Here is a 112,957-nt window from a genome sequence, read left to right as displayed (position 1 = left end):
CCACCGCGCTGATCTACCACGCGGCGTTCGCACCACGAGTCGCCGATGTGCTGCCCCAGCTTCCACACCTTCGCGTACTCATCCAGATCGCCGATAAGTCCGGCAACGACTTGGTGCACGGCGCCGTCGACTATGAGTCGATCGTGCGCTCGGGTGTGCCGGTTTTGCCGCCGGACGAGCCCTCACCCGACGACTTGTACGTGCTGTACACCGGGGGCACGACAGGCATGCCGAAGGGCGTGTTGTGGCGTCAACACGACATCTTCATGACTTCATTCGGCGGCCGCAGTCTGTACACCGGTGAGCTTGCCAGCTCTTACGAAGACATCGCCAAACGCGTTGCCGAGGCGCCGGAATCGCGCTTGATGATCCTGCCGCCCCTGATGCACGGCGCGGCGCAATGGGCGGTCATGACCGCGATGACGACCGGCCAGTCTGTGGTGTTCTCCACGGTCACCGATCGGTTCGATGCCGATGAGGTGGTGCGCACGATCGAACGCGAGAAGATCCTGGCGGTGACGGTAGTCGGCGACGCCATGGCCCGACCTCTGGCCGCGGCGATCGAACGCGGCGGCGCCGATCTCTCGTCGCTGGCGGTGGTGGCCAACGGCGGCGCACTGCTGACCCCGACGGCCAAACAACGTCTCATCGACGCCAAGCCGGGACTGATAGTCGTCGACGGCGTCGGATCCTCGGAGACCGGTGCACAGATGACCCACATGTCGGCGTCGGGTGCAGTAGGCACCGGAAAGTTCAACGCGGGCCCGGACACTTTTGTGGCGGCCGAGGATCTCAGCGCGCTCCTCGAACCGGGCCACGACGGCATCGGGTGGCTGGCACAGCGCGGCTATGTTCCGTTGGGCTACAAGGGAGATGCGGCCAAGACCGCGGCCACCTTCCCTGTCATCGATGGCGTGCGGTATTCCGTGCCCGGCGATCGGGCCCGTCATCTCGCCGACGGTGGCATCGAACTGCTTGGCCGCGACTCGGTGTGCATCAACTCCGGCGGCGAGAAGATCTTCGTCGAAGAGGTCGAGACGGCGATCGCGTCCCACCCCGCGGTGGCCGATGTGGTGGTGTCGGGCCGGCCAAGCGAGCGGTGGGGCCAGGAGGTCGTCGCGATCGTCGCTTTGGTCGAGGGCGCCAGCGTCGAGGAGCAGGAGCTGATCGATAACGCTGCGGGCTCGATCGCGCGCTACAAGCTGCCGAAGGCGGTCGTGTTCCGGCCGATCATCGAGCGCAGCCCTGCCGGCAAGGCCGACTACCGGTGGGCCCGCGAGCAGGCGATCAGCGGCGGCGCTTGAGCCGACGGCGCGTGCGACTGCGCGCCATCCGCACTGCCATGCTTGCGCCGGCGCGCGTTGAACCGCTGAACGGCGGCGCGGCCGGGCCCGTCATGCTGAACGGCAGATCGGTGCCGACCACGGTCCGGTGGTGGCTGAACGTATCGAATCCGGCCTTGCCGTGGTAGCCGCCCATCCCGCTGCCGCCCACTCCACCGAACGGCGCAGCAGACGGAATCATCTGCGCGCCAAAGTCGTTGCGGGCCACCCCGCCGCTGCGGGTATGCCGGACAAAACGGCGGAAGTCGTCGTTGTCGGGGCTGTACCAGTACGCCACCAGCGGTGAGGGCCGCTGGTTGATGTAGTCGATGACGTCGGTCAGATGCGAATACGGTCGCACGACGAGGATGGGCCCGAACACTTCTTCGTCGGCGATTCTCATGGTCTCGTCGACGTCACGCACGATCGTGGGCGCGATCTTGCGGGTGGCACGGTCGGGCAGCGATTCGCCTGAGGGAGTGACGGTTTCGACGGTCGCACCGTTCGCCTTGGCGTCCTCGATCGACCCGACAACACGGTCGAAGTTGGCCTCGTTCACCGACGAGCAGTAGTCGTCGTTGCGCACGATCGACGGAAACATGCCGCGCAGCGTGTCGCTGGCGATATCGACGAATGCTCCGATGCGATCGGCGGGCACGAACACGTAGTCCGGGCAGATACATACCTGCCCCCCGTTGATCATTCGTGCGGCGGCGATGCGGGTGGCCGATCGCTTGAGGTCGGCGTCGGGCGACAGCACTACCGGATTCTTGCCGCCCAACTCGAGGGTCACCGGGACGAGATTTCGAGCGGCGGCCTGGCCGACCAGTGAGCCGATCGACGGCGAACCCGTGAAGAACAGGTGGTCAAACGGCAGGCCCGCGAACGCCGCCGACACTTCGGGACCGCCCGTAACGATGTTCAGTTCGGTCGAGCCGAAGTACTTCGGGGCCGTCACCTTCGTGAATTCCGCTGTGCGCGGCGTGATCTCCGACATCTTGATCGTCACCCGGTTGCCCGCGGCGAACGCCGCCGATGCGGGCAACACGACCAACTGCAGCGGGTAGTTCCACGGGCCGATGATCCCGACCACGCCCAGCGGTGAGGGATGCACCTCCGCTTTCAGCCCGACCAGCCGCGCGGCACGCATCAACTTGGTCGCGCGCATCCATTGCGCACTTGGGATCTGGTGTGCTCGATGACCGACACCATGCCGAGCACCTCGGTGAACAGCGAACCCGTCTTGGACCTGGTGCCGAAATCGGCCTGCATCGCGTCAACGAAATCGTCGGCGTTGTCGAGGACCAGCGCCATGAGCCGGTCGATGCGGTTGCGTCGCACGGCGACGGTGGGCGGGCCCTCGTCCAGGAACGCGGCGCGCTGACGCTCGAGTCCGGCGCGCAAGAGGTCCGCCCCGACAGCTCCGTCAACCCGGTCCTGCGTTGTGCTCATTCACCCGTTCCATAGTCATTGTCTGGCGGACCAGAATTGTTTACTGTCGACCTTACTGTCGGCCATTCGATGATACGCCGACGACGCGGCGCGGCGGAAAGGGTTGGTCGAATGAAACGCAAGATCGTCGTGGTCGGCGCGGGCTCAGGCATCGGAGCGGCGGTCGCGAAACAGTTCCACGACCGCGGCGACCACGTGCTGGCGGTCGACGTGCGCGAGCACAAGACCCCGGCGACGGAGTATGCGCAGTGCGATCTGCGCGACGCGGGCAGCATCAATGCGCTGCTGGGCCAGATCGGTTCGCGATGGGACATGCTCGCTCACGTCGCAGGCATCCCCGGAACAGCGCAGGCGGCCGATGTGCTCAAGGTCAATTACCTCGGCATGCGGCTGATGACCGAGGGCATGCTGCCGCTGTTGCGTGCGGGTGGCTCGGTTGTCGCGGTGGCGTCGACGGCCGCGCTCGGCTGGGACCAGCGCCTTGACGTACTGTCCGGCCTGCTGGAGCTCACTGACGCCGAGGCCGTCGAGAAGTGGCAGGCCGACCAGGACCCGAACTATCCGGTGTACAGCACGTCCAAGCAGGCGGTGATCCTCTACAGCAAGCGGCTTGCAGGTCCTGCCTGGGCGAAGTACGGCGTACGGATCAACACCGTGAGCCCGGGTCCCGTCGAGACGCCGATCCTCACGGATTTCGAGGCGACCATGGGCAAAGAGGTGCTCGACATGTGTCGGGCCACGGTCGGCAGGCACGCCAACGTCGACCACATCGCCCCGATCATCGCGTTCCTCGGGTCGCCGGAGGCCGGCTGGATCACCGGGCAGGACATCCAGGTCGACGGTGGCTTCATCAACTCGATGCTGGCCGGACCGCCGGTTCAGCTGTAGATCCACTATACTGTAAGCTTTACAGTACCGATAGCAGGATGCCTGTCCGATCGACGATGGTGGAGATCAGCGGTGGAAAGCCCAGTGCGGGACGTCACGGCCGACGACACGTTCGACCTCCTTCGTGACCCGTATCCGCTCTTCGCCCAGAAACGGCGCGAAGCCGGCGTCTTCGAGGGCAGCGTCATGGATTGGTCCAAGACACCTGAATCGATGATGCCCGACCACCTCTACGCGGCGGTGTCGTTCGACGCCGTCAACCGCGTGTTCCGCGACGGCAAGGTGTTCAATTCGCACATCTACGACAGCACCATCGGGTTGTTCATCGGCCCGACCATCCTCGCGATGGAGGGCAAAAAACATTGGGAACACCGCAATCTGGTGTCTGCAGCGTTCAAGTCGCGCTCATTGCTGCGGTGGGAGCCGGAGATCGTTCGGCCCGTCGTCAACATGCTGATCGACGAGTTCATCGAGGCCGGCGAGGCCGATCTGGTCGAAGACTTCACGTTCGAGTTTCCGACGCGCGTCATCTCGAAACTGCTCGGGCTGCCCGAAGATGACCTCGCATGGTTCCGAAAGCGGGCCGTCGAATTGATCAGCTACACCGTCAGGTACAAGCGTGCCTTCGAAGCGTCCGCTGAGCTGAAAGACTACTTCCTGCAACAGATCGAGCAGCGCAGATCCAAGCCGACCGAGGACATCATCGGTGACCTCGTCACTGCGGAGATCGACGGCGAGAAGCTGTCCGACGAGGCGATCTACTCGTTCCTGCGGCTCTTGCTGCCCGCCGGGCTGGAGACCACCTACCGGTCGTCAGGGAACCTTCTCTACCTGTTGCTCAGCCACCCCGATCAGTTCCGTGCGGTGCAGGAGGACCACGAGCTCATCGCGCCCGCGATCGAGGAAGGCCTGCGCGTCGAAACACCGCTGACGACGGTGCAGCGATACGCGTCCGAGGCCACCGAAATCGAAGGCGTCGAGTTGCCCGCGGGCGCGGTCGTCGACGTCTGCATCGGCTCGGCCAATCGAGACGAAAAACGCTGGGAGCGTTCGGAAGAATTCGACATCTTCCGTAAGCGCGTACCGCACCTGTCATTCGCCGCCGGTGAGCACACCTGCATGGGGCTGCACCTGGCAAGAATGGAGACACGGGTCGCGGTCGAAACCCTGCTGACCCGGCTGACCAACATCCAACTGGTCACCGACGACGACCCCCACATCTTCGGCCAACCGTTCCGTTCACCCACCGCGATCCCGGTGACGTTCGACGCCGTGGCCTGACCGATGGCCCAACGGCGCCGGCGAAGGGAACGCGGATCGATCTCCGTCGACGAGATCATCAACGGCGCTTTCGAGGTCGCGGCGGACGTCTCAATCGACAAACTTGAGCATGCCACTTCTTGCACAACACCTTGATGTCGGGGTGACAAGCATCTACTGGTACTTCCGCAAGAAGGACGAGCTCCTCGACGCGATGACGGACCGGGCGCTCGCGCAATACGAGTTTTCGGTGCCCGACATCGATGCCTCGAATTGGCGTGAGTCGCTGCGCAATCACGCGCAGACGATGCGCAGGCAGTTTCTTGGTGACCCGGTTTTGTGCGACCTTGTCCTAATCCGCGGGCATTACGGCGTGCATGCGCTGCACGGTGCCCTGCACGAAATCGAACGACCAATCGCGGCCCTGGTCGAGGCTGGGCTGACGCCCGATCACGCCGTCGAAACCTACGGCGCGATCTCGATGCATTCGCGGGGATCGGTTGTGCTGCAACGCCTGCAGCAGAAGACCGAGGGCTTCCCCGCTCAGCGAAGCGACGGCAGCCGGTACATTGGGTTCGCCGACGACGTTGACTTCGACTACATCCTCGACCACGCGCAGGAGCTGACCGAATCGGCCTAGCTCTCTTTCTGTCGGGGCACTCGGCAGCCGATGGTCTTGGTCTCGAGATACTGCTGGAAGCCTTCGATGCCGCATTGCCTGCCGACACCGCTGTTCTTGTAGCCGCCGAACGGTGCGTCGGCGCCGTAGAACATGCCGCCGTTGACGCCGAACGAGCCGGTGCGGATGCGGCGCGCGATGTTCATGCCGCGCTCAATCGACCGCGACATGACCGCACCCGCAAGGCCGTACGCGCTGCGATTGGCGATGCGCACCGCCTCGTCGTCGTCATCGAACGGCATCACGATGAGCACCGGGCCGAAGACCTCTTCCTGGGCGATCGCGGCGCTGTTGTCGACCCCGACGATCACGGTGGGCGCCACGTAGTGGCCACCACGGAGGTGCTCGGGCAGGTTGGCGACCTCGCCGCCGCCCACGGATATCTCGGCGCCGTCGCGGCACGCCCGGTCTATCGCGGACAGCACGCGGTCCCTCTGGGCGGCGCTGATCACCGGTCCGACAAGGGTTTCCGGCCGCACGGGGTCGCCGGCCGGCACCGCCGCGTAGGCAGTGGTGATGGTGGCGACCGCTTCGTCGTACAGCGACCGGTGGACCAGCATCCTGGTGGTCGCCGCGCATGCCTGCCCCGCATGCACGCACACCCCGATTGCGGCGCCGAGGATCGCAGCGGGGTTCGCATCGTCGAGCACGATCGACACCGACTTCCCGCCGAGTTCCAGGAACATGCGCTTCATGGTGTCGGCGCCCTGGCGCATCAGCAGCTTGCCGACCGACGTGGAACCGGTGAACGAGATCATGTCGACCCGCGGGTCGGTGCCCAGCAAGCCGGCCACGTTGTTGGAGGGGGTGGGCACGACGTTCACCACACCCGCAGGAATGTCCGTGTGCTCGGCGATCAGCCGGCCGAGCCGGGTGGCGTTCCACGGTGTGTTCGGATCCGGTTTGAGCACAACGGTATTGCCGGCGGCCAGCGCCGGACCGAGCTTGTTGAGAATGACCTCGATCGGGAAATTCGACGGCGTGATCGCGGCAACGACGCCGACCGGCTCCTTGACGACGGTGCGCACGTTCCGCTCGCCGAACAGTCCGCCGCCCTTGAGCGTGCGCTCCCATTCGAACTCGTCGATCAGCCGGACGGGATAGCGCAGTGCTTCCGCAACCGGCCAATCCAGTTGAGCGGACTCGGTGATCATGACGGGACAGCCGACCTCGGCGACGAGTTCCTCGCGCAGGTCTTCCTTGTCCGCCTCGATCGCCTCCTGAAGCTGCTGCAGGCAGCGCTTGCGCAGCGCGCGGTTGGTCGACCAGTCGGACTCGTCGAAGGCGCGGCGCGCGGCCGCGATGGCACGGTCCATGTCGTGCGGTTGGGCGGCGGAGGTCTTTCCCAGCACCTGTCCGGTGGCCGGGCTGAGGTTGTCGAATTCTTCGCCGGTGGCGGCGTGCGTGAGCTCGCCGTCGATCAGCATCCGGGCTTCGGCACGGTCGGCCACCCGCCTGCCCAGATCGACGCTGGTCTCGGTCCGTTCTACTCGATTCTCGGTGGAGCTCACCCTGCTACCTCGTACAATCGGACTCTGCGGGACGATCAACTGTAAACATTACAGTAGGATTATTCAACTGCGTAGAGAGGCCTGACTTGATCAAGGTGATGGAGGGCGTCCGGGTCCTCGAAGTCGCACAGTTCACGTTCGTTCCTGCGGCCGGGGCGATCCTCGCCGACTGGGGCGCGGACGTCATCAAGGTGGAGCACCCGGTGCGCGGCGACACCCAGCGCGGCTTCATCAATATGGGCGGCTTCCAACTCGACCCGAACCGGCACCCGCTGATGGAGCATCCGAATCGCGGTAAGCGCAGCGTCGGCATCGACGTGTCGACGCCGGGGGGGCAGGAGGTGCTCTACGAGATCGCAAATACCGCCGACGTGTTCCTGACGAACTACATGCCCGCGCAGCGGCAGAAGAACAAGTTCGACATCGAGCACATTCGCGCAGTGAACCCGAACATCATCTACGCGCGTGGCAGCGCCTACGGCGACAAGGGCCCCGAACGGGACACCGGTGGCTTCGACGGCACCGCCTTCTGGACGCGTAGCGGCGTTGGCCATGCGCTGACGCCGGAGAAGCTGGGCGGTGCGCTGTCGCAAGGCATTCCAGCGTTCGGCGATTCGATCGGCGGGATGAACATCGCGGGCGGCATCTCCGCGGCGCTGTTTCATCGGGAGCGCACCGGGGAGGCGGTCGAGCTCGACGTCTCGCTGCTGAGCACGGCGTGGTGGGCAGGCGGGGCGAGCGTCACCCAGGGCATGGCAACCGGTGAGACGATGCGTTCGGCCATGCCGGATGCCACTGGTCCGTCCGTGAACCCGTTCATGGCCAACTACCTGACGTCGGATGGCGGCACCATCAATCTGTGCATCGTGAGCCCGACTGGCTACATTCGCGACGCGTTCGAACACCTGGGTCTTCCGAAGCTGGCCGATGATCCGCGTTTCTCCGATGTGCTTCCGCTGATCGAAAATGCCGCGGCGGCAGTCGAACTCATCAGAGAGCAGATCCGCAGCCAGCCGTTCGAGTACTGGCGTCAACAACTCAAGACGATGAAGGGTCAGTGGGCGCCGTTCCAGAGCTTCATCGACCTCACGACCGACGAGCAGGCGATCGCCAACGACATGATCGTCGAAGTCGAGGCGAGCGACGGCGGCGAGCCGTTCAAGGTCGTTCGCGGGCCGGTGCAGTTCAACCACGAGCCGCTGGAGACCACGCGCGCGCCGCAGGCGTCGGAGCACACCGAGTTGGTGTTGATGGAACTCGGCATGGACTGGGACCGGATCGAGGAACTCAAGGACTCCGGCGCCATCGCCTAACTACGCCGAGTGTGCGTGTCTGCTCCGCAACACGCCGCAAATTGCGTACATTCCGCGCACCTTCGCGGGCCGGCGAGCGTGCCGCAAAATAGCCCGACAACGCTATAGCGTGGTTGAGTGCGCTGGATCGTCGACGGCATGAACGTGATCGGGTCTCGCCCCGACGGCTGGTGGCGTGACCGCAACCATGCGATGACGGCACTGGTCCACCGACTGGAGCAGTGGGCGACGACCGAGGGCGCCGACGTGACCGTGGTATTCGAGCAGCCGCCATCGCCACCGATCGATTCGTCGGTGATCACCGTGGCGCACGCACCCGAGCCGGCCGCGAACTCGGCCGACGATGAAATCGTGAGGATCCTGCGAGCCGACCACCATCCCGAGCGCATCCGCGTCGCAACGTCGGATCGTGCACTGTCCGAACGTGTTCAGGCGGCAGGCGCATCCGTCTATCCGGCGGAACGCCTGCGAGACCTCATCGACCCGCGTTCCTGAAAGCGATCCAGTAGCTTGGAACAGCCGACGATACTGTAAGCTTTACCGTTACCGCCCCTTGGGCCGCTCACGAGGGAGGATCGTCGCATGCCGAAGGCCCTGGCGCCGGAGATATCGACCTGGCCCGACGACGACCCGCAACTCATCGGAAGCACCTGCGGCAGCTGCGGCGCCACCGCGTTCCCGGTCCAGCAGCGCTGCCCCAAATGCAGCGCCGGCGAGATGTCTCAAGTGCTGCTCCCCCGTCGCGGCACCCTCGTCGCCTGGACGACGCAAGGCTTCCCGCCAGGGCCGCCCTACAAGGGGCCGACGGGCAAGGACTTCACCCCGTTCGGCGTCGGGCTCGTTGAGCTCGGCGACGTCATCCGCGTCGAGGGTCGCCTGACCGAAAACGACCCGGCCAAGCTCGAGTTCGGCATGCCGGTCGAGCTGACCGTGATTCCGTTCACCACCGATGCGACGGGGACGAGCTCGTCACGCTCGCGTTCACGCCCGTCTAGAGAGGATCCGCCCAAATGAACGACGTGGCCATCATCGGCGTGGGCCTGCACCCGTTCGGACGCTTCGAAGGCAAGTCCGCGATGGAGATGGGCGTCGACGCGATCTTTTCCGCCCTGGCGGACGCCGGTGTGCAGTGGAGTGACGTTCAGTTCGCCACCGGCGGCAGCTGGACGGTGGCCAACCCCGACGCGATCGTCGGCATGGTTGGCCTGACCGGCATCCCATTCATCAACGTGTTCAACGCGTGCGCCACCGCGGCCAGCGCAGCCAAGGCATGCGCCGACGGAATCCGGCTGGGCGACTATGACATCGGCATCGCTGTCGGCCTCGACAAGCATCCCCGCGGCGCCTTCACCGAAGACCCCGCGCTGGTCGGCGTGCCCAGCTGGTACGCCGAGAACGGGCAGTACCTCACCACCCAGTTCTTCGGCATGAAGGCCAACCGCTACCTGCACGACCACGGCATCTCGCAGGAGACTCTCGCCAAGGTCGCAGCCAAGAACTTCCGCAACGGGGCACTGAACCCAAATGCGTTCCGGCGCAAACCGATATCCGAGGACGAGATCCTCAACTCGCCGATGCTGAACTACCCGCTCACGCAGTACATGTTCTGCGCACCCGACGAAGGCGCTGCGGCAGTCGTCATGTGCCGCGCCGACATCGCACACCGCTACACCTCCAAACCGGTGTACCTGCGCGCCGTCGAGGTCCGCACCCGACGCTACGGCGCCTACGAGGTGAACACGACGTTCGCACCGGTTACCGAAGACGTGGCGCCGACTGTGCATGCGGCCAAGGCGGCATTCGAAAAGTCCGGTCTCGCACCGGAAGACATCGACGTGATCCAGTTGCAGGACACCGACGCCGGGGCTGAGATCATTCACATGGCTGAGTGCGGCTTCTGCGCCGACGGCGAGCAGGAGAAGCTGCTGGCCGACGGGGCCACCGAAATCCATGGCGCCATGCCGATCAACACCGACGGCGGGCTGATCGCCAACGGCGAGCCGATCGGCGCCTCGGGCCTGCGCCAGATCCACGAGCTGGTGCGCCAGCTGCGCGGCGAAGCAGGCGACCGCCAGGTGCCCGGCGAGCCCAAGGTCGGGTTCGCACAGTTGTACGGCGCACCTGGCACCGCCGCGGCGACGGTCGTGACGCTATGACTCAACACACCGGGGCGCCGATCTTCGACGCCGACCAGCACATGTACGAGACAGCCGACGCGCTGACGAAATACCTGCCCGAGAAATATTCGCGTGCAGTTCAATTCGCCAACCCGGACCCGAACGCCGTCAAGGCGGCGGCTTCGGCCAGCGCGTGGTCAGGACACTGAAACACCCGATCGGTCAGCCGGGGCTGCGCGCAAAGATGACGGCTCCTGGGACGTCTTCGTCTGGCCTCAGAACCAGTTCAGCCTCGATCGTGAAGCCCACGTCACGAAGCCAGCCCGCGACTCTGCTCGGCGGCCGGTGGTAACTGTCGACATTGATCGAGCGTCCCGTGTAGCCGTCTGACGTGTGTTTTGTTTCGTCACCGACATGAAACCCGACCAGTAACGGACACCGAGGACGCAACACTCGGCAGAACTGCTCGAACACACCGGGCACGGCGTCGTCGGGCACGTGGATCACAGACCAGAACGCGACGACGCCGGCAACGGAGTTGTCCGCGAGGGCGAGGTCGGTCATCGTCCCGACCTCGAAGCGTAGGTCGGGGTGATCCTGCCGCGCGATTGTGATCATCTCGGGTGAAAGGTCGATGCCGAATGCGTCCACTCCGGCGTCATGGAGGTAGCGCGTGACGTACCCCGGCCCGCAGCCGACATCGGCGACTGGCCCACCTCCGACGTCGCGCACCAACTCTGCGAACAACGCCAGACTTGCGCGCAGGTAAGGCTTGTCGCCAAGCAGCCCACGTACCTTTTCGGCGTATCCGGAGGCGTCGGTGTCGTACGAGGAGCGGGTTTCGGACAGCCAGGTGTCACGCATGGGCGACATCGTAGCCAACCCGCCCGCATGGCCGCCTTCGAGCGCCGAGCGCTAGGAGGCCTTCTTCTGGTCCGGCGGCGCGTAAGCCGGCTTGCCCAGTCCGAGCACGTACTGGGCGATCATGTTGCGGAACACCTCCAGCGTGCCGCCGTAGATGCCGACCAACGGAGCGAAACGGTAGACGTACTCCGCGGCGCCATCATCGGCCGCGCCGTCCGTGCCGACCGGCAGCGACGCTGCCGTGCCGAGGAGGTCCATCAGATCCGGGGAGATGTCACGCATCGTCTGCGCCAACGCCACTCGCCCGAAGATCGTCGTGGCGCTCAGCGCGGCCTCCATCCGGGCTACACTGCGGCCGAGGCGATACGCCACTGATCCATCGTCAACTAGCCTGCGCCCGTTGGGATCCGCTTGGGCGACCTTTGCCGCAGCCTTGTCGACAGCGTCGGCCATGAAACCGGCCTGATGCATCATGATCGACACATCCTGCAAACCGTCCGCCGCGACCTCCACCGCGCCGTGCTCAACGTTGAGAGGTTCGCGCACGACGGTCCAGCCGCCGTTCACGTCGCCCAGCCGGTATTTGTCGTCGACCCGGACGTCGCTGTAGTAGACGATGTTGGTGCGGTCGCCATCGACAGTGCGGATGCCCTGGATCTCGATGCCTGGCGAATCGAGCGGCACCAGGAACATGGTGAGGCTCTTGTGTTTCGGGGCGTCGGGATCGGTGTTGGTGATCAGGAAGACGTACTGGCAGTTGTGCGCGCCGGTGGTGAACATCTTGGAGCCATTAATCAACCAGCTCGATCCATCCGCCTCCCGCACCGCGCGGGTCTTGCAGGTCGCGACGTCGGAACCACCTTCGGGTTCCGTGTAGCCGAGGCATAACCGGATGTGCCCGCTGAACACGCCCGGCATCACCTCGGCCTTCAGCTCGGGTGAGCCGAACTTCTCCACCGACCGGGCGATCATCGCGGTGGTGCCCGAGGTCACCCACGGCACGTGCGCGCGGCGCTTCTCCAGTTCCCAGATCCGCCGGCGAACACGGTTGAAGCCGCCTTCGGCTTCGGGCTTCCACTCTTTCGCCAGATATCCGGCGGCACCCAGCGCGAGGTGCACGCCTTCATTGAAGTTGTCGCCGGTCTCGCGGTCGCGGCGGATGACGTCCTCAGTTACATGGGTACGCAGGAAGTCCCGCGCTTCTTCGAGGAACGCCTGGTCGTCGTCTGACAGCTCAACCCGTGAGAAATCCACTTATGCGCCCTTTCCTGAACCACTTTCGCGGGCCGCGACGATCTCCGCGATGTATTTGGCACTCACTCCGGGGTCGCCTCCTGCCAGTGCCCAGCCGCGCGCGCGGACCAGATAGGCCGTTGCCGCCGCCTCCGCGGAAACCCCCAAACCGCCCTGCACGTGCACACACATCGTCGCGGCCTTGGATGCCTCCTCGGCCATGAACACGAACGCCGACGGCGCCAGCTCCGGCCGCTCCTCGGGCTCGTTGCCCAGGAACCACGCCGCGCGGCGGGCGAGGTTACGGCCGCCCTGCACGGTGATCGCGATGTCGGCCAGCGGGTGCGAGATGCCCTGCAGCGTCGAAATCGGCACGCCGAGGGTGTACCTGTTCTTCGCGAACTCCGCGGCAATCGTCAGCGTTTCCTCGACCAAACCCACCAGCGCCGCAGCGGTAAGCACCCGCCATTCATCCAGCGCGCGTTGGTATTCCGCTAACGCCTCGGCACCGCTCGCGAGTACTGTCTGGTTGTCGGCGCCCGTCGGATCGACCCACGCCATCGGCAGCCGGCCGATGTTGTCGACCTTCGCAGGCCGACTCCCGAAGGACAGCCGCACGATGTCTTCGCCGTCGCGCACGACGATCTGATCGGCGATCGAGCCGGCCGGGATCAGCCTGACGCCCGAGACGTTGTCGTGTTGCGGGTCGAACGCGGCCAACTGCTTGCCGTTGACGATGTCGGCCTCCAGGGCATCCAGGCGTGCGAGCAGCCGAGCCGCGCAGACATGATCGATCCACGGGACAGGAGCCAGTGACCGCCCGATCTCCTCCGCCACCAGTGTCAGGTCGACGAGCGTCGCGCCGTCTCCGCCAACGGATTCCGGTAGCGCCATCGTCGTCGCCCCCATGGCGCACAGGCGTTCCCACAAGCTCTTGTCAAACCCTGACTCCTCCGCGGCCCGCACTGTTTCGATCGAGCAGTGGGTCTTGAAGAAGTCCTTGTATGCCGCTTGCAGGGCCTGACGGTCCCCGGTGAGGCTGTAGTCGATTCTGCGCAGTTCGTAACGATCCATCAGTTCTCCTGTCTGGCCCCGAAGAAGAATTCGTTCGCATTGTGGTAGAGGTAGTTGTCGAGTACGTCGGCGGGCAGGTCCAGCGCCAGCGCCTCGGGAACGACCCGGCGCATCTTGAGCACCGGCCAGTCCGAGGCATACATCACCTTGCTGGATCCGCGCGTCCGCATGTAGTGCAAGAGGCTGTCGGGCAGCCGCTTTGGCGACCATGCCGACGTCATCAGCCGCAGGTTCTGGTACTTGATCATCAGCCGGATGGCGATGTCCCACCACGGGTCGGCGCCATGGATCATGCACAGCTTGAGCTCAGGGAAGCGCACGCACACCCTGTCGAGATGAATCGGGTTCTGGACTTCCCCCGGTATCGGCGGCCCCGGAATGCCGGTGTTGATGCACAGCGGCAGCTCGAGCTCCGCACACTTGGTGTAGAGCGGGTAGTACACGGCATCACTGGGTGGATATTGGCCGTCGCCCCAGAAACTCGGCCCGACAACGGCGTACGCCACTGGCAGATCCGAGGCGACCGCGGCCAGTTCCCTCAGTGACGGTATCGGCCGCAGCAGATTGATCCCGCCCATCGCCAGCGCGAACCGCTCTGGCTTTGCTTCGACGAACTTGCGCGCGGTCACCGATGGCTTGGTAACGTTGTCCATCAGGATCGCTTTCGCGACACCCTGCTCATCCATCTCGTCGAGCAGCTCGGACATGTCGACGGGCGCGAACATCGACTCGGGCCCCTTGAAGTAGTCGTCACGCACCTTGAGCATCCAGGTGGGCTGCTTCTCGGTTTCCCCGAAGTGCACGTTGACAAGGCCGTCAATCGCTTTGTGGGTCATACTGGAGCCTTCTGTGTCGCAACGCTTTTCGCCCATCGATAGTCGGCTTTGCCATTGCCGAGCCGCCTGACTTGCTCGACGATGATGAACTCCTTGGGCGCCTTGAACCGGGCCAGCTGCGATGCGCAGAGTTCCTGCAACGCTGCGTGATCTACCTCATCACGAAGCGCCACCAGAGCGACGACTTCCTGGCCCCACCGCTCACTCGGTCGGCCGACCACCAATGCGTCGGCGACGCTCGGGTGCGCACGCAGGACCTCTTCGACCTCCTCGACGAACACCTTTTCGCCGCCGGTGTTGATGACCAGCGAGTCGCGGCCGAACAATCGCATGGTGCCGTCGGCGGCGAGCGAGCCCCGGTCCCCTGAGATCACCACACGCTGTCCTTCGACCACGGGGAAAGTCTTCTGAGTGGCAGCAGGGTCGTCGAAGTAGCCCAGCGGGATGCGGCCCGCGCGTGCGACATAACCGATCTCGTCCTCGCCGGGCCCCAGGAACCGGCTGTAGTCCTCGGACACCACCAGCGCACCCTCGCGCAGTTCGAAGGTGTCCTTCTCGTCGCCGCGCTGACTGCGGCCGAAGCCGACGTTCCCCGTCTCCGACGACCCGTATCCGTTGATCAGCGTGATCTGTGGCAGCAATTCCAGCAGCGCGCGTTGGTATTTCGGATTCGTCGCCGCTCCCCCGGTGCCGATCGCGAACATCGACGACAGGTCGTAACCGCCCCGCTGCAGCTCCTCCACTAGCGGCCCGGCGTAGGCGTCGCCGACCATCGTCATCATTCCGACCTTTTCGCGCTCCGCTGTCGCGAGCACAGTAGGCGGGTCGAATTTCGGCCGGTCATACAGGACGACGGGCAACCCGTTGAGCAGGGCCGCGAAGGCGGTCCACATGCCGGCGGCGTGCATCAGCGGTGAGACGGCGAACCACGGCGCCCCGCCGTGGCGCACCTTGTCGTGTATCTCCCCGGCGGCTTCATGGTCGGCGCCGTTCATCGACACGACGTAGCTGTCGCTCTGCCGCCACATCACACCTTTGGGGCGCCCCGTGGTGCCGCCGGTGCAGACCATCAGCAGATCGTCTGGAGACGGCGTGATGACAAGGTCGGTATCACCTTGGGCCAGAGCATCTTCCAGCGTGACTGCGCCGGATAGCTCTGCAGCGTCACTGCCGTCGTCCACCGAAATCAGCAGGTCGGCCGACGCGGGGGGCAGCACGTCGGCGAACCTAGGGCCCAAAGAGCGGTGATAGACCACGGCCCGCGGTCGCAGATAGTCGAGGAGTTCGACGACCTCGCGGGGCGTGTAGTTGTAATTCACGTTGGCGGGCACGGTACGGGCCTTCAGGCAACCGATCACCACGTCGGGGTAGAGATCGTTGTGCATGATCAGCGCGACGCGATCCTGGCCGCATTCCCAGTTCTGGAGGTCTTTGCGCTCACGATGGGCGCCAAACCCGTTGCCGGCCAGGAAGTTCGCCAGCTTGCGGGTTCGATCCGCCGATTCGCCGAACGTGCTGCGACGCGCGCCGCAGACGGTCATCAGCCGGTCGGGAACCGTCTCCGCTATGGCGTCCAGAACCGCGCCGATGGTCCACTCGGTCATAGGAAGGCTATGCCGAGACCTTGACGCCAAGAAGCTCTAATGCGTTGTCCCGCATGACTTTCCGGGTATCCTCGGCGCTGAACTCGGGGAACTGCGGGATGTCGGCGGTAAACGACATTGGATCCGCGAGCCCCTCACCGTGGGGCCAGTCGGAGCCGAACAGGATTTTGTCCACACCGATAGTTTCGGCGAGCAGCTTCACGTCGTCCTCGTAATACGGTGCGATCCAGACGTTGTTGCGTAGCTGCTCGACCGGGTCCTCTTTGAAGTGGTATGGCGCGGTGTTGGCCGCCTTCTTCAGCCGTTTGATCAAGCGGTAGACGAAGTAGGACCCGTTTTCGATGCTGGCCACCTTGAGCTTCGGATGCCGGGTGAAGACCTGATGCACGATCATCGAGGCCATCGTGTCGTGGATGGCGCGGTCGTCGAGCAGGACCTGGTCGAGCGGATCCTTCTTGCCGAAGCCCTCGAACGTCGCCTTGCCGCCCCACAACGCCGCGATCGCCAGATATCCGCTGTCGGACAGGTGGAATCCCACCGGTATCCCCGCTTCCGCCAACCGCGCCCACACGGGATCGTGCAACGGGTCGCCCAACGACCGCGGCTTGACCACGCCCGGCACCGGCGCTGGCCGCACCAGTACCATCCTGGCGCCGCGATCGAGCACGAATTCGACTTCCTCGACGGCCTTGTCCGGGTCAGCCAGCGAGATGATCGGCGCGGCGATGATCCGGTGATCGGGACGGTCGAAACCCCAGTCTTCGTCGAGCCAGAGGTTGAACGCGCGCACCGTGGCCATCGTCGCCTCGACGTCGTGCTTGAGCGCTTCTTCGACGCCGCACGCGAATGTCGGCAGCATGAACACGGTCTCGAGGTTCTGACGGTCGAGGACCTTCACCCTCGCGTCGCGGTTCTGGTACTCGGGATGATCGGCCATTCGGTCGACCTTCATCAGCGACGCGGGGTCGACGCCTTCGGGAATCTCACCGCGGAACAGCAGATCCAGGCAACCGGGTTCGATGATCGGGTCGAACGTCGGGTTGGGAATGAAGTGGTTGACCTTCTCGGCCATCACTGCCAAGGTGCGCTTGCCGTCCTGAACCATCTGGACGCCGCGTCGTTTGAATTCCTTGGGCAGATGCCGGGTGCAGGAGTCGAGCGTCTCGTAGTAGTGGTTGTCGACGTCGATCGCCTTGTAGTCCAGAGTTGGATGCGCGATCCGCTGCGCTACTCGCTCTGCTGTCATCGCGTGTCCTCCTTGAGAGACGGGAAGTTGGGCGGACGCTTCTCGAAGAAGCTCGTGATGCCCTCGATGAAGTCGGGGCGAAGCATCGATTCGTGCATCAGCTTCTCGGCTACCGCACTGGCTTCGAAAACATCGCGCATGGTGTCTGCGTACACCTGTTGCTTGATTACGGCCAGCGAACTGGGTGCACAGTTGTCGGCGATGTCCTCGGCGTAGCCGATGGCTCGTGGCAACAGCTCGTCCGGCGCCACGACCTCGTTGACGAGCCCGAGTTTTGCCGCCTCGTCGGCGAAAAAGACGCGTCCGCTCAGGAGCAGATCCATGGCGGTGCCCCACCCGACGACCCGCGGCAGGATCCAGGAAATGCCGTATTCGGCGATCAGCCCGCGCCGCGCGAACGACGTCGTGAATTTGGCTCCCTCGGCGGCGAACCGGACGTCGCACACCAACGCCATCGTCAGCCCCATGCCGGCGCAGGCCCCGTTGATCGCGGCGATGACGGGCTTGCGCATGGTCATCACGTGGTGAGGATGGTGCGAGCCGACGAGCTTGGTGACGTCGGTATCGCCCACGGCGTCGACGGTGGCATTGCTGATCGAGTTCAGGCTGCCCATATCGGCGCCTGCGCAGAAGGCGCGGCCGCTGCCGGTCACGACGATTGCCCGGACGTCGGGATCGGCGTCCGCATCGTCGAGGTGTTCGTAGAACGTGGAGGCAAGACCGCCGCCCCAGCCGTTCATCCGCTCGGGCCGGTTGAGGGTCACCACCGCGACGCCGGTTGCGCGAACCTCGTACAGGACCGGATCGGTGTCGCTGGTCGCAGTCACCCGGCGAACCTCCTCAGTAGCGGCTTCCAGCTGGATGTAATCCCATACTGTACACCTATCGGTAGTACCTTCCGCAACGGGTCAGGCGATCAATCCGAAGCGTTGATACGCCGTTCGGATCTGCGTCTTTCCGTCCTCGGGCAGCACCGCCTGCGGGGGCCTCGAATGCGGGTAGTCCCCGATCGGCAGGCCAAGTAGAGACGCGGCGTACTTGAAAGCGCCGCCCCAATGCGTGAAGTAGTCGCGCCGCCCGGGGTAGCAGGTGAACCACGAGCGCATGTCGACGCCGAACTGGTCGAGCCCAGACTTCTCGGCGAAGTCCATCGCCTCGATCAGCTTGTCGTTCCACACCAGCTGCCAATACTCGGAAATTATTGGCTGTTGCGGGGTTTCGTACAGATAGCCGGCCGTGCCGAGTTGTGCCGGTCCGACTATGCCTGCGCGCAGCCAGCCGGCGCGGTAGACGGTCAGATCGCACTCCCAGATCACCAGATCGGGCGCGAACTCGTGCAGCATCCGACTGCTGGCAGGCCGGAACGCGCCCTCCTTGGTGGCGCAGACGGCCGGGATCTCGTCGCAAATCCGTGCGCTTTCAGCGGGTGTCAACACATAGCCCGAGGACGGCGAATTGAACATGCCCAGCGCGATGTCGGTGCGGCCAGCGATGTAGCGGAAGAAGTTCAGCACGCCCTCGCCGCCGTGCGCCTCCATCATCGGCGTCTGGATGTAGACGATGTCGGCACCCACCTGCTGGGCGTGTTGCGTCAGCTCCAGGCAATCCTTGGCCGCTGTCGCGGCGGTGCAGGCCTGCACGACGACATTGGGATCGGCAGTGCGCCCTTCCTCAATCGCGACCTCCAGCAAGCGCTTTCGCTCATCGAGAGTGAGTGACCAGAACTCGGCGATGCCGCTGGTGCACCACAACATCGGGTGGCGCAGTTCGCCGACGCAGTAGCGCACCAGTGTCCGGTATGCGTCCCAGTCGATGTCGTCGCCGTCGGTACCACAGAACGGCGTGTAGAGGCTGTTGCCGATTCCGCGCAGCGTGGCGTGGGCCCATTCGCGAGCTTCGTTGGCAGTCGCCATAACTTACTCCCTAGGTGAAATCACTACCGCCGTCGACGTTGATGTTGGCGCCGGTCATGTACGAGTTGCGCTTGGACGCGAGAAATGCGACAACAGGCCCGATCTCCTCGGGCTGTCCGGCGCGCGGCAGATGCGCCGGATGCCCGAAGTGCTTGTCGATGGCGGCCATCAGCGCATAGGGGTCGGTGCCGTCGACGCCGACCGATTCCGCCCAGCCGCGCAAGGCTTCTGAAGCGATGCTGCCCGGCGAGACGACGTTGACCATGATCTCGTCCTTGGCCAGCAGCAGCGACAAGTTCTTCGAGATGCTCGTCAGTGCCGCCTTGGCGGCCGTGTACGCGGGCAGAATGACGGTCTGCCGTTGCGTGGAATGTGCAGAGAAGTTGACGATCCGGGCCCATGGCGCCTTTCGCAGCAGCGGCAGTGCGGAGCGAACGCAGTGCACCATTCCCAGCACGCCGTCGTCGAAGGCCGCGCGCCACTGCTCGTCGGTGAGATCCTCGAACGTGCCTATCGAGCCGGGGCCGACCGCGTTGATGAGCGCGTTGAGTTGGCCGTCCCAGCGCTGGCTCAGCTCGTCGAACACCCGCTGGACGTGTTCTGCGTCAGTGGTGTCGGCGACCAATCCCAACGCGTCAGGGCTTCCGCACTCGGCCAGGTCTTTCGCGGCCCGCTCGAGAATGTCTTTCGTCCGCCCGACGACGGCCACCCTTGCACCGTCATCGGCCAGGCAGCGCGCGGCCGCGTAACCCATTCCGCGACCGCCGCCGACCACGACGGCCGTGGCATCCTTGAGCCCGAGGTCCACGGCGCTACTCCTACGAGCCGGTCCAGTTCGGCGCCCGCTTCTCGGCGAACGCGATAGCGCCCTCCTTGGCGTCGTTGGACGTGAAGATCGGAATGATGTGTTCGAGCTGCTTTTTCCACATCTCCTCCTCGCTCCAGTCCGCGGACTTGGTCATGATCTCCTTGGTGGTGGCGATTGCCAGCGGCCCGTTGGCGGTGATGCGCTCGGCGAGTTCGATCGCCCCGTCCAGCGCCTTGCCCGGTTCCGTGAGGACGTTGACGAAACCCCATGCCTCACCCTGTTCAGCGGTGAAGCTGTCGCCGGTCAGCGCGAGTTCGAGCGCCTTTTGATACGGGATGCGCTTCTGCAGTCGCAGCAGTCCGCCGCCCGCGGCTACCAGGCCGCGCTTGACCTCGGGGATGCCGAACTTCGCTTCCCGCGACGCGACCACCAGGTCCGTGGCGAGGACGACCTCGGTGCCGCCTGCCAGCGCGTAACCCTCGACGGCCGAGATCAGCGGTTTGCGCGGCGGCCGTTCGGTGAAGCCGATGCCGCGGCCGGGGATGGCTACGACCTCGCCGGCGGCGAAGGCCTTCAGGTCCATGCCCGCGCAGAAGTTGCCGCCGGCGCCGGTGATCACCGCGACGGACAGGTCAGTGCTTTCGTCGAGTTCATCGACGGCGTCGGCCAGACCCTGGCTCACCGCGAGGTTCACCGCGTTGCGCGCATCCGGCCGATTGATAGTGATGACAAGCACCCGCCCGCGGCGCTCGGTGAGAATTTCGTCCGACACTCTTGGTCCTTCGCCTTTCGCCCGATTTGCTAGAAACGCTTACTATAGGTCTTACAGTAGAAGAGTGAGAAAGTGAAGGCGCCGTCGACTGGATGGCCGCCGGTAAGGTTGACGGTAACGGCCGAGCGGCGACACGGACGCAAAGACGCAGTTCAGACGGTGGCTGCCGGTAAATTCGAGTCCACCAACACTTGATGGAGGTGCCCTTCGTGGCCAAGCAGGCAACCGCTGAGAAGCGTCAGCGACGCGAGCGCGGGTCCATCAATCCCGACGACATCATCAAGGGCGCGTTCGAGCTCGCGGAAGAGGTCGGGATCGACAACCTCAGCATGCCGCTGCTCGGCAAGCACCTCGGCGTCGGTGTCACGAGCATCTACTGGTACTTCCGCAAGAAGGACGATCTGCTCAACGCGATGACCGATCGCGCGCTGCGCCAGTATGTCTTCGCCACGCCGTACGTCGAGGCCAAGGATTGGCGCGAGACGTTACGCAATCATGCGCGCGTCATGCGAAAAGCGTTCATGGGCAACCCGATTCTGTGCGATCTGATTCTCATCCGGTCGGCTTTGAGTCCGCGGGCGGCCAAGCTGGGCGTGAAAGAGGTAGAGAAGGCGATCGCGAGTCTGGTGGAAGCCGGCCTGTCACCCGAGGATGCGTTCGACACGTACTCCGCGGTGTCGGTGCATGTCCGCGGGTCGGTGGTGCTGCAACGGCTGCGCGACAAGAACCGGGCAGCCGACGAGGGGCCGAGTGACATCGAAGAAACGATGGCGATCGATCCCGAAACCACGCCGCTGCTGGCCCAGGTGACGGCGAAGGGGCATCACATCGGCGCTGCCGACGACAAGAACTTCGAGTTCGGCCTCGAGTGCATCCTCGACCATGCAGGTCGGCTCATCGGTTCGGGCAGCAAGCCTGCGCGCAAGGCGACGAAGGCGTCGGGACCGCGCACGCGAAGCAAGGCCGCCGCCGCGCGCTAGTCCCTCTTCCGAGTGTGGGCTTGTGTCACGCGAAAGCGCGCGAACACGTGCGGGTAACCCACGTTCGGCGGCTCGCGCTAGACCTCGATGACGACGGCGCCGCCCTGGCCGCCACCCGCGCACATCGCTGCCACGCCGATGCCACCGCCGCGCCGCTGTAACTCGTAAACCAACGTCGTGATCATCCGCGCGCCCGACGCGGCGATGGGATGGCCGAGGCTGCAACCACTTCCGGAGAAGTTGACCAGCTCCTCGTCGATGTCGTACTCGCGGCACGCCGCGATCGGCACCGAGGCGAACGCCTCGTTGATCTCCCACAGCGCGACATCGGACGGCTTGAGCCCAGCCCGCTGCAGCACCTTGCCGATCACCTTCACGGCACCCAGCCCGCAATCGCGCGGAGAGACACCTGCTGCGGCCCAAGCCTTCACGGTTGCCAACTTGGTCAGCTTCTCGGCGTCGGCGTAGTCGCCATCGACAAGTGCAACAGCAGCCGCAGCATCGTTGGTGCCGCTGCTGTTGCCCGCGGTGATCGAGAATCCTTCGATCTCCGGATGCAGGACCTTGAGGCCCGCGAGCTTCTCGACGGTGGTGTCGCGGCGCGGGTGCTCGTCCACGCTGAAGTCGATCACCGACCCGTCGAACTGCTGGACCTTCAGCGGAATGATCTCGTCGACGAACTTGCCCGCGTCGATGGCCGCGATCGCACGCTCATGCGACCGCGCAGCCCACGCGTCCATCTCCTCACGCGTGATGCCGACAGCCTGAGCGGTGTTCCACCCGACGGTGATCGACATGTCCTTGCATGGCGCATCAGGCGTCTCGGGGTGCGTCGGCGGCATCCAGCGTTCCTCGAACTTCAGCTCGGGCCCGGGGATGCGTTGGTTCATCAGCGGCGTCATCGACAGCGACTGCACGCCACCGGCGATGAGCGCGCGCTCCATCCCAGAGCCGATCTGCGCGGCCGCGTTGCCGATCGCGGTGAGGCTGCCCGCGCAGTGCCGGTTCACCGACTGGCCAGGAATGTCCTCCATGCCGGTGGCCGCCGCGGCGTAGCGTGCGAGATCGCCGCCGCCGTAATGCGATTCGGCGAAGATGATGTCGTCGAACGCACTGGGGTCGACGCCGGACCGGCGCACGACTTCCGGCAGCACCGTCGTGATAAGCGTCTCCGGGGGCGTGTTGACCAGCGTCCCCTTGAACGAGCGGCCGATGGCCGTCCTGGCGGCACTGACGATCACGGGTGTTGGCATGTTTCGACCTCGGCTTTCGGCGTAACTACTTTACAAAAGTAGCAGATACTGTATCGCTGTCAGTACGTGACCGGCGTCACTCCGGCTCTGGCACGTAGAAATGCTCGTCGCGCAACCGGAACGCTTCCTTGGTTCCGCGTTGCGCCCGCGTCTTCACGAAGTTGAACTCGCCCGGCGCGAACTGCAGGTTCGTCCCGAATGCGTGGAACAGATAGCTGGCGACTTCCTCGCCCTGGTAGGCCTGGCTCTGCTCGACGAGCCGGAAGGCCTCCTTCGCGATCACGACACCGTCGGCGGGCATCCTCGCGGCCTTCTCAGCCCAGTACCGGGCCCTGGCCGGGACCGCGGCGGGTTCGCACGTCTCGGTGAAAACGCCGAGGTGCTCGACGGCGCCCGCCTCGATGATGTCGCCGGTCAGCAGCAGTCGACGCGCCAGCACAGGGCCGAGCCGATGGAAGAACATGTGCAGGCTGCCAAGCGCGGGCCCGAGAAATCGGGTGGCGGGCATGCCGATCTTGGTGTTACGCCCGATCACCGAGATGTCGGTCATCAACGCCATCTCGAAGCCGCCCCCGAGCGCGTACCCACTGATCTCCCCCACTGTGACCTTCGGGAAGCCCATCAGGTTGTGATAGAAGGTGAACGACTTTCGATCCACGGTCAGCCGCCTGCGCTGACTGGGCCGCCGCTTGGCTTCCGGCGCGTCTTTATCGGTGTTTGTCCGCTCGTCGCGCGAGCGCTCATCGCCGTACCAGCCGTATGCGTTGTTCATGTCAGCACCGGTGCTGAAGACGCCCTCCGCGCCGCGCAGCAACACAACCGTGATGTCGTCGTCTTCGGCAACGCGATCCAGATAGCGTGCGACCGTATCGCGCATCGCCGCGTCGTACGAATTGCGTTGGCTGGGGTTGTTGAACGTGATCGTCGCGATCCGCTTGTCGGAGTCCACGTCGAACAAAACGCGGTCGTCTGTGGAGGTTGTCATCTGCCAGGCTCCTGATGTTTGCCATTCGAAATCAATTTGGCCTCAATGGTTTTGTCACTGCCAGCCGTTAGCGTGTTGCGACGAGCGACGGCCAGGTGGTCCTGTGCGAGCCGCACCGCGCGTGCGGAGTCGCCGTCACGAATTGCGTCCAGCAGGCGTTGGTGATCGCGCAGCGCCGCACGCATGGTCTTGCGCGACATCGGATCCCCTTCGTCGCTCCACACCGACGACTCGTGGGCTGACCAGATCAGCTCCATGGAGCCGATCAGCAAGATCATCGGCTCGTTACCGCATCGGGACACGATCGCCTCATGAAACCGTCGCGCGTTGGGCACATAGCGCGATAAGTCGTCGAATTGCTCTGTCTGCATCTCGATTTCGGCCTCGAGGTACGGCACGACCTCGGTCAGCCGATCCTCACGCCCCGCGCACATCCCGGCGCAAATCGGCTCGAGGTGCACCAGCGCGCCGCTGACGTCCGCGGGTGTCGAGGACCGCGACTGCAACACCATGCTGATCATGTGCGCGGTTCGCTCGGCCGACGGCTGATGAACGACTGCCCCGCCGACGTTTCCGCGGCGCACCGAGATCAGCCCATCGGTTTCCAGGATGTGGATCGCTTCGCGCAGTGCCGGCGGGCTCACCCCGAACTCGGAGAACAAGCTCTCCTGCGACGGCAGCACATCGCCTTCCTTGAGCCGGCCGGACAGAATGTCCTCCCGCAGCCGGGAGGCCACGATCTCGGCCACCCGAGGCTGACGAATCCGTTGAACCACCACTAGAACTCGGCCCGCCGCTTACCAAATTGAAAGCCGGTCAGTTTGTCCGGCGAGTTCGCCACCGTTTTCAACTCACCGATGCAGAGCACCTCATCATCAAGCAGCAGTCGCGCCGTCGACGCCACTCTGCCCTCTGCTTCGAGCCGCTCGATGTCGAAGCGCAGCTCGGTGAGAACAGGGGTGGGCCTGCGAAAGGTCACCGTGAGTGAGCGCGTCTTTCCTGTGCGCGCGGCCGCGCAACTCTGGTGCTGGGTGATGCAGTCGAAGAAGACAGCCAGAAATCCTCCGTTCACCAACCCGGGCGGGCCTTCGTATACCAGTGGGAAGGTGACACGGCCAGAAGCGGTTTCGTCGTCGAGATGATCGAAGGTGTATTCGGGAAAACAGGGGTTGTACGCGCCGACATCGAATGCGTGGTCCAGATAGACGCGCTTTTCCTCGTCACCCTCGCCGATCCGGGGCGTGGGATCCGGCGGGACCGCGCCCGCCAACTCTCGTTCCCAATCGGCGACCTGCGCGAGCATGGCGTCCACCGTCGGATGCTCATGCTCCAAGGACAGCAACAGACCCGTCAGACGTCGGAGAGCACCCGCAGCCTCGACCGTCTGCGCCAGCGGTTGCTCGCCGTATCGCGGTGTGTCTTCCGCCATGCGCCCTTTCCTTGCTAACTTGTACAGGATAGCAATACTGTAGGGGTAACCGTATAGCTCTGGATGGGCGGATTCAACAGTGAGCGACATTGGCGCAGTGACGGCCGCGCGGGACGGCGACGTCCTTCGGCTCACGCTCGATCGTCCGTCGAGACGCAACGCGCTAAGCCAGTCGATGATCGACGCCCTTGTCGAACTGCTGACCAAGGCCGCCACCGACGATTCGCTGCGCGCCATTTACCTCCGCGGGGCGGGCGCCGACTTCTGCGCAGGCGTGGACTGGGTGGCCACCAACAGCTCCGGACAGCGGCCGCGCACAGGCGATCTCGTCCGCCGCATTCCGCACACCGCCAACCGCGTGATCGAACTCCTGCACACCATCCACCTGCCCGTGGTCTGCAGTGTGCGGGGATGGGCTGTCGGCCTTGGCTGCAACCTCGCACTGGCCGCCGATTTCACCGTCGCCGCCGACGACGCGGTGTTCTGGGAGCCGTTCGTCGGACGCGGCTTCTCCCCCGACTCCGGCTCCACGTGGCTGTTGCCCCGGCTGGTCGGTGTCGCACGGGCCAAGGAGATGCTGATGCTCGGCGAGAAGGTGGGCGGCAGCGATGCCGCGGACTGGGGGCTGGTGCATCGGTACGTGGGCACAGCCGAGCTCGACGACGTCAGCGAGCAATTGGTGAACCGGCTGGCGTCCGGGCCGACGGTCGCCATCGGGCTGGCCAAGCAAGCAATCAACTACGGGCAGCATGCCACGCTGGATCAGGCGATGACGCAGGAGCTGTTCAACGTTGAGTTATCGTGCAGGACAGCCGATTTCAAAGAGGGCCTGGCGGCGTTCCGCGACAAGCGCACACCGGAGTTCGGCGGAAGGTGACCAGATGAAATTCGTCAAGTACGAAGTCGACGGGCACAAGGTCACGATCACGCTGAACCGGCCCGACGCTCTCAACGCACTCAGTCCGGCGATGATCGCGGAACTGCGCGCCGCATACGACGAAGCCGAGAACGACGACAACATCTGGACCCTCATCGTCACCGGCACCGGCCGCGCCTTCTGCACCGGCGCCGACGTCGGCGAGATTCCCGAAGACGGCCGGGTGATCTACGAGCGCCCTTATCTGTCCACCTACGACCAGTGGGAGGCGCCCCAGGAGGGCACCCCGCCGTTCCGACGCATGGCCAAGCCCGTCCTGACAGCCATCAACGGATTGTGTTGTGGCGCAGGACTGGACTGGATTACCACCGGCGACATTGCGATCGCATCCGACAAGGCGACATTCTTCGATCCGCACGTCAGCATCGGCTTGGTGGCCGGTCGCGAAATGGTGCGGCTTGCCAGAGTGCTACCACGCAATATCGCGCTGCGGATGGCACTGATGGGCAAGCACGAGCGGATGAGCGCACAGCGCGCCTACGAGCTCGGCATGATCAGCGAAGTCGTCGAGCACGACAAGCTTCTCGAACGCGCGCATGAAATCGCCGACATCGTGAACTCGAACGCACCACTGGCCGTGCGTGGAACGCGGTTGGCCATCCACAAGACACTCGACCTGCCCCTGCATGAGGCCGAGATTCTTGCCGAGACGTTCCGCGAGCGTGTGGTGCGCACTGAGGATGCGCTCGAGGGACCAACGGCATTCATGGAGAAGCGCGCGCCGAATTGGCAGTGCCGGTGACGGCGTTCGAAACGATCCTGCTCGACGTGGATGCCGACGTTCACGTCGCTACCATCACGCTGAACCGGCCGGATTGCCTCAACGCTTTCAACCGCACCATGTGCGAGGAGATGGCCCAGGCGTGGCGCATCGTCAAACTCGACGAGGCGGTGCACGCTGTCGTGCTTCGTGCCGCCGGCGACCGGGCGTTCAGCGCCGGTCTGGACATCAAGTCCTCCTACTGCCAGCCGGACAACGTGTGGAATCACGAGGATCCGGGCGAGGCGCTCAGCCCGAAATGGCAGAAGATGTGGAAACCCGTCGTGTGCGCCGTTCACGGCATCTGCACTGCGGGTGCGTTCTACTTCGTCAACGAGTCCGATGTGGTGATCTGCTCCGAGGACGCGACGTTCTTCGACTCCCACGTCAGCGCTGGCTTGGTGTGTGCCTTGGAGCCGATCGGGTTGATGCGCCGCGTCGGTCTCGGCGAGGCTCTGCGAATCGCGTTGATGGGCAACGACGAACGCGTCGGTGCCGACACTGCCCTTCGCATCGGCTTGGTGTCCGAGGTCGTAGTCTCCCGCGACCGGCTCTGGGCGCGCGCCAACGAGATCGCCACAGCGATCGCCGCCAAGCCACCGTCGGCCACCCAGGGCACCGTGAAGGCGATCTGGGAGTCGCTGGACAAACCGTATCGCGCGGCGCTGGAACAGAACCTGATCTATACCCGGCTGGGAAATCCGCTCGGGCAGGCTGAACTTGCGGCCCACGGTGACGAATCGGCGGCGGAACCGAGGGTGCGCTGATGCATCCACTCAGCAGGCGCATCGCCGGCGTGCTGGGGCTGTCGCCGGAGGCCGTGGCCATCGAGTACGACGGCCAGTGGTCGACATGGCGTCAGGTGTCCGGCCTCGCGAAGCGAATCGCCGTCGTCGGCGACTCCGAAGTCGGGATCCTGCTGCGCAACAGCCCCGCCCACGTCGCGGCTCTCCTCGGCGTCCTGCTCGGTGGCGGCACTGTGGTGACAATCAATCCGTCGCGCGGCAAAGACCGCACGCGTGACGATATCGCCGCGCTTGACCTGCCGCTGGTTATGGGGACAGCGGACGATCTTGCTGCGCTGGTTCCCGACGGCCCTGCATGGGTACCGCTGTCGGGTCTAGACGATGCGCCAGAAGTTCCTTCGGTCGTAACCAGCGCGACCCGCCCCGGCGTCGCCGTGCGGATGCTGACCAGCGGAACGACCGGTCCACCCAAGCGAATCGACCTCACTTACGACATGCTGGCGCACAGCGTGGTCTCAGCGGCCGCCGCCCCGACTGAGCTGCGAAAGGGAGTTGCGATCGTCAACGCCCCGCTGGTGCATATCGGCGGCGTCTTCCGAGTGCTGCAGTGTGTCTGTGAGGCAAGGCCATTCGCGTTGCTGGATCGATTTGCGCTCGACCAGTGGGCCGACGCGGTACGTAGGCACCGGCCGCGCGCAGTGTCACTGGTGCCCGCCGCACTGCGGACCGTGTTGCATTCCGATCTGACTCGCGAGGATCTGGCGAGCGTCCGGGCGGTCACGTCGGGCACGGCGCCGCTGTCGGCCGAGGATGCCGACACTTTCACCGCAAAGTTCGGTATTCCCGTCCTGACGTCTTACGCCGCAACGGAATTCGGTGGTGGTGTCGCTGGCTGGACGTTGTCCGATTATCAGGAGTACTGGCAGGACAAGCGCGGCAGCGTTGGCCGGGCAACTCTCGGAGCGCAACTGAGGGTCGTCGACGACACCGGCACCCCGCTCGGCCCCGACCAACCCGGGTTGTTGGAGGTCAAACCCGGTCAGCTGGGTCCGTCTACCGACTGGATGCGCACCACCGACCTGGCGCGCATCGACGCCGACGGGTTCCTCTGGATCCTCGGACGCGCCGATCAGGCCATCATCCGCGGCGGCTTCAAGGTGATGCCCGACGACGTGCGCGGCGCGCTGGAGAGCCATCCTGCGGTGCGGGGCGCGGCCGTCGTGGCCAGGTCCGATGACCGGCTCGGCGAGACACCGGTTGCAATGGTCGAGTTACGTGCACCCGTCGACGCCGCCGCGTTGATCGATTATCTGCGAGCGCGGTTGGCGCGCTATGAGATTCCTGCCGCGGTCGCGATCGTCGACCAGATTCCCCGAACGCCCTCCGGCAAGGCAGACCTCGGTGCGGTCCGTGAATTCTTCAGCCAGCCCGTCGAACATGCCACGTGACGCCCTCACCGTCGGCGGGGTGTTGCGGCGGCAGTCGCGCGCCCGTGGCGAGCATCCGCTGCTGATCTGTGATGCCGAGCGGCTCAGCTACGCAGACGCGGACCGCCGCTCGGCGCGGTTGGCGCGCGGCCTGATTGCGCTCGGCGCCGGCAAGGGCACTCACGTCGGGCTCCTCTACCCGAACGGCGCCCCGTGGATCGTCGCAATGCTGGCCGCAGCACGCATCGGCGCAGTCGTCATACCGTTCTCGACCTTCGCCACCGCACCGGAGATCGAGACGCAGCTCGTCGACAGCGACACTGAAATCCTGCTGGCCACTGCGTCCTTTCGTGCTCATGACTACCGGGAGCGCCTCGCCGGCGTCGAGGTTCCGTTGCTGCGCCACGTCCTCATCGACTCCGAACCCGCCGACTGCGTTGAGGCCTGGCGGCTCGAGGCGTTGGAAGGTGACGTCGACGAGTCGGATCCGCTAGCCATTGTCTACACGTCAGGCTCGACCAGCGCGCCCAAGGGCGTCGTTCACACACACTTCTCCCTGCTTGGCCACCAAGAGGTGCTCAACGAAATTCGCGGGTTGACCGCGAACGACAAGCTGTTCTGCAATTCGCCGTTCTTCTGGATCGGCGGAATCGCATTCGCGGTGCTGGCCACACTGCTCGCTGGCTCGACTTTGGTGTGTTCCAACGCCACCGACGCCGGCGAGACGCTCGATCTGCTCGAAGCCGAAAAGCCCACAATGACCAATGGTTTCGTGACAGGGATTGCCCATCTCGCGAATCACCCCAGCCTGCCTGGGCGCAACTTGTCGTCCATGCGTCGCGGGAACCTGTATCCGATCATGGCGCCCGACGTTCGGCCTGCCGATCCCGAGTTGCGCCACACCATGCTCGGCATGACCGAAGCGGGCAGCGTCATCACGATCAGTGAGGACGAATCCAACCAACCCGAGTACCGACGCGGCTCATTCGGCAGGCCAGCGCCCGGTTTCGACACCAAGATTGTCGACGGCGAACTGTGTATCCGCGGACCGTATGTGATGCAGCGGTACTACAAGCGTAGCCGCGAAGAGTGCTTCGATGACGACGGCTGGTTCCACACCGGCGACCTCGTCCGCATCGACGCCGACGGCTTCGTCTACTTCATCGGCCGGCGTGGGGCGATGATCAAGACTGCAGGCGCCAACGTCGCACCCGCCGAGGTCGAGAAGGCGATCGCCAAGGTGACCGGTGGGACCGTCGCACACGTGCTGGGACTCCCCGATCCCGAGCGCGGACAACTGGTCGCCGCGGTCATCGCGTTGGGGGACGACGCCGGGTTCGACGAGGCCTCGGTGCTCGACCTGCTCAAGGCCGAGTTGTCGTCCTACAAGATCCCGAAAAGGTTTGTGGCCGTGCCGCGTTCCGCGATTCCCGTGCTCTCCAGCGGCAAGGTCGACCTCGCCGCGTTACAGAAGCTGTTCGATGCTTGACACCATCGACGCGGTGATCCGGCGCCGTGCGGCCCAGCATGGCGACAAGCCGATGGTCGTCGACACCGACTCGCGGCTCAGCTACGCCGAGCTTGACCAGACCACCCGCGCGATGGCGGCGGGGTTCATCGAAGCCGGCATCAGCAAGGGCACCCGGGTCGGGCTGATCATGCCGAACCGCGCGCAGTGGGTGCAAATCGCCGCGGCGTTGACGCGTATCGGCGCTGTCCTGGTGCCCTTGAGCACGCTCCTGCAGCCTCCGGAGCTGGTGGCCCAGTTGCGGGTTGCCTCCGTTATGTCGCTGATCGCGGTCGAGGAATTCCGCGGCCACCGTTATCTGGATGACTTGGCGGGGGTCATGAATACGCCTGAACTGCCTGCACTGCAGTCGGCTTGGGCGCCCGCCCAGTTGACGTCCGGCGAGCAGGACATCGATGCCATGACGGCGGCCGTCACCCCCAGCGACACGCTGGTCATCATGTTCACGTCGGGAAGCAGCGGGCCGCCGAAGGGCGTCATCCACTCGCATGGCAACGCGCTGGCCGCGGTGCAGTCCGGTCAGACCGCGCGGTGCATCGACGCGGACACGCGGCTGTATCTGCCGATGCCGTTCTTCTGGGTGGGCGGTTTCGGCAGCGGGATATTGTCGGCGCTGCTAGCCGGCGCCACGCTCGTCACCGAGGAGATCCCACGTCCCGAGACGACATTGCGGCTGTTGGAGCGCGAAAAGGTCACATTGTTTCGCGGCTGGCCCGACCAGGCCGAGGCGCTGGCGCGCCAATCCGCCTCTGTCAGAGCGGATTTGTCTGCGCTGCGGCCCGGCAGCCTGGAGGCGCTGCTGCCACCTGAACAACACGCGGAACCCGGCGCGCGGGCGAAGTTGTTCGGCATGACCGAGTCCTTCGGGCCCTATTGCGGCTACCCCGCCGACACCGACATGCCACGGTCTGCGTGGGGAAGCTGCGGTAAGCCCTTCGACGGAATGCAGGTGCGTATCGTCGACCCTGACACCGGCGAGCCCGTTCCCGCGGGCACGATCGGCATGATCCAGCTCCGGGGACCACACACGTTGCGGGGCATCTGCCGACGCAGCCGCGAAGAAGTCTTCACCCCCGACGGCTACTACCCCACCGGGGACCTCGGACACCTCGACGACGACGGCTTCATGTTCTACCGCGGCCGCTGCGACGACATGTTCAAGGTCAGCGGTGCCACCGTCTACCCGAGCGAAGTCGAGGAGGCGCTGCAGACCATCGACGGCGTAGAGAATGCGTTCGTCACCGAGATCGACGGCGCCGTCGGCGCCGCCGTGATATCCGCGGATGCCATCGATCACCTACGTGCTGAAGCGCGAAAGCGGTTGAGCGCCTTCAAGGTTCCGACGCGGTGGCTGCTGCTGGACTCCGACGACGACGTGCCGCGCGGAACAACCGGCAAGGTTGATGTCCGGAAGCTGCGCGAATTGCTCACAGCCTCCGTAACGTGATCGGCATTCCGTCGGTCGGCATGACAAGCGCCGTGTGGTCCCACTCCACCTCGTAGCCTTCGGGCACCTCGAGCCGGTACTGCAGCAGCATGTGGTGCAGCAGCGACTTCACCTCTGCGGTACCAAAATTCATCCCGATGCACTTGTGCGCGCCGCCGCCGAATGGAACGTCCTGGAAACGATGGCGCTTGTCTTCGCGTCGCGGCTCCGCATACCGTTCGGGGTCGAAGGCGTCGGGGTCGCTCCAGCGGTCAGGAAGGATGTGCACGGCACCGGGAACGACCGCCAAAATGGTGCCAGCCGGAATAAACTTCCCGTCGAGCGCGGTGTCTTCGGTGGCCCGGCGGACCAGCGCCGGCACCGGCGCCACCAACCGCATCGCCTCCCGGAATACCAGCTCCAGCGACTCCAGCTTCTCCAGTGTGGCGAGGTCGATCAGGCCATCGCCCAACGCCTGCGACTCTGCCCGACAGCGTTCTTGCCAGCTGGGATTCCTGGCCAGGTAGTAGGCCATCGAACTCGCCGTGATTGTGGACGTGTCGTGGGCGGCCATCATCAGGAAGATCATGTGGTTGACGATGTCGTCGTCAGCGAAGCGGTGGCCGTCCTCGGTTTCCACGTGGGTGAGAGCAGCGAACAGATCCTCGTCGTCCGACGCCCTCTTCTGCGCAACCAGCGGCCGGAAGTAATCCTCGAGCACCTTGCGACCCGCCAGCCCCTTGCTCCACCGGTTTGGCAGGCCCGGATGGCCGGCGCGAACGAAACCCGTTCCGGCGCGGACGGTATCGATGAATGCGCGGGTGAGCCGGTCCGCTTCGGGGCTGGGCTCGCGACCCATGAACACGCGGGTGGCGATGTCCAGCGACAGCGACTTGACCGCCGGGAACATCAGCATCGGTTGGTCAACAGGCCACGCCGGAACGGCCTGCTCGATGATTCCGTTGATCTGTGTCAGGTAGGCCTCGAGCCGAGATCTGGTGAAGGCCTCCTGCATGATCCGCCGGTGCAGCAGGTGTTCCTGACCGTCGAGCAGCATCAAGCCCCTGGTGAAGAAATTTGCGATGAAATACTCCCAGCCGGATTGGCTGTAAACCTTGTCCTTGTTCGCCAGTACCTGCTGAATCGCATCCGGGCCGATGACCCAGACGACTTTGGTGCCGAACGCGGCGGTCCACATCACCCCGCCGTACTTCGGGTAGTACTCGACGGTGAGCTGTTGTCCCTCACGCAATATCTTCAGCGTCTTCCCGATTACCGGCAGACCGCGCTCGCCCATGACCGGTTCAAGGCCGCTTCCCGGTGGCGGATCCGCGAGCGGCTCGGCTGCGACGCCGATGCGGTTGGTGATGGCATCGACGAGGGTGTCGCCCGGGAAGTGTTTGAGGCTGGGTCGCGCGATCTTTTCGGCCAGAATCGTCGCCATAATTGAAGGATCCTCCCCAGTTCGGTGTTGCGGGTCACTTTTGGCGTCGCAGTCGACGCCAAACGTACGTTTGGGCGCAGTTAGCCGACCACGCCGCGTTGCGTCAGGTGGTCGATCAATGGGTCGGCTCCAGCCGCGAGGTGTTCGGACATCGCTGTGCGCGCAAGCTTTTCATCGTGCTGTTCCAGCGCCGCCAACAGCTTGCGATGGTGCTCGGTCGACTGCTCGGGCCAGCCCGCGATGGTGGGAAACACCGACTCTGGCGCGTAGCGGGTGATCTGGGACATCAGCTGAGCAAGCTTCGGTGAGTCGGCGGCCACGTTGATCGCCTTGTGGAACTCGTGGTTGAGCCGCACCGCACGCTCGTCGTCGTCGCTGGCGTATGCATCTTCCAACTCAGTCTGAATCTTCTCCAGGTCGCGCAGCTGCTCGTCGGTGATGCTGACCGCCGCCCGCGCCGCAAGCTCCCCGCCGATGTGCGCCTGCACATTAGACACATCGGTAAGATCCCGGCGGGTCACCGGCACCACCACAAAGCCACGCCGAGGCTGCTGCACCAGCAGACCCTCTGCGCTCAGCACGAAGAGCGCTTCGCGTACCGGAGTGACGCTGACACCCAACTCCACCGCCAACTGATCCAGCCGGATGTACTGGCCCGCAGCGTAGCTGCCGTCGAAGATGCGCTTGCGCACATACCGCGCCACATCCTCGGCCAGCTGGGGCCGGAACGCGAAATCGGATGCCGTCATGGGTCAGATCCGATAGTCGGCGAGCAGCCGCTTGCTGATGATGTTCTTCTGGATCTCGCTGGTGCCCTCGCCGATCAACAAGAACGGGGCGTCGCGCATCAGCCGCTCGATCTCGTATTCCTTGGAATAGCCGTAGCCGCCGTGGATACGGAAGCTCTGCTGAGTGACTTCCGCACAGAACTCGCTCGCCAAGTATTTGGCCATGCCCGCGGCGACGTCGTTGCGTTCGCCGGAGTCCTTGAGCCGCGCGGCATTCACCATCATCAGGTGCGCAGCCTCGATTTTCGTTGCCATCTCGGCCAATTGGAACGCGATCGCCTGATGATCGGCGATCGGCTTGCCGAACGTCTGGCGCTGCTGTGCGTACCGCACGGCAAGTTCGAACGCGCGGATGCCGACGCCGCATGCCCGTGCCGACACGTTGACCCGCCCGACCTCGATGCCGTCCATCATTTGGAAGAAGCCTTGCCCCGGCGCCTCACCCAGGACGTCATCGGCGCTTGCGACGTAGCCGTCGAAGATCAGCTCGGTGGTGTCAATGCCCTTGTAGCCGAGCTTGTCGATCTTGCCCGGAATGGTCAGCCCCGGCGCGACTTCACCGAAGCCCGTGGGCTTTTCGATCAGGAATGCGGTCAGATTGCGGTGCGGCTTGTCCGCGCCCTCGTCGGTGCGCACCAGCGCTGCAACCAGAGTTGAACTGCCGCCGTTGGTCAGCCACATCTTCTGACCGTCGATGGTGTATGTGTTGTCGGCGTTGCGCTTGGCCCGGGTGCGGATCGCGGCGACGTCGGAGCCGAGTTCGGGTTCGGACATCGAAAATGCGCCGCGTGTTTCACCTGTGGCCATCCGCGGCAGGAAGTGTTGCTTCTGCCGATCGGTGCCGTGTTGCCGGATCATGTACGCGACGATGAAGTGGGTGTTGATCACACCCGAGATGCTCATCCAGCCGCGGGCAAGCTCCTCGACGCAGAGCGCATAAGTGAGCAGCGATTCGCCGAGCCCGCCGTACTCCTCGGGGATCATCAACCCGAACAGGCCCATCTCCTTCATCGCATCGACGATGGCCTGCGGGTAGGTGTCGGAGTGCTCTAGTTCCTGCGCTGTCGGGATGACTTCTTTGTCAACGAATTGCCGGACCGTCGTGATGATTTCGGTCTGGAACTCGGTAAGACCGAGCGTCTGCGCCAGCTTGGTCATGCCCCTACCCTTTCGAACACAGCCGCCAGCCCTTGCCCGCCGCCGATGCACATGGTTTCCAGGCCGTAGCGGGCACCGCGGCGGTTGAGTTCACGCGCCAAAGTCGCAAGCATCCGGCCGCCGGTCGCGCCAACAGGGTGTCCGAGCGAAATGCCCGAGCCGTGCACGTTCGTCCGCTCGAGGTCCGCCGCACCGAACTGCCACTCCCGCATCACCGCAAGGGCCTGCGCGGCGAACGCCTCGTTGAGTTCGATCAGGTCGATGTCCGACAGCGTCAGCCCTGCCTTGCCGAGCGCCGCTTCCGTCGCCGGTACTGGCCCGATGCCCATGATGTTGGGCGCGACGCCGGCCGACCCCCACGAGACCAGCCGAACCAACGGAGTCAGCCCGAGTTCGTCGGCCTTTTGCGGTGTCGTCACAATGCACATGGATGCGGCGTCGTTCTGGCCGCTGGAGTTGCCTGCAGTGACGGTGGCCGCTGGATCCTGCTTCAGCAGAACGGGTTTCAGTTTGGACAACGACTCGACCGAGGTGTCCGCGCGTGGGTGCTCGTCGGCGTCGATCAGCTCCTCACCCTGGCGGGTGCGGACCGCGACCGGAATGATTTCCTCGGCGAGGATGCCGTCCTTCTGCGCGGCGATGGCCCGCTCGTGTGACGTCACCGCTAGCTCGTCCTGCTCCTCGCGCGGGATGCCGTACTGCCGACGCAGATTCTCGGCGGTCTCGAGCATGCCGCCGGGCACCGGATAGTGCTTACCGCCGGCGGTGCTGCGACCGCGCGCGAGACTGTCGTGCACCGTCACCCCGCCGCGGGCGCCACCCCAGCGCATATCCGTCGAGTAGAAGGTGACATTGCTCATGCTCTCGGCGCCGCCCGCGACCACAATGTCGTTGTCGCCGTTGGCAACCTGCAATGCGGCCTGGATGACGGCCTGCAGGCCCGACCCGCAGCGGCGGTCGACCTGCATACCGGGAACAGTCACCGGCAGGCCCGCGTCCAGTGCCACCACGCGACCGATCGCCGGGGCCTCGCTGCTGGGATAGCAGTGGCCGAGGATGACGTCTTCCACGGCAGCCGGTTCGATTCCGGTGCGCTCCAAGAAGCCCTTCAGCGCTGCGACGCCGAGCTCGACGGCCGTCAGCGACTTGAACATCCCGCCGTAGCGGCCGATCGGCGTCCGAACCGGTTCGCAGACAACGGCTTCGCGCATCAGATATGCCTTCCGCCGGTGACTTCGAGGACGGTGCCTGTCATGTACGACGACAGATCGCTGGCGAGGAACAGCGCGACCTTGGCCACCTCGCTGGGCTCCCCCGCCCGACCCATCGGCACCTCGGCCAGCTTCTGGTCCCAAATGTGTTGGGGCATGGCTTCTGTCATCGCAGAGCGGATCAGCCCGGGCTGGATCGCGTTGACCCGCACACCGAGATGGGCGAGCTCCTTGGCAGCGGCCTTGGTCATGCCGACGATGCCGGCCTTGGCCGCGGAGTAGTTGGTCTGGCCTATCAGGCCGACCTTGCCCGAGATCGACGACATGTTCACGATCGCGCCGCGCTTGTTCTCGCGCATGATCCCCGCCGCCGCCTTGGTTCCGTTCCAGGTGCCCTTCAGGTGCACGGCGATGACTTGATCGAATTGGTCCTCGGTCATCTTGCGCAGCGTCGCGTCGCGAGTGATGCCGGCGTTGTTGACCATGATGTCCAGGCCGCCGAAGTGTTCGATGGCGGCGGCGACGAGCGCGTCGACCTCGTCGGTCCGCGTCACATCGCAACGCACGGCCAGCGCAACGTCGTCGCCGCCGAGCTGCTTGGCTGCCGCCTCCGTGGCGCCCAAATCGAGATCGCCGAGCACCACCCGCGCGCCCTCGGCAATGAACTGCTCAGCGATGGCATATCCAAGACCCTGCGCACCGCCCGTGACAACCGCGGTCTGACCGGTCAGCAACGACACCTAATCACTCCCTTTTTGCTGGTCAACGCCCAATGAGGGCCGCGTCAATCGAACATCATATTTCATATATGATTTCTCGGATCGCGAGCGTTCCGTACCGCTCGACTTTTGGGTGGATTTTCGAGCGGTACGGAACGTTCGCGTGAGGACCAGTCGCCGCAGAGGAGCACGATGACGACCGAAGTCAGCGATGACGATTTCCAGGAGATCCTGGCCCAAACCCGGCACTTCGTCCGTACCGCCGTGGTTCCCCGGGAGCAGGAGATTCTCGCCGAGGACCGGGTCCCCGACGACCTCCGCGACCAGGCCAAGAAGATGGGGCTCTTCGGTTATGCGATCCCGCAGGAGTGGGGCGGCCTCGGGCTCACCCTCGCGCAAGATGTCGAACTCGCGATGGAGTTGGGTTACACCTCGCTGGCACTGCGCTCAATGTTCGGCACCAACAACGGCATCGCCGGGCAGGTGCTCGTCGGGTTCGGCACCGACGAGCAGAAGGCGCGGTGGCTCGAACCGATGGCCTCGGGTCTGGTCGCCTCGTTCGCGTTGACCGAGCCGGGCGCGGGGTCGAATCCGTCGGGCTTGCGCACGAAAGCCGTTCGCGACGGGGCAGATTGGATCATCAACGGGCAGAAGCGGTTCATCACGAATGCTCCGATGGCCGACCTGTTCATCGTCTTCGCCCGCACCCGGCCCGCCGACGACGACGGTCCCGGCATCGCCGTGTTTCTGGTGCCCGCCGACGCGGCGGGTGTCGCGGTCGGCGCCAAGGACGCGAAGATGGGCCAGGAAGGCGCGTGGACCGCCGACGTCAGTTTCGACGACGTCCGCGTGCCAGACGAAGCATTAGTCGGCGGAAGCGAAGACATCGGCTATCGGGCCGCGATGACCTCACTGGCGCGCGGTCGTGTGCACATTGCCGCGTTGGCTGTCGGTATCGCGCAGCGTGCCCTCGACGAATCCGTTGCCTACGCCGCGACGGCAACGCAGGGCGGCACGCCGATCGGCAATTTCCAACTCGTACAAGCGATGATCGCCGACATGCAAACCGGAGTACTGGCCGGACGGGCACTCGTCCGCGACACTGCCCGGGCTTGGATAACCGGCGCGGATCGTAGGATCGCACCGTCGGCGGCAAAGTTGTATTGCACCGAAATGGCAGGCAAGGTAGCCGATCTCGCCGTGCAGGTGCACGGCGGCAGCGGATACATGCGCGAGGTCCCCGTCGAGCGGATCTACCGCGACGTACGACTACTGCGGCTGTACGAGGGCACCAGCGAAATCCAGCGGCTGATCATCGGGTCGAACCTCGTCAAGGCGGCCCAGAAGTGACTGGACGGCTCGAGGGCAAGGTCGCGTTCATCACCGGAGCGGCGCGCGGCCAAGGTCGTGCACACGCCGTCCAGATGGCCAGCGAGGGCGCCGACATCATCGCCGTCGACATCGCGGGCAAGCTTCCGCCCTGTGTCCCTTACGATTCGGCGACACCAGACGATCTTGCAGAAACCGTGGCGCTTGTCGAGGCGTCCGGCCGCAAGATCCTCGCCTCCGTCGTCGACGTCCGGGACGCCGGCGGACTTAACAAGGCTGTCGACGACGGCGTCGCTGCCCTGGGCCGACTCGACATCATCGTCGCCAACGCCGGTGTGTCTGCCCCGCAGCCGTGGGATGCCATCACAGTTGAGGACTTCCGCGACGTGATGGACATCAACGTCACCGGCACCTGGAACACCGTCATGGCGGGCGCGCAGAAGATCATCGACGGAGGCCGCGGTGGTTCGATCATCTTGATCAGCTCCGCCGCCGGCATCAAGATGCAGCCATTCATGGTGCACTACACCGCCAGCAAGCACGCGGTCACCGGGATGGCGCGGGCATTCGCCGCCGAACTGGGTAGGCATTCGATCCGCGTCAACAGCGTGCATCCCGGTGCGGTCAACACGCTGATGGGAAGCGGCGACATGATCGGCTCACTTGGCCGTGCGATCGAAACCTATCCGCAGCTGGCGCAGATGATCACGCCGTTTCTGCCGACCTGGGCAGCAGAGCCGGAAGATATCGCCGATGCGGTGTGCTGGCTAGCCAGTGAGGAGTCGAAAAACGTTACCGCGGCGGCTATTTCGATCGATCAGGGCATGACGCAGTACTGACGACCAGAGAATCACCCAGAAGTCTCAGCCGATGAAGCGGACGATGGACTCGGCCACTGCGGCCGGCTTGTCTGATCCTTCGATTTCCACGGTGGTCGTCAGCGTTGCCTGCACCGCGCCGTCCAGTTGGTCGACCTTGGCGATCTCTGCGCGTGCCCGGATCTTCGCCCCGACTTTCACCGGGGTGATGAACCGGACCTTGTTGTAGCCGTAGTTGATGGCCATCGTGATGTTGTCGACGCTGTACATCTGCGACGTGAAATGCGGCAGCAGCGACAGGGTCAGCAGGCCGTGCGCGATCGTCCCGCCGAACGGGCCGCTCGCCGCGCGCTCGGGATCGACGTGGATCCACTGATGGTCGTCGGTCGCGTCGGCGAACAGATTGACGCGATCCTGCGTCACCTCCAGCCAATCGGTCGGCCCGAGCTGGCTGCCCTGGGCAGCGACGAACTCGTCCAACCCACTGAACTTCTTCACCACTTCTCTCCTTAACCGCTAAAAGACCACCGTCTGGTTGCCGTATCGGATGATGCGGTCCTCACAGTGCCACAGCACCGCGCGCGACAGAACAAGGCGTTCGACATCAGCGCCGAGGCGTACCAGATCGTCGACGCCATGACGGTGGTCCACCCGCACCACGTCCTGCTCGATGATGGGACCGTCGTCGAGGTCCTTCGTGACGTAATGAGCTGTCGCACCGACAAGTTTGACGCCCCGCTCCTTTGCCCTCCGATACGGCGCTGCCCCGATGAAGGCGGGCAAGAACGAATGATGAATATTGATCATCGGACAGCCCACTTCTGTCAGAAATTGCGGTGTGAGGATCTGCATGTAACGCGCCAGCACCACCAGATCAACGTTTCCGCGCAACAAGTCGAGTTGGCGCCGTTCGGCGTCGGCGCGAATATCTTTCGTCGCGGGCACATGCAGGAATGGCACAGAAAATGGCCTTACCTGATCTGCAAGATCAGGATGGTTGGAAATCACCATCACGATCGACATGTCGAGCTCGCCGCGGCGGTTGCGCCACAACAGATCAAGCAGGCAGTGATCCTCCCTCGACGCCATGATTGCGACACGTTTCGGCTTGGCCGCCTCGGTCAACCGGAAATCCATATCGAACCGCGAGGCGACCTGTTCACGGAAATCCCGTTCCAGCCCGTCGCGCGCAGCCGTCAGGCCAGGCAAGTTGAATATCGTCCGTTGCATGAAGGTGCCGCCGGACTGTTCGGTGGAATGCTGATCCAGCGACACGATGTTGGCGCCCGCGCCAGCCAGGAACGCGCTTACCGCCGCTACCAGGCCCGGTCGGTCGTCGCAGCGCAACAGGAGCCGACCCACATCCTTCACTGGCAAACCTCCGCGACCGGCGGTCGGGTACTCTTCCTCCATCTGATTCAGGGTTCCACCCTGTGGGGTATCCGGTCGCAAAAACTGCACATATGGATCCGGCCCTCGCCGGTGCGGACCGGTTAGGCGCGATTGGCCGGAGCGATAACGGGCTCGGGCGCAAGCGTGTACGACGTCGAAACGCGATAGTGCGGACGGCAGCGGCCGCGCCTTCCTACACCGCCAACGCCCGAATTCCACTGGCTCAATCAACGCACAGCGAAAAGATGGCAGAAACCCTTACGCTGCCGTCAATGCAATTAATGGCATTGGCTGACAAACTTCGCCAAGAAGTCACACTAGGGTTGGTTACCTGTGCAAATTCAGTGGGGCGGGATTGCCACAAAGCGGCCAGCCGCTTGCTGTGCGACGCGATATTCGTGCGCCGACATCGAAGCGCAGGAAAAGATCCTATTGCTAGCTGGAATCCAAGTAACTCGTGGCGAGATACTGATCAACGACAGCGGGCCACAACGCCGTGTTGGCCGACTGCCCGAGAAGGGACAAGAATGACCGCTCCCCAGTCTGCGGCCGCCGGCCGCAACTTTGTCAGCCTGAACCGGAGTCCAAGTTGTTGGGATCCAGATAGTGAAACCACAATCGTATTCGCACAACCAGCGACCGAACGGGATCTGTGGTTGGACTACGTTCGTGGCGCGTGTGAAAACTACCGCAAACACGGCGTGGAAAGGGCGCTCGATATGGATGCGCTCCGCAGCGGCGCGGACACCGTTATTTTCGCGGCCTGCGTGAACCAAGCGGGCAGGGTTGTTGCCGGTCTTCGCGGGCGAGGCCCCTATCAATCCGCCGACGAATGTCACGCACTCCTCGAATGGAGTGGTCAGCCAGGCTACTCGGCGGTCCGAAAAATGGTTACCGACCGATTGCCCTTCGGCGTCGTCGAAATGAAAACCGCGTGGGTGGCCGACGATCCCGAGCACAGCCGGCAACTCACGAGCGCCATCTCCCGCACCCCCCTGCACGCGATGCCACTTCTCGATATTCAGTTCATTGTCGCCACGGCCGCGTCGTATGTGCTCAAGCGTTGGCTCTCCTCGGGTGGACAGTTGGCCGCAAAGATTCCCGCGACGCCGTATCCAGACGAGCGTTATCAGACGAAGCTGGCGTGGTGGGACCGCAGCACATTTGCCAATCACGCTGATCCCAAACAGCTTTCAATGTTCTTTGCCGAGCAGAAAGAACTCGCCGCACGAATCGACCAATCGGCTGACGTCGTCGCCGCCGGAACTATGCGATGAGCTCTGGCTCCGATGATGGCCAGCGGTGTAAGGGAATAGTTTTCGGCACCGACGACGCCGCCGGTGTGGCGCTCCTTGACGATCTACGAGCCGATGGACGGATCGAGTTCATCGACAATGTGGGCCAACAGTCAGCTGGGCTGCGGGGGCTGAAGCCAGCGCCGCCTGCCGAGATCACGGCCGAGCCGACGCGGTGGGTGTACTACCCCTGGCGGCGGACGGTGGTCAGTGTGCTCGGGCCACGGGCATTTCGGCTGGTGCGACTCGATCGCAACAGGAATCTGATCACCACCGACGAGCTCGATCGGCTCGGTCAGCTTCGGATCGGCGTCGTCGGGCTGAGTGTCGGCCACGCCATCGCGTATACCCTTGCGGCGCAAGGCTTGTGCGGTGAACTACGGCTCGCCGACTTCGACGACGTGGAGCTGTCCAACCTGAATCGGGTGCCAGCGTCGGTGCTGGACCTGGGCGTGAACAAGGCGGTGGTGTGCGCACGGCGAATCGCCGAGCTCGACCCGTACCTGCCGGTGACGGTGACTTCGGACGGTGTCACGCCGCAGACAGTCGGCGACTTTCTCGAGGGCCTCGACATCGTCATCGAAGAATGCGACTCGCTGGACGCGAAACTCCTTGTCCGCGAAGCCGCCAGGGCACGGCGCCTGCCAGTGTTGATGGCAACCAGCGACCGCGGCCTATTGGATGTGGAGAGATTCGACATCGAACCCTCTCGTCCGCTCATGCATGGGCTGCTCGGTGATCTGGATGCCGCCCGCCTGGGCGATTTGGGCAACAGGGACAAGCTGCCGTACGCGCTTCGGATGACCGACGCGACGCGCGTGTCCCCGCGAATGGCCGCATCCCTTGTCGAGGTAGGCAAGACCTTGTCGACCTGGCCGCAGCTCTCGTCGGAGGTGGCCCTGAATGTGTCGGTCGTCGCCGAAGCGGTCCGGCGAATCGGACTGCACGAGAAACTTCCCTCGGGCCGGGTACGGATCGATACCGCAGCCGTGCTCGACGAACTCGCTGAGCCCCCGGTAACGCCGCTCGATCCCCCGCCGATCGAGGAAGCGCCCCAACAGGCGGCGCCAGCCGAGACTTCGGAGATCATCGCCGCTGCGATTGGTCGCGCGCCCTCGGGCGGCAACGCACAGCCATGGCGCATCGAGGCACATGACGGCGCGATACGCATTCAGCTGGCGCCCGAGCACACGACGGCGATGGATGTGCAATACCGCGCGAGCGCTGTGGCTCTGGGTGCGGCGACGTTCAATGCCAGGGTCGCGGCGGCAGCACATGGCTTTGTCAGCGAGGTGGATTTCCAACCGGGCGACGAATCGTCTCCACTCAACGCGATCGTGCGCCTCACGGCGGGCGTCGACCCGGAACTCACCGCGATGTACGACGCAATGCTGCGCAGAGAGACGAATCGGCGCCGGGGTGAACGTATCCCGATCGCGGCGCAAACCCGCGAGTTACTCGGTTCGGCCGCACGTGCCGAGGGCGCCCGGCTTCAGATTCTCAGCGAGTCAACGGACCTCGGCTGCGCCGCAACTGTTCTCGCCGCAGCCGACCGCATCCGTTATCTGACGCCACGACTGCACGGGCAGATGTTCGCGGAGCTTCGCTTCCCGGGGGATCCTGCACCCGAGTCCGGTATTGATATCCGCACACTCGAACTCGATCCCGCCGACCTGGTGATGCTCGACATTTTGCGACGCCCCGAGGTGATGACCCACCTCGCGGCATGGGACGCCGGCACCGCGCTGGGCGATGACACGTATGAACGGGTGACCGCGAGCGCCGCCATCGGCATCATTTCCGTGTCGGGCAAGAGCCTGGCCGACTACGCCCAGGGCGGGTCTGCCGCCGAATCCGTATGGATCACAGCTCAACAGCATGGCCTTGCCGTCCAACCCGTTTCGCCGGCCTTTCTTTATGCCCACGACGACGAGGATCTGCGCGAGCTCTCGCCCGCTTTCGCCGGGGAGCTGCGCGATCTGCAATACAATTTCCGCAAGCTGGCCAACACCGAGGTAACCGAGTCACAGGTGCTGGTACTCAGGTTCAGTCGCGCACCGCGACCGTCGGTGGCAAGCCGGCGCCGTGGGCTACAACGAGTCTCGTCACCAACGGGCTGACTCCGATACGGAGGATCAGGTGTCAAGCAGCCTGGAGCTGGTCGTCACGTCAGTCGCTACCCAACTGATGGGGGTGAATGCCGCCACCTCGGTCGAGGTGAGCCAGCGAGTACTGGCGGACCTCGTCGAGTACTTCGACGTCGACGTCAGCTTCCTGCGGCGCAACGATCACAGCATTCGCGCCTCGATTCTGGTGGCCGAGTGGCCGGTCCGGCCCGGAATCCCCGACCCGGATCCGCTCGCCGTCGTCTATTTTGCTGACGCTGATCCGGTTTTCGCGCTCGCCGAGCATCAGAAGGAACCCGTCGTCTTCCGCCCGGAACCCGCGACCGACGACTATCAACGCACGATCAGCGAGAGCAGGCAGATCCCGGCGACCTCGATGGCGTGTGTGCCGCTGCTGTCGGGCGATGAAACCTCCGGTGTGCTCGGCTTCGTCAAGTTCGGCGACCGCGACTGGTCCGCGGAAGAACTCAACGCACTCAAGGCGATCGCTTCGCTGTTCGCTCAGGTGCAGGCTCGTGTGCTCGCCGAAGAACAGCTCCGCTACTTGGCCGAACACGACGACCTGACCGGTCTGCACAACCGGCGCGCGCTGTTGGCGCACCTCGACTCGCGGCTGGCAGCGGGCCAGCCGGGGCCGGTGTCGGCATTGTTCTTCGACCTGGACCGGTTGAAGGCCATCAACGACTATCTCGGCCACACGGCGGGCGACTGGTTCATCCGCGTTCTCGCCGAACGACTGCGCGAAGGTGTCGATGGTCCGAGCCTGATCGCCCGGCTCGGTGGCGACGAGTTCGTTGTCGTGCCCGCGAAGCCGATGGCCGCGGATGCCGCAGAGGCGCTGGCCTACCGCCTGCAGTCGACGCTGCGCGAACGGGTCGCCATAGACGGCGAGATGCTGACACGCACGGTGAGTATCGGTGTGGCCCTTGGTGTTCCGGGTCGTGACACAACGTCGGATTTGCTCAGGCGCGCCGATCAAGCGGTGCTGACCGCCAAGGGCTCGGGCGGCAACAAAGTTGCAGTGTTCTCCGACGAGATGTCGCTGGAAAGCGAGTTTCGCAACGACATCGAGCTCCATCTGCAGAGCGTGATCGAAAGCGGATCGCTTCTGCTGCACTACCTGCCGGAAGTCGACATGCGCACCGGCGAGATCCTGGCCGCTGAGGCGTTGGTGCGCTGGGAGCATCCCACCCGCGGACTGCTTTCTCCAGATTCGTTCATCGGAGTGGCCGAATCGATAAACCTCGCAGGCGAATTGGGGCGCTGGGTGATGCGCTCGGCCTGCGCGGAATTCGCGCGATGGCGCGCCCGCGGGGTGGGGCTTGACGCAGTGCTGCGCATCAACGTGTCACCAGTGCAATTGGTCACCGACGGCTTCGTCGAGTCGGTCGCCGGCATCATCGCCGAATTCGGCCTCGACGGCGGATCGGTCTGTTTGGAAATCACCGAAAGTGTTGTGGTTCAGGACATTGAGACCACTCGAATCACGCTCGCCGGTCTGAAGGACGCCGGCGTGCAGGTCGCGATCGACGACTTCGGCACGGGATACAGCGTGCTGTCACATCTGAAGTCCCTGCCGGTCGACACCCTCAAAATCGACAGGGGGTTCGTCCGCGATCTCGGTGCCAATCCCGGCGATCTCGCGATCGTGCGTGCAGTCATCGCACTGGCCGATGCGTTCGGTTTGCAGCTGGTAGCCGAGGGGGTGGAAACAGAGGCGGCGGCACTCACACTGCTTCGCCACGGGTGCTATCGCGCGCAGGGATTCCTGTTGTCGCGCCCCGTCGTCGGCGACGCAATGGCGGCCCTACTGGCCAGGGGACGGATACCCGTCGACTTTTCCGCAGCGCCACGTCTGTAGGTGGCTGTGCGTCTCGTGCATGTTGACGAATAAGCGACCGGTCACGGAGCGGCAGTTGGATGCGACACTTTTGGTGAAGGGCTGCGATGTCAGCAGCTCGACGCGACCGAAGCGACTGGCGGTCTGGCCGACGAGGCACAGGCGCAGCGAAGCGTCATCGGTGGGTAACGCCTGACCAGTCGCCAAGGCCGCGTACGGTCCGCCGCCGGCGACCGCCACACCGTGTCGGGCGCGAACGGCAACCCGGCCTTCCGGGGTCGTGAACTCTGCACCGACAACGGCCCCCTCCTCGAACACGATCCGTTCGAGCGACGTCCCGTGGTGAACGACGATGTCGCGGTCTAGCGCCTGTGTGTGGAGCCAATCCAGGACGGAGCCGCCGACATTGGCGGGATCAGGTGTGATCGAGCCGAGTTCGGCGACCTCGATCGAATCACCGTCGACGGTGCGCAGCGTGGTCGACTGCCAATCGGCCACGCGGGTGTACAGGTAGCCGTACGGCGAAACCAGGCAACGCGCCGCCCAATCCCGCAGACGGGCGCCGACGAAAGGCATGACGACACCGCGCGGGTCCACGGGCTCCGCGTGATCCACCACCCTGATTGGTACGTCGGCGTCTCGTGCAGATCGGGTCAGCGGACCGAGGTCCGACGACAGGGAAGCAAAGTACTCATTCGTTTCGGGATCAGAAGTATTGATGTCGAGCCAATGCAGCCTGTCGACTCGGGAACGGACTGCAACGGCCGCTCCGCCGGGGCCCACGTCGTCGCGCGAGCTACCGACGAAAACGTCGCCGCCCATCTCGACAACGGCCACAGCGTGAGCCAGCCCCGCAACCGCTGCGCCGGTACATATGACGTCGACTTCGTCGTCCCAGTTCACTGTTAATTACCTCGGAATTGCTAAATCGTCTGACATCGGTACAGACAACGCGAACTTCGTTGTCGCTGCGACGGCCCTGCAAGCCGAGTTTTGGCGGTCACGCTCGACAAATAGGCTGCGGCGTTCAAACGGGCGACAGGGAGTTGCCACAGCCCGCGCGGAGGTTCGAGGGGGTTTGCCAACGCGGACTATGGCAACCGTATGAAAATACCACTGGGATTTGTTCGGTGATAGGGCAATCCGGCCCGGTATAGCCCGGCTGACCTCGGAATCCGCCCTCTGTGACCGCCCGGCGCGCACCGAACCAAGAGTCATCACATTGAGTACCTTACATACCTTTTGGCTGATACGCAGACAAAAAAATGACTTAAGGTATTGACTGTCTGGTTTGCCCCATGAGCCACGGCCGGACTAGCCCAAGGAGGGCCGTTGGAAGGTTTGGCCTGCAAAACTGGGCGCGCCGACTCCCGCCGGTAATAGGCGCCGGGTGAAAGAATCACCAGAATTGATCAATTTACGGAAACCACGATTACCCGACTACCGGCGCCACTGTCCAGATTCCGAGGTTCGGAAGTGACCGAACAGCTCGACCGACGAGCGGACACCACGCGGCAACAGATTCTCCGCGCGGCGTCGCGCCAGTTCGCGCGCCGGTCGTACAGCTTGGTCAGCCTCGACGACATTCTGGCGGACGCGGAAGTCACCAAGGGTGCGATGTATTTCCACTTCCGGTCCAAGCACGCACTGGCGGCGGCAATCATCGAGCACCGGTTTGTGTTGGCGTCTGCGTCGGTCGACGAACTGCTGGCGCGCAAGCTGTCAGGGCTGGAGACACTCATCGACATCGTGTACCTGGTCGCCGTCGAAGACATCGGTGACGAGATCGCCCGAGCGGGCTTGAATCTGCTTGAGTCCATTGGCCGCACCGACGGCCTGCAGGCAGATGTGCTGGGCCAGTGGGTAGATGCGTTCGCCGCGATCGCCGGAAAAGCCGTCAAAGACGGCGACATCATCGCCGACCGCGATCCGCGGGGCATCGCAACGCTGTTGGTGTCGATGTACCTCGGTCTGCGTCAGACAAGCAATCTCGCTGAGCCCGAGCAATTTCTACATGACCTCGAGAACGTCTGGAAGTTAGCGCTACCCGGTTTCGTCAAACCTGACCGGATCGACTATCTCAATCAGTTCATCAAGCGACGCACCGCCGTAGCACAAAAGAAGGCGACACCGCTTGCAGCGGATGGTTTAGGTTAGGATGCCCCGCAGGCCGTAGCCCACCCTGGATAGGCCAACGGAACTTCCGGAGGTACTCGGACGATGGTGCGCCAAGCGCGATCCGAGGTTACGCGCAGGAAGATCATCACGTCTGCCGTCGAACTGTTCAACGAAATCGGTTATCCGGCTACCGGATTGGGCGACATCATCGAACGCGCCGAGATGACGAAAGGCGCCCTTTATTACCACTTCGATTCAAAGGAATCGCTGGCGACCGCGATCATCGAAGAGGGCAGCGCACGCCTCGCTGAGGCATTCCGAAGCATCTCCGGCTCCTCCGCGCCGGCACTGGAAGGCATCATCCACGGGATCTTCGTGGTCGCGGACCTGATGATGACCGACCAGATCGCCCGCAGCGGAACGCAACTCTTGCGGGCCTTCGGCGAGTTCAACGACGTGGCCGCACGCACATACGACGGTTGGACGGCGGAGATGACGGAGCGTACCCGTCAAGCGATGGACGAGGGCGACGTTCGCGGTGAGCTCGACGCGCGGGCGGTGGGTGAGACCATCGTCGGCTCGATGCTGGGCACGGAATTGCTCGCGAGCGCGACGACCGCGGGTGCCGACGTGCTGCAGCGCGTGGCGCGGGCGTGGCAGGTGCTGCTGCCGGCGATCGTCAGCCAGGAGTCGCGGGCGTACTTCGAGGAGTTTCTGGCGCGCGAGTCGATGCGGCACTCCCCTGCGCCGTTGGCCGAGTGACTACAGCTCCTCGACCCACAGACGTTCCGTCAGATCCTGGAACGTGGCCAACGCCACGGGATCATCTCCGCGAAGCAACGCTGACTTGCTCATCCGGGCGCGGACTATCGAGCCGTCCTGGTGCACGAGCTCGACAATCAACTCCGCGTGGGCACGCACAACTGAAACAGCGGATTCGTCGGCGGGCAGGGTGTGGAAGATCTGCCGGAACTTCAACGCCTTGACCACATCGGGTGGGTAGCCGAGCATCTCGCCGAAGGCCGCATTCGCGAACAGAATGGTGCCCTCCTCGTCGATCGCAAGCACCGGCACCGGAAAGCGTTCCAGCACGACCAGAGCCGGGAGCTCCTTGAGAAGGGCCATTGGATCCTGGCGTTCCTTGCCGTCTCGTCGCCGCTCCACGCCCCCGATTATGGCCGTTGCGCCGTGCCCCGTCACCGTGAACCTGCCCAGCGGTTAAGCGCCTTCATCCCGGGTAGCTCGCAACCACGAATGGAGGAGGAGCCATGACCACCGCACACCAACACCCGACCGCCCACCGGCCAACAAGATCCTGGGCCCGGGCGTCGGCCTCATCGATCGGATGCGCGACGCGCTCACCGGACGCAACACCTGAACGACGATTAACTTAACTGGCTCCCGGAGTTTGCCCACTTAACTAACTAGGTTTACTCTGTCCGAATGGACTTGGCCTGGTCACCTGCCGACTTGGACTTCCGCGATGAAGTGCGCGCGTTCCTGGCCGAAAAGCTGACGCCCGAACTCCGGCAGGCCGGACGCCTGATGACCAGCGTTTACGCCGACCACGAGGCGAGCATGGAGTGGCAGCGGATCCTGCACGAGCGCGGTTGGGCCGCGCCGGCGTGGCCGGTCGAGCATGGCGGCTGTGAGTGGAGCCTGACGCAGCACTACATCTTCAGCCGTGAGTCCCAGTTGGCCGGAGCGCCCTCGCTGTCGCCGATGGGTATCCGGATGGTTGCCCACGCGATCATCAAATTCGGCACCGACGTGCAGAAGGACTTCTTCCTGCCGCGGATTCTCACCGGCGAGGTGTTCTTCTGTCAGGGCTACTCCGAACCCGAGGCGGGCTCGGATCTTGCGGCGTTGACGATGGCGGCGGTCGACGATGGTGATCACCTCGTGTGCACCGGCAGCAAGATCTGGACGACGCATGCAGGCGAAGCGAATTGGATGTTCGCCCTTGTTCGCACCTCGAAGACGCGGAAAAAGCAGCAGGGCATCACCTTCGTGCTGATCGATATGACCACGCCGGGCATCCAGATCCGACCGCTGGTGATGACATCGGGTGAGGAGATCCAGAACCAGGTCTTCTTCGATGAGGTGCGGGTGCCCAAGGCCAATGTGCTCGGTCAAATCGATGATGGGTGGACCGTCGCGAAGTATCTGCTCGAGTTCGAACGGGGCGGTGGCGCAGCCTCGCCCGCGCTGCAGGTGATGGCAGAAGAGATCACGACGGTGGCAGCCGATCAGCCCGCACCGGGCGGCGGCAGACTGCTCGACGATCCGGCGTTCGCACGTAAGCTCGCCGATGCGCGGATCCGCACCGAGGTTCTCGAGATCCTCGAGTATCGGGTGCTGGCCGCACTTGCCGGCGGCGGTCACCCCGGGCCGGGTGCATCGATGCTCAAGGTGCTGGCGACCGAGCTAAGCCAGTCACTCACCGAATTGGCGATGGAAGCCGCCGGTCCGCGCGGACGGGTCTATCAACCGCACGCGACCTACCCGGGTGGGCCGGTGTCTGACTACGAGCCGCCACCGGATGGTTACGTCAGCGGCGAGGCATGGCAGGCGGTCGCCCCACTGCGCTACTTCAACGACAGGGCCGGCTCAATCTACGCCGGCAGCAACGAGATTCAGCGAAACATTCTCGCCAAAGCGGCTCTGGGGTTGTGATGGACTTCAATCTGAGCAAGGAACAAGAACTGCTGCGCGACGGGCTCGGTAGGTTCCTGTCGACTAGGTATAACCTGGAAAAGAGTCGCGCCGCCGCGAAAACGGGGGCAGGCTGGCAGCCCGACATCTGGCGCGGCTTCGCCGAAGAACTCGGTATCCTCGGGGCTGCGCTTCCCGAGGATATCGGTGGAATCGGCGGTGGCCCAGTCGAAGTCATGGTGATCGCCGAGGCGCTCGGCCACGCGCTGGTGATCGAACCGTACGTCGACACGGTGGTGGTGTGCGGTGGCCTGTTGCAGCGAGCCAGGCACCCGGCGGCCGCGGCGCTGTTGGAGAAGGTGGTGGCAGGCACCGCGATCGTGGCATTGGTGGCTGCTGAACCTGGCTCAGGTGAGCATTGGCAGGACGTGACGACGGTCGCCGAACGGGCGGGTGACGCTTGGGTTTTGCGTGGAAGCAAGATCGTCGCGATGAGCGCACCTTTGGCGACGCACCTTCTGGTCACCGCACGCACGCCCGGCGGCTTGTCACTGTTCTTGGTCGACGCCGATTGGTCGTCAATCGAGGCTCATCACTACCGAACCGTCGATGACCGGCGTGCCGCCGATCTTCAGTTCGATGACGTAGCAGCGGTTCTGCTCGGCGAGGAGGGTCAGGCGTGGCCGTCGCTGGCCCAAGCAAGGGACGAGGGCGCGGCGGCGGTTTGCGCCGAGGCGGTCGGCTGCATGCGAAAGGTGTTGGCCGACACCGTCGAATACTGCAAACAGCGACAGCAGTTCGGCCAGCCGATCGGAAGCTTCCAGGTGCTACAACACCGGATGGTCGACATGTTCATGGAAGTCGAGCAGGCAGTCGCCGCGGTGTACCTTGCGGTACTCAACCTCGAGGCCTCACCCGACGAGCGCGCACGCGCGGTCTCGGCTGCCAAGGCGACGATCGGCCGGGCTGCCCGGTTTGTGGGCCAGCAGGCCGTACAACTGCACGGCGGAATGGGCATGACCGAGGAGCTGGCGATCGGCCATTACTTCAAGCGGCTCACCGCTTTACAGTACGAATTCGGCTCGACGGACTACCACGTCACACGATACGCAGAGCTGACGAAGCGCTAAGCGACTTACACCTCTTCGAATGCCGGTGGCGGCCATTCAGTTTCGCGACGTTGCACTTACTGCGGTCCTCACTCGCACTTTCTCGCGACAACTGCAATCTCGTGACGGCGAGCCGGTGCTTCGCACGCGATTACGGAGTGCGTCCTAGCGCACCGGCATCGCCTTGCTGTCGGTGAGCACCAGCCGCTGTTCGTAGGTCATCGACATCACCGAGTCGACGGCGCCTGCAGCGGTCCAGATGACCGGATATCCGACCTCGCAGCCCAGCTGTGCGGCGGCCGCGGCCGCGGTCTTCGCATCGGAGATGAGGATTTGATGTTCGGCTCGACGCCTGCCGTGGTCATCGCGGCCGTCACCCGAAAATTCGCTTGTCCATGTTTCGTAGGGTAGGGAGGTGACGTCGCGCGGATGGCTCCTGTTCCTCGCGATGAGCATCATCTGGGGCATCCCCTACCTGATGATCAAGGTGGCCGTAGAAGGCGTATCGGTCCCCGTTCTGGTCCTCGCCCGCACCGCCGTCGGCGCCGCCGTCCTGCTCCCGATGGCCTTCTCCCGACAGACCGTGACGATCGTGCGCAACCACTGGAAGGCCCTGCTTGGCTTCGCGTTCTTCGAGATCATCGCCGCGTGGTGGCTGCTCTCGGATGCCGAACGCCATCTGACCAGTTCGATGACCGGTCTGCTCATCGCCGCATCGCCCATCGTTGCCGCGGTCCTCGACCGCCTCACCGGCGGTGAGCGGTTGGGCTACAAACGCATCATCGGCCTGGCAGTCGGCATCTCCGGGGTGGCCGTGCTGGCCGGCCCGCATATCGGTGGGAGCACGTGGCCGATCATCGAGGTGTTGATGGTGGCGACGTGCTACGCGATCGCCCCGCTGATCGCCGCGCGGTACCTCGCCGACGTACCTGCCCTGCCAATGACCGCCGTGTGTCTCGGCTTCGCGGCGCTGGTGTACGCCGCGCCCGCCGCGGCCACCTGGCCCGACGAAATGCCGTCTACCCGAGTGCTTTTGGCGCTCGGCGGACTGGCAATCATCTGCACCGCGTTGGCGTTCATCGTGTTCTTCGCGCTCATCCGCGAGGTGGGTGCCGCGCGGGCGCTCGTGTTCACCTACATCAACCCGGCGGTGGCCTTAGCCGCCGGAGTCATCGTGTTGCACGAGCCGCTGACGGCGTGGAACCTGGCCGCTTTGGCCCTCATCATGACGGGTTGCGTCTTTGCCACGCGGCGACACCCGGAACAGGAACCCGACGTCGTGACTGAGGCGACGGCGGCGCCGCGGTGAACTAACCAGCGTCGCTGCCGCGGTCGTCAACGCTGTTGCCGACACGCTGGCGCCCCTCGGCGTACGGGTCTCCGGTTCGCCGCTGGGCCCGAGACAGATTCTCGACATGATCGCGGCGGCCAATCACTAACGTCGAAGCTCACTTCGAGTCGACTTCGGCCTGATACTTCTTCGACATGTGGTCGATCGCCTGAAGCTGGGTCTGCGCGAGGTCGTCGCGGACCTCGCTCGCACGCGCCGCGGCGTCCAGCGTCGGCTGCGCCTGACCCTGGAAATGTGGGATCACCTCGGCGGCGAACAGTTCGGCAGACCGCTTCGTCGCCGCCGGGTTCGCCCACTCATGGCCCATCTGCAGGAAGCAGCCGAACCCCCCGGACTGATCCCACAGCCTCTGCACCTGGGCGCGCGCATGTTCTGGCGTGCCGATCACGCCTGCGCCCGCGCCGTTGATGACGTCGACCATCTCGTCGACCTGATCTCCCGGCATGGTCATCTGCGGGAACGCGGCGACCTTCTGGAAATACCGGAACCACGGTTCGATCCCGAACCTCACGTCGGCGCGGGCCTGCTCTTCGGTCTCGGCGATGTGCATCGGGCCGACCAGCGTCCAGTTGTTGCGGTCGACCGTCGTTCCGAACGTGACCGCCCGCTCTTCGGCGATGCCCCAGTGAAATGCGAGCGCATCGAAACCCTCGACAACCAGAGTGGCGCCGATCGACAGCAAGCCAATGCCGTGCTTGCCCGCAAGTCGCGCACCCGTCGGCGAGGCCACCGCCGCCACGGCCAGCGGAATGCCGCCGTCGGAATACGACGCGAGTTGCAGGCGCGCATCAATCAGTTCGTGCGTGGGGGTTTTCGCCGACACGGTCTCCCCCGCCAACAGTCGGACGACGATGTCGAGGTTCGTCTCCAGCAGTTCGCGAGTGTCGGTGGGCGTAAGGCCGATCATCGCGCTGTCGCTCGGCAATGAGCCCGGCCCCATACCGCCGATGATGCGGCCATGGGTGAGGTGATCGAGCAGCATCAGCCGGTCGGCCACCCAGAGCGGGTTGTGATAGGCGAGCGAGATAACGCCGGTGCCAAAGCGGATTCGCTTCGCCCGTTCGGCTGCTGCGGCGATGAAGATCTCCGGTGAGCTGATGATCTCGCTGCCCGCCGAATGATGTTCGCCGTACCAGACTTCGTCGAAGCCGAGCGCGTCCAGATGCTCGGCGAATTCGAGGTCACGCTGCAACGCCAACGTCGGGTTGGTGCCCGCGCGGTGGAACGGTGCAATGAAGTATCCGAACCTCAACCTGGCCATGACTCACTTTCGCACGGGGTCACCAGTTGGTGTGGGACAGTTCGCCGATGACGGGAAGCGTCGCCGTGATCGGTGCCGGGCCGGGTGGTCTGGTGGCGGCGCGCTGGCTGTTGTCCCAGGGATTTGAGCCGACGATCTTCGAACAGGCACCGATGCTGGGCGGTCAGTGGACCGGGCTGGACGGCCGCAGCGGAGTGTGGCCGACGATGCACACCAACACCAGCCGAATCCTGACGGCCTTCAGCGATCTCGATCACGACAGCGACGTCGTCTACCCGTCAGGCCGCGGCGTCCTCGACTACCTGCATCGGTATGCCGAGGCCTTCGACCTCGCCTCACGCATCCGGCTCTGCAGTCGCGTTGAGCTGCTCAGCCGAAGCGACACCGGGTGGCTGGTGCGTCATCCGGGCGCGACGGAGCACTTCGACCGCGTGGTGGTGGCGACAGGCAGGTTCCAATCCCCCTCTGTCCCGACGGTTCCCGGCCTTGACACGTTCACCGGCTCGGCAGGCGTCAGCTCGACGTACCAGTACCGCGGGCCGGCGCCGTACCGCGGCAAGCGAGTGCTGGTGGCTGGCGGCGCTATCAGCGCGATGGAAATCGCCTCCGAACTCGCCCAGCTCGGGGCGGCTCGCGTCGTGGTGACCCAGCGACGACAGCGGTATGTGTTGCCGAAGTTTTCCTCGGGAGTCCCCTCCGACCACCGGATGTTCACGCGATACGGGGCCATCGCGAGCGAGCACCTGCCGGCAGCGGAGATCGACCGGCAGCTAAAGGAGATCGTGCTCGAGGCGGGCGGCAGCCCCGAGCAGTACGGTGCGCCCGCTCCCGACCCGTCCCTTTTCGCCGCGGGCGTTACGCTGTCCCAGCATTACCTGCCCTTGGTGGCGGAAGGACTGATCACCATCCGACCGTGGCTGGCCGCCGTTGAGAACAGGGCCGTGAGGTTATCCGACGGGACATCCGAGGAATTCGACGCAATCGTCTTCGGCACCGGGTTCGACCTGCACTTGCCGTTTCTGGACGAGGACATCCGCGCGATTGTTGACCTCGATGCGGTGCACCTGGACGCGGACCGCTGCACGTTTCATCCCGACCTGCCCGGGCTGGCGTTCGTGGGCATGTGGGATCAGTCCGGCGGCTACTTTGTGCCGCTTGAGCTGCAGGCCAGGTGGATCGCGTACACATGGGGCGGCACGGTCCCGGCGAGTGAGACCAGCCAACGGGCAGCCATCGACGCATATCGCTCACGGCGCGGGATGCCACAGAAGACCCGGATGAACCTGGCCGTGCTGACCTTCGCCCGAGCAGCCGGCGTCGAGCCCAATCCAGATGGTTGGCCACAGCTGCGCCGCGCCCTGCTCTTCGGCCCTCTTGCGCCGAGCGCCTTCCGGCTCGAGGGCCCCGACGCGCTGCCCGACGCCCCTGCCCGGTTCGCTCGCGACGCCGCTGCGTTCGGCGCCATCACCAGCAATGAACTCTCTGACCGCGAACATAGATACTGGTCGCTGGTGGCCGAGAAGCTACGTGCAAAGCGGCCTTCCAGCTAAGAGTGACGATCAGACGTTTCACGCGGATTTTGCACCCAATCTCTGTGGCAGTGCGCTAGCGTTCGAACCGGTCGGCATTCCGGGCGACCGTGAGGGGGACTTTGTGGCAAAGCATCGCCGTTCCAAGAATCGTCCAGCTTTCTCGTCGAAGCGGACGGTCCCAAAGCGGCGAAAGGCTCCCTCGGCGATCTTCCTCGGCACGACGGCGGCCGCAGTGTCGACGATGCTCGTGTTTGGTCATGCGACCAACAACACTGTGGACATCCCGCAGGTGGATCTCGCGGCGGCGACCATCGGGATCGGCGGGCGCGGGGACCCTGGTGCGGTCAACGTGCCGCACAAGCTTCAGGGCAACGTCCGTCCCCCGACGTTCAGCTACATTCCGATTCAATATCCGGCGGGCTTCGACATCGAAAACAGCACCAATGCGGGTGTCCCGGTGCTGGCGAACGCGATCACGAACCCGGCCAACTCGGGTCAGTTCCTGATGGTGGTCGGCTATTCGGAGGGCACGATCGTCGCCGAGAAGGTGCGACGAAATCTGGATCCGTCGGATCCCGGCGCGCCACCGCTGAACCCCACCAATGACCCGACCAAACCCGGATTGCTCTGGGTGATGATCGCGTCGCCGAATGTGCCCAACGGCGGCATCTTCAGCCGATTCCCCGGACTCAACATTCCGTTCTTCGTCACGTCGAATGGCGCCGCGGGGCCGTCGGAATACAACACGACTTACGTGACGAACGAATACGACCCGTACGGGGACTTCCCCGCGTACTTCAACCCGCTGTCGCTCGCGAACAGCTTGGTGGCGGTCATGTACGTACACCCGGACCAGTATTACGACAGCGTCAACTACGACCCGCTGACGAACACCACGAACGATCCGAATGTCCTGATAAACCCCGTGACTCACATGGTGAACGGCCATCCGGTGACGGACACGTATGTCTTCGTCAGGGCCGAACACCTGCCGCTGTTTGCACCCGTGAGGCAGATCGCGGGAATTCTGCAATTGACGCCACTCACCGAACCGGTGCTGGGCGCCGTCGAACCGCTGGTGCGGTTGCTGGTGGACATGGGCTACACCGATCGCCAAAATCTGAATCCCGAAACGCCCGTTCAGTTTTCGTTGATCACACCGCCGGGAAAGGTCCTCGAGACGGTCGCCGGAGTTCCTGGCGCGATCGGACAGGGTGTGACCAACCTGGTCACCGGCACCGAGGCGATACCTGGTTCCGTCCCGTCGCCGCTGTCGACGACAAACTCGCCCCCGTCGCCGCTGTCGACGACAAACTCGCCGTCGATCACGGCGAAGTCGCTGCCGCAGGACTCGAAACAGTCGCTGGCCAATAGTGACCCGGCGCCCGCGTTGACCACTCAAACTACAGAACAGCAGGAGCAGTCCGGTTCACCTACGCCGCCCACTACCACCAAGTCCAACCCGGGACCGACGCTCAGCACGGTTACCGGGGACGGCAACAAGGTCACCCCGGACACCACGACCGCCAAGACGACGACGCCCAAGCAGAATCCGTTGGGGCAGCTTGTTGATTCGATCACGAAGTTCTTCAGCCCCCAGAAACCGGCGACGTCGACACCGGGTTCCGAATCCACCGACACGAAGCCGACCGACTCGACCTCGCAGGGTTCGACGAGTAACGCCGCCTGACGCTATGTGTTCAGCGCGGTTTCGCCGATGATGCGATGCACGCGCAGGTCGTCGATCTCGTCATCGGTGAGGCCGAGTTCGCGTAGGACCTCCACGTTGTGTTGACCGAGCATCGGCGGTGCGAACCGGTGAGGGCGGCTGGGGCCGGGTGTCATCGTGAACGGCCAACCGGGGTAGTGATGCTTTCCGGTGATCGGATGCTCGACCTCGTCGTAGTATCTCCGTGCGTCGAGTTGAGGTAACTCATACATCCGGTCGGGGGTCATCACCTGCTCCGCCGGAACGCCGTGCGCACCAAGACCTTCAATGATTTCTACCGCGGTTCGAGTTCGGGTCCAATCAACAACGAATGCGTCGAACTCGTCGTGATTGGCGCAGCGAGTTTCGGATCGTCTCATCGCGGTGAGCAAGCCAGTCCAGTCGGTTTCGTCACGCACGCACAGCGCAACCCATTCGTCCTCAGCAGCGGTGGGATACACACCTTGCAAGCGACCGCGACAGCGATTGCCTTCGCGCAACTGCACGTTCGCGTTCATTGAATATTCGATCACCGGTTCGGCAGCAACACACGCCGCGACCTCAATCTGCGCGACCTCGATGAGTTGCCCTTCGCCGGTCCGCCGCCGATATTCGAGCGCTGCGAGTAATGCCACGCCGGCGTGCACACCGACGATAGGATCGGCGGGCCCTTGCAGGTTGCACGGCGGTCCATCGGCGTATCCGGTGACGGCGGACATGCCTGAGGTCTGCTCGAAGTTGAGCGCCCAACCGACAAAGTCTCGCCAAGGGCCGCGCAAGCCGAATCCCGGCATTCGCACCAGGATTACATCGCGGTTGAGGTCCTTCAGAGACTCGTAATCCAACCCGAAGTGCTCCACTACCCGCGGTGAGAAGTTCTCGATCACCACGTCCGCGTCGAGGACGAGTCGACGCGCCAATTCACGTCCGCGCTCCGAGGTCAGATCGAGGGTGATGTCGCGCTTGTTGAGGTTAGTGCCCTGCCACATGGCGCTGCGCTCATACCAGTGCTCACCCTCGTAGGACCACGCCCCTGAGTAGCGGTGTCCGTCGGGGCGTTGGATCGATTCCACTTTCACGACCTCCGCGCCGAACGCACCGAGATAGCACGTCAGGTAGGCGCCGGCCCAGAATGTGGTCAGATCCAGAACCTTGAGACCTGCGAACGGCAGCGAGGGCTCTGCGTCTGCACCGGTAGTTTGCCAATCATCAACTCCTGTACGGGTTTCGACGTGTTGTGCGCCGAGGCGCGGCGCAGCGCGCGGCGGCAGTACGGGAGTACGCGATAACCGGAACGGAGCGCCGGGCCTGCGGAACGACCAATCCGTGCCACCGCCGCCGACGAAGAACTCACGCTCTGCGTACTGCGGACACTGCAGCACGGTCGCACCATCGTTGATGGGCGACGCGGGTATTCGAAACGCCTGGCTCAACTCCAGGATCTCGGCGACGCGACGCTGGGCCAGCCACGGCTTCGCCTTGGCGAAGAATTCCGCACGTTCGGGACCGCACATCATGATCGCGATCTGGTGCTCGCCGTACTCCGGCAGATCCAGCATCGTGCACACGTCGAGCCAGTGCTGGCCCGTCAGACAGTTGATCCCGATCCACCCATCCGCGGCGCGGACAATGCCCAGGAGCAGCGCAGCCCGAGTGTTGGTGGGCAGACCAAGCTTTCGCATCCGTTCTGCCATCAGCATGGGATACGGCAACGTCGACAGAAGAGACTCCAGCACGGAAACATCCACTTCGACAGGCTCATTCGTGGCCCCCGACCGTGTCCGTAACGCCGTAAGTGCACCGAGCGCGGCGTACCCGCCGGCGACATATTCGGAAATCCGCGCACCCGCTTGCACCGGTGGCCGATCGGGGTCCCGCTTGTGTATCCAGCCCGATGCCGCTTGCATTGTCAGCGGTGTGGCGACGCGGTCAAGCCACGGCCCGTGCTGGCCGAAGTCCGAGATGCGGACGACGACGAGGCCGGGACTCAACACGTTCAATGCCTCGATGTCGAGCCCGCAGCGATCAAGTGAGCCGGGTGGAAGTGCGTCGACGAGCACGTGCGCGTGCGCAATCAGTTGGCGGGCGACGAACGGATCTTCCGTGAGATCGAGCGTGGTGCCGTGCTTTCCAGCGTTGAGATACTCGAACAATCCCGAGCGATTGGGATCGGGCACACCACCGGGGAAGGGCCCCCAGCCACGAAGCGGATCCCCTGACGGTGGCTCGATTTTGGTGACTTCGGCGCCGAGGTCGACAAGCAACTTCGTGCAGTACGGGCCCGCGATCTCCCCCGCGATCTCGATAACGCGAAGCCCCGCCAGTGCTGCCGTCACCCGGGTCCTTTCCCTCAACACATGATCTACACCTGTCGGACTAGGTGCGTCAATCACACGGGCCTAACTTCACTGCAAACCAAGGGAATACCCCTGTATTGACAGGCGCACCACCGTCCAGTAGACACGTTAGATATCGGACAGATTGGTTTGAAATGTCCGATCATGTTGCATCGGAGGGAGGCCGCGCTGCGCACCACATTCCCGCTGCACTCACCCGACTTCTACGCTGGGGACCCGTACCCGGCGTACAAGGAACTGCGGGCGAACGCCCCGGTGTGCTGGAACGACGACACCAAGTTCTGGGCGCTGCTGCGGTACGAAGACATTCGGTACGTGTCCACCAATCCGGACAAGTTCTCCTCGACCAAGGGCATCACCATCCCCGACCCTGTGATGCCGAACCCGGTCCAGGAGGGCAACCTGATCTTCACCGACCCGCCGCGGCATCGTCAGTTGCGAAAGCTGATCAATACCGGTTTCACCCGGCGGCAGGTGGCGGTCCTCGAGCCGAAGGTGCGCGAGATCGTCTACGGCGTTCTCGATGACGTGCGGCCCGGGTCCACTCACGAATTCGCCGAAGAGATCGCGGCACCGTTGCCGACCCGGATGATCGCCGAATTGCTCGGCGCCCCATCCGACGATTGGGAGAAGTTCCGCAGGTGGTCTGATGCATGCACCGGGAATGCCGATCCCGAGATCGAACTGGATTCGCTCGTGGCTGTCGGCGAGCTGTTCGAGTATTTTCAGCAGTTGATTGCCGCACGTCGCGCCGAACCGCGAAGCGACATGCTGTCGGTGCTGACCACCGCCGAGGTCGACGGTGCCAGGCTGACCGACGAAGACCTACTGAATTTCGCGTTTCTGCTACTCGTCGCTGGCAACGAGACCACCAGAAATCTGATCGCATTGGGCACGTTGGCGCTAATCGATCACCCCGACGAAACCGCCAAGCTCATCGCGGACCCAGCGTTGATCCCCGCTGCGGTCGAGGAGATGCTGCGCTGGACCAGCCCAGTGACACACATGGCCCGTGCGGCGACGACGGACGTCGAGATCCGCGGGCAGCGCATCCGCGAGGGCGACATGGTCGTCATGCTGTACGGCTCTGCCAATCGTGACGAAGAGACCTTCGGTCCCGACGCTGAGGAATTCAAGGTCACGCGGCATCCAAACCCGCACATCGCATTTGGCTGTGGTGAGCACTCGTGCGTCGGCTCTCAGCTGGCGCGCCTTGAAGCCCGTGTCTTCTTCGAGGTACTGCTCGGCCGCTATCCCGAGCTCGGGCTCGTAGGCGATGTCGACAGGATGCGGGCGACCATGGTCCCCGGCGTCAAGCGGATGCCCGTCCGACTCGGAACGGCGACCTGAGCATGTATCTGGACTTCACTACAGAGCAGAAGGAGTTGCGCGCCGAGATCCGCGGGGCGCTGGAGGCGGTCATGACACCCGAACGCATCGCGGCGGTGGCAGGTCGGATGGAGGGCGGCGAGGCCGTCAAGGACTGTGTACGGGCGCTCGGGGCCGCACACCTGCTCGGCGTTGGCTGGCCGAAAGAATATGGTGGACGGGGCTTTACCGCGCTCGAGCAGGTCATCTTCTTCGAAGAAGCGCAACGGGTGAATGCACCCATCCCGTTGGTAACACTCAACACTGTGGGGCCGACGCTTGCACAGCGCGGCACCGATGAGCAGAAGCAGAAGTTTCTGCCGGCGATCCTGAACGGCACCGTCGAGTTCGCGATCGGTTACTCGGAGCCCTCGGCGGGAAGCGATCTGGCGTCCCTGCGCACCACGGCGGTGCGCGACGGCGACGACTACATCATCAACGGTCAGAAGAATTTCACCAGTGGCGCGGCCTATGCCGACTACATCTGGTTGGCGGCACGCACGGACCCGAATGCCAAGAAACACAAGGGCATTTCGATCTTCATCGTGCCGACGTCGTCGCCGGGATTCTCGTGCAAGCCGTTGCACACCATGCCGGGGATATCTACGTTCTACACGTTCTACGACGATGTGCGGGTGCCCGCCAGTTCTATTGTCGCCGGTGAGAACGAGGGCTGGGGGCTGATCACGACGCAACTGAACTTCGAACGCGCGGCACTGGGCAACATGGGTGCACTCGAGCCGTTGTTCGAAAAGACGCTGCAGTGGGCGCAGACGACCGAACTCGACGATGGGTGCGTCATCGACCAGCCTTGGGTGCGGCAGGCGCTCGCGCGGGTCGAGGCGCAGGTCGCCGCCTACAAGATCATGAATCTGCGGGTCAATGCGGCGATGACCAAAGGCGCGTTGGGCATGGGCGAGGCGTCTGCTGTCAAGGTCTTCGGCACCGAACTGACCCAGCAGGTGGCCCGCGAATTGCTCGAGGTGCTCGACAGCGCAGGCACGCGGAGGGGCGAGGATGCGCCGCTGCGCGGGGCCCTCGAGTCGGCATACCGGATCGCGGTGATCAACACCTTCGGAGGCGGCGCCAACGAACTGCAGCGCGACATCATCGCGATGGCCGGCCTTTTCATGCCGCGCGCTCCACGGGACCTACGGGCACAGAACGGGAAGGCCACATGACTGACGAGCCCTTGCGCGGAGAAACGACAAGCACCGACACCGATTTTCGCAAGAAACTCGACGCGCTGATCGGCCAGCCGACCGGCGGGTCCGGCAAGCCGACCGTTGCACCGGACCCGGTGAACCAGCCAATGATTCGGCACTGGGCGCATGCCTTATCTGACATGAACCCGGTGTATCTCGACCCTGAGTTCGCCGAGAAATCACGGTTCGGCGGTATCGTGTCGCCGCCCGTCATGCTGCAGACGTGGACAATGCCGGCGCCGAAGATCGAAGGCATCGCCGAACGCGGCGGCGCGCCGATTGAGATGGGCCGCAACCCGGCGGCGTTCATCGAGGAAGCGGGTTTCGCCGGCATCGTCGCAACCAACTCCGAGTTCGAGATCGAACGCTACCCGCGCCTCGGCGATGTGATATCGGTGACGCAGGTGTACGAAGACATCTCCGATGAGAAGAAAACCTCCCTCGGCACCGGTCATTTCATCACGTGGTTGTCGACCTACACCGATCAGAACGGCGAAGTGCTCGGCAGACAGCGATTCCGGGTCTTCCGATTCAAGGCAGCGGTCCCCGGCGGAACGGCAGGGGCCTGATGGCAACCAGACTGGCGCCGACAGTCAGCCCGGACACCGCGTTCTTCTGGAACGGGTTGCGCGAACACAAGCTACTCATTCAGCGGTGCCAGGGATGTCAACAGGTCCGGCACCCGGCCCGCCCGATGTGCCCGGCATGCAACTCGCTGGAATGGGACACCGTCGAGTCGTCGGGTCGCGGAACCGTGTACAGCTACGTGATGCCGCAGCATCCCCCCATGCCGCTGATGGAGTACCCCTACATCGTCGTGCTGGTCGAACTCGACGAAGGAGTCCGGCTGGTGTCGAACTTATGCGACATCGCACCCACTGATGTCGAGGTCGGTATGCCCGTTGAAGTCTTCTACCAGACCTTCGACACCCTCGACGGGAACGACCTTGTCCTGCACCAGTTCCGGCCGGCCAGATAAATGACGAGCATGGACTTCACGTTCACCGAAGAGCAAGAGACGATCGCCAATATCGCCCGCCAGTTGTTCGAGCACCGCGCCACACCCGAACGCCTCACCGAACTCGAGGCGGACGATCAGCGCTACGACGCTTCGCTCTGGCGTGAGCTCGCCTCAGCAGACCTTCTTGGAATTGCACTGCCCGAGAGCGTCGGTGGCAGTGGACACGGCTTCCTGGAGCTGGCGTTACTGCTCGCCGAGGTCGGCTGGAGCGTCGCGCCGGTGCCGCTCTACGCCACGCTTCTGCTCGGCGCCGACACCATCGCGCGCCACGGCAGCGAAGCGCAACAGCAGCGGTACCTGCCCGACGTCATCAACGGGAATCTATTGCTCACAATGAGTTTGGCAGAACCGGCCCGGTCCGACCCGAGCGCCCGTTCGACGACGGCGAGCCGCGACGGCGGCCGCTGGCGCATCAGCGGCGTCAAGGAGTTGGTACCAGCGGCCCAACTGGTCAACACAGTGCTTGTACCCGCCGCCACCGACGAGGGCGATGTCCGTGTGTTCCTCATTGATACCGACGACAGCGGTGTGGATGTGCGGCCCGTCGAAACGACCAATCGCGAACCGCATGCAGATGTTTTCCTGGACGGCGCAGTGGCTTCCGAGGAGGGCTACCTTCACGCCGACCTCGATGACGTGTACGCCCGCGCCGTGGTCGGACTGTGCGCGGTCCAGCTCGGTGTGACCGACCGTGCGCTGCACATCGCGGCCGCGTACACAACAGAACGCGAACAGTTCGGCCGACCGATCGGCAGCTTTCAGGCCGTGCAGCAGCGGATGGCGGATGCGTTCATCGACGTCGAGGCGATTCGCTGGACGACGTGGCAGGCCGCGTGGCTCCTCGGTCAAGACCGGCAGGCACAGCGCGAAGCCAGCATCGCGAAGTTCTGGGCCGCTGAGGCCGGCGCGCGCGTCGCGGCGACCGCTCAACAGGTACATGGGGGTATCGGCATCGACACCACCTATCCCCTGTTCCGTTACTTCCTGTGGGCCAAACACAATGAGCTGACGCTGGGTTCGGCGTCCGCACACCTAGCGCGGCTCGGCGCCGCATACTGACGAAGGAGTGCAATGACAACGGCCAAGCTCCGCACCACAACACTCGACTGGCACGACATCAACGTCGGCGACGAGGTGACTCCGCTCGAGATTCCGGTCACCGCAACGGTGATCGTCGCGGGCGCGATTGCGTCGCGCGACTTCATGCCGGTACACCACGATCCCGAGTTCGCGAAGAAACAGGGTTCACCCAACATCTTCATGAACATCCTCACCACCAATGGACTGTGTGTCCGATTCCTTACCGAATGGGCTGGGCCGGAGGCGATGGTGACCAAATTGGCGATCCGATTGGGCGTGCCGTCGTTCCCCAACGATCCGCTGACGTTCACCGGCACTGTCACCGACAAGTCCGAAGGTGCGGACGGAGAGGGGTTCGTCGAGGTCGCATTCAAGGGCAGCAACAGTCTCGGTGATCATGTGTCTGGGACCGCGACCGTGAGCCTGCTGGAAGACCGGGTCGGATGAGCGCGCTGGGCGGGAAGGCAGCGGTCGCGGGCATCGGACAGACCGAATTCTCCAAAGAGTCCGGGCGCAGCGAGCTCCAACTGGCCTGCGAGGCAGTCAAAGCCGCGATCGACGACGCCGGGCTGCATCCCAGTGATGTCGACGGCATGGTCACGTTCACGATGGATACGAGCGATGAGATCGACATCGCGCGCAACGTCGGCATCGGCGATCTGACGTTCTTCTCCCGGGTCCACCATGGCGGCGGTGCGGCGGCGGGGACGGTGGTGCAGGCCGCCATGGCTGTCGCAACTGGGACGGCCAACGCCGTGGTGTGCTACCGCGCGTTCAACGAACGGTCCGGATTTCGGTTCGGCGGCGCCACCGCACGGCCGACCGCCGAGACGCCAATGTTCATGGCGAACTACGCGCCTTTCGGCCTCCTGACACCCGCGGCCTGGGTCGCACTGCACGCTCAGCGGTATATGTCGACCTACGGCGTGACCAACGAGGACTTTGGTCGTATCTCGGTCGTCGATCGCGCCCACGCGGCGCGCAACCCCGACGCCTGGTTCTATGAGCGGCCGATCACACTCGAGGACCATCAGAACTCGCGCTGGGTCATCGAGCCGGTGCTTCGCCTTCTGGACTGCTGTCAGGAAAGCGATGGTGGTGTCGCGGTGGTCATCACCAGCGTCGAACGAGCCCGAGACCTGCCCCGTCCCCCTGCGGTCATCACTGCCGCGGTGCAGGGTGCGGCAGCGGAGGGCGAGATGATGACGAGTTACTACCGCGACGACATCACCGGTCTGCCGGAAATGGGGGTGGTCGCCGAAAAGCTCTGGCGCGATTCAGGACTCAAACCGACCGATATTCAGACGGCGTTCCTCTACGACCACTTCACTCCGTTCGTGTTCGCGCAACTCGAAGAGCTGGGTTTCTGCGGGCGCGGCGAGGCCAAGGATTTCGTGACGGTCGAGAGACTTTCGCTCGGCGGTGAACTACCGATCAACACGAACGGCGGGTTGCTCGGCGAGGCGTACATCCATGGGATGAACGGCATCACGGAGGGCGTGCGTCAGGTGCGCGGCACGTCGTACAACCAGGTGGAAAGCGTTGAACACGTGCTGATCACGTCGGGAACCGGCGTTCCCACGAGTGCGCTGATCCTGGGACCAGACAACTGAGGCTGAAGTGATGACAGTCGAGACGACCGCGACCGACACACGCGAGGTGATCATCAACGCCGCCATGGCCTGCTTCGGCAAGCATGGGTTGACCAAGACGACCGTCGTCGACATCGCCCGGGCGGCCGATGTCTCGCGAAGCACGGTCTACGAATACTTCCAAGACAAATCTGCGATCGTCGAGGCGTGTGCCGAGCATTCGTCGCAGCGGTTCTACCGCGAGATGGCCAAGGCAATGGGCCGGGGTGAATCGCTGGAGGACAAGCTGGCATGCGCGGCGGTGTTCGTGACGAGGGCGCGGCGGTTTGTCGAGCCCGAAACATACTTCGACGCAGACGAAGTGAGCCTGCTGCTGACGAAGAACGCCGCGGTGCTGCTGCGTGAGTGCACCGAGTTCCTCGCGCCCTACCTCACCGCGGCCAAGCTAACCGGCGAGGTGCGCAAGGACCTCGATGTGACGGCCGCAGGCGAGTGGTTCGGCCGGATGCTGTTCTCGTTGTTCAGCACGCCGTCGTCGATGTTGAATTTGGACGACGACGAGGTGGTCGCGGGCTTCGTGCGATCGCATGCGGTGCAAGGATTCACGAGCAGCCGCACAGCCAGGCGCTAGCTCGATCATGATCTTGGCGGATAAACGCCGGCTGTGACGGATGTGGCCCGTGTGCACATGTGCTGATCTTGCCGGCAAGCGTGCATCTCCAGCCGTCCGCCAGCAAATCATAGGCACCTTCTGTTAAGGCTGATTTGGGTGTACAGCTATCAGAAATCATGCGTTGGCGTCGGCTATCAAGAATCCGCCAAGGATCCACCAAGCCCGCGGTCGCAATCTTTTCGTGACCGGCCCCACAGGCCGAACTACCGCGAAAGGAACGAACCATGATCGGCCTGTACGCACTGAAGCCCTGGTACACCAGGCGACTAACGCCGATTCTCAACACCGCCGTGGCGCACCACGTGTCACCTGACGTTTTCACCGCCGCCGGCGTCGTCGCGGCCGGTGCCGCCGGAGTGACCGTCGCGCTGGGATGGTGGCCGCTGGCCGCACTGCTTCTCGCGCTGCGACTGGCCGGAGCGAACCTCGACGGAGCCGTCGCCCGAGCCCGCGGGGTGAGCCGGCCGTGGGGCTTCGTGGTCAACGAGATCGGTGACCGCGTCTCGGACTTGTTGACCTTCGCAGGCCTCGCCGTGTTCGCGGCGCGACTGCACGGCCCCGGCTTCCAGTGGCTGTCCTGGTCCGTGATTCAGGTTCTTGCGGCCGCGCTGGCCGCGACGCTGCCCACGTTCGCCTCGCTGGCCGCAGCGGCGGCAGGCGCGACGCGGCGCAATGGCGGCCCGTTGGGCAAGACCGAACGTTGCTTGTTCGTGGTGCTGGCCACCGCGATCCCGTTCATCATGCCGGTGCTCTTGATGCAGATGGTCAACGGTTCGATCCTGACCACGGTGCTGCGGCTGCGCGCCGCCCGGCGTGAGCTGGCAGAGAAGCGCGAGCAGGAGGTCCTCGACGTGATCGATCTGCCGACCCGCCCGATCTTGACGGCGGTGGCAGCATGACCGCCCTCTCCTATGTGCTGCGGCACTGGATGTGGCGCATCGCTAGCGCGGTCTCTGGCGGCCTGAGCGTAAGCGGCAAGTGGCGCGGCACCGGTGGTTGCATCGTGGTGGCCAACCACTCTTCGCACGCCGACACCGCGGTCCTGCTGGCCGCTCTTCCGCCCAAGGCCAAGCCCGTGTTCGGCGCGGCAGCCGACTATTGGTTCGACGTGCCGGTGCGCCGGTTCATCGCGACGTCGCTCGCCGGCGTGCTGCCGGTGCGACGCTCGGGCGGCGGCTCGTACGACTCGCTGCTGGCCGCGGTGCGCCCCGCACTGAAGGCCGGACGCACCGTCGTCCTCTACCCCGAGGGCACCCGTTCGACCGACGGCAGCATTGGCGAGTTCCGTTCGGGTGCACTACGATTGGCGCGCGAATGCGGTGTGCCGATTGTGCCGGTGGCGCTCACGGGCACGGCCGACGTGCTGCCCAAGGGTGGCCACTGGTCCCCCGCCCCCATGCAGGTTTGGATCGGCGAACCCATCGATCCGAACACCGCATCGTCGGAGGAGCTGCGGGCGTCGGTACTGGCGCTGCGGGATGGCCTCCAATCGAGAGCCGTCAACCGCTACGCGCTGGCCGCCTGACCACGCCTACTTGGTGATCGCTTTGAACCGAATCTTCCGCCGCGCGAAGGCCAAGTAGCACACCGCGAGCACGCCGAGCATGCCGATGTCGAACGTCCATGCCGCCGCGGTGTGCTTCCAATGCGAGTCACGCGGGATCACGGCAACCGTATTCGTCAGATCGACCGTCGACGCCGTCGCAGCCAATCCCCATCGTGACGGGGTCAGCCAGGAGACCGGGTCCAACGGCCGGTCAGTCACCGGGATGAAGCCGCCCGCCAAGACGAGCTGCGTCATGACCGTCACGACCATCAGCGGCAACACCTGATTACTGTTCTGCGCCAACGCCGATACCAACAGGCCAAGGATTGCGGCCGCCACGCACGTTGCCGCGATGTCAACGAACAGCTCGAACCTTGGGCTGCCGAGCACCGAAGCGCCGAGCGGCACGCCCTTGCCGATGGTTGGTGCCGTCACGATCAGTACCAGGATGGCCGACTGAACCACCGCGGCCGCCGCGAACACCACAACCTTGGCCCCCAGATATGCCGACGTCGACAATCCGGCCGCCTGTTCGCGGCGGAAGATGATGCGTTCGCCGACAAGTTCTCGAACAGTGAGCGCCGTCCCCATGAAGATCGCACCGAGGTTGAGCAAGACCACGATCTGCTTGGGTTCGTTCGGTGCGGCACTCTCGATTGCCGCCTTACCGAAGCCGGTTTGGCCGGCCACCGCGAGGGGCAGCAGCCCGAGCAGGAACGGCAACAAGACCAGAAACACGAAATAGCCGCGGTCCGCCCGGATCAGCCGGACCTGGCGGCGTGCGACCGTCGACAACTGGCGCCATAGCCCGGCGCGCACGGGTTTACCCACCGGTTGCTTGGGCTCGGCCTGAGCGCGCGGTTCGATGGGGCTTTCGGCCCGCTCGAGGAATCGCCGATGGGCGGCATCGGGATCGGCCTCGATATCGGTGAAGATGTCGGCCCAATCAGTGCTGCCCATCGCGTCGCCCAGCTCACCCGGCGGGCCGCAGTATGCGGTCTTGCCGCCAGGGGCGAGCAGCAACACCTGATCGCAAACGTCGAGGTATGCCAACGAGTGGGTCACCACCACGACAATGCGACCGGCGTCGGCAAGCTGGCGAAGCATCTTCATCACCAGCTGGTCCAGCGCTGGGTCCAACCCGGTCGTCGGCTCATCGAGGACGAGAAGCGACGGACCGGTCAGCAATTCCAACGCGACCGACGCCCGCTTGCGCTGCCCGCCCGACAGATTCTCAATACGAGTGTCCGCGTGCGGCGTTAGTTCAAGCTCCTCGAGCACCTGGCGGGCCACCCACAGTCGTTCGTCTTTGGTGGTGTCGTGCGACATTCGCAATTCCGCCGCATACCCCAGGGCCTGGGTGACGGTCAGTTGCCGATGTACGACATCGTCCTGCGGCACCATGCCGATCCGGTTGCGCAGCAACGCGTACTCGGCATGGATGTCGTGCCCGTCGAAAGACACCAAACCGCCGTGTGGCCGAATCGCCCCCGCGATCACGTTCAACAGCGTCGACTTGCCGGAACCCGAGGGGCCGATCACCGCCGTCAGAGTGGCAGGCTTCGCAGAGAACGAAACCCGTTCCAGCAGAGTGTGATTGCCTGTGATACTCAAGCTGATGTCGCGGACGTCGAGGCCGGGCTCTGCGGCGGGTGCGCGACGGGGGACCAACGTGCCGTCGTCGACGAAAAGCATGTCGACATTGGCGATCGTGACGACGTCGTTAACGGCCAAGTAGGTTTCACTGATCCGCTGCCCGTTGACGAACGTCCCATTGCTGCTGATGTCTTGGATCTGCACCCCCTGAGCGGTCGGTATCAACCGGGCGTGATGGCGCGAGGCAAGCAGATCAGGGATGACGATGTCGTTGTCGACCTCGCGGCCGATGGTGGTCGAACCGGGCGGCGGCTCTGCACCTGGCCGCAGCACCCGAATCACATTCGTGACGATGTTCGACAATTCGGTCGGGATCGTGGTCCGATCGTCCGGCGGTTCGCCATCACGGCCGAGCTCGAATGTCACCGGCGGACCGTCGGGTTCGCCGATGTGAATGGTCTGCCCGTCGCGAATGTCCACCGATGACACCCGTTGTTTGTCGACGAACATTCCGTTCGTGCTGGCGTTGTCGACGGCGACCCACTGACCGTCGAGGTATCGCAGCAGGACGTGGGCCCGCGAGACCCCTGGCTGTGGCAGTCGGATATCCGCGTGGACGTCGCGTCCGATGACGAGGTCGCCGCCCGGCCCGAACGTGCGGTGCCAACCACCGGCGTACACGGTGATCGTGTGCAGAGGCGGCCGACTCATCATGACCACGCCGCAAACACAGCGGAAAGCCCGACCGTGAACACCAGGATGGCGATGACCAGATAGCCGCCGTAGAGCCGTCTTAGCAAGGGGTGCAACAGCTTTGACAGAACCCATACCACCAAACCGACGCCAGATATCCGCAGTCCGCGCTCCAGCAGGGTCCAGCCCGCCAGATGCCACAGGTCGATGTGGTGCTCACCGGCCGCGCGGGCATACACCTTGACCGGGATGCCCGACAAGGCCTGATGCATGATCGCGCTCGGTCCAGCAGCAAGTTGATCGAAGGCCGTCGCGACCATTCGCGGCGTGGTCAGCGGCGCCGGCAACAACACACCGCGAGATGTCAGCCACGCGTTGGTGAGTACACCGAGCACCGACCCGGCGATCACCGCCGCGGCCCACGGCATCACTCGCCGAGGAACGGCGGCGGCAAGCAGGATCAGCGCCATCTCCGCGACGATGAACCAACTCAGCGCTTCGGCGTAACCCCACAGGAACGCCACCGCCAAGCCGTACGGGGCTGCGACCAGGGCGGCGATCATCGACCAGATCCGCGACTGACGACCGCTGAACTCTGTTCCAGCAGAACGGAACCCGCCACTGCCCATCATCCGAGGAGGTAAGCCAGCGGTAAGACGAGCAACAGCGAGTCGATCCGGTCGAGCAGACCTCCGAATCCCGGTAGCCAGGTGCCGGCGTCCTTGACTTGTGCCTGTCGCTTCACCATCGACTCCAACAGGTCGCCGAGCAGGCCGCCAAACGCCACTGCGACGAGCAGACCGACCGAAATTGTGCCCAACAACGTCAGCACGAGAAACGCGCCGATGAACGCGCCGACCAATCCCCCGACCGTCTTGTTCGGGCTCAACGGCGATAACGGCTTACGTGCCCAACCGAAGCGGCGCAACCCTTTTCCACCGCACCAGGCGGCGACGTCGGCAGCGGAGGCAGCGAAGGCCACCAGGAAGGTATCTGGCCACACCATCACCAGATGCGCCAAGGACCAACAGATCCACACCGACCCGAACGCGGTGAACGCCGTACGCCTGCCGCCATGTTCGACATCACCGCCGAGAACCGAGGGCAACGCACAGGCCAACACCACGATCGGCGCGAGGCCCAACAACGACGGACGGAGCCATGCTGCCAATGGATAAAGGACACTCAGCGCCAACAGGATGCCGGTGTCGACCTTGCTGAGCTTCACCAACCGCGCGTACTCGACCACCGCGACCACGGCCAACGCGGCGGCAAGGGCGGCGGTGGGTCCACGTCCTATCCAGACCGGAATGCCGACGATCGGTGCAATGAGTACCCAGGTGGTCCACTTCTGGATCAATTCGCGCTTGCGCGACGCGAACACGGCGATTCCGCCGATTACGAGGATCGCCACGGTGATCCACATGAAGAACACGGCGCGTGCGTGAAGATGAATGTGCAGGGGGCCCAGGTCGAGGTTGAGATGCATGCGCCGATCGAAATGAACGATCTGCACGTACCAATCGACGAGCATCACGTGGCCCGGCCTCCCGGCGGATTCGGTTCATGGACACGATATGCGGTGTCGACGGATTCGGTAGCCGAAACGGACGCCGGGCATTCGACTGGCGCGCGGCGGAATGGGTGAAGTGTGGCGCGCCCACGACTCCTCCATCGACCGGGTGGGAGCACTCAAAAGGCTGCTGCCGCACTACTCGCAGGACTCACCGACCACGGCTCGTGGAGGCAGACGGAGGGATGCGCGGTGAATGTCGGCGTCGACGAAACCTCCACGCGCACAGGCGATTAACTCGTTACGGCGGAAAGACCTTCTTGATGCTGCCGTCCGAGTTGACCTGCATGTAACCAGTGCCGGGAGCCGCAGAATGGATCGCCAAGGCCGGGCCGCCGCCTTCAGCGCCCTCGACGATCAAGTACATCTGGCTGTCCTCGGGCGGCGCACCGAGGGCTTGGGGTGCACCGGCCATCGTGGCGGCCACCGCGTTGGCGTCGAATGCGCTGAGATCGGCGAGCACGTTGAATGAACTCGTCGTCGTATCCGATCCCCAACTGTTCCACTGGCCGTCGCGGTACATGAAGTCCTGCTCGACATGGCTGTTGGTCGGCGAGACGCGTTCGAGCACAGCGTAAGTCGGGTAGATCACCAATTGGAATCCCATGGTGTCGCCGAAGTGGCCACGCATTGTGTCGAGCAACCCGCGCAGCCCGTCAGACGTCTGCAGCTGTGACGGTCCGCTGGGCGTCGACTGGGTTGCGGTCGGTGCGGAAGTGGTGCCCGGGTGAGTCGTGCCGGGCGCAGAAGGCTTTGTGCTTGGCGCGGACGGAAATTGCTGCCCGGTTGGTTGAGCCCGCGTAGTCGGGCGACTGGTTGAACTGCCGTCGGGCCACACGATTACAGCGACGACGGCGACGACAATGACGACCGCCGTCGCCAGTCCCGCCAAAATCCAGACGGCGGGGTTTTGCCACCACGAAGATGCAGCCTGCGCCTGCTGCGGACCCGGCATGGCAGGCGGCGGCCACGGCGCAGGCTGGGGAGGCGCGCTGTACTGCGTGGCTGCACTGGCCGCCACGGAGCTGGATCCCGTGTCGGGGTACGGAAGCGGCGCCGACCAACTGGGCGCAGGCGGTGGCGGCGGCTGACTGGGCAGGATCGGAGCCGTCAGCGCGGCCCGGGCGGCGACCGCCAGGTCCTTGGTCGTCGAGTAGCGATCGTCGGGATTCTTGGCCATGCCGGTAGCAATGACCTGGTCCATCTGCGGTGAAATCCCGGGCTGCATGGTCGACGGGCGCGGCGGCGGCATCGTCAGGTGGTTGGTGATCTGGCGTTCCAGGCTGTCGCCAGGAAACGGCTGTGACCCGGTCAGGCACTCGTGCAGCACGCACGTCAGCGCATAGATGTCGGCCCGCGCGTCGGTGTGGTCGGTGGTGAATCGCTCGGGCGCCATGTAAGCCAACGTGCCGATCGTCGCGCCGGTGCTCGTGAGCTTGGTCGCCTCGGCCGCACGGGCGATCCCGAAATCGATGAGGTAGGCGAAATCGTCGGGGGTCACCAGGATGTTCGACGGTTTGACGTCGCGGTGCACCAACCCAATTTTGTGAGCGGCGCCCAGGGCGGCAGCAATCTGCTCGACGATCGAGACGGCGCGTTTGGGTGCCAGCGGGCCGTCGGCCACCAAGGCATCGATGGTCTTGCCGTCGATCAGCCGCATCGTCACGTAGAGGCGCCCGTCGATTTCGCCGAAATCGTGAATCGGGACGATGTGCGGCTCATCCAGGCTGGCGGCAGCCTGCGCTTCTCGGCGGAAGCGGGCCTGATACTGGGCATCATCAGCGAGGTTCGCGGGCAGCACCTTCAACGCGACCACCCGGTTCATGGCCGTGTCGTATGCCCTCCAGACCTCGCCCATACCGCCGCGGCCCAGCAGCTCAACCAACTGGTAGCGGCCGAAGGGGGTCCCGTCCACCGGCTAACCATAAGAGAGATGACGCCACCGCTTGACCTCTTCGGCGGTAGGTCGTCCTTCACCGGGACATACAGACATGGGGGCCGCGCGCGGCTCGTCAAGGCGCGGTCGCTACACAGGGTCGACGAAAACTGGCGGCTCGCCCGACATTCCAGCGACGACGGCTGCAATCTGGTTGGGCTTACCGATCAGGCCGGTCTGCAGGTCGGATTCGAGCATCAGCGCGGCGGCGGTGTCATTACTGGCCCACGTCTCGTCGTAGAGACGCTTGGCGGCGCGCACCGCGTCCGGTGACTTCTGCGCGATCTCGTCCCCGAGGGCCAGCGCCGCAGAGAGCGGATCCTCGTCGGTCCGAGTTACGAGCCCAAGTTTCAAAGCCTCACTCCCGGAGACGATGCGACCGCTGAACGTCAACTCTTTTGCGACGTCGATCGGAACGAGCCGCGGCAGCGTCTGCGTGATACCCATGTCGGGAACTAGGCCCCACTTGATCTCCATGACAGACAACTTCGCGTCCGGCGCGCTGATCCGGATGTCGGCACCGAGCGCGATCTGTAGACCGCCGCCGAAGCAATTGCCGTGTATCGCGGCGATCACCGGCACCGGCACCAATGACCAGTCGTACGTCACGCGCTGAGCGAGGTTTGCCAGCCGCCCCTCGTCGCGCTGCAATAGGACGCCGGTGCCGCCCTCGCCTGACATGAAGCTTGCAATGTCCAGGCCAGAGCAGAAGCTCTTGCCGTCGCCGTGCAGCACCACTGCGCGAACCGACGCTTCGCCTGCCAGCTGCGCGGCGGCGTTCATCAATCCTTCGAACATCCCTTGGTCGAGCGCATTGTGCTTATCCGAGCGCACCATCGTGACCGTTGCGACGCCGTTGGGGCCTGTCCGCACACGAACTCTGTCTTCGCTCACGCGTGGCAATCTACCGCCCGGCGGGTTCCCCGCGAGTCGCGGAGCCCATCGCCCAACCTGCTGCCTATCCTCGGCGAATGGTCGAGCAAAAGGATCGCGGTCCGGTCATCGATGGTGTCCTGTTCGGCCGGATCGCGGACGAAGACGTCGTGGTCATTCACACCGACGGCGGGTGCAGACCCAACCCCGGGCCCGGCGGCTGGGGGGCCGTACTGCGCCAGGGCAGGCACGTCCGCGAGATGTGCGGCGGCGAGCCGGGTACGACCAGCAACAATCGCATGGAACTGACGGCGCCGATCATGGCGCTGGAGGCGCTCACCCGACCAGTAGTCGTGCACCTTCACACCGATAGCACCTACGTCCGCAACGGGATCACCAAGTGGGTTCTCGGCTGGGAGCGCAACGGCTGGCAGACCGCCGCCAAGCTGCCGGTGAAGAACGTCGACCTATGGCAGCGGCTCCAAGCGGCGTGCGCGCGGCACCGCGTCGAGTGGTTCTGGGTGAAAGGACACGCCGGCGTCGCCGACAACGAGCTGGCCGACAGGCTGGCGACCCGGGGTATGCAAGAAGCGATCACGCTGGCGCCGGCATCTCAGCCCGCGATCTAGCGACGCCCCCAAAAGGCTTGTGCTCTTAGTGAATTCGAGCGCTGCCACCAAGCCCGATCTCGAGGACACTGCCGGTGATCACGCCCGGATCCGTGACCAGGTATAGGAGCCCGCGACTGACATCCTCGGGAGCAAGCCACGGCTGAGGAATCGGATTTCCCTTCATCATGCGACGGACGAGGTCGTCGGGAACATCGTCACCGCCTTCGGGCTGCACCATGGGTGTCTGCACCGTGGTGGGGCAGATGACGTTGACCGTGATGCCCTCCTTGGCGACCTCGAGGGCGAGCGACTTGGCGAGCCCGATGACTCCCCATTTGGTTGCGTTGTAGGCGGCCAGCTCTGGGATGCCCATGCGGCCACCCATTGACGACGTGACGACAATCCGGCCGAAACGCTGCCGTCGCATCACCGGTGTCGCGGCACGCAGAGTGTGAAACGTACCTGTCAGATTCGTGTCAACCAGCTGCTGCCAGATCTCGTCGGTGACGTCGTCCAACGGGCCGGTGCTCACGATCCCGGCGTTGGCCACAACGATGTCGAGACTTCCCAACCTGTTGACCGTTTCCTCAACGGCCGCATCTACCGCGGCGGCATCGCGGACATCCATTTCGACCGGAATGCAGACGCTGCCCAACGCCTCGACCTGCTTGGCGGTGTCGTGGAGATCGTCCTGCGTGCCTAGCGGATACGTCAGCCCCGCCATGGCACGGGGTGCGTCGGCGATGACGACGTTGGCGCCTTCGGCGGCGAGCGCGAAGGCATGCGCGCGCCCCTGCCCGCGGGCACCTCCGGTGATGAACGCGACCCGACCATCCAGAGCACCCATAGTCGGCTACGTTAACCGCGGCGATTTCTGCTTGGGGGTTGTGGGGGCTGCCAGGGCCTGACCGACAAGCAGGCAAGGGAAGCTACGACGCTCTATGCAGCCGGCAAGTCACTGGCATGGCTTGGTGCTCGGTACGGCGTCTCGCACACGATGGTCGCTGCTGAACTTCGCAAGCAAGGGGTTCAACTCCGGTTGCGTCCAGGCTGGGGTTAAGCCCTTTCCTTCCATAGCGAGTTGTACGAGCGCCCGCGCATACTGCGGTGGATCTGGCGCGTCACTGTTGACACTGGGGTCCCTAGCAGCCCGCCGCCGCTATTTGGTCTTCGAGCACTTTGGCCGACGCCTCAATGCTGGCGCGGTATGAGGGAGGCGCCGCAGTCGCCTGCGCAGCGGTGGCCCGCTGAGCTGCAATCGATTGGCGAAGCAGAGCCAGCGACTGAGGGTCCATCGTGCAGCCGCCTGCCGGAGGACCAGCGGCGGGCGCAGCTTGGGACACAGGGTCAGGGGCCTTCACCGTCCGAGTGCCCGTTGCCGTCACGGTGAACGTCCCTTGATTGGTCCCGTTTACCTGGCTCCACATCCTCTGAATCATCGACACGAGGACAGGGATTCCGCTCAGCAGCGTCCCAATGATCACCTGCGAAGTCGTGTCCTGCACCTGTTGAATGCACGTCAATGTCGCCTTGACGATCTCCACCGGATCTTGCAACGCCGAAGCGATGGCACTACCCGAGATGCATTCCAGCGCGCCGCTATTCTCCGTCAACTTGTTGACCACGCTGAGTCCGAATGGTTTGCCAGCTGTTTCGATACCAAGCACGAGAACGGCAACCATCGCCAGAGCGGGCTCCGACAACAGTGCGCCGTCCTGCGGAGGGTTATCCGCGTCGAACGCGAAATCGACCGATCCGCTGGCAGGCAGCACCGACTCCTTGTCGGCGTACCGGGCGAACAGCTCCTTATAGACCGTCGTTGCCGCGATGCCGGTCAGATTGAGTTCGGCAGCCGGGGTTCCAGACGTCGCGGGCGTCGTTCGCACCCGATAGACCAACGAACTGTTGGATTACAGGGTCAGTTTGAGTTGCGAATCGTCGCCGCTGATGCATGGCCACGCAACATCTCCAGTGACGCTCGACACCGTGTACGTCACGCCTTGCGAAACAGCGGATTGGCCAACGCAATCCGGCTTCGGATTGCTAACGCCGAGAAGCTGTTTCGTCTTATCGACGACACCGCTAAAGAATTTGGAGGGATTGAGCCAATCTGGCCAGAACGACGAGAAGTGCGTCGTCGTCACCGTTATCGAATGCGTTGGCGCGTCATAGGACCCCGGAAGAAGCTCCGTTGTTCCCTCTGCCGATTTGAACCAGTATCGGTCACCGTTGTCTTCGCTTTTGCGGCTGAGCCCGGCGTGGACTCACTAGAGCAGGCGACGCCGCATGTTACTAGAGCAATCAAGGCCGCCAGTGAAATCATGCGGCGAAAATTCAACACGAAACCCCCCACGTAGCCGATCACTCATGTTTCAAAGCGTGGAGCCTTGCCCCATGGCTGTCGCAGCATATTAGCGGGATCGGAGGCAGCCGATCTTGAAAATCTCGGCCAAAGTGGAGCTATGTTGCGCCACAAGGCGATCCATCTAGAGGGCGGCGCGACCGGCCGTCACGAAGACACATACACCAGGAATTATCTGGGGTCCCGACCGAGTGTTTATGACTGTTCCCGATTAGGTGCGCCGGGTTCCAGTCGACCTAATAGGGAACGGTTTGATTGGCCAGCGTTCCCGCTTACGGCTTGACTTGCAGGCGATCAGCGGCGTCCGGTCATCGCACTAGGCCGCCCGCGCCGCAGATTGACCGGCATTCAGCGACCCTTCGCCGGGCGGCGCGTCAGGCGTGGGTGGAGGCGGTTGAGCCGAGGTAGGCGGCGATACCTTGGGCGACGGCCGATGCGTATCGTGACCGACCCTGGTCGCTGGTCAGCATCGCGGCGTCGGCAGTGTTTTTCATGTTGCCCATCTCGATCAGGATCGACGGGTAGCGGGCCAAGTTCAGCCCGGCCAGATCGGCGCGCCCGTACAGACCGTCAGTACCCCGGTAGGTCGACGGCTGCAGTCCGGCCGCGACGAGTTGGTCGCGCATGGTCTGGGCGAATTGCACGGCGGGTCCGGCTTGGGCGTCGTTGAGTGGCGGGTTGGAATAGTTGACGTGAAAGCCCCGGCCATCGGGTGGGCCGCCATCGGCGTGGATGGACACGATCGCATCGGGCTGTAGGGCGTTGGCCATGGCAGCGCGTTGGTCCACACAGGGTCCGAGCGCATTGTCGTTACCCCGGGACAACGCGGAGCGCACGCCCAGCGCCGTTAAGGCCGCCCGGGCGCGCAGCACCACATCCCAGTTGAAGGTGTGCTCGGGGTATCCGTTGTCGGTGCAGGTGCCGGTGGTTTGGCATTCCTTGGTGCCGCCGCGGCCGTTGTTGACCTGTCGGTTGATTGAGGCGTCGTTAGCGCCGTTGTGGCCGGGATCAAGGAACACGATTCGGCCCGCGATCGGCGACTTCGCGTCGGCTTTCGGCGCGGCCAGCAGAGGTAGTGTCGGCAGGCTCAACAACACCGGCGCGGTTGCGGCGTATTTGAGCACGTCGCGCCGCGATACCGAATCACGGCATCCCGATCGTATGGCCGAATCGTTGCCTTGCACGACCGGACCGTATCGAGTCCGCCCTCCTTGTCCCGGCTGACGCGCACGACCGATGCCGAATCGTTGTCGGACGCCGCCCCCTGCGTGCCGACAGCTTCATCCCGACGGAGGCCGTGACAGATACGACGCGTATCGACAAACCGGCCAACACCTACGCCTATTCGTCTATTAGTCGACGGGTCCAACCACTCCTGGCATGCGCGCTGTTGCGCGTCATCGCGCGACGCGATCGGCGCGGTCCCCGGTGGACGTGGCGGGGCAGAGGGGACATGTGCCGTACAGGTCGACATGGTGGGTGATGTCACGGTAGCCGTGCTCGTGGGCCAGTCGCGTGCAGAGGTGTTCGATGTCGTGGGCGGTGAAGCCGACAGCTCGACCACACTGACGGCACACGAGGTAATGGCGGTGGGCGGGTGTGGCGCGGAGCCGGTAGAGGGTTTCACCATCCTCCCCGCGCTGGGATTCGGCGATGTTTTCCTCGGCGAGGTTGCGCAGAATGCGGTAGACGGTGGTCAGTCCCATCCGAACGCTGTGATGTTGGCGGATGTCGGAATGCAGTTGTTGGGCGGTGCGGAATCTGTCGCTTTTGCCAAGCTGCTCGAGGACAGCCTGGCGCTTGGGTGTTCGTCTGCGGCCTGCGACCGGTCGCGCGGACATCGTGGTACTCCTTGCTGACGGTCAGGGCGACACGGGGTGCCGTCGTGTGGTGCGGCTGGCCAGCGTGGCGAGTGCGTAGAGTGCTGCGGCAGTGGTGATGATCGTGAAGCTGGCGGGTGCTTTGGGTATGGCGTAGGCCACGCTGATGCCGATCCACACAGATACCGCGGAAACCGTTGCGGCAAGCCAGAATCCGCGCCACGGTCGACTGGTCAGCCTGGCGGCCGCTGCTCCGGGTGCGGCGAGCAGCCCGAGCACCAGGAGGGCACCGATGGCGGGAGTGGCCACCGCGACGGTGGCGCCGGTGGCGGCCAGAAACAGTGCGCCGAGCAGTCGGGTGGGAACGCCGGCCGCTTGTGCGATGGTCGGGTCGATCGTGGTGAACAGCAGGGGCCGCGCCATCGCCAGCAGGGCCACGACGACCACGGCTGAGGCGGCGACGGTCGTGGTGGTTGCCGCCGCGCTGAGTCCAAAGATGCTGCCGAACAAGACATTCACGTTCGCCGCGCCGTTACGGGTGCTGCCGTGAGTGGTGTAGTACGTCAAGAACAACACACCCAGGCCCAGCATCCAGGCGAAGAATGACCCGATCGCGACGTCGTCGGCGCCGCGGCGGCCGCCATAGCCCAGCGCCAGTCCGGTCCCGACGGTGGCAGCGAAAAGCCCGAGGAGCGGGTCGAACCCGGCGGCCAGGGCGGCCATCGCGCCGGTGTAGGCGACATGGCCGAGGGCATCGCCGGCGAAGACCTGTCCGCGCAGGACCAGAAAGTAGCCGATCATTCCGCACAGCACGGCCACGGCGGTCCCGGCGAGCAGGGCGTGGGCGATGAACGGGTGGGCGAGCATGTGCGCCAACCCGCTCAGTGGTTCGGATGCGGTCGTGGCGGTTGTGGTCATGTCGCCGCCACCGCGGTGGACATCTGGGTGATCCGGGCGCGGTTGGCTGCCCAGTCCGCGACGCCGCGGTAACTCGCGGCCAGCAGGTAGGTGGCGAAGGCGAAGCTAGTGACCCAGAATCCGATCGGATACGACGAGAAGAACGCACACGCGATACCCAGCCAGGTGATGGTCACGGCCAGCGCGACCGACAGCGCGATACCCCGTCCCGGGTGGGCGGTGAGATGAAACGCCGCGGCCGGGGGTGCCACCAGCAACGCGAACACCAGCAGGCTGCCGGTGATCTGACTGGCGCCCGCAGCGGCAACACCGAGCACCAGGAGAAACGCTCCGGACAGCAGCCGCGTGGGAATTCCATTGGCCGCGGCGGTGTCGGGATCCAGCGACGCCCATAACAGGGGGCGCCCGATGGCGGCCATGGCGACCAGACACATCGCCGCGGCGACCGCGAGGAACTGCAGTTGCGCAGCGCTGACCCCGGCGATGGTGCCGAACAGCAGGTTCGTCAGCCCAGACAAGAATCCGTGATAGAGGCTGACGAACAACAGACCTGTGGCCAGCGCCAGCGCCTGCACGGTCCCGATCACCGCGGACTGTTCGGTGAGTCCACCGGCCCGCCCGGGTGGCGACCACAAGGCGATCGCCACCGCGGCGAGGATGCAGGCCGCGAAATAGCCGTAGGCGGTGGCCACTCCCAGCCATGCTGCAGCGGCCGCCCCGGGAAACCCGACGACCGCCAGGGTGTGTCCGGCAAAGCTTTCTCGCCGCAATACCATCATCCAGCCCACCACCGCGGCGACGACGGCGACCACGCTGCCGGCGCCCAGCGCGGTGACCATGAACGGGTAGGCCAACATCTGCTGCACATCCACAACCGGATTCCATGTCGGCTGCGGGTTCATCAGGTAGGTCCGTGGGTGTGGTCCGGTGGTACGTCGGGTTGGCCCACCACGAACATCCGGCCGGCGCGATCACGCAGTACATCGATCGGGATGCCATAGAGCGCCGTCAGCTGATCGGCGGTGAGGATCTGTTCGGGAGTGCCGCTGATGGCCGCTCCGTGTGCGAGGTACACGACGCGGTCGAGGTAGGGCAGGATCGGATTGACATCGTGGGCGACCATGATCACCGCGACGCCTTCGCGCCGGCAGATGTCGCGCACGAGGGCGCTGATAGCGGCCTGGCTGGGCACGTCGAGACTGTCCAGCGGTTCGTCGAGCAACATCATCTGTGGTCGGCGGATGAGGGCCTGTGCGATCAATAGTCGTTGTTGTTCTCCGCCCGAGCAGCGGCCGATCGGGCGTCGCGCATACGCCCCGGCGCCCACCACGTCGATGACCTCTTCGAGGCGGCGCCGTCGCTCAGCAGCGCGCCGGGGGGTCAGGACTCGGGCCAGCCACGGTATCGGCGTGCCCCACTTCGAGCCGTCCAATCCCATTGCCACAACATCGATTCCGCGAATCCGCAGGCCCGCGTCGAAGGCTCGCCGTTGTGCCACGTAACCGATGTGACCGTTGCGCTTGCCGGGCCGCGCGCCGAGGACATCAATCCTGCCGCGCGCGGGCGTGAGGCCCAGCAATGTCTTGAGCAGCGTGGACTTACCGGAGCCGTTGGGGCCCAGTACGGCGACGAATTCCCCCGGCGCGACATCGAGGTCGACACCGGACCATATCGTTCGACCGCCAAGCACAGCTGATGCGTCGCGCAGCCGCACTGCGGGTGAATGGGCGTCGGGCGGCGCCGTGTTCGCGGGGCCGTCGTGGCGGCGGTGAAGCGTGATCACCTACTTTCCCGTGGCGGTGTGCAGGGCGTCCGATAGCGCCGACAATTGCGCTGACTGCCAATCTTGAAACGATGCTGTGGCCGGCGATAGCGTTTCTGTCACCGTGGCCACCGGGATCCCTTGTTTTTTGGCCTCGTCGACCTGAGCGGCCACGTCAGGGGTGCTGTTCTGACTGTTGAACACATACACCTTGATCGCTTTGCTGGAAAGCTGCTGGTCCACTGTCGCCTTGTCGGCCGGTGAGGGGTCAGTGCCCTCGCTGATCGCCTTGAGGAACTCCGGCGGGGTGATCAGGTTGAGCCCCAGGGCATCTGAGAGCGGGGAAAAGATCGACTCACTGGCTCCCACCGGGGTGCCTGCATACTTTGCCTTGATCGTGGCGATCAGGTTGTGGTACTGCGACAAACCCTGATCGAGAAACTGTTGATGTTGCGCGTCGAAATAGCCGGCGTCACCGGGGTCTGCCTTCTTATACGCCGCGGTGATCGCGTCGACGACCTTGGCGACCGAATCCGGCGAATACCACTGGTGCGGGTTGCCGCCCTCACCCACCCCAACCACATCACCGACGGTGACCACGGTGCGCCCGGAATTCGGGTTGGCCGCAAGCAGTTTGTCGGCCCAACTGTCATAACCGATCCCGTTATCGATGAACACCTTCGCGTCGGCCACGGTCCGGGCGTCGTTGGGCGAGGGCTCATAGTCATGAGGGTCGGTGTCAGGGTTGGTGATGACGCTGGTCTCTTGAACACGATCCCCACCCAACTGCGCAGCGATGCTGCCCCACGCGTTGATCGTGGCGACCACGGCCACCTTCGTCGCCGGCGCCCCGGGGGTCGAACTGCTCGCACTCGACGATGACGACGGCGAACCGCCGCACGCCGACACACTCACCATCACCGCTGCCACCGCCGCTGCGGCCGTCAGGTGCTTGACACTGCGCTGACCCACCACTTCGCCTCCTTATCGGACATGAAAACGATTTCCATTATCGTGTCGAACGGTAGCAGCCGACTGGCTCATCCAAAAGCCGGGGATGCCTGTTCACAGCGGACCTACAGACGCCATGAGCACTCGTTTCGACCCGCGGGTTGGCTGATCACGCGCTACTGTCAAGCCGCCGGGAAGGAGCGTGCGATGTGGTCGGCTGGCGACGGGCACCACGACGACATTTGCCGCGCCGCGGGCGCTTTCACCCGATTCCGGTGGAGGTGTGCTGTCACGGCGCAGCGTGGTTTTCGCAAACTACGCCCGGTGTTCCTCGTGAGCCCGGTAATCGTCGCGTCGGCCATTGTTCTCACCGTCGGACTGACCCGCATGGACACCGGCACGTCTGGCGGCACGGAGATCGCTGCGGACACCCGAATCACTCGCACCGTCGGCGCGGTCGTCGGGACGGGTGCAACGGCGCGAGCGTCGCTGACGGCATCCACGCCGGCGAAGGCTGCATCCGTCGATGCGCGACCGGCTGATGCGCTGCTCTGCGCGTCATACTCATCGATACACGCGAAAATGCTTGCACCGCACAAAGCTTCGGGCGACATATGGGCCGCCAACCGCTACCGACTGGCACTCTCCCAGTACGCGGATGCAAACGCCGATATCCGAGCCGCTATCACCGCTGATGTTGAAGCGCTGGAGGTCCAAATCGCCGCTTTCCCAGAGCCGCAACCCTACGAGCAGCCGCCCGTTTGGCACGTCGAGGAACCACCGGCCATCGTTGCGCGCATCAATCAAGCGTGTCGACCCACCGCTCGATAACTCAAGCCCCAGACGAGCGCGTGAACCGGACCTGCCCGCTGCTGATGATGCCGCTGTTGATCACGCCGCCCGGTGCGGGTGTCGATGCTCACCGCGGGCCGAGTCGCCGCTGCCGACGGCGTCGAACTCAAACCGTTCGTCTAAGACCGCGTCGCGAGCTCATAGCGGATCAACCTGGAGCTGTTTGCCACCACCGCGACAGATGAGGCGTTGTGCAGGATCGCGGCCAGCACCGGTGAGAGCGCACCCCCTGCGCCGAGCAGGAGTCCAAACGCGTTGACCGCGATGGACATTGCATAGTTCTGCTGGATGACATCGACGGCGCGCCCGCCAAGCGCCCGAACGTCGAGCAGGCGACGCAAATCGTCGCTGGCCAGCGCCACATCGGCCGTCTCGACCGCGACATCCGTTCCACCCAGGCCCATTGCGATGCCGATATCAGCGGCCGCGAGGGCCGGCGCATCATTGATGCCGTCGCCTACCATCGCGACGACATGGCCAGCATCTCGCAATGCATTCACGACATCGAGCTTGTCCTCGGGCATGACCTCGGCTCGCCACTCGTCGATGCCCAGCTCGTCGGCCACCGCGCCGGCCGTCTGGGGATGATCGCCTGTCAACATCACAATGCGCCGAACCCCGTTCGCGCGCAAAGCCTCTAGCACCGACTTTGACTCGGGCCGCAGCTCATCGCGCAGGCTGATCAGACCTACCAGCATGCCGTCCACCGCCAACAAGAGTGGTGTCTCGGCGTGTTGTTGAAGCTTCGTCACCCATTCTGCGGCCGGTTCCGTCACGATGATGTTTTCCTGCCGCAGCAGCGAGGGACTGCCCAGCAGCAGCGTGCGGCCATCGGCCCTCGTGCGCATGCCCAGACCAACCAGCACTTCGCATTCTTGGTGCGGCGGAATTGCGATGTGTCGATCCTCAGTCGAACGAATGACCGCCTCGGCCAACGGATGGCGCGAATGGATCTCCGAGCTGGCGGCGTAGGCCAACACCTGCTCGGGGTGCCAGGCATCGTGGAACGCAACGATATTCGTCACCACCGGTCGGCCGACAGTGAGCGTACCGGTCTTGTCGAACACCACTGCGTCGACCCGGCCTGCCTCCTCCAGATGCGATCCGCCCTTTATCAGGATTCCCCGCCGTGCCCCGTTGCCGATCGCCGCGCTGATCGCCGTCGGGGTGGCCAGACCGACCGCGCACGGGCAGGCCACCAGAAGCATCGTCATCGCGCGGCGCACGTCGCCGGTCAGCAACAGTGTCGCAGCCGACATCAAAAACGAGGCCGGTACGAACCGGCGGGAGAAGTTCTCACCAACGGTTTGGATCGGCGCGCGGTGCTGCTGCGCCTCCTCGACGCGGGCGACGATGCGCCCGATCGTGGTCTGTCGGCCCACCGCACGCGCTTGCACGACCAACCGGCCGCGGACGACCACCGACCCGGCGTGCACGGCAGCCCCCGAGGTGACGCTGATCGGCAGTGTCTCTCCGGTGATCGCGGACTGGTCGACGATGCCCTCACCGTCAACTACGTCGCCGTCAACGGCGATCGCTACCTGTTCGTGCACCACGACGTGGTCACCGACACGCAACCCATCCGCGGCAACCTGAATCTCTGTGCCATCGGCGAGCCGGATCCACGCCGTGTCCTGATTGCCCTGCAGCAGGTTCGTGATGGCCCGCCGGGTGCGGCGCAGCGTTAGATCTTGAAGGTATTCACCGATATTGAGCAGCCACAGCACGGTCAGGGCGACCACGTTCTCGCGAAGCACCAGGCTCGCAATCGTGGCCGCCGAGACCAGCATGTCGGTACCCGCAGACTTCCCGCCGCGCAACGATCGAAGCGCGCCGCGAAGGAACGGGTAGCCGGTTACGATTGTCGCCCCAGTGGCGAACAGTCGACTGGTGGGGCCGAGCAATGGCGGCCTGGCGAATCCGTAGCGACGAATCCCCAACAGTGCCAGCGCAATAGCGCCGATCGCCATGCGGACCACATCGGCGTTGCGGACGTCGGCAGACCGTGGATCGCGTGCCGGCACCAACGCGCGTGGCACCTCTTCGGCGGCCGAGATCGTCTGCAGCACCGCCGCGGTATCGCATCGTAGGGGTGAGTACCACACCACGACGGACGCCGTACGCGGATACGCGTGCACGGCCCGCACACCCGTCAGTGTTTCGACGGCGTCCTCGATCGCGACGGCCCTGACGGCATCGGACCGAAGCCACGGCACCCGTACCCGTATCCGGCCCGCAGCATCGGACACGACGTTTAGCCCGACCACGCGATCAGTGCTCGTGGGTGTGCTCGGGTTCGGTAACCGCGGGTGGCGGGACCTGCTCGCCGATGCGCTCGCGCGCCTCGGCCATTACGTCGGCGATGTTGAGCCGCGCGGTCTCCGCAGTTTCCTCGGCCTTTCGCGCACCACGCAACGTCCATTCGGCGGCCGTCACGCTCGCTTCACGGATCGGCAGCTTCCCAAGAGCCTTGCGCAGCGCGTCGTATGCGGCGACGCCGACAGCGCCGGTGACCACGGTTGTAGCCGCCTTGGCCAAAACTCCGTGCAGAACCATTGGTCTCTTCCGTTCTCTCAATGTGGCTATCGCCGGAATCGGTTCGAATCTAGTCCACCAAGCCCGGCGACCACCCGACTCAAATCGCGCCTGCGGTCCCTAGGCGAGTTAACGCGTCTCATCGAACGGCAACAACGCCATCTCCCGCGCGTTCTTGATCGCTCTCGCAACCTGACGTTGTTGCCGCGGCGACAGCCCCGTCACGCGTCGCGACCGGATCTCGCCGCGCTCGGAGACGAACGTGCGCAGCAGATGCGTGTCCTTGTAGTCGATGATTGTGACGCCGAGGGCCGGGAGCGGAGTCTTCTGTTGCCGCTTGAGCTCTGGCAGTGGCGGCCGGACGCGTCCCAGACTTCTTGGCCATCAGATACTCCAACGGCGCGTGAGTTCGCCGATCAGCTGTGTCGGAAAGTCTACCCACGCACGAGATTTGCCGAGCGTGATTGAGAAATCGCCTGGAGCCTCCACGAACCGGTGAGCATCCACCGCGCGGGCGAAGCAAATGTGGGCAAGCACACCGTCCCCGCCCTGACACGAAAAGTCGGTCACTATGCCGCGAGACCACAATGCCTCGAGCAGATCCCGGATGCCTTCGTCGACCTCGACGCCATTCGAGGCCGTCACCTGTCGGTGTGCGGTTGCGACGTTCATCACCAACTCGCCTTCGACACACCCGGCAGCTCACCGCGATGGGCTAGCTCACGGACCCTCACCCGGGACAGCCCGAACTTGCGTAGATGGCCTCGGGGCCGGCCGTCAATCGCATCGCGATTGCGCAAACGAACCGGGCTGGAGTCCCGCGGAAGCCGTTGCAACGCAGTCACCGCCGCCGCACGTTCGTCGCGCGTGCTGGACGGGCGACGGATGATCTCCTTCAATTCGGCCCGCCGTTCGGCATGGCGTGCCACCAGTTGCCGGCGTTGTTCGTTCTTGGCGATCTTGGATTTCTTGGCCATCAGCGCTCCTCGCGAAAGTCGACGTGCCGGCGCACGACGGGGTCGTACTTGCGCACCACCAGCCGGTCGGGGTCGTTTCGCCGATTCTTTCGGGTGACGTAGGTGTAGCCGGTGCCCGCCGTTGACCGCAGCTTCACGATGGGCCGAATGTCGTTGCGCGCCATCAGATCCTCTCTCCACGCCGACGCAATCGAGCCACCACCGCCTCAATGCCGTCACGGTCGATGACTTTGATCCCTTTGGCGCTGACCCGGAGTTTGATCCGGCGCTCCTCCGACGGCAGGACATACGTCTTGGTCTGAATGTTGGGATTCCACCGCCTTCGGGTGCGTCGGTGCGAATGCGAAACGGTGTTGCCAAAGCCTGGGCCTCGGCCGGTGACCTGACAGTGCGCGGACATGTGCCTCTCATCCATCATGCTCTAACGTTAATGATTATCGTTTTCAATAGTACAGGAGGGTGAATGCGGACTCCGGTAGTGCTGGTCTGCGGCCAGGGCGATACCGATGCCGTCGCCGAGGTGTTGGGGCACGAGCCCCGCACGGTGATCGTCAGGCACCGATTCGACGGGCAGGTCGTGGTGCGCAGCGTCGGCAACTCGCAGTGGCCGCTGGAGATGGCCAACGGCTGTGTGGCGTGTACGGTGCGCGACGACTTGCTGGTGCTGCTGCGGCGGTTGCACCGGCGCGGCGACATCGACAGGATCGTCGTCGTCCTGATGCCATGGTTGGAACCCGAACCGGTGTGCTGGGCCATCGACAATGTTCGGGTCCACGTCGGCGCTGGCTTCGAGGACGGCCCCGCGGTGCGCGATGTACGCGTCGACGCGGTGGTGTCGACCATCGACACGCCCAGGTGGCTGCGCCAGGCCCTTGGAGATGACGAGCTCGACGACGGTCGCACCACCGCGCAAGTGGTGGTCGGCCAGGCTGAGTTCGCCGATGTGCTCGTGCTGACCGAGCCCGAGCCGACGACGCTGTCGGTGCTGCGGCGCCTGGCGCCCCGGTCGCGCATCACCGTCGGAACCGACTGGCTCGAAATGGCGCTGAGTCACTTGGAGCCCGATGCGCGTCGTGGGCGAAGCAGCCATCCGCACGATCCGCTGCTGGCTGGACAGCCGTCGCTGGACCCTGCCGGCGACGTCGGCCTGCTGTTGTTCTCGGCCCGCCGCCCGTTTCACCCGCACCGGCTGCACGCTGCGCTAGACCTTGTGCTGGACGGCGTCGTGCGCACCCGCGGCCGGCTGTGGCTGGCGAACAGGTTCGACGACGTGATGTGGGTGGAATCCGCAGGAGGCGGGCTGTTGACTAGCTACGGCGGAAAGTGGTTGGCGGCAATGGATTCCAATCAACTCGCCTACGCTGACCCGCAGCGTCGCGCGGTGGCCGCCGCGGACTGGGACCCCGTCGTTGGCGACCGCCACGTCACGATCACCGTGCTGGTGTGCGGTGCGCAACCCGAGGACATCGTCGACGGACTGCGGCGCGCCTTGCTCACCGGCGATGAGATGTCCCGCCCCGACGACTGGGCCGGTTACGACGATCCGTTCGGCGACTGGCATGAAGATCCGTGCGAGCAGGTTCCCGAACCGGCCGACGTCGCGCCCACCCAGGATGGAGAGCAGCGATGAAATCGACGTTGCGTGATCACCGCGCTCGCATACCAACCACCTGCCTCTACTAGGCCGTGTAGTAGGAACGCGGTAACGTAGCGCGCATGAGCACGGCCAGGACCCGCGCCCGCTATGGGCGGGGCGCACTGGTCGGCGTGTGCTCGGCAGTGATATCAGCCGCGGCGCACGGTCTGGCTGGCGGTGAGGTGCCCACGGGTGCCTCGCTGACGATGGTGATTGTGTTGTGCGCGGTGGCCGGCGCGATCGCCAGCAGTGTCGCCGTGGACCGCCGCGGCCTGCAGGTCGGTTACCTAATCGCCGCGCTGCTGGGGGGCCAGCTGTTGGCGCATCTGGCGATGACTGTCGCCGCCTGCCACCCACCGATCGGGCCGCTGCTATCGGCGTCGATGCTTGGTGCCCATGCGGCGGGGGCGCTGGTGTGCGCGTTGCCGATCGGCGCGGCAGAGCACCTGTATGTGGTGCTTGCCTCGGTGCTGGCGTGGCTAACCGTCTTCTCGGTGTTTCGCCCCCGCACTGCTGCGCGCGGACGGGTCCGCTGGGCGAATCCGCCTGTCCTGCAACCACTCTTGCTCCAGTCGGGTCGAGGCACCCGCAGCCCCCCGTGGGCTGCGGGTTTGACCTACTAACGCAACCGATCACCGCTGCATCGACCCGCTGTCCACGTCGGCGGGCCGGGCTCGGGTCGCCTCACTGTGTCGGCCGCTTCCAAAAGCGCTGCGGCACGGGGACATTTGGCCACCGTCTGGACCCACCGAGGGAACCGGCTGGGCGTTGGGCCGGGCACCGCTGCGTGGCGCGCTGCGCCAACTCAGCCCGCTAGGGGTAATCACTGTCGCGATTGCCGCGATCGCTGTCGGCTGGTTCCTCCCGCTGTTCGGGGTCAGTCTGCTGGCCTTCCTGCTCGTCGAAGCAGGCATCTCCGTCGTCAAGAACATCCGCACCCACACCAAACCTGTAGAAAGGCAGACATACTGACATGTCGAACTCCACCACCAACACCCGAGCACCGTTGACCATCCGAGCCGCCAAGCTCCTACTCACCGGCGCGGCGCTTAGCGCGGCGGCGCTGATCGCAGCGGCGCCGGCCTCAGCTCACGTCCACGTCGATGCCGACCACGCCGAGCGTGGCGGTGACGCAACACTGACCTTTCAGGTCCCCAACGAATCCGACGCCGGCGCGGCCACAACCCAATTGACGATCCAGCTGCCCAACCTGACATCGGTGACTACCGAACAAATGACTGGCTGGACGGCGCGGCTGGACCGCGACATCGCCGCGGGCACCGTCCGATCCATCACCTGGACCGCCGCTCCCGGAGCCGGCGTCGGCCCCGACCAGTTCGCGCTGTTCCGAGTCGCGGTCGTGCTGCCCAACACCGACACCGTCAGCTTCCCTGCCACCCAGACCTACAGCGACGGCACCGTCGTTCGCTGGGACCAGCCGACACCGGCGGGCGGCGCGGAACCCGAACACCCTGTGCCCGCACTGACACTCACAGCGACCAGCACAACCGAGCACACCCAAGACGAAACACAAGCGCCGGCCTCAGCGGCGAGTACCACCCCGGACACCACTGCACGTTGGCTCGCCGGCGCAGCACTCGTCGTTGCCGTCGCAGCAACCGCACTCACAGTGATCACCCGCCGACGGCAACACCCCTGACCGCACAGGACTGAACCGGGGTCATGAAACCGACCCGCTCGTGCCGTCGCCGACGGGTCGGTGCACACAATGCGTTTTACCGGTAACCGTCGTCCCACAACGACCCACCGCCGCGGAACAGCCCAGGCGCACTTGCCAAATCACGGAGGACATCACTCTCGCACCCACAGTCAAAACCATGACGACAAGGCAATGCGGTCAACCGCCTCAAGGGCGCGGAGAACAAGCGACAATCGTCGCCGCACCGCTCGCTCGCTGATAACTATTGCCGACGCCCGTCTCTCGGATGCCGCACGTGGTGTCACGGTCAATGGGCTCCCCTGTGACAGAGATAAATGGTCTTATCGTGGAGCGTTCTCGTCGCCTTTGATGATTCGTCGGACAACGATGGGGCATTTCCTCCGACCAGCAGCAGATGCCGGAGGCCGGACCTTAACGCATGGTTGTTGGCGCGGTCGGCCCGCCGTGCCGGATTGACCTTCGTGTTCAGCGGTCTTACTGTCAGCGGGCGGGTGGTGACAGGAATCTGGTGGAAATCCAGAACGGTCGCGCCACTGTGAGCACGCCCATCCCGGTGGGTGTGCGAGTCAGATACTGAGCCACCCGCATCCGTTATCTACATTTGGGGACGCTGAATCCCCGGAGGGAGTCACACCATCATGGCCACGTACGAAACACAGCCCAAGCTGGCAGTTCAACCGGTCAGCGCATCGGCTCAAGCTGCGTTATGGCTCGTCGGGGCAACCCTTTTGGGCTTGGTCCTGTACTACTTCATCGGGATCGATCAGGGCGCAACGTCGGTGTTCGGCAACGACATGCATGTGCACGAATTCGTCCATGACGCCCGCCACTTCCTCGGCTTCCCGTGCCACTGACCACTACATCCACGCACAGGGAAGCGATACTCAATCATGGAGAAACGCATCAGGAGCCCGAATTGCTTCAGCGCCAACGGGAATGACTCACGAAAGGGCTGCCGTGAACGCCTTTGGCTGCAGGCAGCCATTCCACGATGCCGCGTGCAGAGCGCAACTCGCGCGGGTGCTCGCCCATGGCGGCAGTCGCAACGTGCGGCGTTCTGTTTTGCACCGCAGTATGACGATCGTGAGTGCGACACGCTCGGCGGTGGGTAGCCGCTATACCCGCCACGTTGATTTTGCGCCCACTATGGATGTAATTTCTCGTCGCTCGCCCGTCTACCCTGTTGCGCGTGACGCACTCACACGCGTATTCGCATCACGCCGGCCCTGCCCCACTCGGTCCGCTGGCCGCCAAGGTCGTGGTCGGCCTCTTGATCGCCATTGGCATCGCCGTCGTGGTCGGGGCGGCATGGCTGTGGCCGAGCCAGTCGAAGTTCGACATCCCGCGGCGGTTTCAGAACGCGGCGGGCAGCGCCGTCACCACCGAAGCCGGGCACGTAGTGTCCAACAATGCCGCGACCTGCGGCGGCCCGTCAGTGGGGGCGGTGCTCACGGCGAACCCGCCACCCGCTCAAGGTGAGGACACGCACTGCGTGCACACGCTCGTCGCGATCGACTCCGGCCCGAACGAGGGCGCGAAGACACTGCTGGAGAGCGGCGTTGGCCCCGGCCAGTTCCAGTTCGCCGTCGGTGACCGCATACGGTTGAGCCGTCTGGTCGAGCCGACAGGAGCGACGGCCTACTCGTTCTACGACTACGAGCGGACATGGCCGCTGATCGCGCTGTCCGCCGCATTCGCGGTGGTGGTCGTCGTGATCGCCGGGTGGCGCGGTCTACGCGCGCTGGTCGGCATCGTCGTTGCGTTCGTGGTGCTCGTGGTGTTCATGCTGCCCGCACTGCGGGACGGAGCCGCCGCGATCCCCGTCGCGTTGGTGGCGTCGGCGGTGATCCTGTATGCAGTGCTCTACCTCGCCCACGGTGTCAATTTGCGAACCAGCGCGGCATTGCTCGGCACCCTGACCTCGCTATCACTGGCGGCGTTATTGTCATGGTGCGCAATCAAAATGACTCATGTCACCGGCCTGTTTGCGGAAGAGAACAACACGGTCGCGGCGTACATGGGCAATATCTCGATCAGCGGCCTGTTGCTGGCCGGGTTCATCATCGGTTCGCTCGGCGTACTCAACGACGTCACCGTCACACAGGCATCAACCGCGTTCGAGCTGGCTCAGGTCGAAGGAAGTTCCCGGGGCGCGATTTTCCTCGGCGCCATGCGAGTGGGTCGCGACCACATCGCCAGCACCGTCTACACGCTGGTGCTGGCCTACGCGGGCAGCGCGTTGCCGCTGCTGCTGTTATTCAGCGTCGCCAATCGCGCCCTTGGTGATGTGTTGACCAGCGAGAACGTGGCTGTCGAGATCGCCCGCTCGGCGGTCGGCGGCATCGCGTTGGCGCTGTCGGTGCCGTTGACGACGGCGATCGCGGCAGTGCTGGCGACACCTGCTACCGCTGCGGCAGCTCCCGCAGATAGGCCCCGGAATGCGTTAGAACAGCGATGAGGCTGGTGGCGACCCCACCCTCCCCGAAACTTGGGTCACTGTACGGCAATTCGGATCCGACACCACGACATCGAGCCGCGAAACGCAAACCGCATGTTCCACCGGATGTACGAAGGCAAAGGCGCCGCAGCTCCGGCTCCACGATCTACGACACTCCTGCGCCACATTGCTTTTCCCGATGTGGGTTCAGCCTGCGACGGTGCAACGCATCCTGCGGCACAGTTCCATTACGGTGACCACTGGTACATACGTAGAGGTGATCAAGGCAGTCTAGCGGGATGCCCTCGACTCGATGGGCAGCCTGATTCGCAGTGCGGCGGATACCGCCGTCAAACCATGATGAGTCCTATTCCGCCGATCCCGTCGATTCGCCGCTGGACGCATCACTGGTTCCTGGCGACGATTGGTATGTCTCTCCACCCGTCGTTTGTCACGGGCTGGGCTCTTCGACGCCATGGCTAGACCGCCAGACGGTGGATGAGTCGGACTCGCCGCAGTGTGGTCAAACTCCGAGTGTTCGAGTGTGGTGACGATGTTTGAACGAACAACTGTCGTCAACTCGGTCCCAGACTCCGAGGCCTGAGCCGCCAAGCCACAGACTGCGTAGTCAAAGAGTGGAGCTAGGGGGACTCGAACCCCTGCCGATTACTGCGTAAATATAGCTTGAGCAGGGATAATTGTTATCTGGGTGCGTTACGTGCCGTGCTCGCGGCCTGGCGAATGCGTGCGCGTGTTACGCGACGTAACAGTGCTGGCAGCCAGGTCACGAATTGCGACCCGCGTTCCATAGACGGCATCTGTGAGCAGACGACCGTGCCGATAATGTCCCCATCAGTCGGTCGGCCGCGCTATGTTCACTGCGCTGTGTCGCCCATTCGGCGCCTGCGACAGAGGCCGCCGCGACAGATAGGGTCGGTACGATCGCCTCCTCCTCGGCGACAACTCCGCGCCCAGCACAAAGCGACTTACTGCGCCACCCTGGGCCGGGCGAAGATGGTGTTGGTCGGCGATGCCTAACAGCTGTCCCCGGTCAAGGCGCGCGGCGGCATGTTCGAGCAGTTGTGTGCCGAGTTGCCGTGGAGCCAGCGGGTCGGCGACATCGGCGAGTCGAATCTCGCGTCGTGCGTTCCGCGGCCGGACGACAGATAAGTTGGCATCTTGAATCACCATGCGGAGTACACGCTTTCGGCTCCGCATGGTCGGATGTGGCACACGCCACACATCATTCACAGCCTCGTCTTCGCGGCCACACATCTACCGCTCACCATCGGTCGGCAAAGTCAAGATATGACCGAAATACCCGAAGGGCCTGGCAATCCGCCCTCTGAACCAAACCTGCAAGAGACGACCGAGCCAATACCCGAAGTGACACCCGCACCCGACATCGAGGCGGCAGGACCCGCATCGCCTACCGCCGAATCGCGTTCGCGGTGGCGTTGGCCGACGAAGACACGGAACCGAATCGCAGCGTCAGTCGCAGTCGCCGCCGGAGCTGCCGCCATTGGCGCGGCTGTGTTCACCGGCGGACTCGCCGTCGGTGCGCACACCGCCGGACACGGTGCAGGTCACCACCAGGGGGGCCACTACTCAGCGGCGGCGGCTCAGCGTGAAGGCGCACCGGTGGAACAGATTTGGATCATCCCCGGAGGCCCGGGGGCCACAGGACACGACGGCTTCATCATCACCGGAACTGAGTCGGCATCTATGGCCAGTCCAGGCTGACACCGATCGGATTTGTGGCGGTAGAGCGAATCTCTCGGTTTTCAGCGCCGCCAGTACCACTACGACGCGGGCCGCCACGACCGCGAGGCCGAGAGGAGCTCCTGCCTGGAGGGCCAGCAAAACTTAACCCATCACGGCCTGGCACATCAGCACGTAGTCAACGTCGCGCTTCACACGGCCCTCGCCTTTAGGCCAAGCGGCCCAGCCAGTTCGGACAGCGTCGGCAACAGCTTGTCGGTCCCGCCGATCACCTGGATCACGACGTGGTTGGCCCCGGCACGCAGATGCTCGCGCAGGCGACTGGCGATGTCGTTCGGGGTGCCGTAGGCGACGAGGGCTTCGATGAACTTGTCACTGCCGGGCGGGGTGAGGTCGGCGTCGGTGAAACCCAGCCGCTTGAAATTGTTTACGTAGTTCGTGAGGCCGAGGTAGTTGTACGTGTTCAGAACTTTGCGGCCGACCGCGCGCGCTTCCTGGGCGTCGGTGATCGGCAGCACTTTGTGCTCGGGTGCCAGCAGTGCGTTGGGCCCGATGATTTCGCGGGCCTGTGCGGTGTGTTCGGGTGTGGTGTTGTACGGGTGTGCCCCGGCGGTGCGTTCAGCGGCCATCCTCAACACGCGCGGCCCGAGCGCGGCGAGCACACGCTGATTGGCGGGTACGCCATATTCGTCTAGCTCGTCGAGGTAGTCGACCATCGCGTCGTAGGGCTTGCGATATTGCTCGGTGTGCTCGGGGTGGCCGGCCCCGATGCCGAGCACGAATCGGCCAGGGTGGGCAGTGTTGATGCGGTGAAACGACTCGGCGACGGTTTTGGCGTCCGCCGTCCAGATGTTGACGATGCCGGTGGCCACCTTCAGTGCGGTGGTGAACGCCAAAAGCGGCTCGGCGAACGACAATTCGGCGGGCGGTGAACCAGTGACCCATAGCGTGCCGTAGCCGAGCCGTTCAATTTCCTGGACCTGCTCGGGGGTGACTGCCCGTCCGAGGTCGAGGAACCTGCTGCCTGGGTCCCAGGTGAAGACGCCGAATCGGCCGAGGTCTATGTGTGGTGTTGTCATTGAAGTGCTCGCTGCATCAATGCTTGCTGAACCCGGTCGGGCGAACCACGATGACCACCCAGTCCGGGGCGTCGGAAGGAGCCTCGCCTGGGGGCGGGGCGTCGGGAGGAGGTTCATCGCCGCTGTAGCGCTTGGCGATCCGCCGAAAGAAGATCGCCGCTGGATCGGGCTCGATGCGTTCGACGTCGCCGCGCACCTCCAGATACCGGTAGGGATCATCGGGATCCGAGATCGACATCGCAACCCGCGGGTCGCGTTGTACATTGCGGTACTTCTGCCGCTTGGTGGTGTGCGCGAATCGCAGCAGCTCGCCGTCCCAGTCGAACCAAATCGGACTCACTTGCACCGAGCCGTCGGGCCGGGCCGTTGCCAAATGCCCGTACAGCGGGCGTTCAAGCAGATCCTGGTAGCCGGCGGGAACCGCAATCATATTCGCTCCTATCTAGATTTGTTCTGTGCCGACGATTCCGGGGAACTGTCGAGCGATGTGTTTGTACGAAAGCCGTTTCACCGCAGGGATATTCACGGTGGAGCGGCTGGCGCGGTGGTTAAACCTGGGCCATGCCACCATCGACGCTCAGCTCGACGCCGGCCACGAAGCTGCTGTCGTCGGACGCCAAAAACAGCGCAGCGGCGGCGATCTCTTCGGGGCGACGCAACCGCTTGAGTGGTACCGCCGCGGCGAACTGTGCCGTGTCAGCCTGGTCGTGCAACATGGGAGTGTCGACCGGGCCCGGGCTCAAGGTGTTGAACCGGATGCCGCGGTCGTTGAACTCCTGGGTCCAGGTGCGGGTATAGGACCGCAGCGCGGCCTTCGTGGCGCTGTAAGCGCTGTAACCGGGAACGCCCAATTGGCCGGAGGTGGATCCAATCAGAACGACCGAGCCGCCGGCACGGATCAGCGGGAGTGCCTTTTGAACCGTGAAAAGCGTGGCGCGGGCGTTGAGGTTGAAGGTGGCATCGAAGTTTTCTTCGGTGATTTTGCCTAGCATTTCGGCGTCCGCCCGAGCCGAATTCGCCACCAAAATGTCCAAGCCGCTCTCTTGGTCGAGGACTGTCAGGAACAACTTGTCCAGGTCAGCGCTGCGCGTCACGTCGCCGACGACGGTGCTGAGGCCGTCACCGATCAACGCCTTGGCCTTATCCAGCTCGCGTCGGCGGCGGCCCATGATGAAGACGTGGGCGCCTTCGTCGACGAACCGCTGTGCCGTCGCCAGCCCGATACCGCTACCGCCGCCGGTGATTACGGCGACCTTGCCAGCCAGTCGCGTCATTAGTTGATCCTCCAATTCCGTGTTGTGTGCCGGACGGTGCCAGGTCAGTAGTCGGCGGGCTGATTGAAGACGATTGCGAGGCTGACGATCTCGCCGTCGCGCACGCTGAAATAGCTCGTCAGAACAATGTCGTCGGGCAGATTGGTCCGGTCGAACGTGCCGTCGTAGGCCCCGCGCACCACGGTGTCGCCGTAGTGATCGAATACCTCGAGCACGTCGATCCTCACCTTGTCGCCGACCATCTCCTTGGCCACCCAACGGCGGATCGCGTCGATTCCGACGAATTCGCGGCGATTGTCGTTGACATAGGCATCATCGGCGAACGTGGCGACCGCGAGATCGGTGTCGCCAGCATTGATCGCGTCGATGTGGTCGGCAACGACCCCCGTCAGGTCGATCTCTTTCATGATCTGTCTCCCACTCAGTGGCCGGCGCGGTGTTGCAGCCGGTGATCTCACCGTCCGCGCTCACACTGTGGGCGAGTCAAGACGAGTTCGGGGCGTGACTCTCCCCCTAGGGGAGAGTGCACACTGAAGCCATGCCCGCGCTGTTGGCCATCGGGGACTTCTCCCGTGCGACGCAACTGAGCGTGAAGATGCTGCGCCACTATCACCAGATCGGGCTGCTCGAGCCCGTTGATGTTGATCGCGATACCGGCTACCGCCGCTACAGCACCGACCAGATCTCGACAGCACAGATCATTCGCCGCTTCCGGACTCTGGAGATGCCCCTCGACGAGATCCGCACCGTGATGAGCACCACCGACATTCGTCGACGCAACGAACTGGTCAATGCGCACCTCATGCGGCTGGAATCCCAACTCGCGCAGACCAAGCAAGCCGTTGAGACTCTTCGTGAGCTCCTTGAGCCCGGGCCTGTTTCTGCGGGGCGGATAGGTTACCGCAGAGTCGAAGCCACCGAGGCAGTCGCGATCAGCGAGGTCGTCGACGTAGGCGATGCACTGACCTGGGTCCAGGGGGCGCTGGCCGAGTTGTATGCCACCCTCACTGCTCAAGGCGTGCGCGTCAGCGGCCCGGCTGGGGGCATCTTCGCCGACGACCTAATCGCCAGCGACCGAGGGCAGGCGACCGTTTTCGTTCCCGTCGGCGGCGACTTCCGACGTACCGGACGCCTCACCGAACTCGTGGTACCAGCCGCCGAATTGGCCACCGTGGTGCACGCAGGCCCGTATCGCGACTTCGACCTGGCCTACGGCGACCTGGCCACCCACGTCGCCCAGCACGCGATCGCCGTCGATGGCCCGATTCGCGAGTACTTCCTCGTCGGCCCCCACGACACCCGCGACGAAACGTCCTGGCGCACCGAGATTGGCTGGCCGGTCTTCCACACCACAACCGCCTAACCCTGCCCACACGCCGTCACTTTCATGCCCACCGAGAGTGCCACCCGGCCCCATCCAAACGACCGCCCAGAATTTGCGCGCACGGTTGCCTGCTGGCCGACGAGATGTTGCGGGGTGACGAGGCGTCGGTGAGGATCCACGTCCATCGGTGTCCGTCCCATGCGCTGACACCGCGCACCCTCTACAGCAGGCCTAGCAGCCGCAAGTTCGAGACGTATGTGACGACGACGTCGGGCGCTGCAAACGTCGGCGCGGGAGGAAGCCGTTCGCCCCGTGAGAGCGCATCGGCCACCGTTTCTACGATCATTGGTGTGTGGGCGCGCGCCAACCTGCGTCGTGCTGCCCTGACTGCCTCTTGGTGGTGATCATCCTCGCGCTGCTGGTCAAAAACGACCAATCGGGTCGGTGCATGGCCCGTCAGCACGAGTTCGAGCGCATCGGGCAGGTAACCGATGCTGGCGGCGATCACTCCTGGCTTCGCCTCTGCGACGATGGTCTTCAGTTGTGTTACCGGTGCACCGGCTTGCAACGGAACCGCCACGGCGCCAAGACGAATCAACGCCACATCAATCAGGACGCGATCCATGCTGAGGTATCCCAGAAGACACACTCGGTCGCCGGCACGCACGGGCTTGTTTGTCCACGCGCTGGCGATCGCGCCCGCGCGCTCCCACAGTTGCCTGTAGGTGATCGTTTCGAATCGAGGTAGAGGCTCGGCGAAGGTGCGTCCCGGGTCGGGATCTTGGACGAACTGCACGGCGCGCTGTCCGAATGCCGGGCCGTCGGCGAAGCCGACCGGCTCATGTGGGTTGTCAGCCGACATCGAAACCTCCTGATCGGTGTTGACCGCAAGCAGGCAGCCTTGTCGGCTAGCTGGCTGGTGTGGGGCAGCTGATTTCGTTGACGGCGAAGGCGATTTGCCTTCGAGAGAAGCCACATCCGGCGAAGTTTGACGCAGGGCGGCCTCGGCTGGCAACAATGTCGGGAACCCGGCAGAATTGCACGATCACTCCGCTCGTGAGCTGCGTATGGAGGCTTCGAATCAGACGGCTTCGGACGCCAAACCCGTTGGCGCCGACTGGGGCTTCGGGTCTGCGGCAGCGTAGCGGGTTAGTTGCTCGATCAGCGGCAGTGCAACGCGCATGGCCAGACCAAGCGAAGCCTCCTCATCGGGTGACAGGTTGTCCAGCAGTTCCGCCAGCCGCTCGCGTCGGGATTCCTTCAGCTCAGACCACGCTGCGCGCCCAGATTCGGTGATATCGACCAATGTCGCGCGCGCGTCCTCAGGATCGATCAGCCGTACAACCAGGCCTTCGCGCTCCAACCGACCCACCAATTGAGTCATCGCCGGCTGGCTGACACCCTGCGAGCACGCGAGCTCGGTGAGCCGAGTTGGACCGTCCTCGCGAAGCGCCCTTAGCGCGGCTCGAGAAGTAAGGCTGGTGGCCCGGGAGATGTGCCGCACGAGCAGCACCGCGGCCCGGTCGAGGGTCTCAGCGATCCCCTCTCGTGTCCCTCTAGAGCGTTCTTCGTGCATAGGCTAATTTATAGCAGTAGCTTATGTATCTGTCTAGCAGACGGGCCTGAACCCAAAGCAAATCCTAGAGTTATCTGCAACACATGCCGTGTTCTATATAATCTTCGTATGTTATTGCTATACCATGACGAATATCGCATCGTTGTACCCGCGCGGCCGTGCTTGCCGTCCAAGGCGATTCGCCGTTCAGCAGAAGCAAGTGAGGGCCATCTTGATTGGACCGCCCGGGTCGGGAAAAAGCACACAGGCTTACATGCTTGCCACCAAGTTCGCGATACCGCACATTGCCCCAGAGCAACTCATACGCGAAAGCATCAGCGTCGGATCACGACTCGGTGTGGCAGCCAACCACTACCTCGAGACGGGTGATCCTGTGCCATCAAATGTGATGAACGCTCTGATGGCCGACCGGATCAGCCAAATCGATTGCCTTCGGCGCGGATTCATCCTGGATGGCTATCCACGCTTGCTTGAGCAGGCGGTGAGACTGACCCGCTCGCTGGGCCCGCGATACCACCATCGACGCGGTGCTACATCTACAGGTGCCCGACACCGAGCTGCTCGCGCGAGCAAAGAACAGTGCCCGCGCGGACGGCACCGATGAAACCATCCAAAGCAGGTTGCACATGTACCGCATGCGCGCCGCGCCGCTGCTGGATTACTACGCCCACAATCTCGTCCCTGTCGACGGAGCGGGCTCAGTGGATGAAGTCTTCACGCGCGTGCTGCAGGCGTTGGGCCGATAAAGGGGAAGCGTCCGCGTGATGAAGAGAAATTTGGCTGGGACACAGCGACAACCTCGTCGACAGACCGCCCGACAGTCGGTGAGCCACGCTGAGCCAGCGTTGGTGAACAGGCCCGAGCCACTGGGGGGCCCAGCGGATCTCGCATGGGCGCTCGCCGACGCGGCCAAGCCACACCTGAACGCAGCCGAACGAAGTGACGTGTACATAGCGATCGGTCTCAATGAAACGTTCGTAGCCATCAGAAATCTGATCACGTCAGCAGCAGACAAGAGGATTGCCCTTCCGGCCGACCTGATCGACCGGTGTCATGACTGGCTCGACGTACACATCGGCCACGAGGACGAGCGGTATCTTCGCGGCCTCGTCGAGCAGGTTCTGTCTCCATACGCCAGCCGGCACAAGTAACAGGACTGTAGGGAGCATCCATCTATGAGCGAGTACGACCTTGTTGTCATCGGTTCCGGTCCCGGCGGGCAGAAGGCGGCTATCGCGGCAGCCAAACTCGGCAAGTCGGTGGCGCTGATCGAACACGACCGAATGCTTGGTGGTGTCTGCGCCAACACCGGAACGATCCCATCGAAGACGCTTCGCGAGGCGGTGCTGTATCTGACCGGCATCACTCAGCGCGAGCTCTATGGTGCGAGTTACCGCGTCAAACAGCACATCACACCCGCCGACCTGCTCGTCCGCACCCAGCACGTCGTCGATAAGGAGCAGGACGTCGTCCGCGCGCAGCTGATGCGCAATCGCGTCGAGCTCTACACGGGCCACGGCAGGTTTATCGACGAGCACACCATAGCGATTGCGGACCCGGCCGGCGGTGCCTGTTGCTCCGTGCGCGGCGAGTACATCGTGATCGCCACCGGCACGAGGCCGGCGCGGCCCCCCGGGGTCAAATTCGACGAACAGAGGGTGCTGGACTCCGACGGAATCCTCAATCTGAAGTTCATTCCGGCGTCAATGGTGGTGGTGGGTGCTGGAGTGATCGGCATCGAGTACGCGTCGATGTTCGCCGCCCTGGGCACCAAGGTCACCGTGGTCGAAAGGCAACACACGATGCTGGATTTCTGTGATCCCGAGATCGTCGAGGCCCTCCAGTTTCACTTGCGCGACCTGGCAGTGACGTTCCGGTTCGGCGAGGAGGTGACCGCCGTCGACATCGGCTTCTCCGGCACCGTGACGACCTTGGCCAGTGGCAAGAAGATACCCGCTGAGGCTGTCATGTATTCGGCTGGGCGCCAAGGCCAAACCGATCAGCTCCGTTTGGCCAATGTGGGGCTGGAGGTCGACAGCCGCGGGCGGATCTTCGTCGATGAACAGTTCCAAACGAAAGTCAACCAGATCTACGCCGTCGGCGATGTTATCGGGTTCCCGGCGCTGGCTGCCACGTCGGCCGAACAGGGTCGGCTGGCGGCGCACCACGCGTTTGGAGAGCCGGTATCGGACATGCCCAAGCTGCAGCCGATTGGCATCTATTCGATACCCGAGGTGTCCTACGTCGGCGCTACCGAAGTCGAGCTCACCAAGAACTCGATCGCTTACGAGGTCGGTGTGTCGCGCTTCCGCGAGCTGGCGCGCGGTCAGATCGCAGGCGCCTCTCATGGGATGCTCAAACTGTTGGTCTCCCCCAACGATCTGAAATTGCTGGGCGTGCACATCTTCGGCACCAACGCAACCGAACTCGTGCACATCGGCCAGGCGGTGATGGGCTGTGGCGGCACAATCGAGTATCTGGTGGATGCGGTGTTCAACTATCCGACGTTCGCGGAGGCGTACAAGGTTGCGGCTTTGGACGTGATGAACAAGATGCGCATCCTCAGCCGGTACCGCGGCTGATGCTGTTTCGCGTAAGCACAAACGGCAGGTGGCTTTAGCGATCAAACGTTGCAGTCATCCCGCGGCCAGCGCCGCCGCACACGTGAGCGTTGGCGCGGATCGACATCGCCTGCCGGATCGCCTGGTTGATGACGTGAGGCGCTTCATACGGCAGCATGTGACCGGCATGCGGAACGTGGACATGGGCGGCTCCACGGATTTCGCGGACCAACTCGCGGGAATGCACGGGCGGCGTCAACAGATCAGCGCCTCCACTGACCACGACCGTCTGCGCGCGGACGGAGCCCAGCGCACAGTACACGTCGTAGTCACATAAGGTCGGCAGGAATCCGGCGGCGGTTGACACGGCTGTTGTGGCAAGCGCTTCAGCAGCGGTGGCGGCCAGCGCTGCGCGCTGCGCGGGCCCGCAGCTGCACCATCGGCTCAGCGCCGCGCACATCGGCCCTGCCAGCAATTTAAGAGCCGAATCAGGAGTGTGACGAATCAGCTTGAACAGGAGCGGTGTGGCGGGGGTGCCCAACAGCCGGCCAAGGCCGCGTTGGGTGAGTTTTCCAGCAGCGCTGGCGACGAGGACCAGTCCGTCGGGATCGAGCGATCGTTCGCTGGCAGGGCCGCTGAGGTACGCCAGCGCTACCATCGCGCCCATCGAGTGGCCGACCAGGGTCAGTGGCGCGGTGACGTTAAGCGTTCTAAGCACTTCCTGTAGGTCAGCGGCGAGCCGATCGATCCGGTAGGTGCCGATGGGAGCGACGCTCGAGCCCCCGTGACCGCGGTGATCGTAGGCAACGATCCGCGTGTTGTCCCCGTAACGCCGGAGCAGGTAATCGATTTGGCGTGCCCAGGAGGCACGACTAAGGCATAAGCCATGAAGGAAGACAACGGTGTGGGTACGGGCCGGAGGGTCGTAGTCACGTACGGCCAGCTGCACGCCGTCGCTGGTCGTTACCACATTGTGCCGCCAGCTGATCGGAGCAAGATGCGGTCGGCAATGGTCCTTCTGCAACATGCAGCAGGGGTGGACGTCGCGATCGCGGCAACGAGTAGAGCAGATCCCAAGGCTTGCGACCGCATTCATAAGCGGTCGATTTCACGGGACAGGCGGGCGACCTCAAGATAGTACGGCGGGGAGTACGGACGCCGATGTGATGCGTTCGTCCAGTCCGCCAGCGCTCGCCACAGACTGGTGAAGAATCGGCAGCCGGGCCCGTGACGCTGTGGCGCCACAGTGGCCGCGGTGTTGAAAACCACTTCCTGTTCCAGTGCATCCGCGGTCGTGGCGGATGACCATGGTCGCTGCTGTATTGCCCTCATCTCCATGCCGTATCGGGCTAACGAAGCCATGCCGTGCCGGTCGCCGACACAAACCGATGACGTTGTGCCGTAAGGGCAACCAGCTGATCGACCCTTGACGAGCTTGGCTGACGGTCGACCCGTACCGCCGCGGGAACGTGGACCGACAACGGAACCAAATACTCCGCGATGAGGCGACGAAGGTACTGCTCATCCTCATGCCCAACATAGGCCTGAAGCCACGTTATGCACTCTTGCACCAGGTCGGGCCGCAGGGTGATTCGCTTGACGGCAACCGATTTGACCATTCCCCGAACCGCTGCGAATGTCTCCCCAGCGCCGATTGCCATGAAGACATGATTGCGTTCAATCCCGCTCAGGTACGGCTTGACCGCGTCCGCGAGCGTCCATGCCAAACTGGCCTCACGCGAAAGTTCTTTCATGTCAGCCAAGAACCTTCATGAGTTCCCACGGGCACACCACGCGTAGGCCGCCGTCGTCTGGCTTGACCTGGACCAGTACTGTGCCAACATCAGTGACAATGCCGACGTGCATGCCGTCGCGGACCCTGTCCCCTATCTGAAAGTTCATTTACAACCCTCCAACGAGTTCTAGAACCATTGCCATCGCGGACCTGCGAGCCAAAGGTGCGTCATGGCCACTGCCGTCCGTAGTCGAGTCGGGGGACGGTCAATTCGCGGCGACGATGCCAAGAAAGCTTGCCCCTCCCATTGCGCCAATAGACCTTGTAACCAATCGCGTTCGTGTCGACGATGATGCCGACACCGCTCCTAGTACCTGCTCGCAACAGGACGCTGTCACCGATAACCGGAAGACGCGGATTGCGCCCGACAATCATTGCCAGTCTCCGCCCGATCGATGCCTGATCTCGGCGACGAACCGACGCCCGTGGTGGTCTACAACGTCCCAGGAATAGGGGCCGCGCAACTGTGTAATGCCAAGCATGTGGACGGTTCGGCGTGCATCCATCTCCGAGCGGATATTGGCTACCCGCTGACCGTGACTAGTGATGAGTGTCCACACGGCTACACCAATAGAAAGTCGTGGGCGGAACCAGACCCGGCCAAATAGATTGCGGTGTCCGGGGTTTCAGAGTGTGTCATTGCCTTCATGACGGGGACCTTCATGTACGTGTGATCGGTGGTCGAGCGAGTCGCCAACCTCGAATGATTGGCGACGCTAGGCGTGGGCATGTTGAAGCGTGCTGCCGGCCAGCTGAGCCGGCTGATGCTCTCTGCCGGGTCGGGTCATCACTTTCCCCACAATCTAGCTATCTATCACCTGACGATTAACGTCATGTGTCAGCATGAACCCGCACCAAAGGCGCTGTCAAGACCCAATCGATGTCTTTTGGTAAGGCTTCAGACGAGTGACGCATCTCGTATTTTGTCGCGCCGGAGACTCTACGGCGCGGGGGTTCAGCGCGCGAGGTTCGACGGTTGCCGGTGGCGCGGCCGTGTCAGCTGATCACGCCTCTGCGGGAGCGTTTGGGCTGGTGAAGGCGGGGGCGACGAACCGCCGTAGCATCGAGCGGTACCGCTTGAGGTCGGCTTCACCATCCTCGAGACCGCGCATCAGCATCGTCCCGAGGCCTCCCAACCACAAGTGGATTTCCGCCCGCGGCAGACCACGCGGCAGTTCATTGTTGGCGATGGCGGCGTCGAGGTACGGATCAAAGAGTTCGGCTCTGAGCATCTCTGAAGTTCCTGAAGTGATCATTCGCCGGCCCAGGTTCGTGCCATCGGGGTCGATCACGTGCCGCGTCAGCGGGTCCTGTCGGGCGTGCTCGGCGATGTAGAGGAGACCTTCGATGATCTGATCCCGAAGGCTGCTCTGCCGGGACATGGACTTGTGTGCTCGGTTGATCAACTCCCGCGCGTGCCTGATGTTCAGCTCGATGAGCAGATCGTCGCGATCGGCGAAATAGCGATACACGCTGGGCCGCGACAACCCGACCTCGGACGCAATGTCATCCATCGTGGTCTTGCGAATTCCGTGGCGAACGATGCAGCGCTCCGCGGCGGCCAGGATTCGCTCACGCGCATCGTCCGCGCTGGCCAGTGCGGACGGCTGACTGCGTGATCCTCGGGGCATGCAGCTGATATTACACAAGACGTCAAATGTCCGGTGCTGCGCAGCCCAGGTTTCGCGCGGTTAGGCCGACTTGACAGTCAGGCTGTCGTGGCCCAGACTAACGACTGACATTTTGCGTTGTTTGTCAGCCACCGCGACATCCATCGATTCCAAGGGAAGAAGATGACCAGAGTTGTCAAACGTGCGTGGGTACCGATGGTGATGGTGATCGTCGTGGTCATCGCGGCGTTCACGGTCTCGCGACTCCATGGGATCTTCGGCTCAAGCGTCTACCGTCCCGATGTCGGCAACACCGATGCGATCGTCCAGTTCAACCCGAAGCGGGTGCTCTACGAGATTTTCGGCCCCCCAGGGACGGTCGCCGACATCAACTACCTGGATGAGAATGCACAGCCCCAGCGCGTCGACGCCGCGACGTTGCCGTGGTCGCACATGCTCGTGACGACGTTGACTGCGGTGGCTGCGAACGTGGTGGCGCAGGGTGACAGTGCCAGCATCGGTTGCCGTATCACTGTCAATGGTGATGTGCGCGACGAGCATTCGGTGGATGCACATAACGCTGAGACCTCTTGCCTGGTGAAGTCGGCATGAGCACGCGACACAGCTTGCCTCCCGACAAAGAGACTCGTCCCTTCATCGCACGCGCCATCAGGTTGCTTTCGGTGCCAATAATCTTGGGATGGCTGGCGCTGACCGTCGTGCTGAATGTCATTGCGCCGCAGCTGGAAGAGGTAGGCGCCGAGCACTCTGTTGCGATGACGGCCAAGGATGCTCCGTCGACGATCTCGATGATGCGCATCGGCAAGAACTTTCAGCAGTTCGATTCCGACACCACAGCGATGGTGCTGTTGGAAGGACAGGACAAGCTCGGTGACCAAGCGCACCAGTTCTACGACACGCTGATCGAAAAACTCTCGCAAGACACCACGCATATCGAGCACATCAACAACTTCTGGGGTGACCCGCTAACCGCAGCGGGTTCGCAGAGTGCTGACGGCAAGGCCGCCTATGTGCAGTTGAATCTGCGCGGCGATCAGGGCGGCACCGAAGCCAACGAGTCGGTGAGCGCCGTGCAACGCATCGTCGACGGCGTGCCCCCGCCACCAGGGGTCAAGGCCTATGTGACCGGTTCTGGACCGTTGGCCACCGACCGGCGCGTATACGGCGATGAGGGTGCAAAGAAGATCACCTTCGTCACCCTGGCGGTGATCGCGGTGATGCTGTTGCTGGTCTACCGCTCGATCTTTAGCACGGCCATCATGCTTTTCACGATCGCAATCGAACTGGGGGCCGCCCGCGGTGCAATCGCCGTGCTGGGCAACAACGACCTCATTGGCCTGTCTACATTTGCGGTCAATCTGCTGATCGCCCTTGCGATTGCGGCCTCGACCGACTACGTGATTTTTTGGGTGGGCCGCTATCAGGAGGGCCGATCGCGCGGCCTGGATCGCAAAACTGCCTACTACAACATGTTTTCCGGCACCGCCCATGTGATCTTGGGATCGGGCCTGACCGTCGCCGGAGCGATGTATTGCATGAGCTTTACCCGGCTGCCCTATTTCCACAGCCTCGGTGCGCCGTGCTCGTTGGGTCTGCTGGTCGTACTGACGGCCTCAATGACGCTGGGGCCAGCGATCGTTGTCGTGGCCAGCCGGTTTGGCGTGTTCGATCCCAAACGAGCCCACCGCGAGCGGGGCTGGCGCCGTATCGGCACCATAGTGGTGCGCTGGCCCGGTGCCGTACTGGTCGCCACCACCGCGATCGCACTTGTCGGATTGCTGGCGCTACCGGCCTACACCACCAACTACAACGACCGCTACTACATACCCGCCTACACCCCGGCCAACGTCGGCTACCACGCCTCGGATCGCCACTTCCCGCAAGCCCGCATGGAGCCGGAACTGCTGATGGTCGAGGCCGATCACGATCTGCGCAACCCCGCCGACATGCTGGTACTGGACCGCATCGCCAGAGGTGTCTTCCACATCCCTGGGATCGCACGGGTGCAAAACATCACCCGGCCGCTGGGCACGCCTATCGACCACAGCTCGATCCCGTTTCAGATCAGCATGCAAAGCGGTCAAACCATCATGAACCTGAAGTACATGCATGACGCGATGGAAAACCTCAACAAGATGAGCGATGAGCTGCTAGCGACCATCAATATCAGCCAGCGCCTCGCCGACCTTACCCATCAACTGACTGGCGTCACTCACGACTTGGCTGGTCAAACTCATCAAATCCAAGCCGACACTGAAGACTTGCGCGATCACGTCGCCGACTTCGACGACTTCTGGCGCCCGATCCGCAATTACTTCTATTGGGAACCCCACTGCTTCGACATCCCGATCTGTTGGTCACTGCGATCGGTGTTCGACACCCTTGACGGCATCGACACGCTCACCGACGACATCGGCAACGTCACCAAAGACATCGACAAGCTCGATGTCCTGCTGCCGCAATTAGATGCCCTACTGCCACAGTTGATTACGACCCTGCAGACAGTGCGAGGTCTGACGATGACCACCACAAGCACGTTCTCCGGCCTGATCAACCAAATGGACGCGTTCTCGCAGAATGCCACCGAAATGGGCCAAGCGTTCGATGCGGCCAAGAACGACGACTCCTTCTACCTGCCGCCCGAGGCGTTCCAGAATCCGGACTTCGTCCGCGGCCTCAAGCTGTTCTTGTCCCCAGACGGAAAATCCGCGCAGTACATCATCACCCACAAGGGCGATCCGGCCACCCCAGAAGGCATCTCGCACATCGACCGGATCATGCAGGCCGCCGCCGAAGCGGTGAAGGGAACACCGCTGGAGAACGCCAATCTGTACCTCGGCGGCACCGCGGCCACCTACAAAGACATGCACGACGGCTCCATGTACGACCTGATGATCGCCGTCACGGCATCGGTATGCCTGATCTTCCTCGTGATGCTCGGCATCACCCGCAGCCTGGTCGCCGCAGCGGTCATCGTCGGCACGGTCACTGTCTCGCTGGCGTCATCCTTTGGGCTATCGGTGCTGCTCTGGCAGCACATCTTGCACATGCCACTGAACTGGCTGGTGCTCCCGATGGCCATAGTGATCATGTTGGCCGTGGGATCGGACTACAACCTGCTACTGGTCTCCCGCTTCCAGGAAGAGATCCACGCAGGGCTGAAGACCGGCATCATCCGCGCCATGGGGGGCACCGGCGGGGTCGTCACCGCCGCCGGCATGGTGTTCGCCTTCACCATGGGCTCTATGGCCACCAGTGATCTACGCATCGCCGGTCAAATCGGCACCACCATCATGCTCGGACTCCTCTTCGACACATTTGTCGTCCGTTCATTCATGACGCCCTCGATCGCCGCGCTGCTGGGCCGCTGGTTCTGGTGGCCACGACGAGTCCACACCCACGCCGCACCGCAGGCGTCGGCTGGCTCCCCGGCCACAGCTCCAACAGCAGAAGACGCAACCACCACACAGCCGCTGAGCGTGGGTCCGATGAATCCCGAGGGGGGACAATGAGATTCGGAACGGTTTCTGCACTGGCGCCGATCGCTGCCGCGGCGGTCGCGCTAGCCGCCCCAGCGCACGCGGACGTCGACACCGATTTCGCCAATCAGCTTCATGGCCACGGCATTTACGGGCAGAAGGATTACAACGCATGGCTGGCCAAGATCACGTGTGATCGGCTTGGCAGCGGACGGGACGCAACAGCCGAGAAGTCCGCCGAGTTCCTGTCGCACAACCTGCCGCGTGGCACCACCACAGCGCAAACGTGGCAGTTCCTCGGCGCCGCGATCGGCACCTACTGCGATGACCTGACGCCGAGGCTCACGACAGTCGCGGAACCCAACCATTGAGATCACAGGAGGCACAGATGCAGCGACCAAGGCGCGTGCTACGAGCCTGTAACAGCCGAGTTCTAGGAGCCGGAATCGTGGTTCTCACAGGCGCATTCGGGGCAATGCTGTTACCCGGAAAAGCAGCAGCCGACGCGACTGACGACTACCCCATCCCCCATCGGATGATCGTCACAACCTGCACGAGCGAGCAGATCCTTGCCGCTGCAAGGGATTACGCGCCGATCTATTACCAGAGATACATCATTGACAAGCACAACAAGTCGCCGGAGGTTCAACAGGCCGCCATCGACAACGCGCACTACTTTTACTCGCTTAGCCCCGCCGATCGGCGCGCCTACTCTGAAGAGATGGTGACCCATTTCGCCGATCCCATGACGGCCTCCTGGCCGAACTGGGCGAAGGTCTTCTTCAACAATAAGGGCGTTGCCGCCAAGGAGACGGACCATTGCGCCGACTACCCGCCAGACGACATGTCCGTCTGGGACGGGTGAATGGATACGGCACGCACTGTCACCATCGCGATGGTTGTCGTGATGTGCGGCACCGCAGCAATTGCCCATGCCGATCCAACTCCTCCGGATGGACCGAGAACAACCATCGATACTGATGGCACATACGCGATTGGGTCAGAGATAGCGCCAGGCACGTACAGCTCTGCGGGGCCTGCCGGGGATAGCGCGTGCTACTGGAAACGCGTTAGCGGCACCAACGTTGTCGATAACGCCCTAAGCAGGAAGCCCCAAGTCGTTCAGATCGATTCGGATGACAAGTCTTTCAAGACCGACCACTGCCAGTCGTGGCAGAAGCTCGACTGTGCGGCTGGCTGCCCACCCGCTGACCCTGCTCCCGACGATGTCGCCGACGAACTCAGGAGTTTCGTTGCCGGCGCAGGCAAGTGAAACGCTGCCACACAGAAGGCTTTTGGCCGACCTACTGCACGTGAGGAGATCATCGATGAAGGACACCACGGCACCGGTAAACCTTGGCGCGATCGGGGTACATTACGTCGAAGGCGAGCTGACTCCGGAGGCGGCGGCCCACGTAGAGCGCCTTGGCTACACTGCTTTGTGGATCGCGGGCACACGCGAACCCAAGCTGACAATCGTGGAGCGGATGCTCGAAGCAACCGACACGCTTGTCGTGGCCACCGGCGTCGTCAACGTCTGGCACATGAACGCCCGAGCCGTTGCAGACACATACCACTGGCTTGACGCGGCTTACCCGGGACGATTCCTGCTCGGTATCGGTGCAGGGCACCGCGAATCGGGTGCCGACTTCCGCTCCCCGTATCAGGCGGTGGTCGACTACCTAGATGTGCTCGACGAGCGCGGCGTGCCCAAGCAACGGCGGGCGCTCGCCGCGCTCGGCCCGAGAATGTTGAAACTTGCCGCTGAGCGGTCAGCCGGTGCCCACCCGTTTCTGGTGACATCCGCGTACACCCGGCGGGCGCGGGCTCTGATCGGCCCCGACGCGATGCTCGCGGTGGAGCACAAGGTGGCCCTCGGCGACCTGCACAGCACCCGCGGCGCCGGTCGTGAAAACATCGCTGCGAATCATCTCCGGCTGACGAACTACCGGGCGAATTTGATGCGCATGGGCTTCGCCGACGAGGACTTGGCCCACGATGGTAGCGACGAGCTTATCGACGCGCTGATCGCGCAGGGTGATGCGACGACCGCGGCGAAGCAGCTGCGCGCCCAGCTCGACGCCGGCGCCTCTCACCTTGTCGTGAACGCGATTCCATCGTCGGATCGGCTGCCCATTTTGACCGCGCTTGTTCCCGAACTCGAGCTCGCGCGCGGGTAAATCTGGCCGATGACGCGCCTCCGAAGGCGCTCACGACAGACTGGCCGGAGTATTTGACCTGGGA

At 64.1% G+C, this 112,957-nt stretch carries 110 protein-coding genes, 5 pseudogenes and 1 riboswitch (1 of these 116 cut by a window edge); of the genes and pseudogenes, 57 read left to right on the top strand and 58 right to left on the bottom strand.

What is annotated here, in order from left to right; genetic code table 11:
• Positions 1-1,304, top strand: the 3' portion of a protein-coding gene (locus MYCSM_RS10175; RefSeq protein WP_015306069.1) for an acyl-CoA synthetase. 355 nt of this gene lie to the left of the window's left edge; the window shows 1,304 of its 1,659 coding nt (coding positions 356-1,659); the start codon falls outside the window, past its left edge; its stop codon occupies positions 1,302-1,304.
• Here MYCSM_RS10175 and MYCSM_RS10170 read toward each other — a convergent pair.
• Positions 1,288-2,774 (bottom strand): annotated as a pseudogene (locus tag MYCSM_RS10170) (aldehyde dehydrogenase family protein). The gene MYCSM_RS10175 and the pseudogene MYCSM_RS10170 overlap by 17 nt on opposite strands.
• A 111-nt stretch (positions 2,775-2,885) precedes the next feature.
• Between MYCSM_RS10170 and MYCSM_RS10165 the strand changes: the two are divergent.
• The 3 genes and pseudogenes from MYCSM_RS10165 (at position 2,886) to MYCSM_RS10155 (ending at position 5,562) form a co-directional block, all read left to right on the top strand.
• Complete coding sequence (locus MYCSM_RS10165; protein ID WP_015306068.1) at positions 2,886-3,662, top strand: coniferyl-alcohol dehydrogenase; 777 nt, start codon at positions 2,886-2,888, stop codon at positions 3,660-3,662.
• A 72-nt stretch (positions 3,663-3,734) separates the two neighbouring features.
• Entirely contained in the window at positions 3,735-4,943 is a 1,209-nt protein-coding gene (locus MYCSM_RS10160; RefSeq protein ID WP_015306067.1) for a cytochrome P450, read from the top strand.
• Positions 4,944-4,946: 3 nt separating this feature from the next.
• Positions 4,947-5,562 (top strand): annotated as a pseudogene (locus MYCSM_RS10155) (TetR family transcriptional regulator).
• Here the strand turns inward: MYCSM_RS10155 and MYCSM_RS10150 are convergent.
• The gene (locus MYCSM_RS10150; protein ID WP_442928527.1) at positions 5,559-7,028 is read right to left on the bottom strand and encodes an aldehyde dehydrogenase family protein; all 1,470 of its coding nucleotides are present in this window, start codon (positions 7,026-7,028) and stop codon (positions 5,559-5,561) included. The pseudogene MYCSM_RS10155 and the gene MYCSM_RS10150 overlap by 4 nt on opposite strands.
• A gap of 182 nt (positions 7,029-7,210) precedes the next feature.
• On the opposite strand from MYCSM_RS10150, the gene MYCSM_RS10145 reads away from it, so the two are divergent.
• From MYCSM_RS10145 to MYCSM_RS37115, 5 genes and pseudogenes are all read left to right on the top strand, one after another.
• Complete coding sequence (locus tag MYCSM_RS10145; protein WP_015306065.1) at positions 7,211-8,425, top strand: CaiB/BaiF CoA transferase family protein; 1,215 nt, start codon at positions 7,211-7,213, stop codon at positions 8,423-8,425.
• Positions 8,426-8,542: 117 nt separating this feature from the next.
• Positions 8,543-8,920, top strand: a complete 378-nt coding sequence (locus tag MYCSM_RS10140; RefSeq protein WP_015306064.1) for an NYN domain-containing protein — start codon at positions 8,543-8,545, stop codon at positions 8,918-8,920.
• A gap of 87 nt (positions 8,921-9,007) precedes the next feature.
• Positions 9,008-9,420 (top strand): annotated as a pseudogene (locus MYCSM_RS10135) (Zn-ribbon domain-containing OB-fold protein).
• Positions 9,421-9,435: 15 nt separating this feature from the next.
• The gene (locus MYCSM_RS10130; RefSeq protein ID WP_015306062.1) at positions 9,436-10,581 is read left to right on the top strand and encodes a thiolase family protein; all 1,146 of its coding nucleotides are present in this window, start codon (positions 9,436-9,438) and stop codon (positions 10,579-10,581) included.
• Positions 10,578-10,751, top strand: a complete 174-nt coding sequence (locus MYCSM_RS37115) for a hypothetical protein (RefSeq protein ID WP_015306061.1) — start codon at positions 10,578-10,580, stop codon at positions 10,749-10,751. Before MYCSM_RS10130 ends, MYCSM_RS37115 begins: the two co-directional genes overlap by 4 nt.
• Positions 10,752-10,764: 13 nt before the next feature.
• Here the strand turns inward: MYCSM_RS37115 and MYCSM_RS10125 are convergent, their stop codons facing one another.
• The 10 genes from MYCSM_RS10125 to MYCSM_RS10080 all read right to left on the bottom strand — a co-directional run bounded on the left by MYCSM_RS10125 (position 10,765) and on the right by MYCSM_RS10080 (position 20,892).
• Positions 10,765-11,406 carry a class I SAM-dependent methyltransferase gene (locus tag MYCSM_RS10125; RefSeq protein ID WP_041311712.1) on the bottom strand — a complete coding sequence of 214 codons (642 nt, stop codon included), beginning with the start codon at positions 11,404-11,406 and terminating at the stop codon, positions 10,765-10,767.
• 51 nt (positions 11,407-11,457) lie between these two features.
• On the bottom strand, positions 11,458-12,660 hold the full coding sequence (locus MYCSM_RS10120) for an acyl-CoA dehydrogenase family protein (protein WP_015306059.1): 1,203 nt from the start codon (positions 12,658-12,660) through the stop codon (positions 11,458-11,460).
• Positions 12,661-13,713, bottom strand: coding sequence for an acyl-CoA dehydrogenase family protein (locus tag MYCSM_RS10115; protein WP_015306058.1), 1,053 nt, complete (start codon positions 13,711-13,713; stop codon positions 12,661-12,663).
• Positions 13,713-14,549 (bottom strand): amidohydrolase family protein, encoded by an 837-nt coding sequence (locus tag MYCSM_RS10110; protein ID WP_015306057.1) that lies wholly within the window; start codon positions 14,547-14,549, stop codon positions 13,713-13,715. Before MYCSM_RS10110 ends, MYCSM_RS10115 begins: the two co-directional genes overlap by 1 nt.
• A complete protein-coding gene (locus MYCSM_RS10105; RefSeq protein ID WP_015306056.1) occupies positions 14,546-16,153 on the bottom strand; it encodes an acyl-CoA synthetase in 1,608 nt (535 codons plus the stop codon). Before MYCSM_RS10105 ends, MYCSM_RS10110 begins: the two co-directional genes overlap by 4 nt.
• Positions 16,154-16,160: 7 nt before the next feature.
• Positions 16,161-17,399 (bottom strand): amidohydrolase family protein, encoded by a 1,239-nt coding sequence (locus MYCSM_RS10100; protein ID WP_015306055.1) that lies wholly within the window; start codon positions 17,397-17,399, stop codon positions 16,161-16,163.
• A complete protein-coding gene (locus tag MYCSM_RS10095; protein WP_015306054.1) occupies positions 17,396-18,226 on the bottom strand; it encodes an enoyl-CoA hydratase in 831 nt (276 codons plus the stop codon). The genes MYCSM_RS10100 and MYCSM_RS10095 overlap by 4 nt, the downstream gene beginning before the upstream one ends.
• Positions 18,227-18,307: 81 nt before the next feature.
• The gene (locus MYCSM_RS10090) at positions 18,308-19,312 is read right to left on the bottom strand and encodes a dihydrodipicolinate synthase family protein (RefSeq protein WP_015306053.1); all 1,005 of its coding nucleotides are present in this window, start codon (positions 19,310-19,312) and stop codon (positions 18,308-18,310) included.
• A gap of 10 nt (positions 19,313-19,322) precedes the next feature.
• On the bottom strand, positions 19,323-20,120 hold the full coding sequence (locus MYCSM_RS10085) for an SDR family NAD(P)-dependent oxidoreductase (RefSeq protein ID WP_015306052.1): 798 nt from the start codon (positions 20,118-20,120) through the stop codon (positions 19,323-19,325).
• Positions 20,121-20,130: 10 nt separating this feature from the next.
• Positions 20,131-20,892 carry a crotonase/enoyl-CoA hydratase family protein gene (locus MYCSM_RS10080; RefSeq protein ID WP_015306051.1) on the bottom strand — a complete coding sequence of 254 codons (762 nt, stop codon included), beginning with the start codon at positions 20,890-20,892 and terminating at the stop codon, positions 20,131-20,133.
• A 209-nt stretch (positions 20,893-21,101) separates the two neighbouring features.
• On the opposite strand from MYCSM_RS10080, the gene MYCSM_RS10075 reads away from it, so the two are divergent.
• Complete coding sequence (locus tag MYCSM_RS10075; RefSeq protein WP_015306050.1) at positions 21,102-21,872, top strand: TetR family transcriptional regulator; 771 nt, start codon at positions 21,102-21,104, stop codon at positions 21,870-21,872.
• A gap of 77 nt (positions 21,873-21,949) precedes the next feature.
• On the opposite strand, the gene MYCSM_RS10070 is transcribed toward MYCSM_RS10075, so the two are convergent.
• The 4 genes from MYCSM_RS10070 to MYCSM_RS10055 form a co-directional block, all read right to left on the bottom strand.
• Positions 21,950-23,125 carry a thiolase family protein gene (locus tag MYCSM_RS10070; RefSeq protein WP_015306049.1) on the bottom strand — a complete coding sequence of 392 codons (1,176 nt, stop codon included), beginning with the start codon at positions 23,123-23,125 and terminating at the stop codon, positions 21,950-21,952.
• A gap of 76 nt (positions 23,126-23,201) precedes the next feature.
• Positions 23,202-24,110, bottom strand: coding sequence for an enoyl-CoA hydratase/isomerase family protein (locus MYCSM_RS10065; protein WP_015306048.1), 909 nt, complete (start codon positions 24,108-24,110; stop codon positions 23,202-23,204).
• On the bottom strand, positions 24,107-24,889 hold the full coding sequence (locus MYCSM_RS10060; protein ID WP_015306047.1) for a FadR/GntR family transcriptional regulator: 783 nt from the start codon (positions 24,887-24,889) through the stop codon (positions 24,107-24,109). Before MYCSM_RS10060 ends, MYCSM_RS10065 begins: the two co-directional genes overlap by 4 nt.
• Positions 24,889-25,539 (bottom strand): hypothetical protein, encoded by a 651-nt coding sequence (locus tag MYCSM_RS10055; protein ID WP_015306046.1) that lies wholly within the window; start codon positions 25,537-25,539, stop codon positions 24,889-24,891. The genes MYCSM_RS10060 and MYCSM_RS10055 overlap by 1 nt, the downstream gene beginning before the upstream one ends.
• A gap of 79 nt (positions 25,540-25,618) precedes the next feature.
• Here MYCSM_RS10055 and MYCSM_RS10050 point away from each other — a divergent pair, with 79 nt between their 5' ends.
• From MYCSM_RS10050 to MYCSM_RS10025, 6 genes are read left to right on the top strand one after another with little or no spacing between them, the layout of a single operon-like run.
• The gene (locus tag MYCSM_RS10050; RefSeq protein ID WP_015306045.1) at positions 25,619-26,416 is read left to right on the top strand and encodes an enoyl-CoA hydratase/isomerase family protein; all 798 of its coding nucleotides are present in this window, start codon (positions 25,619-25,621) and stop codon (positions 26,414-26,416) included.
• Positions 26,417-26,420: 4 nt separating this feature from the next.
• Positions 26,421-27,218, top strand: a complete 798-nt coding sequence (locus MYCSM_RS10045) for an enoyl-CoA hydratase/isomerase family protein (RefSeq protein WP_015306044.1) — start codon at positions 26,421-26,423, stop codon at positions 27,216-27,218.
• The gene (locus MYCSM_RS10040; RefSeq protein ID WP_041311705.1) at positions 27,209-28,003 is read left to right on the top strand and encodes an enoyl-CoA hydratase/isomerase family protein; all 795 of its coding nucleotides are present in this window, start codon (positions 27,209-27,211) and stop codon (positions 28,001-28,003) included. Before MYCSM_RS10045 ends, MYCSM_RS10040 begins: the two co-directional genes overlap by 10 nt.
• Entirely contained in the window at positions 28,003-29,430 is a 1,428-nt protein-coding gene (locus tag MYCSM_RS10035) for an AMP-binding protein (protein WP_015306042.1), read from the top strand. The genes MYCSM_RS10040 and MYCSM_RS10035 overlap by 1 nt, the downstream gene beginning before the upstream one ends.
• A complete protein-coding gene (locus MYCSM_RS10030) occupies positions 29,420-30,898 on the top strand; it encodes a class I adenylate-forming enzyme family protein (RefSeq protein WP_015306041.1) in 1,479 nt (492 codons plus the stop codon). Before MYCSM_RS10035 ends, MYCSM_RS10030 begins: the two co-directional genes overlap by 11 nt.
• On the top strand, positions 30,891-32,384 hold the full coding sequence (locus MYCSM_RS10025) for a class I adenylate-forming enzyme family protein (RefSeq protein WP_015306040.1): 1,494 nt from the start codon (positions 30,891-30,893) through the stop codon (positions 32,382-32,384). The genes MYCSM_RS10030 and MYCSM_RS10025 overlap by 8 nt, the downstream gene beginning before the upstream one ends.
• Here the strand turns inward: MYCSM_RS10025 and MYCSM_RS10020 are convergent.
• The 5 genes from MYCSM_RS10020 to fabG all read right to left on the bottom strand — a co-directional run bounded on the left by MYCSM_RS10020 (position 32,365) and on the right by fabG (position 37,704).
• The gene (locus tag MYCSM_RS10020) at positions 32,365-33,807 is read right to left on the bottom strand and encodes a cytochrome P450 (protein WP_015306039.1); all 1,443 of its coding nucleotides are present in this window, start codon (positions 33,805-33,807) and stop codon (positions 32,365-32,367) included. The genes MYCSM_RS10025 and MYCSM_RS10020 overlap by 20 nt on opposite strands.
• Before the next feature lie 80 nt (positions 33,808-33,887).
• On the bottom strand, positions 33,888-34,556 hold the full coding sequence (locus MYCSM_RS10015) for a GntR family transcriptional regulator (RefSeq protein ID WP_015306038.1): 669 nt from the start codon (positions 34,554-34,556) through the stop codon (positions 33,888-33,890).
• 3 nt (positions 34,557-34,559) lie between these two features.
• On the bottom strand, positions 34,560-35,753 hold the full coding sequence (locus MYCSM_RS10010; protein ID WP_015306037.1) for an acyl-CoA dehydrogenase family protein: 1,194 nt from the start codon (positions 35,751-35,753) through the stop codon (positions 34,560-34,562).
• Complete coding sequence (locus MYCSM_RS10005) at positions 35,750-36,964, bottom strand: acetyl-CoA C-acetyltransferase (protein ID WP_015306036.1); 1,215 nt, start codon at positions 36,962-36,964, stop codon at positions 35,750-35,752. Before MYCSM_RS10005 ends, MYCSM_RS10010 begins: the two co-directional genes overlap by 4 nt.
• Complete coding sequence (fabG, locus tag MYCSM_RS10000; RefSeq protein ID WP_015306035.1) at positions 36,964-37,704, bottom strand: 3-oxoacyl-ACP reductase FabG; 741 nt, start codon at positions 37,702-37,704, stop codon at positions 36,964-36,966. Before fabG ends, MYCSM_RS10005 begins: the two co-directional genes overlap by 1 nt.
• A 171-nt stretch (positions 37,705-37,875) precedes the next feature.
• Here fabG and MYCSM_RS09995 point away from each other — a divergent pair, with 171 nt between their 5' ends.
• Both MYCSM_RS09995 and MYCSM_RS09990 read left to right on the top strand, forming a co-directional pair.
• Entirely contained in the window at positions 37,876-39,033 is a 1,158-nt protein-coding gene (locus MYCSM_RS09995) for an acyl-CoA dehydrogenase family protein (protein WP_015306034.1), read from the top strand.
• A complete protein-coding gene (locus MYCSM_RS09990) occupies positions 39,030-39,851 on the top strand; it encodes a mycofactocin-coupled SDR family oxidoreductase (protein ID WP_015306033.1) in 822 nt (273 codons plus the stop codon). The genes MYCSM_RS09995 and MYCSM_RS09990 overlap by 4 nt, the downstream gene beginning before the upstream one ends.
• A gap of 24 nt (positions 39,852-39,875) precedes the next feature.
• Here MYCSM_RS09990 and MYCSM_RS09985 read toward each other — a convergent pair whose 3' ends face one another.
• Both MYCSM_RS09985 and purU read right to left on the bottom strand, forming a co-directional pair.
• Positions 39,876-40,328, bottom strand: a complete 453-nt coding sequence (locus MYCSM_RS09985; protein WP_015306032.1) for a MaoC family dehydratase — start codon at positions 40,326-40,328, stop codon at positions 39,876-39,878.
• A gap of 18 nt (positions 40,329-40,346) precedes the next feature.
• Positions 40,347-41,243, bottom strand: coding sequence for a formyltetrahydrofolate deformylase (gene purU, locus MYCSM_RS09980; protein WP_015306031.1), 897 nt, complete (start codon positions 41,241-41,243; stop codon positions 40,347-40,349).
• Positions 41,244-41,749: 506 nt separating this feature from the next.
• Between purU and MYCSM_RS09975 the strand changes: the two genes are divergently transcribed.
• The 3 genes from MYCSM_RS09975 (at position 41,750) to MYCSM_RS09965 (ending at position 46,504) form a co-directional block, all read left to right on the top strand.
• A complete protein-coding gene (locus MYCSM_RS09975; RefSeq protein ID WP_015306030.1) occupies positions 41,750-42,499 on the top strand; it encodes a hypothetical protein in 750 nt (249 codons plus the stop codon).
• Complete coding sequence (locus MYCSM_RS09970) at positions 42,496-44,637, top strand: Rv1355c family protein (RefSeq protein WP_015306029.1); 2,142 nt, start codon at positions 42,496-42,498, stop codon at positions 44,635-44,637. Before MYCSM_RS09975 ends, MYCSM_RS09970 begins: the two co-directional genes overlap by 4 nt.
• Positions 44,638-44,704: 67 nt before the next feature.
• Positions 44,705-46,504 carry a putative bifunctional diguanylate cyclase/phosphodiesterase gene (locus MYCSM_RS09965; protein WP_269465206.1) on the top strand — a complete coding sequence of 600 codons (1,800 nt, stop codon included), beginning with the start codon at positions 44,705-44,707 and terminating at the stop codon, positions 46,502-46,504.
• Here the strand turns inward: MYCSM_RS09965 and MYCSM_RS09960 are convergent.
• Positions 46,451-47,386: a hypothetical protein gene (locus tag MYCSM_RS09960; RefSeq protein WP_015306027.1), complete on the bottom strand. Its 936-nt coding sequence runs from the start codon at positions 47,384-47,386 to the stop codon at positions 46,451-46,453. The genes MYCSM_RS09965 and MYCSM_RS09960 overlap by 54 nt on opposite strands.
• 573 nt (positions 47,387-47,959) lie before the next feature.
• Between MYCSM_RS09960 and MYCSM_RS09955 the strand changes: the two genes are divergently transcribed.
• Positions 47,960-48,640 (top strand): TetR family transcriptional regulator, encoded by a 681-nt coding sequence (locus tag MYCSM_RS09955; protein ID WP_015306026.1) that lies wholly within the window; start codon positions 47,960-47,962, stop codon positions 48,638-48,640.
• A 63-nt stretch (positions 48,641-48,703) separates the two neighbouring features.
• Positions 48,704-49,363 (top strand): ScbR family autoregulator-binding transcription factor, encoded by a 660-nt coding sequence (locus MYCSM_RS09950; RefSeq protein WP_015306025.1) that lies wholly within the window; start codon positions 48,704-48,706, stop codon positions 49,361-49,363.
• Here the strand turns inward: MYCSM_RS09950 and MYCSM_RS09945 are convergent, their stop codons facing one another.
• Positions 49,364-49,726 (bottom strand): PAS domain S-box protein, encoded by a 363-nt coding sequence (locus tag MYCSM_RS09945; protein ID WP_015306024.1) that lies wholly within the window; start codon positions 49,724-49,726, stop codon positions 49,364-49,366.
• A gap of 318 nt (positions 49,727-50,044) precedes the next feature.
• Between MYCSM_RS09945 and MYCSM_RS09940 the strand changes: the two genes are divergently transcribed.
• Positions 50,045-51,277, top strand: coding sequence for an acyl-CoA dehydrogenase family protein (locus MYCSM_RS09940; protein WP_015306023.1), 1,233 nt, complete (start codon positions 50,045-50,047; stop codon positions 51,275-51,277).
• The gene (locus tag MYCSM_RS09935) at positions 51,277-52,386 is read left to right on the top strand and encodes an acyl-CoA dehydrogenase family protein (RefSeq protein WP_015306022.1); all 1,110 of its coding nucleotides are present in this window, start codon (positions 51,277-51,279) and stop codon (positions 52,384-52,386) included. Before MYCSM_RS09940 ends, MYCSM_RS09935 begins: the two co-directional genes overlap by 1 nt.
• A 144-nt stretch (positions 52,387-52,530) precedes the next feature.
• Here MYCSM_RS09935 and MYCSM_RS35895 read toward each other — a convergent pair whose 3' ends face one another.
• On the bottom strand, positions 52,531-52,824 hold the full coding sequence (locus MYCSM_RS35895; RefSeq protein ID WP_232425755.1) for a hypothetical protein: 294 nt from the start codon (positions 52,822-52,824) through the stop codon (positions 52,531-52,533).
• Between MYCSM_RS35895 and MYCSM_RS09930 the strand changes: the two genes are divergently transcribed.
• Positions 52,781-53,674: a DMT family transporter gene (locus MYCSM_RS09930; protein WP_015306020.1), complete on the top strand. Its 894-nt coding sequence runs from the start codon at positions 52,781-52,783 to the stop codon at positions 53,672-53,674. The genes MYCSM_RS35895 and MYCSM_RS09930 overlap by 44 nt on opposite strands.
• A gap of 139 nt (positions 53,675-53,813) precedes the next feature.
• Here MYCSM_RS09930 and MYCSM_RS09925 read toward each other — a convergent pair whose 3' ends face one another.
• Positions 53,814-54,977 carry an LLM class flavin-dependent oxidoreductase gene (locus tag MYCSM_RS09925; RefSeq protein ID WP_015306019.1) on the bottom strand — a complete coding sequence of 388 codons (1,164 nt, stop codon included), beginning with the start codon at positions 54,975-54,977 and terminating at the stop codon, positions 53,814-53,816.
• A gap of 47 nt (positions 54,978-55,024) precedes the next feature.
• Between MYCSM_RS09925 and MYCSM_RS09920 the strand changes: the two genes are divergently transcribed.
• Together MYCSM_RS09920 and MYCSM_RS09915 are read left to right on the top strand one after the other, a co-directional pair.
• The gene (locus tag MYCSM_RS09920; RefSeq protein WP_015306018.1) at positions 55,025-56,527 is read left to right on the top strand and encodes a flavin-containing monooxygenase; all 1,503 of its coding nucleotides are present in this window, start codon (positions 55,025-55,027) and stop codon (positions 56,525-56,527) included.
• Between the two features lie 103 nt (positions 56,528-56,630).
• The gene (locus MYCSM_RS09915) at positions 56,631-58,199 is read left to right on the top strand and encodes a PE-PPE domain-containing protein (RefSeq protein ID WP_198345019.1); all 1,569 of its coding nucleotides are present in this window, start codon (positions 56,631-56,633) and stop codon (positions 58,197-58,199) included.
• A 2-nt stretch (positions 58,200-58,201) separates the two neighbouring features.
• On the opposite strand, the gene MYCSM_RS09910 is transcribed toward MYCSM_RS09915, so the two are convergent.
• On the bottom strand, positions 58,202-60,553 hold the full coding sequence (locus MYCSM_RS09910; RefSeq protein WP_015306016.1) for a CaiB/BaiF CoA transferase family protein: 2,352 nt from the start codon (positions 60,551-60,553) through the stop codon (positions 58,202-58,204).
• Between the two features lie 165 nt (positions 60,554-60,718).
• Between MYCSM_RS09910 and MYCSM_RS09905 the strand changes: the two genes are divergently transcribed.
• From MYCSM_RS09905 to MYCSM_RS09860, 10 genes are all read left to right on the top strand, one after another.
• Entirely contained in the window at positions 60,719-61,924 is a 1,206-nt protein-coding gene (locus MYCSM_RS09905; RefSeq protein ID WP_015306015.1) for a cytochrome P450, read from the top strand.
• A gap of 2 nt (positions 61,925-61,926) precedes the next feature.
• Positions 61,927-63,123, top strand: a complete 1,197-nt coding sequence (locus tag MYCSM_RS09900) for an acyl-CoA dehydrogenase family protein (protein ID WP_015306014.1) — start codon at positions 61,927-61,929, stop codon at positions 63,121-63,123.
• A complete protein-coding gene (locus tag MYCSM_RS09895; protein ID WP_015306013.1) occupies positions 63,120-63,716 on the top strand; it encodes an FAS1-like dehydratase domain-containing protein in 597 nt (198 codons plus the stop codon). The genes MYCSM_RS09900 and MYCSM_RS09895 overlap by 4 nt, the downstream gene beginning before the upstream one ends.
• Positions 63,716-64,126, top strand: a complete 411-nt coding sequence (locus tag MYCSM_RS09890) for a Zn-ribbon domain-containing OB-fold protein (protein WP_015306012.1) — start codon at positions 63,716-63,718, stop codon at positions 64,124-64,126. The genes MYCSM_RS09895 and MYCSM_RS09890 overlap by 1 nt, the downstream gene beginning before the upstream one ends.
• Positions 64,127-64,135: 9 nt before the next feature.
• Complete coding sequence (locus MYCSM_RS09885; protein ID WP_041313750.1) at positions 64,136-65,227, top strand: acyl-CoA dehydrogenase family protein; 1,092 nt, start codon at positions 64,136-64,138, stop codon at positions 65,225-65,227.
• 12 nt (positions 65,228-65,239) lie between these two features.
• Positions 65,240-65,695, top strand: coding sequence for a MaoC family dehydratase (locus MYCSM_RS09880; RefSeq protein ID WP_015306010.1), 456 nt, complete (start codon positions 65,240-65,242; stop codon positions 65,693-65,695).
• The gene (locus tag MYCSM_RS09875; RefSeq protein ID WP_015306009.1) at positions 65,692-66,861 is read left to right on the top strand and encodes a lipid-transfer protein; all 1,170 of its coding nucleotides are present in this window, start codon (positions 65,692-65,694) and stop codon (positions 66,859-66,861) included. Before MYCSM_RS09880 ends, MYCSM_RS09875 begins: the two co-directional genes overlap by 4 nt.
• A 10-nt stretch (positions 66,862-66,871) precedes the next feature.
• Positions 66,872-67,471, top strand: coding sequence for a TetR/AcrR family transcriptional regulator (locus tag MYCSM_RS09870; protein WP_015306008.1), 600 nt, complete (start codon positions 66,872-66,874; stop codon positions 67,469-67,471).
• A 266-nt stretch (positions 67,472-67,737) separates the two neighbouring features.
• On the top strand, positions 67,738-68,412 hold the full coding sequence (locus MYCSM_RS09865) for a CDP-alcohol phosphatidyltransferase family protein (RefSeq protein ID WP_015306007.1): 675 nt from the start codon (positions 67,738-67,740) through the stop codon (positions 68,410-68,412).
• Positions 68,409-69,038 carry a lysophospholipid acyltransferase family protein gene (locus MYCSM_RS09860; protein ID WP_015306006.1) on the top strand — a complete coding sequence of 210 codons (630 nt, stop codon included), beginning with the start codon at positions 68,409-68,411 and terminating at the stop codon, positions 69,036-69,038. Before MYCSM_RS09865 ends, MYCSM_RS09860 begins: the two co-directional genes overlap by 4 nt.
• A gap of 6 nt (positions 69,039-69,044) precedes the next feature.
• Here the strand turns inward: MYCSM_RS09860 and MYCSM_RS09855 are convergent, their stop codons facing one another.
• The 5 genes from MYCSM_RS09855 to MYCSM_RS09835 all read right to left on the bottom strand — a co-directional run bounded on the left by MYCSM_RS09855 (position 69,045) and on the right by MYCSM_RS09835 (position 75,751).
• Positions 69,045-71,366, bottom strand: coding sequence for an FHA domain-containing protein (locus MYCSM_RS09855; protein ID WP_041313742.1), 2,322 nt, complete (start codon positions 71,364-71,366; stop codon positions 69,045-69,047).
• Positions 71,366-71,911 (bottom strand): hypothetical protein, encoded by a 546-nt coding sequence (locus MYCSM_RS09850; RefSeq protein ID WP_015306004.1) that lies wholly within the window; start codon positions 71,909-71,911, stop codon positions 71,366-71,368. The genes MYCSM_RS09855 and MYCSM_RS09850 overlap by 1 nt, the downstream gene beginning before the upstream one ends.
• Before the next feature lie 65 nt (positions 71,912-71,976).
• The gene (locus tag MYCSM_RS09845; RefSeq protein ID WP_015306003.1) at positions 71,977-72,882 is read right to left on the bottom strand and encodes a phosphatidate cytidylyltransferase; all 906 of its coding nucleotides are present in this window, start codon (positions 72,880-72,882) and stop codon (positions 71,977-71,979) included.
• Positions 72,883-73,162: 280 nt separating this feature from the next.
• Entirely contained in the window at positions 73,163-74,836 is a 1,674-nt protein-coding gene (locus MYCSM_RS09840) for a serine/threonine-protein kinase (RefSeq protein ID WP_015306002.1), read from the bottom strand.
• A 111-nt stretch (positions 74,837-74,947) separates the two neighbouring features.
• Entirely contained in the window at positions 74,948-75,751 is an 804-nt protein-coding gene (locus tag MYCSM_RS09835; RefSeq protein ID WP_041311694.1) for a crotonase/enoyl-CoA hydratase family protein, read from the bottom strand.
• Between the two features lie 77 nt (positions 75,752-75,828).
• Here MYCSM_RS09835 and rnhA point away from each other — a divergent pair, with 77 nt between their 5' ends.
• Positions 75,829-76,359 (top strand): ribonuclease HI, encoded by a 531-nt coding sequence (rnhA, locus tag MYCSM_RS09830; protein ID WP_442928513.1) that lies wholly within the window; start codon positions 75,829-75,831, stop codon positions 76,357-76,359.
• Positions 76,360-76,384: 25 nt separating this feature from the next.
• Here the strand turns inward: rnhA and MYCSM_RS09825 are convergent, their stop codons facing one another.
• The 8 genes from MYCSM_RS09825 to MYCSM_RS09785 form a co-directional block, all read right to left on the bottom strand.
• On the bottom strand, positions 76,385-77,188 hold the full coding sequence (locus tag MYCSM_RS09825) for a mycofactocin-coupled SDR family oxidoreductase (protein WP_015305999.1): 804 nt from the start codon (positions 77,186-77,188) through the stop codon (positions 76,385-76,387).
• 295 nt (positions 77,189-77,483) lie between these two features.
• A complete protein-coding gene (locus MYCSM_RS09820) occupies positions 77,484-78,227 on the bottom strand; it encodes a hypothetical protein (RefSeq protein ID WP_015305998.1) in 744 nt (247 codons plus the stop codon).
• Between the two features lie 850 nt (positions 78,228-79,077).
• The gene (locus tag MYCSM_RS09810) at positions 79,078-79,827 is read right to left on the bottom strand and encodes an Rv3717 family N-acetylmuramoyl-L-alanine amidase (protein ID WP_015305997.1); all 750 of its coding nucleotides are present in this window, start codon (positions 79,825-79,827) and stop codon (positions 79,078-79,080) included.
• A gap of 273 nt (positions 79,828-80,100) precedes the next feature.
• Complete coding sequence (locus tag MYCSM_RS35890) at positions 80,101-80,544, bottom strand: Fur family transcriptional regulator (protein ID WP_015305996.1); 444 nt, start codon at positions 80,542-80,544, stop codon at positions 80,101-80,103.
• Between the two features lie 21 nt (positions 80,545-80,565).
• Positions 80,566-81,441, bottom strand: coding sequence for a metal ABC transporter permease (locus tag MYCSM_RS09800; protein WP_015305995.1), 876 nt, complete (start codon positions 81,439-81,441; stop codon positions 80,566-80,568).
• On the bottom strand, positions 81,438-82,343 hold the full coding sequence (locus tag MYCSM_RS09795; RefSeq protein WP_015305994.1) for a metal ABC transporter permease: 906 nt from the start codon (positions 82,341-82,343) through the stop codon (positions 81,438-81,440). Before MYCSM_RS09795 ends, MYCSM_RS09800 begins: the two co-directional genes overlap by 4 nt.
• Positions 82,343-83,224 (bottom strand): metal ABC transporter ATP-binding protein, encoded by an 882-nt coding sequence (locus tag MYCSM_RS09790; protein WP_015305993.1) that lies wholly within the window; start codon positions 83,222-83,224, stop codon positions 82,343-82,345. Before MYCSM_RS09790 ends, MYCSM_RS09795 begins: the two co-directional genes overlap by 1 nt.
• Entirely contained in the window at positions 83,225-84,175 is a 951-nt protein-coding gene (locus tag MYCSM_RS09785; RefSeq protein WP_232425754.1) for a metal ABC transporter solute-binding protein, Zn/Mn family, read from the bottom strand. It abuts the gene before it with no gap.
• A gap of 312 nt (positions 84,176-84,487) precedes the next feature.
• On the opposite strand from MYCSM_RS09785, the gene MYCSM_RS09780 reads away from it, so the two are divergent.
• Positions 84,488-84,985: a hypothetical protein gene (locus MYCSM_RS09780; protein WP_157681311.1), complete on the top strand. Its 498-nt coding sequence runs from the start codon at positions 84,488-84,490 to the stop codon at positions 84,983-84,985.
• A 140-nt stretch (positions 84,986-85,125) separates the two neighbouring features.
• Here MYCSM_RS09780 and MYCSM_RS09775 read toward each other — a convergent pair whose 3' ends face one another.
• From MYCSM_RS09775 to rpmB, 7 genes are all read right to left on the bottom strand, one after another.
• Complete coding sequence (locus MYCSM_RS09775; RefSeq protein ID WP_015305990.1) at positions 85,126-87,273, bottom strand: heavy metal translocating P-type ATPase; 2,148 nt, start codon at positions 87,271-87,273, stop codon at positions 85,126-85,128.
• 4 nt (positions 87,274-87,277) lie between these two features.
• On the bottom strand, positions 87,278-87,562 hold the full coding sequence (locus MYCSM_RS09770; RefSeq protein WP_015305989.1) for a DUF1490 family protein: 285 nt from the start codon (positions 87,560-87,562) through the stop codon (positions 87,278-87,280).
• 108 nt (positions 87,563-87,670) lie between these two features.
• Positions 87,671-87,913, bottom strand: a complete 243-nt coding sequence (gene rpsR, locus MYCSM_RS35885; RefSeq protein ID WP_083906266.1) for a 30S ribosomal protein S18 — start codon at positions 87,911-87,913, stop codon at positions 87,671-87,673.
• A 12-nt stretch (positions 87,914-87,925) separates the two neighbouring features.
• Positions 87,926-88,213: a hypothetical protein gene (locus MYCSM_RS09765; protein ID WP_015305988.1), complete on the bottom strand. Its 288-nt coding sequence runs from the start codon at positions 88,211-88,213 to the stop codon at positions 87,926-87,928.
• Positions 88,213-88,518: a 30S ribosomal protein S14 gene (rpsN, locus tag MYCSM_RS09760; RefSeq protein WP_015305987.1), complete on the bottom strand. Its 306-nt coding sequence runs from the start codon at positions 88,516-88,518 to the stop codon at positions 88,213-88,215. Before rpsN ends, MYCSM_RS09765 begins: the two co-directional genes overlap by 1 nt.
• Positions 88,518-88,682 (bottom strand): 50S ribosomal protein L33, encoded by a 165-nt coding sequence (rpmG, locus tag MYCSM_RS09755; protein WP_015305986.1) that lies wholly within the window; start codon positions 88,680-88,682, stop codon positions 88,518-88,520. The genes rpsN and rpmG overlap by 1 nt, the downstream gene beginning before the upstream one ends.
• A complete protein-coding gene (gene rpmB / locus MYCSM_RS09750; RefSeq protein ID WP_015305985.1) occupies positions 88,682-88,918 on the bottom strand; it encodes a 50S ribosomal protein L28 in 237 nt (78 codons plus the stop codon). Before rpmB ends, rpmG begins: the two co-directional genes overlap by 1 nt.
• Before the next feature lie 63 nt (positions 88,919-88,981).
• On the opposite strand from rpmB, the gene mrf reads away from it, so the two are divergent.
• The 8 genes and pseudogenes from mrf to MYCSM_RS09715 all read left to right on the top strand — a co-directional run bounded on the left by mrf (position 88,982) and on the right by MYCSM_RS09715 (position 96,015).
• Positions 88,982-90,148 carry a ribosome hibernation factor-recruiting GTPase MRF gene (gene mrf, locus MYCSM_RS09745; RefSeq protein WP_015305984.1) on the top strand — a complete coding sequence of 389 codons (1,167 nt, stop codon included), beginning with the start codon at positions 88,982-88,984 and terminating at the stop codon, positions 90,146-90,148.
• A gap of 86 nt (positions 90,149-90,234) precedes the next feature.
• Positions 90,235-90,777: a hypothetical protein gene (locus tag MYCSM_RS09740; protein WP_015305983.1), complete on the top strand. Its 543-nt coding sequence runs from the start codon at positions 90,235-90,237 to the stop codon at positions 90,775-90,777.
• A 145-nt stretch (positions 90,778-90,922) separates the two neighbouring features.
• The gene (locus MYCSM_RS09735; RefSeq protein ID WP_041311675.1) at positions 90,923-91,126 is read left to right on the top strand and encodes a hypothetical protein; all 204 of its coding nucleotides are present in this window, start codon (positions 90,923-90,925) and stop codon (positions 91,124-91,126) included.
• A 1-nt stretch (position 91,127) separates the two neighbouring features.
• Positions 91,128-91,814 carry a YcnI family protein gene (locus MYCSM_RS09730; protein ID WP_015305982.1) on the top strand — a complete coding sequence of 229 codons (687 nt, stop codon included), beginning with the start codon at positions 91,128-91,130 and terminating at the stop codon, positions 91,812-91,814.
• Between the two features lie 496 nt (positions 91,815-92,310).
• A riboswitch (cobalamin riboswitch) is annotated at positions 92,311-92,432 on the top strand.
• Positions 92,433-92,473: 41 nt separating this feature from the next.
• Positions 92,474-92,689 (top strand): CbtB domain-containing protein, encoded by a 216-nt coding sequence (locus tag MYCSM_RS09725; RefSeq protein ID WP_015305981.1) that lies wholly within the window; start codon positions 92,474-92,476, stop codon positions 92,687-92,689.
• Positions 92,690-93,024: 335 nt separating this feature from the next.
• Positions 93,025-94,293: a YibE/F family protein gene (locus MYCSM_RS09720; protein WP_015305980.1), complete on the top strand. Its 1,269-nt coding sequence runs from the start codon at positions 93,025-93,027 to the stop codon at positions 94,291-94,293.
• 37 nt (positions 94,294-94,330) lie between these two features.
• Positions 94,331-94,567 (top strand): annotated as a pseudogene (locus tag MYCSM_RS39030) (tyrosine-type recombinase/integrase); the annotation flags it as partial.
• Positions 94,568-95,580: 1,013 nt separating this feature from the next.
• Positions 95,581-96,015, top strand: coding sequence for a hypothetical protein (locus tag MYCSM_RS09715; protein ID WP_157681310.1), 435 nt, complete (start codon positions 95,581-95,583; stop codon positions 96,013-96,015).
• A gap of 170 nt (positions 96,016-96,185) precedes the next feature.
• Here the strand turns inward: MYCSM_RS09715 and MYCSM_RS09710 are convergent, their stop codons facing one another.
• The 4 genes from MYCSM_RS09710 to MYCSM_RS09695 form a co-directional block, all read right to left on the bottom strand.
• The gene (locus MYCSM_RS09710; protein ID WP_015305978.1) at positions 96,186-97,073 is read right to left on the bottom strand and encodes an LLM class F420-dependent oxidoreductase; all 888 of its coding nucleotides are present in this window, start codon (positions 97,071-97,073) and stop codon (positions 96,186-96,188) included.
• A gap of 16 nt (positions 97,074-97,089) precedes the next feature.
• Positions 97,090-97,503 (bottom strand): PPOX class F420-dependent oxidoreductase, encoded by a 414-nt coding sequence (locus MYCSM_RS09705; RefSeq protein WP_015305977.1) that lies wholly within the window; start codon positions 97,501-97,503, stop codon positions 97,090-97,092.
• 118 nt (positions 97,504-97,621) lie between these two features.
• The gene (locus MYCSM_RS09700; protein ID WP_015305976.1) at positions 97,622-98,347 is read right to left on the bottom strand and encodes an SDR family NAD(P)-dependent oxidoreductase; all 726 of its coding nucleotides are present in this window, start codon (positions 98,345-98,347) and stop codon (positions 97,622-97,624) included.
• A 44-nt stretch (positions 98,348-98,391) separates the two neighbouring features.
• Entirely contained in the window at positions 98,392-98,754 is a 363-nt protein-coding gene (locus tag MYCSM_RS09695) for a nuclear transport factor 2 family protein (protein WP_015305975.1), read from the bottom strand.
• A 131-nt stretch (positions 98,755-98,885) separates the two neighbouring features.
• Here MYCSM_RS09695 and MYCSM_RS09690 point away from each other — a divergent pair, with 131 nt between their 5' ends.
• Positions 98,886-99,710 (top strand): MerR family transcriptional regulator, encoded by an 825-nt coding sequence (locus MYCSM_RS09690; protein ID WP_015305974.1) that lies wholly within the window; start codon positions 98,886-98,888, stop codon positions 99,708-99,710.
• Between the two features lie 181 nt (positions 99,711-99,891).
• Here the strand turns inward: MYCSM_RS09690 and MYCSM_RS09685 are convergent, their stop codons facing one another.
• Together MYCSM_RS09685 and MYCSM_RS09680 are read right to left on the bottom strand one after the other, a co-directional pair.
• Entirely contained in the window at positions 99,892-100,533 is a 642-nt protein-coding gene (locus MYCSM_RS09685) for an AMP-binding protein (protein WP_041311672.1), read from the bottom strand.
• Positions 100,534-100,752: 219 nt separating this feature from the next.
• The gene (locus MYCSM_RS09680; protein WP_015305973.1) at positions 100,753-101,247 is read right to left on the bottom strand and encodes a MarR family transcriptional regulator; all 495 of its coding nucleotides are present in this window, start codon (positions 101,245-101,247) and stop codon (positions 100,753-100,755) included.
• Positions 101,248-101,500: 253 nt separating this feature from the next.
• Here MYCSM_RS09680 and MYCSM_RS09675 point away from each other — a divergent pair.
• The 3 genes and pseudogenes from MYCSM_RS09675 to sthA all read left to right on the top strand — a co-directional run bounded on the left by MYCSM_RS09675 (position 101,501) and on the right by sthA (position 103,829).
• Positions 101,501-101,993: pseudogene (locus tag MYCSM_RS09675) on the top strand (adenylate kinase family protein).
• A gap of 102 nt (positions 101,994-102,095) precedes the next feature.
• The gene (locus MYCSM_RS09670; RefSeq protein ID WP_015305971.1) at positions 102,096-102,398 is read left to right on the top strand and encodes a hypothetical protein; all 303 of its coding nucleotides are present in this window, start codon (positions 102,096-102,098) and stop codon (positions 102,396-102,398) included.
• 24 nt (positions 102,399-102,422) lie between these two features.
• The gene (gene sthA / locus MYCSM_RS09665) at positions 102,423-103,829 is read left to right on the top strand and encodes a Si-specific NAD(P)(+) transhydrogenase (RefSeq protein WP_015305970.1); all 1,407 of its coding nucleotides are present in this window, start codon (positions 102,423-102,425) and stop codon (positions 103,827-103,829) included.
• 34 nt (positions 103,830-103,863) lie between these two features.
• On the opposite strand, the gene MYCSM_RS09660 is transcribed toward sthA, so the two are convergent.
• The 4 genes from MYCSM_RS09660 to MYCSM_RS09645 form a co-directional block, all read right to left on the bottom strand.
• On the bottom strand, positions 103,864-104,835 hold the full coding sequence (locus MYCSM_RS09660; RefSeq protein ID WP_015305969.1) for an alpha/beta fold hydrolase: 972 nt from the start codon (positions 104,833-104,835) through the stop codon (positions 103,864-103,866).
• A gap of 322 nt (positions 104,836-105,157) precedes the next feature.
• Complete coding sequence (locus MYCSM_RS09655) at positions 105,158-105,562, bottom strand: hypothetical protein (RefSeq protein WP_015305968.1); 405 nt, start codon at positions 105,560-105,562, stop codon at positions 105,158-105,160.
• A 1-nt stretch (position 105,563) separates the two neighbouring features.
• Complete coding sequence (locus tag MYCSM_RS37105) at positions 105,564-105,710, bottom strand: mechanosensitive ion channel domain-containing protein (RefSeq protein ID WP_015305967.1); 147 nt, start codon at positions 105,708-105,710, stop codon at positions 105,564-105,566.
• A gap of 897 nt (positions 105,711-106,607) precedes the next feature.
• The gene (locus tag MYCSM_RS09645) at positions 106,608-107,234 is read right to left on the bottom strand and encodes a TetR/AcrR family transcriptional regulator (protein WP_015305964.1); all 627 of its coding nucleotides are present in this window, start codon (positions 107,232-107,234) and stop codon (positions 106,608-106,610) included.
• Between the two features lie 162 nt (positions 107,235-107,396).
• Here MYCSM_RS09645 and MYCSM_RS09640 point away from each other — a divergent pair, with 162 nt between their 5' ends.
• The 5 genes from MYCSM_RS09640 (at position 107,397) to MYCSM_RS09620 (ending at position 112,893) form a co-directional block, all read left to right on the top strand.
• A complete protein-coding gene (locus tag MYCSM_RS09640) occupies positions 107,397-107,825 on the top strand; it encodes an MmpS family transport accessory protein (RefSeq protein WP_015305963.1) in 429 nt (142 codons plus the stop codon).
• On the top strand, positions 107,822-110,746 hold the full coding sequence (locus MYCSM_RS09635; protein ID WP_015305962.1) for an MMPL/RND family transporter: 2,925 nt from the start codon (positions 107,822-107,824) through the stop codon (positions 110,744-110,746). Before MYCSM_RS09640 ends, MYCSM_RS09635 begins: the two co-directional genes overlap by 4 nt.
• Positions 110,743-111,084 (top strand): DUF732 domain-containing protein, encoded by a 342-nt coding sequence (locus MYCSM_RS09630; protein ID WP_015305961.1) that lies wholly within the window; start codon positions 110,743-110,745, stop codon positions 111,082-111,084. Before MYCSM_RS09635 ends, MYCSM_RS09630 begins: the two co-directional genes overlap by 4 nt.
• Positions 111,085-111,101: 17 nt before the next feature.
• Complete coding sequence (locus MYCSM_RS09625) at positions 111,102-111,578, top strand: DUF5078 domain-containing protein (RefSeq protein WP_015305960.1); 477 nt, start codon at positions 111,102-111,104, stop codon at positions 111,576-111,578.
• A gap of 463 nt (positions 111,579-112,041) precedes the next feature.
• A complete protein-coding gene (locus tag MYCSM_RS09620; protein ID WP_015305958.1) occupies positions 112,042-112,893 on the top strand; it encodes a TIGR03620 family F420-dependent LLM class oxidoreductase in 852 nt (283 codons plus the stop codon).
• Positions 112,894-112,957: the final 64 nt, after the last annotated feature.

Source organism: Mycobacterium sp. JS623 (assembly GCF_000328565.1).
In the GTDB taxonomy this organism is placed as follows: Bacteria; Actinomycetota; Actinomycetes; order Mycobacteriales; family Mycobacteriaceae; genus Mycobacterium.
This window is presented reverse-complemented; position numbering and strand designations above follow the sequence as displayed.

What these genes read in the sequence shown, in the direction of transcription:
- MYCSM_RS10165 (WP_015306068.1), top strand. Translation starts at nt 2,886, where the DNA reads ATGAAACGCAAGATCGTCGTGGTCGGCGCGGGCTCAGGCATCGGAGCG.
- MYCSM_RS10150 (WP_442928527.1), bottom strand. Translation starts at nt 7,028, where the DNA reads ATGCTGATCGACGGCGAGCTCACGCACGCCGCCACCGGCGAAGAATTC.
- MYCSM_RS10145 (WP_015306065.1), top strand. Translation starts at nt 7,211, where the DNA reads ATGGAGGGCGTCCGGGTCCTCGAAGTCGCACAGTTCACGTTCGTTCCT.
- MYCSM_RS10130 (WP_015306062.1), top strand. Translation starts at nt 9,436, where the DNA reads ATGAACGACGTGGCCATCATCGGCGTGGGCCTGCACCCGTTCGGACGC.
- MYCSM_RS37115 (WP_015306061.1), top strand. Translation starts at nt 10,578, where the DNA reads ATGACTCAACACACCGGGGCGCCGATCTTCGACGCCGACCAGCACATG.
- MYCSM_RS10125 (WP_041311712.1), bottom strand. Translation starts at nt 11,406, where the DNA reads ATGCGTGACACCTGGCTGTCCGAAACCCGCTCCTCGTACGACACCGAC.
- MYCSM_RS10115 (WP_015306058.1), bottom strand. Translation starts at nt 13,713, where the DNA reads ATGGATCGTTACGAACTGCGCAGAATCGACTACAGCCTCACCGGGGAC.
- MYCSM_RS10110 (WP_015306057.1), bottom strand. Translation starts at nt 14,549, where the DNA reads ATGACCCACAAAGCGATTGACGGCCTTGTCAACGTGCACTTCGGGGAA.
- MYCSM_RS10105 (WP_015306056.1), bottom strand. Translation starts at nt 16,153, where the DNA reads ATGACCGAGTGGACCATCGGCGCGGTTCTGGACGCCATAGCGGAGACG.
- MYCSM_RS10100 (WP_015306055.1), bottom strand. Translation starts at nt 17,399, where the DNA reads ATGACAGCAGAGCGAGTAGCGCAGCGGATCGCGCATCCAACTCTGGAC.
- MYCSM_RS10090 (WP_015306053.1), bottom strand. Translation starts at nt 19,312, where the DNA reads ATGGCGACTGCCAACGAAGCTCGCGAATGGGCCCACGCCACGCTGCGC.
- MYCSM_RS10070 (WP_015306049.1), bottom strand. Translation starts at nt 23,125, where the DNA reads ATGCCAACACCCGTGATCGTCAGTGCCGCCAGGACGGCCATCGGCCGC.
- MYCSM_RS10065 (WP_015306048.1), bottom strand. Translation starts at nt 24,110, where the DNA reads ATGACAACCTCCACAGACGACCGCGTTTTGTTCGACGTGGACTCCGAC.
- MYCSM_RS10055 (WP_015306046.1), bottom strand. Translation starts at nt 25,539, where the DNA reads ATGGCGGAAGACACACCGCGATACGGCGAGCAACCGCTGGCGCAGACG.
- MYCSM_RS10045 (WP_015306044.1), top strand. Translation starts at nt 26,421, where the DNA reads ATGAAATTCGTCAAGTACGAAGTCGACGGGCACAAGGTCACGATCACG.
- MYCSM_RS10035 (WP_015306042.1), top strand. Translation starts at nt 28,003, where the DNA reads ATGCATCCACTCAGCAGGCGCATCGCCGGCGTGCTGGGGCTGTCGCCG.
- MYCSM_RS10030 (WP_015306041.1), top strand. Translation starts at nt 29,420, where the DNA reads ATGCCACGTGACGCCCTCACCGTCGGCGGGGTGTTGCGGCGGCAGTCG.
- MYCSM_RS10025 (WP_015306040.1), top strand. Translation starts at nt 30,891, where the DNA reads ATGCTTGACACCATCGACGCGGTGATCCGGCGCCGTGCGGCCCAGCAT.
- MYCSM_RS10020 (WP_015306039.1), bottom strand. Translation starts at nt 33,807, where the DNA reads ATGGCGACGATTCTGGCCGAAAAGATCGCGCGACCCAGCCTCAAACAC.
- MYCSM_RS10015 (WP_015306038.1), bottom strand. Translation starts at nt 34,556, where the DNA reads ATGACGGCATCCGATTTCGCGTTCCGGCCCCAGCTGGCCGAGGATGTG.
- MYCSM_RS10010 (WP_015306037.1), bottom strand. Translation starts at nt 35,753, where the DNA reads ATGACCAAGCTGGCGCAGACGCTCGGTCTTACCGAGTTCCAGACCGAA.
- MYCSM_RS10005 (WP_015306036.1), bottom strand. Translation starts at nt 36,964, where the DNA reads ATGCGCGAAGCCGTTGTCTGCGAACCGGTTCGGACGCCGATCGGCCGC.
- MYCSM_RS09995 (WP_015306034.1), top strand. Translation starts at nt 37,876, where the DNA reads ATGACGACCGAAGTCAGCGATGACGATTTCCAGGAGATCCTGGCCCAA.
- purU (WP_015306031.1), bottom strand. Translation starts at nt 41,243, where the DNA reads ATGGAGGAAGAGTACCCGACCGCCGGTCGCGGAGGTTTGCCAGTGAAG.
- MYCSM_RS09975 (WP_015306030.1), top strand. Translation starts at nt 41,750, where the DNA reads ATGACCGCTCCCCAGTCTGCGGCCGCCGGCCGCAACTTTGTCAGCCTG.
- MYCSM_RS09970 (WP_015306029.1), top strand. Translation starts at nt 42,496, where the DNA reads ATGAGCTCTGGCTCCGATGATGGCCAGCGGTGTAAGGGAATAGTTTTC.
- MYCSM_RS09965 (WP_269465206.1), top strand. Translation starts at nt 44,705, where the DNA reads ATGGGGGTGAATGCCGCCACCTCGGTCGAGGTGAGCCAGCGAGTACTG.
- MYCSM_RS09950 (WP_015306025.1), top strand. Translation starts at nt 48,704, where the DNA reads ATGGTGCGCCAAGCGCGATCCGAGGTTACGCGCAGGAAGATCATCACG.
- MYCSM_RS09945 (WP_015306024.1), bottom strand. Translation starts at nt 49,726, where the DNA reads ATGGCCCTTCTCAAGGAGCTCCCGGCTCTGGTCGTGCTGGAACGCTTT.
- MYCSM_RS09940 (WP_015306023.1), top strand. Translation starts at nt 50,045, where the DNA reads ATGGACTTGGCCTGGTCACCTGCCGACTTGGACTTCCGCGATGAAGTG.
- MYCSM_RS09935 (WP_015306022.1), top strand. Translation starts at nt 51,277, where the DNA reads ATGGACTTCAATCTGAGCAAGGAACAAGAACTGCTGCGCGACGGGCTC.
- MYCSM_RS35895 (WP_232425755.1), bottom strand. Translation starts at nt 52,824, where the DNA reads ATGATGCTCATCGCGAGGAACAGGAGCCATCCGCGCGACGTCACCTCC.
- MYCSM_RS09925 (WP_015306019.1), bottom strand. Translation starts at nt 54,977, where the DNA reads ATGGCCAGGTTGAGGTTCGGATACTTCATTGCACCGTTCCACCGCGCG.
- MYCSM_RS09920 (WP_015306018.1), top strand. Translation starts at nt 55,025, where the DNA reads ATGACGGGAAGCGTCGCCGTGATCGGTGCCGGGCCGGGTGGTCTGGTG.
- MYCSM_RS09905 (WP_015306015.1), top strand. Translation starts at nt 60,719, where the DNA reads ATGTTGCATCGGAGGGAGGCCGCGCTGCGCACCACATTCCCGCTGCAC.
- MYCSM_RS09900 (WP_015306014.1), top strand. Translation starts at nt 61,927, where the DNA reads ATGTATCTGGACTTCACTACAGAGCAGAAGGAGTTGCGCGCCGAGATC.
- MYCSM_RS09895 (WP_015306013.1), top strand. Translation starts at nt 63,120, where the DNA reads ATGACTGACGAGCCCTTGCGCGGAGAAACGACAAGCACCGACACCGAT.
- MYCSM_RS09890 (WP_015306012.1), top strand. Translation starts at nt 63,716, where the DNA reads ATGGCAACCAGACTGGCGCCGACAGTCAGCCCGGACACCGCGTTCTTC.
- MYCSM_RS09885 (WP_041313750.1), top strand. Translation starts at nt 64,136, where the DNA reads ATGGACTTCACGTTCACCGAAGAGCAAGAGACGATCGCCAATATCGCC.
- MYCSM_RS09880 (WP_015306010.1), top strand. Translation starts at nt 65,240, where the DNA reads ATGACAACGGCCAAGCTCCGCACCACAACACTCGACTGGCACGACATC.
- MYCSM_RS09875 (WP_015306009.1), top strand. Translation starts at nt 65,692, where the DNA reads ATGAGCGCGCTGGGCGGGAAGGCAGCGGTCGCGGGCATCGGACAGACC.
- MYCSM_RS09870 (WP_015306008.1), top strand. Translation starts at nt 66,872, where the DNA reads ATGACAGTCGAGACGACCGCGACCGACACACGCGAGGTGATCATCAAC.
- MYCSM_RS09865 (WP_015306007.1), top strand. Translation starts at nt 67,738, where the DNA reads ATGATCGGCCTGTACGCACTGAAGCCCTGGTACACCAGGCGACTAACG.
- MYCSM_RS09860 (WP_015306006.1), top strand. Translation starts at nt 68,409, where the DNA reads ATGACCGCCCTCTCCTATGTGCTGCGGCACTGGATGTGGCGCATCGCT.
- MYCSM_RS09855 (WP_041313742.1), bottom strand. Translation starts at nt 71,366, where the DNA reads ATGAGTCGGCCGCCTCTGCACACGATCACCGTGTACGCCGGTGGTTGG.
- MYCSM_RS09850 (WP_015306004.1), bottom strand. Translation starts at nt 71,911, where the DNA reads ATGATCGCCGCCCTGGTCGCAGCCCCGTACGGCTTGGCGGTGGCGTTC.
- MYCSM_RS09845 (WP_015306003.1), bottom strand. Translation starts at nt 72,882, where the DNA reads ATGCTCGTCGATTGGTACGTGCAGATCGTTCATTTCGATCGGCGCATG.
- rnhA (WP_442928513.1), top strand. Translation starts at nt 75,829, where the DNA reads ATGGTCGAGCAAAAGGATCGCGGTCCGGTCATCGATGGTGTCCTGTTC.
- MYCSM_RS09825 (WP_015305999.1), bottom strand. Translation starts at nt 77,188, where the DNA reads ATGGGTGCTCTGGATGGTCGGGTCGCGTTCATCACCGGAGGTGCCCGC.
- MYCSM_RS35890 (WP_015305996.1), bottom strand. Translation starts at nt 80,544, where the DNA reads ATGTCCGCGCGACCGGTCGCAGGCCGCAGACGAACACCCAAGCGCCAG.
- MYCSM_RS09800 (WP_015305995.1), bottom strand. Translation starts at nt 81,441, where the DNA reads ATGACCACAACCGCCACGACCGCATCCGAACCACTGAGCGGGTTGGCG.
- MYCSM_RS09795 (WP_015305994.1), bottom strand. Translation starts at nt 82,343, where the DNA reads ATGAACCCGCAGCCGACATGGAATCCGGTTGTGGATGTGCAGCAGATG.
- MYCSM_RS09770 (WP_015305989.1), bottom strand. Translation starts at nt 87,562, where the DNA reads ATGGTTCTGCACGGAGTTTTGGCCAAGGCGGCTACAACCGTGGTCACC.
- MYCSM_RS09765 (WP_015305988.1), bottom strand. Translation starts at nt 88,213, where the DNA reads ATGAACGTCGCAACCGCACACCGACAGGTGACGGCCTCGAATGGCGTC.
- rpsN (WP_015305987.1), bottom strand. Translation starts at nt 88,518, where the DNA reads ATGGCCAAGAAATCCAAGATCGCCAAGAACGAACAACGCCGGCAACTG.
- rpmG (WP_015305986.1), bottom strand. Translation starts at nt 88,682, where the DNA reads ATGGCGCGCAACGACATTCGGCCCATCGTGAAGCTGCGGTCAACGGCG.
- rpmB (WP_015305985.1), bottom strand. Translation starts at nt 88,918, where the DNA reads ATGTCCGCGCACTGTCAGGTCACCGGCCGAGGCCCAGGCTTTGGCAAC.
- mrf (WP_015305984.1), top strand. Translation starts at nt 88,982, where the DNA reads ATGCGGACTCCGGTAGTGCTGGTCTGCGGCCAGGGCGATACCGATGCC.
- MYCSM_RS09740 (WP_015305983.1), top strand. Translation starts at nt 90,235, where the DNA reads ATGAGCACGGCCAGGACCCGCGCCCGCTATGGGCGGGGCGCACTGGTC.
- MYCSM_RS09730 (WP_015305982.1), top strand. Translation starts at nt 91,128, where the DNA reads ATGTCGAACTCCACCACCAACACCCGAGCACCGTTGACCATCCGAGCC.
- MYCSM_RS09725 (WP_015305981.1), top strand. Translation starts at nt 92,474, where the DNA reads ATGGCCACGTACGAAACACAGCCCAAGCTGGCAGTTCAACCGGTCAGC.
- MYCSM_RS09715 (WP_157681310.1), top strand. Translation starts at nt 95,581, where the DNA reads ATGACCGAAATACCCGAAGGGCCTGGCAATCCGCCCTCTGAACCAAAC.
- MYCSM_RS09710 (WP_015305978.1), bottom strand. Translation starts at nt 97,073, where the DNA reads ATGACAACACCACACATAGACCTCGGCCGATTCGGCGTCTTCACCTGG.
- MYCSM_RS09705 (WP_015305977.1), bottom strand. Translation starts at nt 97,503, where the DNA reads ATGATTGCGGTTCCCGCCGGCTACCAGGATCTGCTTGAACGCCCGCTG.
- MYCSM_RS09700 (WP_015305976.1), bottom strand. Translation starts at nt 98,347, where the DNA reads ATGACGCGACTGGCTGGCAAGGTCGCCGTAATCACCGGCGGCGGTAGC.
- MYCSM_RS09695 (WP_015305975.1), bottom strand. Translation starts at nt 98,754, where the DNA reads ATGAAAGAGATCGACCTGACGGGGGTCGTTGCCGACCACATCGACGCG.
- MYCSM_RS09690 (WP_015305974.1), top strand. Translation starts at nt 98,886, where the DNA reads ATGCCCGCGCTGTTGGCCATCGGGGACTTCTCCCGTGCGACGCAACTG.
- MYCSM_RS09685 (WP_041311672.1), bottom strand. Translation starts at nt 100,533, where the DNA reads ATGTCGGCTGACAACCCACATGAGCCGGTCGGCTTCGCCGACGGCCCG.
- MYCSM_RS09680 (WP_015305973.1), bottom strand. Translation starts at nt 101,247, where the DNA reads ATGCACGAAGAACGCTCTAGAGGGACACGAGAGGGGATCGCTGAGACC.
- sthA (WP_015305970.1), top strand. Translation starts at nt 102,423, where the DNA reads ATGAGCGAGTACGACCTTGTTGTCATCGGTTCCGGTCCCGGCGGGCAG.
- MYCSM_RS09660 (WP_015305969.1), bottom strand. Translation starts at nt 104,835, where the DNA reads ATGTTGCAGAAGGACCATTGCCGACCGCATCTTGCTCCGATCAGCTGG.
- MYCSM_RS09655 (WP_015305968.1), bottom strand. Translation starts at nt 105,562, where the DNA reads ATGAAAGAACTTTCGCGTGAGGCCAGTTTGGCATGGACGCTCGCGGAC.
- MYCSM_RS37105 (WP_015305967.1), bottom strand. Translation starts at nt 105,710, where the DNA reads ATGAACTTTCAGATAGGGGACAGGGTCCGCGACGGCATGCACGTCGGC.
- MYCSM_RS09645 (WP_015305964.1), bottom strand. Translation starts at nt 107,234, where the DNA reads ATGCCCCGAGGATCACGCAGTCAGCCGTCCGCACTGGCCAGCGCGGAC.
- MYCSM_RS09640 (WP_015305963.1), top strand. Translation starts at nt 107,397, where the DNA reads ATGACCAGAGTTGTCAAACGTGCGTGGGTACCGATGGTGATGGTGATC.
- MYCSM_RS09635 (WP_015305962.1), top strand. Translation starts at nt 107,822, where the DNA reads ATGAGCACGCGACACAGCTTGCCTCCCGACAAAGAGACTCGTCCCTTC.
- MYCSM_RS09630 (WP_015305961.1), top strand. Translation starts at nt 110,743, where the DNA reads ATGAGATTCGGAACGGTTTCTGCACTGGCGCCGATCGCTGCCGCGGCG.
- MYCSM_RS09625 (WP_015305960.1), top strand. Translation starts at nt 111,102, where the DNA reads ATGCAGCGACCAAGGCGCGTGCTACGAGCCTGTAACAGCCGAGTTCTA.
- MYCSM_RS09620 (WP_015305958.1), top strand. Translation starts at nt 112,042, where the DNA reads ATGAAGGACACCACGGCACCGGTAAACCTTGGCGCGATCGGGGTACAT.